This window comes from Nonlabens sp. YIK11, from assembly GCF_001413925.1.
Lineage (GTDB): Bacteria > Bacteroidota > Bacteroidia > Flavobacteriales > Flavobacteriaceae > Nonlabens.
The window spans coordinates 1481029-1587500 of the sequence record NZ_LBMJ01000001.1 but is presented as its reverse complement, the minus strand read 5'-3'; the positions used below and the strand labels follow the sequence as shown (position 1 = coordinate 1587500).

Here is a 106472-nt window from a genome sequence, read left to right as displayed (position 1 = left end):
CGCACTCTTTAAATGAATGGCTGCTTCCAAGCCAACATCCTAGCTGTCAGTGCAGTACAACCTCGTTTCTTCAACTTAACATATATTTGGGGACCTTAGCTGATGGTCTGGGTTCTTTCCCTTTCGGACATGGACCTTAGCACCCATGCCCTCACTGCTGATCATCATTTTATAGCATTCGGAGTTTGTCAGGAATTGGTAGGCGGTGAAGCCCCCGCATCCAATCAGTAGCTCTACCTCTATAAAACTAAATCAACGCTGCACCTAAATGCATTTCGGGGAGTACGAGCTATTTCCGAGTTTGATTGGCCTTTCACCCCTACCCACAGGTCATCCGAAGACTTTTCAACGTCAACCGGTTCGGGCCTCCACTATGTGTTACCACAGCTTCACCCTGCCCATGGGTAGATCACACGGTTTCGCGTCTACCACTGCTAACTATATCGCCCTATTCAGACTCGCTTTCGCTACGGCTGCGCACCTGAAGTGCTTAACCTTGCTAACAACGGTAACTCGTAGGCTCATTATGCAAAAGGCACGCCGTCACCACACTAGGTGGCTCCGACCGCTTGTAAGCGTATGGTTTCAGGTTCTATTTCACTCCCTTATTCAGGGTTCTTTTCACCTTTCCCTCACGGTACTGGTTCACTATCGGTCTCTCAGGAGTATTTAGCCTTGGCGGATGGTCCCGCCGGATTCATACAGGGTTTCACGTGCCCCGCACTACTCAGGATACCACTATCAATAACATTTCTTACCTATACAGGGCTATCACCTTCTACGGCTCCTCTTTCCAAAGGATTTTAATTCAAAATGCATCAAACGTTGTGGTCCTACAACCCCATGCAGTCCGTAAACTGAATGGTTTGGGCTATTCCGCGTTCGCTCGCCACTACTAGCGGAATCACTATTGTTTTCTCTTCCTCCGGCTACTTAGATGTTTCAGTTCACCGGGTTTGCTTCCTTTCGGATGACATGTCTTCAACATGACGGGTTGCCCCATTCGGAAATCTGCGGATCACATCGTATGTGCCAATCCCCGCAGCTTATCGCAGCTTATCACGTCCTTCATCGCCTCTGAGAGCCTAGGCATCCCCCATACGCCCTTAATTTGCTTATGGTATTCAATGTCGATTCTCTAACGATAGAAAATCAACGCCTTGCTCTTGTATTCTTATTTTACTAATAACAAACACATCTTTCAATGTGCCTATCTGTTTCTCGTTTAATCTTTTCAATATGTCAATGAACGTTTTCAATATCAAGTAAATGATACCAATAGTGGAGAATATCGGAGTCGAACCGATGACCTCCTGCGTGCAAGGCAGGCGCTCTAGCCAGCTGAGCTAATCCCCCATTTTTAGTTATGAGTTATTAGTTATGAGTTAAGAGTGATCCCACTCGCAACAAACCCAACTTCTAAAATTTCCTTCAATATGTAATGAACTAGGTGCGGTTTAGGCTTCCGCGAAAGCGTAAAAGTAGTCTCAGGCAGACTCGAACTGCCGACCTCTACATTATCAGTGTAGCGCTCTAACCAGCTGAGCTATGAGACTGTAACGAACCCCGAAAGGCACATCACTCGTCTTTCGACATTTTTATTAATAAGATTGACAGTTATAGATAATAATATAAACAAACACGCCATTTGCATGTAGTAGGCCATGGAACTCTCATTTTTAGGTTCCATTATTTCAGGAACTCCAGAAAGGAGGTGTTCCAGCCGCACCTTCCGGTACGGCTACCTTGTTACGACTTAGCCCCAGTTACCGGTTTTACCCTAGGCAGCTCCTTGCGGTCACCGACTTCAGGTACCCCCAGCTTCCATGGCTTGACGGGCGGTGTGTACAAGGCCCGGGAACGTATTCACCGCATCATGGCTGATATGCGATTACTAGCGATTCCAGCTTCACGTAGTCGAGTTGCAGACTACGATCCGAACTGTGATAGGGTTTATAGATTCGCTCCCTCTCACGAGGTGGCTGCTCTCTGTCCCTACCATTGTAGCACGTGTGTGGCCCAGGACGTAAGGGCCGTGATGATTTGACGTCATCCCCACCTTCCTCACGGTTTGCACCGGCAGTCTCGCTAGAGTCCCCGACATGACTCGCTGGCAACTAGCAATAGGGGTTGCGCTCGTTATAGGACTTAACCTGACACCTCACGGCACGAGCTGACGACAACCATGCAGCACCTTGCAAACTGTCCGAAGAAAAGCCTGTTTCCAAGCCTGTCAGTCTGCATTTAAGCCCTGGTAAGGTTCCTCGCGTATCATCGAATTAAACCACATGCTCCACCGCTTGTGCGGGCCCCCGTCAATTCCTTTGAGTTTCATTCTTGCGAACGTACTCCCCAGGTGGGTTACTTATCACTTTCGCTTGGCCACCCAGTACTCAATCGTACCGGACAGCTAGTAACCATCGTTTACGGCGTGGACTACCAGGGTATCTAATCCTGTTCGCTACCCACGCTTTCGTCCCTCAGCGTCAATGTATTGTTAGTGACCTGCCTTCGCAATCGGTATTCTATGTAATATCTAAGCATTTCACCGCTACACTACATATTCTAGCCACTTCACAATAATTCAAGATGTTCAGTATCAATGGCAGTGCCGGAGTTGAGCCCCTGCATTTCACCACTGACTTAAACACCCGCCTACGGACCCTTTAAACCCAATGATTCCGGATAACGCTTGCACCCTCCGTATTACCGCGGCTGCTGGCACGGAGTTAGCCGGTGCTTATTCTTACGGTACCGTCAGCCCTCTACACGTAGAGGGGTTTCTTCCCGTACAAAAGCAGTTTACAACCCATAGGGCCGTCTTCCTGCACGCGGCATGGCTGGATCAGGCTCTCGCCCATTGTCCAATATTCCTCACTGCTGCCTCCCGTAGGAGTCTGGTCCGTGTCTCAGTACCAGTGTGGGGGATCTCCCTCTCAGGACCCCTACCTATCGTAGCCATGGGGAGCCGTTACCTCTCCATCTAGCTAATAGGACGCATACTCATCTATCACCGTAACCTTTAACCAGTAAATCATGCGATTAGCTGGTACCATGAGGCGTTAATCCAAATTTCTTCGGGCTATTCCTCAGTGATAGGTAGATTGTATACGCGTTACGCACCCGTGCGCCGGTCGCCACCATCCGAAGACGTGCTGCCCCTCGACTTGCATGTGTTAGGCCTGCCGCTAGCGTTCATCCTGAGCCAGGATCAAACTCTTCATCGTAGAATCTTGTTAAAAAGATCTCTTGCGAGAATCCCATAACCTATATACTACTAGCAATTGGCGTTCTTGTCTGTTTACACTATATTATTCTTATTCTTACCGATCTGATTCCCCTAAAGGAAACAAACCTGTTCTTTTTGTGCTGTCAATCAATATCTCAATGAACTTATTAGGAGTCTTCAAAATGGAACTTGAAAAGCAGCCTCTTCACGACGCCTGACCTATCAGTATTCCCCATCTCCTAATGAACGTTGCTTCAACTTTCGACTTAACGTCTCTTGCAAAGCGGGTGCAAATATACAGAGCATTTTCTTTTCCAACCAAACTTTTTGAAGAGAAAAATCAATAAATATTTAAAATAAATTTCAACCCGCTGAAAAACACCCAAATACACCTCCAAAAAAAATCAAAAATTCTCTATCCAAACCTACCACCTCACCAACCAAACCACCAATTCCGCAGTCCCGGACATCCTTGACAACATCCCAACCAAACCACCCAAAACCAAGTCCAACAAAAGAGGCAGCCACATGGCTGCCTCTTTTGTTGGACTTGTACAGTTAGAATTTACTTGATCATGATCGTTAAGGTTTGTTTTGTCAAATGCCTAAAACGTAAATACATTAGTAAAGCAGATACAGAAAGTCCAACCAAAAGGCCTAACCATATGCCATTAATTCCAAAATCATATCTCAGAGATGAATAATATGATATAGGGAAACCAATCAAAGTATACGCACAGAAACATATTAAGCTAGGTATCCAAACATCTTGAAGACCTCTTAAGGCTCCTAAAACGACTACTTGCAACCCATCACTTATTTGAAACAAGGCAGCAATCAATAAAAGACCCGATGCCAATTCAATCACCTTAACATCATCGATATATATTTCTGGTAATAAATGTCTTCCTAAATAGAAGAATAGTGCAAATGCAATATCTACAATAATGGCCATCAAGAAAATTGATCTTGCCACTCTTATTAGATCCGGTCGTTTTTCTGGTGCTAAATGATTTCCAACTCTTATGGTAGCCGTTACACTTAAACCTACTCCCACCATAAATGTTAATGCCGAAAGATTGAGCGCAATTTGATTTGCAGCTTGTTCTTCTGTTCCCAACATACCGGACAGGAAAATAGCAGAGGTAAACAACGATACTTCAAAAAACATTTGCAAAGCCGTAGGTAAACCCAGGTTAAGCAAGGACTTCATATAGGCCCACGAGAATTTGCTGATACGCTGAAAATAGATCATCGTATTACTGCTCCTCTTTAGTATGAAATAAAGCAATAGTAACATCAATACCCTGGAGATCAATGTGCCATAAGCAGCACCTTCTACCTCTAACCTAGGAAAACCCCACGTACCGTAAATAAGCAGGTAATTAATGAAGACATTGACAATATTAGCTAAAAGGGTCGCGTACATCGCATTTCGCGTAAGCGATAAACCATCAGAGAACTGTTTCATGGCCTGAAAGAGCATTAATGGAATTAACGAAAACCCCACAATACGCATATAAGGTATCGCCAGTCGAACCACTTCTTCAGGCTGATCCATTTGATACAATATAGGCTCTGCGAGGAAAAGTAATAACACCAAAAGCACACCATTGATCGCACACATGATAAAACCATTATGAAATGCCGCACGGGCCACCTCGACATTTTTGTTCCCGTCAGCTTCTGCAACTAAAGGTGTGATGGCAAAAGAGAATCCCATGCCTATAGAGAGTGCGATAAAAATGAAGGTGTTGCCCAAGGAAACCGCTGCCAGTTGAGCTGCGCCCAACTTCCCTACCATTATATTATCGGCAAGTGCCACCAGCAAGTGGGCGACTTGACCTGCCATAATGGGTACGGCAATCGTCAGGTTGCGTTTGAATTCTTTGGTATAGGCGCTTAAAATCATGCAGAAAAAAGCGGCGAAGATAACTTTAAAGTAAGGGAACTTTAGTGTGAATTACTTCTTAAGCTTAGTGGCAAGACCGTATTGATCATACAGATAAACCAACGAACTCATAGTCGCGGCACCTAGCTCCAGCTCTCTTCTATTTACCGCATCAAAGGTATCATTAGACGCATGGTGGTGATCAAAATACCGTTGCGAGTCTGGCCTTAAACCTGCCAGAACTGCTCCTGTATCTTTAAGAGGCCCAACATCTGCACCACTACCACCCAACTCAAAATAGTGAATGAGATATGGAGCAAACAAACTTTTCCAAGACTGGATCTGGCTCATTTGAGTATCAGTGGTGTCAAAACCAAAACCTCTTGGACTAAAACCTCCAGCATCACTCTCTAGAGCAAGTATATGTTTTTGGTTCTTGGTAAATGTTTGATCTGCATAAGCACGTGCGCCTCTCAATCCGTTTTCCTCATTCATGAAAAGAACCGCTCTTATGGTTCTTTTAGGTGAATATCCAGTGGCTTTTATAGTTTCCAAGACCTGCATGGATTGAACCACTCCAGCTCCATCGTCATGGCTACCATCGCCTAGATCCCAGGAATCAAGATGGCCACCTACCAGGATTACCTCGTTGGGAAATTGGTTTCCTTTGATTTCTGCAATGACATTATAGGATTGAACCTCACCATGGTTGGTACAATCTTGTTGCAAGAAAAACTGCAAATCCTTATCATTTTTTAGCGCCTCGTGCAACAATTCTGCATCATTAGTGCTGATGGCTGCGGCTGGAATGTATTTTTCTTTTTCCAGGTCGCCATAACTCATAGCGCCTGTATGCGGTAAATCATCCATTCTTAAATTCATGGATCTCACGATCACACCTGCAGCACCATATTTCGCAGCTGCCTCGGCACCAGAATATCGCTGATCCACACAACCACCATAAGCCTCAAAGGTTTGGATTTTTGTTGCCTCCATGGGTCTATTGTAAAAGATATATTTACCCTCAATGGCTTTTCTACCTAAATTTTCTAGTTCTTCCAGGCCATTCACTTCTATAATTCCAGCAGATTTTCCTGCTGCTGGCGTAGCGATAGAGCCTCCTAATGCACATACATTTACTTTGGTTTTGCCACCATTCGTTGTTTTAAAGTAGGCGATCTCTGGTGTGCCGCGTGTCCATCTGGGAACCATCACTGGTTGCAAGTAGGTAGTGTCAGCTACCTTAGATAATTCGGCAAGTGTGTATTCAACAGCCATTTGAGCTTGTGGTGAACCTGACAACCTACCTCCTATTTCATTGGATAAATGCTCCAGCCAGTCGTAGCTCTTGGAATTCGTTAGGTTATGATTGTAGATGGTACGTAGGACCGTGGAGTCTTGACGGGTGTTTGAAGATTGCGCTTTCGCGAAAGCGAAACTCAACATCATCATTCCTACTAAAAGTAAGGCTTTATTCATTGTTCAATATGTTTTTAAACTCGTCCAGGTGGCTGGCCGTTTTTTCATCCAATTCTGGATATTTCACGTCCTGAAGTTTGTTTAACTGTTGCAACAAAATCTCACAAACGATATAGCGTGCCATGGGTTTATCATCTGCCGGAATGATGTGCCAAGGTGCGTGAATGGTGGTTGTGTTATGGATCGCCTGCTCGTAGGCATGCATATATTTATCCCATAAAGCACGCTCTTTGAGGTCGCCTGCAGAGAATTTCCAGTTCTTTTCTGGCAATCGTAAACGTCGCAGTAAGCGGTTCTTTTGTTCTTCTTTACTCAGGTTGAGGAAGAATTTGAAAATAACGGTGCCGTTTTGGGTAAGTTCCTTTTCAAAATTGTTGATCTGCTCAAAACGCATTTGCCAAAACTCTTGATCTGCATCTTCTGGTTTGTGGATGTCAGGTAAGTTTTCGCTTAATAAATATTCTGGATGCACACGGGTAACGAGGACGTTCTCATAATGTGTACGGTTAAATATCCCAAAGTGACCTTTTGACGGTAAAGCGATATAATGGCGCCATAGATAACCATGCGACAATTCAATTTGGGTAGGTACTTTAAAGCTGTGCTGGACCACACCGCGTACATTGAAGCTTTTGAACACCTCGCGTATCAGGCTGTCCTTTCCAGAAGTATCCATGCCTTGAAAACAAACTAGCACGGCATGCCTGTCATGGGCGTACATGCGTTCTTGGAAATCTGCGAGATCCTTGCGGCTTTGTTTTAAAGCCTTTTTGGCAGCTTTTTTATCTAATGGATTTACGGGCGTTGTTGCATAATCCTTTAGAGGTTTGTCTGGCGATGCTTTATACTGGTCTAAATCCATACTTATTTGCTTGCGAATAGTTTCACGTCTTTCTCACTAATTTGCTTACCGCCCAGAATGATCAATCGCTCCACGACATTGCGTAGTTCTCTAATGTTACCGGTCCAATCATATTCTTGAAGCAACTTGATGGCTTTATCATCAAAAGATTTTACGGGCATACCTTGCTCTGTAGAAATCTTATTTGAAAAATGCTCTACCAGCAAAGCGATATCTTCCCGACGTTCATTAAGTGACGGAACGTTAAGTAGAATTACAGCAAGCCTGTGGTATAGATCTTCTCTAAACTTATTCTCCTCGATTTCCTTCTTGAGGTTTTTATTGGTCGCTGCGAGAATGCGGACGTCCACTTTAATATCGCGATCGCTACCTACTCGTTGTATTTTGTTTTCTTGTAAAACGCGTAAAACTTTTGCCTGAGCATTGAGACTCATGTCTCCTATCTCGTCAAGGAATATGGTACCACCATTAGCGGCCTCAAACTTACCAGCGCGATCTTTATTGGCTCCCGTAAAACTTCCCTTTACATGTCCAAAAAGTTCACTCTCTATAAGCTCGCTGGGAATTGCGGCACAGTTCACTTCTATAAATGGGCCGCTGGATCGGTTGCTTTTTTCATGCAACCAGTGCGCGACAAGTTCTTTACCAGTACCATTCTCACCAGTAATAAGCACTCGAGCCTCAGTAGGCGCCACTTTTTCAATGATGTTTTTTATGATGGTGATGAGCTCGCTCTCGCCCACCATTTCATAGTTCTTACTGACTTTTTTCTTAAGTCTTTTATTCTCAACGACCAGCTCCTTACGATCCAATGCGTTACGAACGGTATTGAGCAGGCGGTTCAAATCTGGTGGCTTTGATATATAATCAAATGCTCCTAAACGCATGGTGTTCACGGCAGTATCCAGATCACCGTGACCCGAAATCATCACTACCGGTATTTCTGGTTTGATTTTTTTGATGGCTGTGAGTACCTCAACACCATCCATTTTAGGCATCTTGATGTCACATAGGATCAAATCATAATCATTATCCTTGGCAAGTTCTATACCTTCCAGGCCATCACTGGCTTCAGTAACGTTATAGGCTTTATTTTCTTCAGAAAGAATTTTTGTGAGAACGCGCCTTATAGCCGCCTCATCTTCTATCAATAAAATGTTTGAAGTCATTAGAACTTAAATTTTAAACCACCTCTTACATAAAAGCTAGGCTGGTCGTTAATGGTAAATATGTCATTCCTGTCATTGTCGCGCAATCTAAAGTCATCATTGAGAGTATACGCGCCATAACCGTAAAATAATAAATGATCTGTAAAATAGTGTTCATAGCCTAGACCACCTAAAACTAGGGTCATGGATATGTTCTCTGCCGTTTTTCCGTCTATGGTTATGTTTTGCTGTATGTTTCCAAAGAAATTGTCCAAAGTCACAAAACCTTGAATCGCATCCTTGTGGCTATCATTCAAATAACGGCGTACGTTTGTTTTAGGAACGCCTAAGGTGTACGTCCAGTTGGGTGCAAACTCTCTATAATAGTTGACAATAGGCAACGGGAAATTACGTCCTGGCGTTGTAGTGTATTCCAAACCAAAAATCCAGCGGTAAGGCTTGTTAATACTAGCATCAGTCTTGTCTAGGATTCCATAAGCAGCCAGTCCATAAATCATGTCATCACTTGTAATTTTGCTGTCCAGATTAGAAGCAACACGCGCAAGTGCTCTTACTCCAAATCGCCACTGCGGCATTTTTTCAGGTTTGAAAACATAGCCTAAACTCACCTCCATTCTTTGTGTGGAAGAAACGATGTCTGGATTGAACGGTACCGCATCTTTGATGTTGATATCATTGTATCTATAATCCAGACCTATGACAATGATCTTGTTCAAATCCTTATCTAACGGTATAGGTGCCTGAATGAAAGCCCTATATCGCTGTATGGAATTATCAGATTTTGAAAATGGAATATTCATGTATTCGATCCTCGCCAGATCTGTTGTTTGTGCATTAACCATAAAGCTTGAAGCACAAAGGATCAAAGCCATTTTCAACATATTTCTCATAGGGATCGTCAATCGTAAAGTTCATTTTTAGGGTTGAAGATGGAGGTGTTTTCGCTTTCGCGAAAGCGAACTCAACCAATCTCCTCCTGCTTTTGAAGCGGCATATTAAATTACATCATCAGCTGCCTCACTATCGTTAGTATTTTGATAATTTATGGGGCGTGACTGGTAAAAGTGAACATCTCTTTGCGGGAACGGTATAGTGATACCGTTTTCACGGAAGGCTGCGTCGATGGCAAACCTAAGGTTGCTCTTGATTCTAGGGTCTGTAAAACTGTCACGCACAAAAAAGTAAATTCCAAAGTCCAGGCTACTGTCACCAAAGTTGTTGAACATCACAAAGGGTTCTGGGCTTTTGAGGATGGTTTTTTCTGCCTTGGCGCACTCTATCAAAATGCGCTCTACCTTTTTGACATCACTACCATAGGCAACGCCTACATGAACCGACTCTCTGGTTTTGGTGTGATTTTGCGTGTAATTAAAAATGATCTCACTTAAAAAAAGGTGATTAGGAATGATCAATACCTTATCATCCCTAGTGATGGCGCGAGTACTGCGCAGTTTTATTTCAAAAACTCTTGCTACCTTGTCGTTCATTTCAACCACGTCATTCACCAGTACCGACTTGTCCACTAAAATGGTTATCCCAGCAATGATGTCCTTAAAGAAGTCTTGTAGCGCAAAACCAATACCTACAAAGATGGCCGCACTCGCAGTCAAGATACCGGTCAGGTTAATACCAGAACTGTGAAGGATCACTAGAATTACCGTTAAGTAAACCAGATAATTAAAGAACTTGAAAATGCTCTGGAACTTAAGCTTGTCGGCCGGTTCCATTTTGCGGGTAAAGAAATTCTTGACGAGTCTTAAAAAAACGCTTGTTAGTAATAATCCAACAATAACTAAAATGAGCATCCATAAATCAAAATGAAACTCACCTTTTGTGGCATCACCTTCAATAATCTGATAATTAAGAAAGTCCCTTATTTTTTGCCAGTCAATTTTCATCTAGTACTTGAGCCATTTATAGAGTTCCTTCCAATTGGTTTTCTTACCGTACATTAATATACCTATGCGATAAATCTTTGCAGCTAGGTAAGCTACAAAAATTATGGATGTATAAAGAAGTAAAATACTCAAGGTCAATTGCCACCAGGTGATCTCGCCAAATGGAATGCGCATCAACATCACTATAGGTGATGTTAATGGGATGTATGAAAAAATGACCGCAACGGTACCATTAGGATTGTCCATCACACTAAAGAAACCGACGTAAATCGCGAGCATCAATGGCAGTATGACCGGTAACATAAATTGTTGAGTATCTGTCTCACTATCCACAGCTGCGCCTATAGCCGTGTAAATTGCAGCGTATAAAAAGTATCCGCCAATGAAATATACAAAGAAACATATGATCATGGTTGCTAAAGGCAGTTGCATAATGTCGTTGACAATCAATTGCATCTCGTCCATATTTTGTGCTTGACTAACCATTTCTTGATTGGCTGGATTTTGAAAAGCTTCTACTCCAAAAACGGCCGATCCTACCATGATCAAAATAAATCCAAGAATCACCCAAATAGCAAATTGGGTTATGCCCGCAAGTGACGTTCCTGTGATCTTACCCAACATTAAGTAAATAGGTTTTACGGAACTAACGATAATCTCAACAATGCGATTTGTTTTTTCTTCTATCACAGATCGCATGACCATGTTCCCATAAATAATGATGAACATCATTAAAAGATATCCAGCAGCACCGCCTAAAGCAATTTTCACCCAACTGGATGCCTTGCTACTCACCACACCAGAATAGGTTTGCAGAGTGACTTTAGCTTTTACCCTTGCATCTTCCAAATCTTGCAAATCGACTCCTTTTTCTACCAGATTATTTTCGGTAGCTTTTTTTGACAGTTTTTCCTCCATCGAGTTGATGAAGGAAGTCGAAGGTGAATCGTTACTGTAGATGGTAGCCTTGACTTTATTTTGATCGTCATCAGTCAGATGAATGAGCGCATAATTCCCATCGCTTTCACTAATGGCAATAGCATTCTCAAGTTCTACATTGTCCAGGCGCTGGTATTCAAAATCAGAATTATCTTCAAATAATTGACCGTATCCAGACGCAGATTGATCTAACAGAGCGACCTGACGGGTCTCACTAGAGTTGATGCTGGTAAGCCATCCTATCAACAGAATCACTCCAATAAAAATCAGCGGACTTACAAATGTCATGATGACAAAAGTGCGGTTGCGCACCTTATTGATGTATTCTCTTCTAATAATCAACCACAACTTATCCATCCTGACGTACTGTTTTAATGAAGATTTCGTTCACGCTAGGTATGACCTCGCTAAAATGAGTAAGCTCACCAAGTCGGGTCAATTCCTGCAATAGTTGCGGTACAGCAAGGTTTTCTGGGATTTGAATAATGATATCTGTGGTATTATCCAGTCCTTTTAATTCTGCTGGAGTGACGGTCGCGATTGTATTGAGTTGTTCCATCGCTTTGACCTCATCCTCGCAAATAAGAGAAACAGCATACGTTCTATTTCTAAAACTTTGTTTCACATCATTGAGTCGTCCTTCAAGAACTACGTTGGACTTATTAATCAGCGAGATATAATCACACAATTCTTCCACACTTTCCATGCGGTGCGTTGAAAATATAATGGTAGCACCTAAGTCTCTTAACCGTAGAATTTCATCCTTAATTAAATCGGCATTTACTGGATCAAATCCTGAAAAAGGCTCATCAAAAATGAGTAGGTCGGGTTCGTGTAGAACGGTAACAATGAATTGTACCTTTTGTGCCATTCCCTTAGAAAGCTCCTGTAGCTTTTTGTTCCACCAGTCCTGCATGCCCAATCGCTCAAACCAGTATTGTAGCTTTTCCTTAGCTACTGATTTTTTCATTCCCTTGAGCTGTGCGAGATATATGCACTGCTCTCCTACCTTCATGGATTTATACAGGCCGCGCTCTTCTGGCATGTAGCCTATTTTGGAAATATGTTCTGGAACCAATTCCTCACCATTGAGTAAAATAGTCCCTGAATCTGGAACGGTAATCTGATTTATGATTCTTATCAACGAGGTTTTACCTGCACCATTAGGCCCTAATAATCCGTAAATACTGCCTTTAGGTACCCGTATGGTAACCTCATTAAGAGCTTGATAGTTGCCGTAAGATTTTGAGATATTAACTGCCTCTAAAGCGTATTCCATAATTTTGTTAATCGCGCTAAATTAACAATATAGCCTAGCAATACTGGCCATTTTTGAATTATTTAATAGCGACTGGAATTCAGTAAAGTAATGGCATAAAAAAACCCACCTCTCAATTGCTTGAGAGGTGGGAAAAATTGCTATGAAAAAGAAAAATAACAATTGGTTGGTTAACCAATGTTGATCAAATATAAACTTATTTTTCAATTCATTAAACTTTTCTTAAGAAAACATGTCTTTCACCTTTTCAAAAAATGATTTATCTCCTTGCTCTGGAGCTGGCTCAAAGTTGGAATCGGTTTTCATGGATTCAAAGAAATCCTTTTGATCTTTAGTCAAACTGCGAGGTGTCCAGACATTTACATGTACCAACAGGTCGCCAGTTCCATAGCCATTGAGGCTAGGCATACCTTTACCGCGTAATCTCAATATTTTACCGCTTTGAATTCCAGCTTCAATAGGAATTCGCACTTTACCGGTAACGGTTTTTATTTCTTTGGAAGTTCCCAATATCGCATCTGGAACACTTACGTAAAGATCATAATGCAGATTATTGCCTTCACGTTGCAACTCGGCATGTGGCTTTACTTCGATGTCTACCAATAGGTCACCGCTAACACCATTGCCTGGCGCCTCATTACCTTTCCCGCTTACTTTGAGACGCATATCGCTCTCAACTCCAGCCGGTATTTTTATAGATACCGTTTCTTCCTCAGTAATCAATCCTTGATTATCGGCTCCGTTGGGTTTGCTATCTAGAATCTGGCCAGAACCACCACAAGTGGTACAGGGTGCACTGGTTTGCATGCGGCCCAGGATCGTATTTTGAATTCTAGTTACTTGACCGCTACCGTTACAGGTAGAACAAGTTTTGTAGCTTACACCAGCGGCTTGTTTCTTGCGCTTTACCTTGACTTTTTTCTCAACGCCGTTGGCTGCTTCTTCCAATGTCAATGAAACGCGTATGCGCAAGTCCTTACCTTTCATACGTCGCTGACCGCCACGACCACCGAATCCTCCAAAGCCTGAGAATCCGCCGCCACCGCCGCCGAATATGTCTCCGAACTGGCTGAATATGTCTTCCATATCCATACCTCCAAAGCCTTGACCACCGCCAAAACCTTGACCGCCGCCAGAGGTATAGGCCTGGTGGCCCAACTGGTCGTATCGCGCTTTCTTCTGTGGATCGCTTAACGTTTCGTAGGCTTCAGCTGCTTTTTTGAAGTTTTCTTCTGCAGCACTGTCGCCAGGATTTTTGTCTGGGTGAAATTCTATGGCCTTTTTGCGGTAGGCCTTTTTAATTTCGGCAGCCGTTGCTCCCTTTGAAATGCCTAATGTGTCATAAAAATCTGCCATATTATTGTCCTATCACTACTTTTGGGTAACGTATGATTTTGTCGCCCAATTTGTATCCTTTCTCTATTACGTCTATAATCTTACCTTTCATGTCGTCGCTAGGTGCCGGTATTTGAGTCACGGCCTCATGCTCGTCTGCATTAAAGGCGTCTCCTGCATTTACTTCCATAAGCACCAGTCCTTTTGATACCAGTGTGTTGCGCAATTTGTTGTGGATAAGTGCCACACCTTCTGATAATTGCTGGTCTTCTGACTTTGCAATTTCCAGGATTGCTCTATCAAAATCATCCATTACTGGAATCAAGTCTTTAAGAACGCCTTCACCAGCTGTTTTGAAAAGCTCGATGCGCTCCTTGGCGGTGCGACGTTTATAATTCTCAAATTCTGCAAATAGTCTCAAGAATTTATCCTTTTCCTTCTGCAGATCTTCGGCAAGCACTTCTTCAACGCTTTTTTCTTCCTGCTCTACCGTTTCATTCTCGGTAGTCTCTGAAGTTTCTTGATCGTTGACTTGCTCCTGTACTACTTCTTCCTGCTCGTTTTTATCTTTTTTTGCCATGATTATGACTTACTTAGTTTTAGAATTATATTTTAGGGTTGTTGATGGGTTACGCTTTCGCGAAAGCGAACTCTTATACAATCATCCTGCACGCAATGGTCAAAAGTACTGCCATAGGAGAGCATGATGCCAAAATGTCACGGCTTTATTTTAATATACTTTTAACCAAACTATTTGTAGGTACACATAATTTTGTGGGCTAACAAATAAACCAATACAATGACACGTAATTTTTTAAAAATCACAGGAATAGCATCAATGATGATCTTTGCTGTTTCTTGTAAAGAGAATCCAAATGAAGTGGATGCCACAGAGGCAGAAACTGAAGCAATGGCAACAGAAGCTGCCGTTACCTATACTGTAGATACAGCTGCGTCTGAGATCATGTGGGAAGGTACTAAGGTAGGTGGTGCCCATACCGGTACTATCGATCTAAAAAGCGGTATGGTGATGGTAAATGGCGAGACTGTAGAAAGTGGAGAATTTGTCGTTGACATGACTTCTATCACAGTTACTGACCTTGAAGGTGAAAGCGCCATGAGTCTTAAAGCTCACTTAGAAGGAACTGCAGAAGGTAAAGCAACAGACTTTTTCAACACTCCAGAATATCCTGAAGCTAAATTTGTAGTTACTGGTCTTAACGGTAATACTCTTGAAGGTAACCTTACGCTTAAGGATGTAACTAAAAATGTTTCTTTCCCAGTAAGTGTATCTTATGACGGTGACAAAATGATGTTGACTTCTGAAGAGTTTACCATCGACAGAACAGATTGGGGAATCGTTTACGGTTCTGCAAGTTTGACTGACACTGTTAAAGACAAAGCAATCTCTGACGACATGAAATTGAAAGTAAATTTGGTTGCTACAAAGTAACCTAGTTGGTTAAATGATGAATGATGAAAGCCTCCTTTTGGGAGGCTTTTTTTATTATACATGGTTTGAGTATTATTGTTCCCATGAAATTCTTCACTCTTCTTTTTATAGTTTTTACCCTTCAGGTAGTAAATGCTACAGAAGCCTTCCATCCCTTTGCTACTGATGTGGATTCCATGATATCCTTCAAGGAAGTCCAAATCGATACGGTATTGAAAATTAAATTGCCCGAAAACCATTATTACGATGACGAATATTTTGAAGGGGTTCATTCCAGGTTTTGGTCTGCCTATCTAGAGGATGAAGATGTGACTTTCACGGTCAACGTCATGAATACGGAAAATCAAGCCTGCGTGGATGACATGGAAGAAATGCGCGCCTATTACCAGTCCATAGTGGAGAGCTGGCAGGAAGAAGAACCGACGATGAAAATAGGTGATAATTTTCAGCACATCAATGGCAATGTCTTTATGGCAAGTCTTGTATATACACAATATGATCTGGAGTATGATGAGACTTATCGCTATAACTTCACTCTCATCCAAGTAAAGGATCAACTGTACCAGATCTTGTACATTGAACCTTCAAATTTTAAAAATTATGAATATGCTGATACCTTCTTTGACAGCATTGACATAAACCCTGATTTTAAAGGCGAAAACCAGTATCAAAATTGCACTGGACTGGATCAAGCCTTTGTGGCTAACGACGGGAAATTTGGGATTTCAGCTTATGATCTAGGAATGATTTTCGGCGGTGCGATGTGTATTCTTATGCCTGTTGGCTTGATCATTATCATTGCCTTGATCTTGTATAATCGCAAGAAGAAAAAGAAGCAAAAAGAATGGAATGAATTGAATAGTTAAGTCTATAAATAGAAACTTCAACTGCTATTTCAAATATTCCTTCAAAGCCTTTTTAAGCTCTGGTAACTGAAAGGTATATCCAGACTGCTCGATCTTTTCACTACTTGCATATTGACTGGAAAGCACGGTAGCAGACATCTCGCCCAGCATGAGTTTCATCATGAACTCTGGTACATTAGGTAAGAAAACAGGTTTGTCCAATACTTCACCAATAGTTTCCATTAGAGGTCTATTTCTTACTGGATTGGGAGCAACACCATTGTAAACTCCTTCCAGTCGCTCTTCTGCTATATGCTGGAAGATTCCCACAAGGTCGTCAATAGCTACCCAACTTTGCCACATTTTACCATTGCCAAATCCAGCTCCAGCATATAGCTTCACTGGTTTTGCCATTTGCTCCAGTGCGCCGCCCTGAGCTGCCAGCACGATCCCTATACGAACGATAGAGTGCTTGAGTCTCAATTCCTTGAATTGCATTCCCATATTTTCCCAAGCGACACAAACCTCAGCCAAAAAATTATCTGCTGTAGGTGGCACTTCATTTTCCTTCAACGGTTGGCCTTCCCAAACGTCAGGATAAATACCTATCGCGCTTGCCGTTATGGCATGTTTCACCTGGTGATCATTATCGGCAAGAGCGTTAATAAGTAATTGAGTGCTATTGATACGACTGGACATGATGCGTTCTTTAGCCTCGTCTGTCCATCTTTGGAACACAGATTCTCCAGCAAGGTGTATGATGGTATCCACACCTTCCAGACAGGCAGCGTCTATTGACATGGAGCGCACGTCCCATAGAAAACCTCTGTAATCGGCTTCCTTTTCTATAGCGCTTTCTCTAGTCGTTAAATAATGGATCTGATGTCCTGCAGATCTTAGTACGTCGGTAAGTTTTGAGCCTACTAATCCTGTGGCTCCTGTAATCAATAGCTTCATGTTTCTAAGTTATGCCTCAAATAATTGTGAAGCTCTTCCATTTGCGAGAAATTAACGCTTTGCTAGCGGTATAGATAGGAATGAATTGAGAACTTGTACGACGGTAGCTAAATTTGAAAGCAATGAATAAAAAGATACATTGGGGAATTATGGGATTGGGCAAGATCGCCCACAAATTTGCACAAGACTTAAAACAGGTTGACAACGCAGTCATAACAGCGGTAGGTTCTCGATCCATGGATAAAGCAACCGATTTTGCTTCTACCTATGATGCAAAAAACGCCTATTCCAGTTATGAAGAACTTGCCCAAGATCCTGATGTGCACATCATTTACATTGCAACACCACACTCGCTTCATTACAAAAACACTTTGCTCTGCTTGAATCATGGGAAATCTGTTCTATGTGAAAAACCTTTTGCTCTCAATCAAGAACAAGCCGAAGAAATGGCCGCTTTAGCCAGATCCAAAAATTTATTCTTAATGGAAGGCATCTGGACGCGTTTCATTCCAGCGACCCATAAGCTTCTGGAATTATTGGAACAGAAAAGCATCGGTGATTTGCATTATTTGAAAGCCGATTTTGGCTTCATCGTCAGCGCACCGCCAGAAAGCAGGTTGATAGATAAGAACCTTGGCGGTGGCGCTTTATTGGACATTGGGATTTACCCATTGTATTTGAGCATGCTCGTTTTGGGCAATCCTATCGATATAAAAGCCAAGGCTATTCTGGCGCCTAATGGTATTGATCAATTCTGCAGTGTGATAGCGAGTTTTCCTAACAACACTCAAGCTGTCATGGAATCTTCCTTCATATCCAATACGCCTACTGAGGCTTTTATCTACGGCTCCAAAGGGTACATCAAGATGCATCGCAAATTCCATCAGACTGAAAAGCTGGAATTACATCTCTATGAAAACGAAACTACTCAAATATTTGAGCTACCCATCAAAGGAAACGGCTACGTCCATGAGATTGAACATGTGCATGAGCGTTTACAGGCAAACGCAACCCAGTCAGATTTGCTGCCACTGGAAATGAGCCTACAACTCACTCGCCATCTGGATCGCATCAAAGAATTGATAGGATTGCATTACACATGAAAACGTCCTGACATCATAGACATCAGGACGTTTTGATAAGAAATTCAGAATCTAGATCGCGATTCGTAGTGTAGTGTTTTCAGTAACCTCAAATTTGGCTTCTGCCCAGGTTGGTGGTCCATAACTCATCACATTATTGCTCACACCATAAGATTCTTTAGGCATTCCGTTTACTTCAAAGTCCATTTGTTTGTTACCGTTAAGATCTTGCAACACGATGATGGCATATTCTCCTTTTGGTACATTTTCAAAAGTAACTGTAGCGACGCCGTCTTTTATCGAGCTGCTTGCTGCCATTAATGGTGCGGCTTTCATAAACTGGTCTTTGGTACTCAAAGAGAAAATCATCTCGCCGTTGTCATTGCGAGCATTGTCTACATTTACCGTGATGGTGTAGGTTTCTACTGTTGATGGTGGTGTTTGCGCTTTCGCGAAAGCGGAAATAAGAATAAGAACTAAGGTGGTCATAAGCGTTTTCATATGTGGTGTTTTAGATTGTTTGATGATTCAAATATGCGCCGACATCGCGCATTTCAAAACTTGTTCCTACCCAACTGTCATTTTTACATCCTGAATTGTAACTTTTACCTGAAAACCAGAAAACCAGAAAACCAGCCACCATTTTGTTCGTATGTTGATGGGATACCTTTTATGAAAACAGCCAGCATTACCATTTTATTCATCGCATTTTTAGTTTTGAGCATCTTCTCCAAAGCAAGTGCGCAAGGCCTTGTGGATGGATTTTACAACGGCGCTGGCAAGTTGACCGCGGTTTTAGGTGCTGGTTATGAAGACAACCCAACCTATCTGGCCGGTAAAAATGAATTGGATCTGGAAAAATCATTTTTGAATGTCAATACGTTTCTTGCCTATGGATTGACAGATCGATGGGAATTGAATCTGGCAGCGGCCTACGTTAAAAGCGATCAAGAAGCTGGATTGCAGGATGCCCGATTCATCACCAAATTCAAGGCATTTGAACACAAAACCGATCAATACCAACTATCTACCACCATCGCTGGTGGAATCGCTTTTCCTTTAACCGATTATGAAACCGAAGGTCTCAATGCCATAGGCCAGCGAGCCACTAGATTTCCTTTGCGAGCATTACTTCATTTTCAAAAAGCGGATGGCTGGTTTGCCACTGCTCAGGCTGGCTATACTCCAACATTAAATCCTACACCAGATTCCAATACAGCAAGCCTAAAATTAGGAGTCGCAAAATCCAGCTATTACATCGATGCTTTCATCGATTATCAAAATTCGCTAAATGGTAGAGACTATCGTGGTTTTCCACAGCCCAATAACTTTAGGGAACTTGAAGTGGATTTCTTAAGAGCTGGCGTTACTTTTTATAAACCATTTGGTTCTCGAGCTGGTGCCTTCATTAACACCGCTTATACCTTCAATGGTAGAAATGTAGGTTTAGGACCTGCGATCAATATTGGACTGGTTTATAAAACGTCCTTATAAACTGTTCTTGATTTTAAGCAGTTCTGCTTTGACAAACTCTAGTTTCTTGATGATTTCCAGATGGCTTAGATCTTCCTTATGGGTTTTCATGTAATCACGAGCACCTTCCAACGTGAAACCGCGTTCCTTCACCAGATGGTAAATAGTTTGCAGATTCTTTACGTCAGCTTGTGAGAATTTGCGATTGCCACGTGCATTCTTTTTGGGCTGTAGAATATCAAATTCCTTTTCCCAAAACCGAATCAATGACGGGTTGACATCAAAAGCCTTAGTCACCTCGCCCATGGTGTAGTACAGCTTCTCTGGTAGATCAACATGCATTAGTCCAAAGAAATGTTTTCCTGTTGCGATTTCTTAAGCAGTTCATTGAACTCTTCTGGAGTAAGGGAACCGTAATAGAAGTTGATAGGATTGATGCGTTCATTATCCTTAAACACCTCATAATGTAAGTGCGGTGCCTGGGAACGACCTGTAGAACCTACATAACCTATGATGTCGCCACGCTTAACCTTCTGCCCTACTTTGACATTGTAAGGATTGCGCTGTCGCAAATGCGCATAAAGGGAAACATATCCATAACCGTGATCAATGCGTATGTGATTACCATAACCAGCACTATTGGCATCTGCCCGCTCAACGACACCATCACCACTGGCAAAAACAGGTGTACCGCGTGGTGCAGTAAAATCCATACCATAGTGAAATTTTCTGGTCTTGTTAAAAGGATCGGTACGATAACCGTAACCACTGGCCATACGCGTCAAATCCTGGTTACGCACTGGCTGGATCGCTGGAATACTAGCAAGTAATTTCTCTTTGTCTTTAGCGAGTACGGCGATTTCATCCAAAGACTTGCTTTGGATCGCGGTACGTTTTTTAAGCTTGTCGATGGATTCCTTAAGCGCGATAACTTTATCGCTGTTGGAATATCCTTCATAATTCTTATAGCGATTCACTCCACCAAAACCGGCCTGACGCTGCTCTTCAGTAATTGGGTTAGCATCAAAATAAATGCGGTAGATGCTGTTGTCGCGTTCCTCGACTTCTTCAATAACGGCAGTAAGTTGGGCGATTTCTTCTTCCATACTTTCCATTTGCATCTCTACAAATTTCTTGTCACGCTTAGCGCTGCGCAGCTCTGGAGAATCGTACACCTTACCGGCATATAAATAAAGAAGAAAGCCTACTAGACAGCTGGAAAAGATAAAAAGAGCCACATTACCAAAGATTTTGCGCTTGCGACGCTCTACTTTTTGGTAAGAAAGTGTTTCTTGATCGTAGTAGTACTTAACCTTTGCCATACGTTATAAAGTGCTATTTTTGCCGTGTTTTCTGCTACTTAAACAAGACGCAGAAGGACTGATTTTGTTACGCTTTCGCGAAAGCGAACTCACCTTCAATCCCATAAACAACGAGGACAAAAGTAAGAAATTGTAATTAACCGCAGGACAGACGCCATAATGAAGTCACAACAGATACGACAAACATTCCTAGATTTTTTCAAAAACAAGCAACACGAGATTGTGGTCAGTGCGCCCATGGTCATCAAGAATGACCCAACGCTCATGTTTACCAATGCTGGGATGAACCAGTTCAAGGAATATTTTCTAGGTATATCAGATCCCAAAAACAATAGGGTGACAGATACCCAAAAGTGCCTGCGCGTGAGTGGTAAGCATAACGACCTGGAAGAAGTTGGTGTGGATACCTATCACCACACCATGTTTGAGATGTTGGGGAACTGGAGTTTTGGCGATTATTTTAAAAAAGAAGCGATTGCCTATGCTTGGGAACTTTTAGTAGACGTTTACGGCATCGATAAAGATTGCCTGTACGTGACCATTTTTGAAGGTGACGCCTCAGAAAATCTGGAACGCGATACAGAGGCCTATGATTTCTGGGCAGAACTTATTGATAAAGACCGCATTCTAAACGGTAACAAGAAGGACAACTTCTGGGAAATGGGAGATCAAGGCCCATGTGGTCCTTGTTCTGAAATTCATGTGGACATACGTAGTGATGCCGAAAAGGCAAAAGTGGATGGCGCCTCGCTGGTCAATGCAGACCATCCACAAGTAGTGGAAATATGGAACCTAGTTTTCATGCAATACAACCGCATGGCAGATGGTTCCCTTAAAAACCTACCGGCGCAACACGTGGATACGGGAATGGGCTTTGAGCGACTGGCCATGGTATTGCAAAACAAGCAATCCAATTATGATACAGACGTGTTCCAACCGCTCATTAACGAGATTGAAACCATCACGGGCCATTCTTATGGCAAAACCGAGCAGGAAGATATCGCCATACGTGTCATTGCAGACCATGTGCGTGCCGTCTCTTTCTCTATTGCAGACGGTCAATTGCCGTCCAATACCGGTGCAGGTTATGTGATACGCAGGATCTTGAGACGTGCGATACGTTACGGATTTACCTATCTTGATAAAAAGGAGCCTTTTATTTTTAAACTGGCGACCACGCTGGCTCATCAAATGGGCGATGCTTTTCCAGAATTGAAGGCACAGCAAGATTTGATCATTAATGTCATAAAAGAGGAAGAACAATCGTTCTTGAGAACATTGGATCAAGGACTCATATTGTTGGATTCTATGATCGCTTCCGCGAAAGCGAACTCTCAAAATACGATTGAAGGATCCAAAGCTTTTGAGCTTTACGACACCTTTGGCTTTCCTATAGATTTGACCGCTCTTATCCTGCGTGAAAAAGGAATGGAGCTTGACGAAAAAGGTTTTGACAAGGCCATGCAGGAACAAAAAGATCGTTCTCGCGCCGCCAGTGCCACATCTGCTACAGATTGGACTGAACTAAGACCTGACGACACTCAAGAATTTATAGGTTACGATCGCCTGGAGGCAGACGTCTTTATCTCTAAATACAGAAAAGTCACCTCTAAAAAGGATGGTGATCAATATCAGCTAGTGTTTAATATGACACCATTTTATGGAGAAAGCGGTGGACAGACTGGCGATAAGGGTTACCTACAAAGTGCTGATGGTGATACTGTTTACATTGTTGATACTAAAAAGGAAAACGGACAAACCGTACATATCACAAAAAACCTACCTAAGGAAGTAAAGGAACGCCACAAAGCTGTGGTAGATGCGCGACAACGTCAGCGTAGTGCTGCAAACCATACGGCGACTCACCTATTGCATCAAGCCTTACGCAAGATTTTGGGAACTCATGTAGAACAGAAAGGATCCATGGTGCGCAGTGCGTCCTTGCGATTTGACTTTTCACATTTTGCTAAAATGACTCCTGAGGAAATTGATCAGGTGGAACAATTTGTCAACGCTCGTATCGCAGAACACCTTGAACTGGAAGAAAACCGAAATAACACTTATGAAGCTGCCATTCAAGATGGTGCGATAGGATTGTTTGGTGAAAAGTATGGTGATATAGTGCGCACCATTAAGTTTGGTGCCAGCCATGAACTTTGTGGCGGTACACATGTGCAAAACACGGCAGATGTTTGGCACTTTAAAATCAAAAGTGAAAGCGCCGTTGCCGCAGGTATACGTCGTATCGAGGCAATTACTGGCGATGCCGTTTTAAAATACTTTGAGGAGCAGGATGAAACCCTGGAAGAGATCAAAAGCATTTTAAAATCTACGGCTCAAAATCCGGCAGAATCCGTACAAGCATTGCAAGTTGAAAATGCAGCTCTTAAAAAAGAAATCGAGCAGTTGCTCAAGGCAAAAGCTGGAAACCTAAAAGGTGATTTGATCGCTTCAGCTCAAGAGGTCAACGGTGTGAATTTCATTGCCGCTGCCACCGATCTTGATACTAAATCCATCAAAGACCTGGCATTTGAAATCGAGCGCGAGATGGAGAATTTATTTATGATCTTGGGATCCAATGCTGACGATAAAGCCACACTTACCGTCATTATTAGTAAGAATCTGGTAGAAGACAAGAAGTTTAATGCTGGTCAGATCGTTCGCGAACTGGGCAAGCATATTCAAGGCGGCGGCGGTGGACAGCCACATTTTGCCACAGCTGGCGGAAAGAATCCGCAAGGGATTGATAAGGCATTGGAAGCAGCTAAGGATTATTTATAAAATTGCATTGTGCAAAACGATCCATTCATAGAAGCGGAAGAGCAGCAGGAAACCAGCCTTGTTTACAAGGGATTTGGCCCGCGATTGGGTGCATATTTGCTGGACATGTTGTTTCTGGTTGTTCCCATTGGCGCTTTAAATGTCTATAATCTCATTTATCTGCGCAGCTTCTGGTTGTATGTATTGGTAAGTCTTATTGCCATGGCTTACAAACCTGTATTGGAAGGTTTGTATGGAGCCACTTGGGGAAAGATGATTGTATACATTAAGGTAGTCGCTTATGATGGTGGTAAAATCAATACTGCTCAAGCGATTTTGCGCAGCATTTTCACCATAAGCCAGACGCTCTTTATGTTGCCTGTTTACTACTTCATGTTTAACGACAGCTATTTGCTAGAGATAGAAAATTACTTTGAATTTAGCAGCGCCATGTCTGAGCGTTATCCGTTGATCAATGTCATTTCAGGGGTTTCTGCATTGATCACGTTTGCAGAGATAATCGCATTACTGATGGATCAACCCTACTGGAGAGCGATTCATGATCGTATTGCCAAGACGTATGTGGTGGAGTCTGAATAATATAAGGTGATTGAACAAAATAAGTTAAAATTTGATGGATGCTAGCAGGTGGATTTATACAGCATATGATCACGGCGATGAAAAACAACGCCAGACGTCGTAAGACCAGCGATACATCCATGGCAGGAACACAGGCTGGAGCACTTTATAATAACGATACCAGTAAAACACCTCAACACACACCAGAACAGATTGCAGCGGCTAAAGCGGCCTTTCAAATCAAGGCACAAAAAGAAAAGCGCCGCCGACTGAAAGTTCTGTTGATTACTATTCTAGGTGCACCGTTGTTAGGTTACCTGCTGTTTAAATTAATGACCTACCTCATCAATTAGTTTAGAATTACCATAACATCGACTGGCAGTCGTTTGATTACATTTGGTATTCTATGAAATTCACCACACATTTTGAGATTGAGACGATCAAAAAACCGCTGGATCATCATGGCAGCGTGGTGCTCATGGGCAGTTGCTTTTCCCAAAACATAGGCGACAAGCTTTCCTACTGTGGTTTTGAAGCGTTGGTCAACCCTTTTGGGGTCATATTTAATCCATATAGTTTGATGCTGTTGATGGAGAAATCCATTGATGAGGATTTCACTATGGACGACGTGAGTGGCAATTTCAGCTACCTCGCACATTCAGATCTGAATGCAGCAAATGCAAGTGAAGTTTTGATACAATTACAAGATGCCGGCCAGGTTCTCAAAAAGCGTTTAGAAAAAGCTTCTCATGTCATCATAACTTTGGGAACAGCCTGGATCTACGAACTTCAAAAAACTGGACAGATCGTGGCCAATTGCCACCAGCAACCGCAAAAGTTATTTAGCAAGAGGTTGTTGAGCAGACATGAGATGGAAGAGGCCTTACGGCGTATCGAGTCACTCATCAAGAAAGTCAATCCTGCAACGCAATTGATATACACCTTATCGCCCGTACGTCATACTAAGGATGGAATGGTAGAAAATGCCCGCAGCAAGGCGCGACTTCATGAAGCCATCCAGCAATCCTGCGACGGTCGTGTTCCTTACTACTTTCCAGCCTATGAAATCCTGATGGACGAGCTGCGCGATTACCGTTTTTATGCCAGTGACATGATACATCCTAATGCGACCGCTGTGGATTATGTGTGGTTACGCTTTCGCGAAAGCGTACTTCACCAAAACACGGTGAACGCTATAAAAACCATTGAAAAACACCAAAAGTTAGCCGGCCACAAACCCAAAGACATCGAGGCGCATGCCTTACAAGTGGAGCAATCACGCCAGCAGCTACTTTCACAATTTCCCTATCTACAACTATGAATAGCAGACTTAAAAATATCTTTATAGGTGTTGCCATCACGATCATTATTGTGCTGATGTACAGCTATTATAGCAGCCGCAATGACGAGCGCGAACGCCTTATTGCCCAAACCGCTTTGATTGAGAAACAGGTGCGCAACGTGAGCAAGCTTGTAGTGACTGAGGCTACTTATGCCAAGGTGTATACCTATGAGAATACAAAGGTTTTTGGTTGGGATTTTTTCAGTAGCCAGAAACGAGCGCTGGTCATTTCAAACGCAAAAGTTCAAATCGCGTATGACTTGAAAAAGATGAATTTCCAGATTGATGAGAATGCCAAAACGATTAGGATTCTTAACATTCCACCACCAGAGATTAAGATCGACCCTGATCTCACCTATTATAATCTGGATAATGGACTCACCAACAGATTTGAAGCACGGGATTTTAATAAAATCAAAACGCAGATTACCAAAGACCTAAAAAGCAAGGTAAGTAAGAGTGAAGTTGTAGGCAATGCCCAGAATAGACTGCTTAGTGAGTTATCACAAATCTATGTCCTGACAGAAAGCTTCGGCTGGACACTGGAATATGACGGCTCTACCATCAACAGCGATAGCGACTGGAGTGACCTGATGGATTAGGGCAAATGCCTTATGGATTTTCATTGGTCTTAGGGATATTTTAGTCGCATGAAATTAGGAGTGCTGCAACCATTGCTCAAGATCAATGAGCGAACGACCCATATCTATCTTTCCAGCCTTTTTGTGCTGCTGTTGTACTTTTTAGGATCTGTAAATGCCATCACGGTGATCTTTTCCTATTTCTTGGAGACCATCGTGATAGGTGTCATTAATGTATTCAAGATTCTTTTATCGCGTAAAAAAGATGAAAAGGAACTTAATGGCAAATTCTTTCTCGCGGCATTCTTTACCGTCCATTATGGAATGTTTGTAGCGATACAATCCATGTTTGCCTTTACCTATCTGGAAATTTCAGATCCCAACTGGACCAGTAGTGGTTTTGAATTGGTTGATAATTATGCCCGTGTGCTTGCGATGGACAATATAGGTTGGATTCTGGGTACGATCATTTTAAATAACCTTTGGGTATTTTATAAAAATTACCTGCAGAATGGGCGATATCTGGAAGTTAGTGGACTAGAACTGATGTTTGCGCCGTACGTCAGGATATTTGTGCAACAGTTTGTGGTAATCCTATCTGGATTTTTTATCAGCTTTGGAGCGCAGCATGCGGCCGTGGTTTTATTGATAGGCTTGCGCACCTTTATTGATGTGATGATAGTAGAGATACGAGATGGCACTCCTTTTATGGAGTATCTGGTCAAGAAAAACAACACCAATAAAATAAGCGACGAAGAATTTAGGAAGTACGTCAAAAACCTTTCTGAATAGTTAGGTGCGATCTTCTGTAAAAAGTAAATCCCTCAAGAACGAGTTCTCGAGGGATTTGCCATCATTAACCAAAACTAACTACTAAAATCTTTTGCGGAATCTATCTGCCTCTAGTGCGGTATTCCTGCAATATCTTTTTTCTAAATTCATATTCAGCCTTTTTGAGTTGTAAAAATCTTTTTGGGCCTATGATTTTGATAATCTTTCTGTTGCGCGCTTCAAAATTAGATTCGTTGAGTGCTGCTTCAATATCAAACATGCCATCCACAAAATTTTGCGCTTGATCTAAGGACATGGTATTGAAATTATTAGCCATGTCGTACATCAACTTCTTCTTTTTGATCTTCAAGTCGTTACGTTCCTCCTTGATATCGTTAAAGATCGGCCAGAATTTCTGTGCCTCTTCTGAGGTGAGTTCAAGTTCCTGAGTCAGGAATGCCACTTCCATGGCTTCAATCTTATCTGTGGCACTACGCACCTCTTGATAGCTGGTACGCACTACTTGTGCCATTGAACTGACAGATGCCATTAGGGCTATGGTAAATACAGTTATCGTTTTCATTCTTCCAACATTTGGTTCATATCTACCTCATCTGCAAGGTAGTTTAGCAATTCATCATTATTAATAGAGGTTTCAAAGTTTGCGGTATCAAGAATGTCAGTATCTGAATATAAGATGTTGATCGCATCATGATCAGATATAAAGTCTGTTTCAGCTAAATAAAGAGCTATCTCTTCATTTTCCAAATCTTGAATGGTCAGTGCATTTTGAGGCCAGAATCCATCTATAGCAAGTACAGCAACAAATATGGCGGCAACGGCAATCATTGGGATCACCCATGATGGGTAATCTCTTTCCAGCTTGACTACTGGTTTATCGACAGTTGCTTCCAGTACTCGTTTTTCCAGTTGCTCAAAATAGTGATCTGGTGTGGTAAATGGTAGTTCCTTAACTTTTATAGAATGCTCACTTTGTGCTACTGTGTTCATCACACGATCTTCGAGACCATCAAAATAACCTATAGGCACTTCAAAACCATTCGCATTGACCGCAGCTGCATCCTGATCAGAACGCACGGCATTCATAATACGATCCTCCAAGCCGTCAAAATAACCAGAAGGCACAGAAAATTGAGAATCCTCACGCTCTTGCGCAGGTTTCACGTTATCGCACAACCGATCTATGTTCGCCTTAAAGTATCCTTGCGGGACTTTAAAACCTAAATCGTTATGTGTGTTCTTCTTTTTCATGTTTCTATGACACCAATTATGGCGATTAGTTTAATCTCCCTTAAGGTAAGACTCTATCTTTTTTGCTGCAATATGATAGCTTGATTTTACAGCACCTTCACTAAGTTCCAAAATTTCGGCGATATCCTTAAACTTGATCTCGTCGTAGTACCTCATGTTAAAAATCTCTCGCTGGCGATCTGGTAATCGTACCAGTGCTTTTTGAAGTTGCATTTGTATATCATCACCCGTGAAATACACATCTGCTTCCAGTTGCTGTACTAGGTAATCTTGCATTTCGGCACTGTTGATCTGGACGATTTTAGATTTGCGTTTGAGAAAGGTCATACTTTCATTGTATGCAATTCTAAACATCCAGGTACTCAATTTACTATCACCTTTAAAATTAGGCAAGCCTCTAAAGATCTTGATAAAGACATTTTGCAGCACATCATCTGCGTCCTCGTGGTTGAGCAGGATCTTACGTATTTGCCAGTAAAGGTTTTGCTGATGTTCTTTCACAAGCATGCGAAAACCTTTGTCCAGTGACTTAGGGTTTGCAATGAGATCAAGAATTTCGCGGTCGGTTGTTTGGCTCATTCAATAGTTCTGACTCTTAAAAATAATAAAGGTTTAATGTTTTTCTACTCGTTGACAAAAATCAAATGGAGTCTTTTTAAATTTAAGGAGTTCGATTCATTTCAATGTAGCCAGTAATAAGAGATTTCTATAAATCATCTTCGTCTTCTTCTGTAAATAATTTACCCACCACCTTTTCATGCAAATTCTGAAATACAATAAAGAGCATGGGCACGAATATGATCAATAATAGTGTTCCCACAAATAAGCCTCCTGCAGCACCGGTTCCTATGGAACGGTTACCTTTAGCGCCTACTCCAGAGGCGATAATTAAGGGAACCATACCTGCAATAAAAGCGATCGAGGTCATCAAGACTGGCCTTAATCGTTCCTTAGCTGCTTGGATCGCAGCATCTTTTATGGATTCTCCATCCCTACGTTTTTGTTGACCGAACTCTACTATCAGAATCGCATTTTTTGCCAGCAAACCAACAAGCATGATCAAGGCGATCCTGAAATAAATGTTGTTTTCCAATCCGAATAGGTACGTAAATAGGTAGGAACCTAAAACACCCAGCGGCAAAGAAAGAATTACCGCCAATGGGATGATGTAGCTTTTGTATTGAACGGCCAAGAAAAAGTACATAAAAACCAAGCTAAGTACTAGAATCACTTGCAATTGACCTTCTGCCTCGATCTCTTCTCTAGTCAAACCATTAAAACCTAATTTATAGCCGCGTTTCAAACTCTGGGCTTCTTCTTTGATGGTAGCAATTGCATCACCGGTACTGTAACCTTCCTGAATGGATCCATTAACACCTATAGCATTGAACAGATTGAATCTATTTATGGACTGAGCACCGTTGATCTCTTTTAGGGTGAAAAACTCTGTTATGGGCGCCATTTCTCCTTTATCATTGCGAACAAAAATCTTTTTAAAATCCTCTTTGGTTCTACGGTACTCTGGTAAGGCCTGTACATACACTTTATACTGCTTTCCAAACTTGCTAAAGTTTGAGGCATAAATTCCACCTATATAACCTTGTAAAGATCCTAATATCGTATTTGCATCAATTCCTGCGGCTTTGATTTTAGCTAAGTCCAATTCAATTTGATATTGAGGAAATTCATTGCTAAACGTGGCTCTCGCCATAGCAATCTCGGGTCGTTGATTAAGGCGTGCGGTAAGGTTTTTTGTTTCTTGATTGAGATCGTCCAAAGATGCATCGCTTTCACTTAAAACATTGAACGAAAAACCTCCAGAACCACTATAACCAGGCACCTGCGCTGGCTGGAAAAAGGTCATTTGCGCATCTGGAAATGCAGCGGCAACCCCATTGAGCTGTTTAATAATCGAATTGATGGATAAGGAGTCCGCATCTCTTTCACTCCATTTCTCTAAAGGTAGATAGGCCAATGCATAAGAACCTCCAGTACCATTAAAAAAATTGGATCCTGTAGAAAACGATATTGACTCAATGCCTTCGATGTTTTTAGCTTGCTCACTAAAATCTGCCATGATCTGATAGGTTCTATCCATGGAAGCTCCATCTGGTAAAGTCACGTTTGCAAATACCACTCCTTTATCTTCAGTTGGCACAAAACCTTTAGGAATGTTATTATTGATAAAAAAGATAGCTCCCAAGGCAACGGCAAGTACAATGCCTGTAATTACAAGTTTACTGCTTAGACTATTCAAAACGCTCTCGTAACGATCCTTGAGCTGGTCAAACTTCTGATTAAAGCCATTAAAAAATCGCCTTAAAAAGTTTTTGTTTTCTTCTTCGTCGTCTTCAGGTTTTAGGATTAAAGCACTTAATGCTGGACTCAACGTGAGTGCGTTTATAGAAGATATTACAATAGAAATAATCAACGTGACTCCAAATTGCTCAAAAAAGATCCCAGTCGGACCTGTCAAAAAAGTTACCGGAATAAACACTGCCGCCATCACAAGGGTCGTCGCGATGATTGCACCTGATATTTCCTTCATCGCATCTATACTGGCCTTTCTAGCGCTTTTTTCACCGTTTTCCATTTTGGACTTGACAGCTTCTGTCACGACAATGGCGTCGTCAACAACGATTCCTATGGCAAGAATCAGCGCGAATAATGTTAGTAGGTTCAAGGAATAGCCCAACAAATTCAAGAAGAAAAACGTTCCAACTACAGATACAGGTACCGCAATAGCTGGGATTATAGTGGTACGTATATCTTGTAGAAAAACAAAAACAACGACAAAAACCAGCGCAAAAGCAATCAAAAACGTGTTTATCAAATTATCGATGGACGCTTCTAAAAAATCATTGATATTGTAATCAATGATATAATCCATTCCTTTCGGGAAGTCTGCCGCTAGTTGCTCTAGTTCTACTTCAAGGTCTTGAATCACCTTTTGTGCATTGGATCCAGGCGATTGGAAAATCCCTAAACCTACAGACCGTTCACCGTTAGTTTCTGAAATCGAAGTATAGCTAAAAGCATCCAGCTCAATATCTGCCACTTGCTTAAGTGTCAAATACTGATTATTGTCGATGGCTTTCAGTACAATATTTTCGTATTCTTCGATCGAACTGAATCGGCCTTGATACTGCAGCGCATATTCAAATGCAGAACCTGAATTTTGTCCCAAGGTTCCTGGTGCCGCCTCCACGCTTTGCTCGTTTAATGCGGCGAGAACGTCAGATGGTTGCAAGCCATAGGCCGCGAGTTTATCTGGTTTGATCCAGATGCGCATAGTGTATGCCTTACCACTGCCAGATGAGACTTGTGCTACACCTTCAATTCTTTGAAGAACTGGAACCACTTTGATGTCAATATAATTCTGCACAAAAATCTCATCAAAATCATCTGTCGTACTTCTGAAGGATAAATACATCAACGAGCTATTCTGCTTCTTTTGAGTGACAATACCGCTGTTGATGACCTCTGCAGGAAGTAATGGATTCGCTCGTGCCACACGGTTTTGAACGTTTACCGCAGCAATATCAGGATCGGTTCCTTGTTTGAAGAAAATGGTAATAGTGGCATTACCACTGTTACTCGCCGTTGAAGTGATATAATCGATGCCTTGTACACCATTGATTTCCTGCTCGAGTGGCACTACAACGCTTTCTAGAATAGTCTGTGCACCTGCACCTGGAAATGTTGCCGTTACCTCAACTGTTGGCGGCGCGATCTGCGGATATTGGGTCACCGGCAGATTATTAAAGCCCAGTATTCCCAAAATCACCACCACAATAGAAATCACGGTAGATAAAACTGGATTATCGATAAATATTTTGAGGAACTTATTCATTCCTAAAGGTGTTTTTCACATTCCCCAAAACACTATCCAAAGCAATAAGCCTAGGCTTGATCTTACTGCTATCCTGCACTTTTCCAAGTCCTTTGGCTAGTATAGTATCACCTACCTTAATACCTGAATTGACAATCACCACATTCCCAACTCGCTTTTCTATATCTACAAGCGTATTATAAATAGTATCCTTATTGGCCAGCTTAAAAAGATAGGTAAGCGTTTGTTGTTTATATGTGGATTCCGCAGGTACCACAACAACGTCATTGTAGGCAATAGGAATTTTCATCAAACCGCTATATCCATTGAGCAACACGCCATCTGGATTGGGAAAAATCGCTCTGAACGTGATGCTTCCTGTAGAACTGTTGATCGTACCCGTTGTGGTTTGGATCCTTCCTTTTTGTTTATAGTTGTTACCGTTGGATAATTCAAAAACCACTTCTGGAAAGTTTGCTATTTTCTCTTGAAGTGTGGTTCCTTTAGTTTCCTTTAAAAACGAGACATAATCTTTCTCATCCATGGAAAAGTACACAAACACACTATCGTTCTGGCTTACGGTGGTCAACGCCATGGCATCCCTTGGTCCCACAAGAGAACCTAGCCTATAAGGTAATGAATTGATACGACCGGTTACTGGACTCATGATGGTCTTGTAATTTGACATGCGCTGTGCACTGCGGTACACGTTTTCACTTTCCTTCAATCTTGAGTTTGCCTGTTCCAGACCAGCTTCGGCTTTCTTTAATTCCACGTCACTGATGATACCGTCTTTTACCAGTGGTATGAGTTTATCCACATCGACCTGTGCGTTGTATCGATCCGCTCGGGCAATGCCTATAGCATCACGCGCAGCTTGAGCTTCGGCTTGCAAGGGTTCTGCTTCCAGTTCAAACAGCAGGTCACCTTTTTGCACATATGCGCCTTCATCCACGTAGATTTTTTCAATAAACCCTTGAATTTTAGGTCTTATCTCGATGTTCTTGACACCTTCCACATTAGCGGGAAATATCGTGGTGTCATTTACGGTTCTTTTTTCTACTTTGAGAACGGGTAACTGCGGTATTCTTTGCTCCTTTTGCTCTTCAGAACATGAGCAGCAAAGCGCCAATGTAATCAGGCAGGACAATATGATGTGATAGGTCTTCATAATATATAGCTTCCCAGAATATCGCTGGGGTTTAAAGTTGTTTGGATGACTGTGCTTGCCGTATTAAATGGCTTCGGTTGCGTCATTAACCCACTTATTTCAATTTATATTTCAAATCATGAACTCTATTAAAGCGATGAGGTGTGTTTGAAGTTCGCTTTCGCGAAAGCGTAACTTCATTCATTCTTCTTCTCTTCATTAGACAACATGGTACTTGCAGGCTCAACCTTCTTATTCCAGCCACCACCCAAAGCGCGGTACAACTCTACAGTAGCGTTAAGCTGATTGAGTTTTAGGTTTACCAATTCAATCTGGGCATTCAATCTGTTAGAATCTGCGATGAGCACCTCTAGATAACTGGAAAGACCGCTTTGATAAAGCCGGAAGGAATAGTCTGTCGCATTGTCGAGAAATTCCACTTGCTCCTGTCGCACCTTGTATTGTTCTGTAAGCGAGTTTTGGGTAAACCACGCATCATTCACCTCTTGATAGGCCGTCAACAAGGTCTGTTTGAACTCCAGTAATGAGGTCTGTTGATTTATTTGAGCTACTTCAAAATTGGTCCTGATCCTTCTATTATTTAAAATGGGCTGTGCCAGACCGGCGACGAGTGTATTGAATAATGAAGCGCTACTAATCCAGTCGCTGGCATTTACACTTCTAAATCCAGCAGATGCTCCAATATTCAATTGCGGATAAAAATCTGCTCGTGCTACATTTTCCAGCTCAAAGGCATTGATAAGGTTGAATTCTGCCTGCACCACATCGGGTCGGTTTCTCAATAATTGCGATGGCAATCCTATCTCAATTTCTCTATCCAGAAAGGTACTATCGATCTTACCACGAGAAACCTCTTGCGGGTTTTTCCCTAACAGAACGCTAAAAGCATTTTCGGCAAGCTTGATTTGCAACTCCAGATCCAGTGCGAGCAATTCGGCAATCTTTAATTGTGAACCAGATTGTTGCACGGCCACTTCACGTTCCAGGCCAGCTTTTTTCAGTTTTTGCGTGATGTCAAAACTTCCTTGTCTGGCTTCCACAGCCTGCTGGGCAATTTCCAACTGCTCGTCCAGCGCCATGAGCAAGTAATATTGCGAGGCCACATTTGAAATGATAGAAGTCTTGACCAGTCGCTGTCCAGCCTCGCTCTGTAAATAAGCTGCAGCTGTTGCTCTTTTATTGCTGGTAATGCCACCCCAAAGATCAATTTCCCAATCCAGTGTCCCAGTAAGATCATACTGTTCAATGCGTGAAGGAACATTGCCATTGCTGGACTGGTTTCCTTGACGGGCTTGCTGTCCCTGAAAACTATTATCACTAAAATCTGATGAATTTACTGATGCATCAACATTTAAGGTAGGCAAATAACCAGCTCTTCCTTGCCGATATAATGCCTGCGATCGATACACATTTTGAAGGGCCAGACGCAAGTCATAATTGTTAGTAAGCGCTTCATCAATATATTCTAGTAGTAATGGGTCATTGAAAAATTGCTCATAAGGCACCATAGCCATTGAGGTAGAATCGATTTCCTTAAAGTCCCTATAAACGGTTGGGACGTCCAGTTCTGGTTCTTGGTAATTTTTAGTTACCAGACAAGAATGCGTTAAAAAAGCAATAAGTATGAGTAGTAGAATCTTTTTCAAAAGCAATCTTACCTTTTATATATTGGTTTGCGATCCCAATAATTTGTGACCGGCAATGGATGTTTTGAAAATTAAGGCAGCAAGCCACAATTAAATGATAGGGAAATGTGAAAGTTGCCTCGAGGTAGAAAAGTTTTCACGTAATGACTATTCTGGAAAACATTGAAATTGCTCAAGCTGACGGAACCAGTCGAATAATTGAAGCATCTATAAAGTTCAATTTAACTAGGTCCTGTTAGGCACTATTATTGAAACCCACAACAATGTAATCATTGAGTCAATAAAAGAGTTTAAGATTAAAACTTTTGAGATTTTCTTAGCTTTTATCGCAATGCCTAATGGATACGTCTATAAATTTATTAAATATCTTTGTTACATTGACTGCTATAGAAGTAAAACAATCCATTAAACGTTTTCTTCTAAAGTCAGTAACAGCAAACTCAAATTAAAAAACATGGAAACTACCGAATATAAAAACCCAACGACATATCAGCCTTTGATTGAGGTTACGGACGATACCCGAGCTGCTTTTTATCGTAAGACCTATGGCCACGTGGCTCTTGCTACTTTATTGTTTATCGTTATTGAAACAGTATTGCTACGCATCAATCCGCTAGTGGATCTTATGTTGTCACTTACTCAAGGATGGAAATGGTTACTGGTTTTAGGCGCTTTTATGTTTGCGACCAATTATGCTGAAAAACTGGCGCATACCACACATGATAAAACCAAGCAATATCTAGCGCTTTTCCTATTTGTTCTAGCTGAGGCGATCATTTTTGTGCCCTTATTGGCTATCGCGGTCATGTATAATCAGAATGATAGTTCAGTCTTGAGTCAAGCTGCGATCATGACACTAGCCCTATTTACCGGATTAAGCGCCGTGGTATTGATCACCAAAAAAGACTTTTCATTCCTACGCAGCATTCTTGCGATAGGCTTTTTGATAGCCGTAGGTGCGATCGTTGCTGGGATGATTTTTGGATTTAATCTGGGACTGTTCTTTAGTGCTGGGATGATTGTTTTAGCCGCTGGAACGATCTTATATCAAACTTCGCAATTGGTCCACAAATATTCTACAGATCAATATGTAGGTGCATCACTTGGGCTTTTTGCTTCATTAATGCTATTATTCTGGTACATCTTGAGCATCTTCATGTCAAACGATTAATTTGCCGAAAATCCTAATTCCAAGTGACACGCAGCAGTGGTTGGCGCCTTATGGCTATGCTCTCGTTGGCCTCATACTGCTAGCTGCGATCATTCATCTAATCTTGAGATACCTGCAAAATCGAAACGATTTTCTATGGTATAGACAAGTAGCAAACTGGAGAAGGTTATCGCTTTCGCGAAAGCGAACTCTTCAAGAATTCTCCTTTTATAAAAAACTCTCGCCCAAGTATCAAAAACAGTTTGAACACCGTGTTGCCTGTTTCATAGCTGATAAAATTTTTAAGCATCGTTATGGGAAACCGGTGCAGGATCATCAAAAGGTCACGATAGCCAGTATTGCTGTAATGCTCACCTTCGGTAGGCGTAATTACATGATGGATAATCTGGAGACTATTTTGATTTTTGACACTCCTTTTGAAAGCGCTGCGAACCAAGTTTTACACAAAGGTGAGTTCAATCCCAGAGCAAAAGTACTGGCCTTATCTTGGCCTGATGTGCTGGCGGGAATACAGGTAGAAGACGATAACTTCCATCTAGCGCTGCATGAATTTACTCATGTGATTCATATTGAGAGCGAACGCTCGCAACACATAGATGCCTTGAGATATCATAAATACCATCATCTTTTACTAATGGCATTAAAAGATCGAGAAATACGGAACAGATTGGAGCATTCTCAATTTTTCAGAGACTATGCGTTCACCAATCAGTACGAATTTATGGCAGTACTCACGGAGTATTTCTTTGAGTCGCCAGTAGCTTTCCAGAGTGAATTCCCTTTACTGTTTCAATATATTCAAACAGCGCTTTTATACAAAACCGACTGGCTTACAGGACTGGAATGAAGCTGTTTTGGGCGTTTGAGTCCGCTGGTGTTTAAAGTCAGGTGAGATAAAATTTCCAAGATTGAAGAAGTCTTTACCAAATCCTTAGCCTCCAATCCATAGGTGCGTTCCCCATTACGAATGATAGTCATCGATTGTACGGCACAAATTCTATCGCTAAAATGGCTTCTAAATTCGCTAAAGTATTTGTTTGCAGCGTTTTCAATCAGACTTATTTTGTCCAACAGATCTTGAGAAACCGTTGAAGCTGCAGAAGTTTCAAACCTCAAACATTGATCAACTTGGATAAAACGTTCTAGCGATTTTGAGTTGGTCACATCGAGTTTCAATAAATGAATGAAGTCATTGATGGCAAACACTAATTCACTTAATTCCTGTTTTGAAACGACTCCTGGAAGTTGATGTGGATATTTTGATTTGCTAGCAGAATGTCTTGAACTTTCTACTTTCACATTTAGGTAAGCCAGAAATGAGACTATACCTAGACCTTTAGCATCTTGAACCGAGATCCTACTCTGAGCTAACTGAATTTTTAAGGATAGTAAATTTCTTATCATCTATTGCGATTCAACGGGTCAAAGGTAACCCTACTTACACGATGGAAAAATACCCCATGTAGGGTATTTCTTGCCTCTATTAGAAGTTAAAAGAAACCTTTAAAACTGTTAATTGTGAAGCGCCTAGATTAACGCAAAGATTAAACAAAAGATAAAAAAACTCCCATCGAGAATAATTACCTGATGGGAGCTATAAGTGTCGTAATAAGAAAACTTAATCTCTTATCAACTTTTTATATCTAATTCTCTTAGGAGTTACGTCACCCAATCGCTTTCTCTTGTTTTCTTCATATTCTGTAAAGCTACCTTCAAACGAATAGACCTGAGAGTCACCTTCAAACGCAATAATATGTGTACAAACCCTATCAAGGAACCATCTATCGTGAGATATGATCACCGCACAACCCGCAAAGTTTTCTAGTCCTTCTTCTAGTGCACGTAAGGTATTCACATCCAAATCATTGGTCGGCTCATCGAGAAGCAGCACGTTTCCTTCTTCCTTAAGAGTCATTGCAAGGTGCAGCCTGTTGCGCTCACCACCAGAAAGCGTTGACACTTTCTTATTTTGCTCAGAACCTGAGAAGTTGAAACGACTCAAGTACGCTCTAGAGTTTACCATCTTGCCACCCATCATCACCATATCCTGGCCATCTGCAAAATTCTCCCAGATGGATTTGTCCTGATCTATATTGCTGTGTGTTTGATCTACATAGGCTAGTTTGACCGTTTCGCCCACTTTGAAAGAACCTTTGTCGGGTTCTACCTCATCCATAATCATTTTGAAAATGGTCGTTTTACCAGCACCATTGGGGCCTATGATTCCTACAATACCGTTTTGTGGCAGTACAAAATTAAGATCTTCATACAACAGCTTATCGCCAAATGCCTTACTCACGCCATTAGCCTCGATTACATTAGTTCCCAATCGTGGTCCATTGGGTATGTAGATTTCCAGCTTTTCTTCTTTGGCTTTTTGATCCTCGTTCAAGAGCTTGTCATAGTTATTCAAACGTGCCTTTTGTTTAGTCTGGCGACCTTTGGCTCCTTGACGAACCCAATCCAACTCGCGTTGTAGGGTCTTACGGCGCTTGGACTCTGTTTTTTCTTCTTTGGCAAGACGGTCGCTTTTTTGCTCCAACCAGCTGGAATAGTTTCCTTTCCACGGAATCCCTTCACCACGATCCAGTTCTAGAATCCATCCCGCAACATTATCAAGGAAATATCTATCGTGAGTTACAGCGATAACGGTTCCCTTATATTGAGCAAGGTGTTGTTCCAACCATAAAACAGATTCTGCATCCAGGTGGTTGGTAGGCTCATCCAGCAATAGAATTTCTGGTTCTTGTAGCAATAATCGACATAAAGCCACGCGACGCTTTTCACCACCAGAAAGATTCTTGATGCTCGCATCACCTGGCGGCGTGCGCAGTGCATCCATCGCGATTTCAAGTTTAGTGTCCAATTCCCAGGCATTAACGGCATCAATCTTATCTTGCAATTCTGCCTGACGGTTCATCAACTTCTCCATCTTGTCTGCATCAGAGTAGTTCTCTTCCAGGCCAAAATCGTCGTTAATTTTATTGTATTCGTCCAGAATCGCAACCGTTTCGGCGACGCCTTCCTTGACGATTTCCATAACCGTTTTGGACTCGTCTAGTTCTGGTTCCTGCTCTAGGTAACCTACACGGTATCCTGGTAAGAAATTGATATCTCCGTGGTAGTTTTTTTCTTTCCCTGCAATGATCTTCAACAGCGTGGATTTACCAGAACCATTGAGACCTAAAATCCCGATTTTTGCGCCGTAGAAAAAGCTTAGGTAGATGTTTTTAAGCACCTGTTTACCGGTACTTTGGTAGGTCTTTGAAAGACCTGACATGGAGAATATTACTTGTTTATCGTCACTCATTGTAATGAAGTTTTTTCTTTAAAAATGGTATGTAATTGTTCTAGGGATTGATCTGTGTACCGCTTTCGCGAAAGCTTAATATCCTCCAACCCTTCAACTCGTATTAATAATCCCAGATCTTGAAGGCGTACTTGCTTGACATCAGCAAACAGAAATCCTATGGTTTTGTGTCCCAGCAGTTTCATGGTCACACTTTTAGAACCATAAGAAACTGCATTTGAAGTCGTAAAACTATCCATGCTCAAATAAGCAAAAAGTGTGATAGCCAAACCGGCAGCGATATAGGCGTAAACAACCGGTGCATCCAGAAACCAACATAAAAACGCAATGATAAATAAGGCAGTAGCAGCATAAGTAATGCTCAAATACTTCTTACTGTTCAGGTTTTTGATTTTGATTTCCCGTTTCATTTAAACGCGACCCTTCAATGCATTGAATACCCAAGCGATCGCAAAAAATCCTATACCTACTGCGGCAAAACCATATCCTGCCACTTCTCTATATCTAAAAGCGCCCAGTGCAATAAGTCCAACACCTATAATGATCATGATTAGGGTTGCCCATCCTAGAACTCCGTTCTTATTCATTGCCATATCTAATGTTTTTTAAATAATGCGGACTGCAAATATACACTCCTATTGATCCTGTTTACTGGCTTTTTTTGAACCGCGATACATTTCATATTTAACCAGTCGCGCTTCCAATTTACCATTAAAAAGCTTGATCCTGCGCGATGCTTTCAAGCCTACGTGTTTCAAGGCTTCCAAATTACCAGTAATCATCCATGCCGTGCTGCCCGCATACCTGCTTTTCAAGGTATCACCTATTTCTTTATAGAACGCCTCCATATCAATCTCTAACCGCTCATCATATGGTGGATTGAACAATAAAAAAGCCTGAGCACTTTGTGAATCCCTAAAAAAGTCTCCTTTCTCGACGCTTACAAAGTCTTGAAGGTTGGCATTCTTGACATTTTCAATGGCCTTTTCTACCGTGTAGCCATCAGCATCGCGAGCGATGATTTTACCGTCAAAGCCACGCATCTTTTTCAAACAGCTGGCTTGAATATTTTCAAACAATTGATTGTCATAATCTGGCCATTTTTCAAAACCAAATTCCTTTCTATTGATATTGGGCGCGATGTTAGCACCTATCATTGCCGCTTCTATAGCTATCGTTCCGCTACCACACATGGGATCAATAAAAGTCGAGCGCTGGTCCCAATTACTAAGCAGAATTATTCCAGCAGCGAGCACCTCATTGATCGGCGCCACATTAGTCTGGTCGCGGTAACCTCTTTTATATAATGGATCTCCACTCGTGTCTAGCGATACATCAACCGTTTGGTCGTTGATATGGACAGAGATGCGCAAGTCTGGATGCTTGGTATCCACATCTGGACGCCGACCGTGTTTCTCGCGCAATTGATCCACAATCGCATCTTTGGTCTTAAGAGCAACGTATTGACTGTGGTTAAAGTACTGAGAAGAAACCGTGGCGTTGACCGCCAGCGTATCGTGCGGCGTCAGGTATTTTGACCAATCCATTTGATAGATGCCATCATAGAGGTCTACCTCAGTTCGCGCTCTAAAACTATGAATAGGTTTAAGGATCCTGATGGCCGTGCGCAACATCATATTGGCTTTATACATAAAACCTTGATCGCCTGAAAAACTCACCATTCTCACACCTTTCTCGATATCCATCGCACCTAGATTTCTAAGTTCGGTTTCCAGGACTTCTTCAAGGCCAAAAAGGGTTTTGGCAATCATCTTAAAATTTTGCGACATGCGATACGGTTTTGAGCCGCAAAATTAAGGTATTTTTGCCGCCTATGAGCGAGACAAACGACCAGACTACATGGTATTCCAGTTGGTTCGACACGCCTTATTACCACATCCTCTACAGGGATCGTGATTATATTGAGGCCGGTCATTTCATGAAGCGCCTCACGCAACGTCTGGAGCTGGACCAACAGGCTCACATCCTGGACCTGGCTTGTGGCCGTGGCCGCCATAGCATCTTTTTAAACCGATTGGGTTACCGCGTTACCGGTGTGGATTTGAGTGAGAGTAGTATCGCTTTCGCGAAAGCGAAACTAGACCACATCAAGTCTGGAAATCTAGAACTAGGCGAATTAGGAACCGGAAAAGTCCAACTGGACCGCATACAATTTGCGGTGCACAACATGACCCAACCGTACCCAGAGAAGTTTGACGCCATCTTCAATCTGTTTACCAGTTTTGGCTATTTTGACAACCCAGATGACAATCTCAAGACCATACAGGCCATCAAACAAAGTTTGAAACTCGATGGTTATGGTGTGATTGATTTTTTCAACTCGCATAAAGTGATTGAAAATCTAGTTCCCTATGACGAAAAAACCGAAAAGGGAATCACCTTCAAACAGTCTCGCAGGTTTGAGGGCAGCCATATCTATAAAGAGATACGTTTTGAGGAAGATGGAAATAAATTTCATTTTACAGAGCGCGTTCAGGCATTGACCTTAGAGGATTTTAAATCCTATTTTGCTACCGCTGGACTGCAACTGGTCGCTACTTATGGAGATTATCAATTAGAGCCGTTTAATAAGAAAACCAGTGACCGTCTTATTTTGGTCTTTCAAATAGCAAAAGCATCATGATGAATTTGTGGTTGCCATTCCTCGCTGTCGTAATAGGCAGCGCAACGGCATTTATATTTAAAGAAGTTTCTAGGCAGCGCATGAAGTTGTTGCTGGCATTTTCTGGAGCGTTTTTATTGAGCGCCGTTGCCACAGAATTTCTTCCAGAGATTTATGAATCTGGTGATGTAACTTTTGGCATCTATCTTATCGCAGGTGTTTTTGTACAGATCATTCTAGAGTTTTTCTCAAAAGGAGCTGAACATGGTCACCTTCACATACATCATGATGTTCCTAAATTTCCCATCGCGTTATTTGTAAGCCTCTGTTTACATGCCTTTCTGGAAGGTATGCCGCTGCAAGAAGCTAATGGTATGACGTATGGTGTAGCGATTCACAAAATACCTATCGCCTTCATTTTTACAGGATTCCTGATTGCTAATAAGGCTTCAGTTACTAAAATACTTTTGGTCATTTCCATTTTTGCGATCATGTCTCCGTTGGGAAGTATTATTGCACAGTACGCAGATTTCGCTGACGCTTACATGCTACCTATCAAGGCATTAGTAGCTGGGATCGTTTTACACGTTTCTACCACATTGATTCTGGAATCCAGTGATGGGCACCAATTCAATCTTGCCAAAATGATTGTCATGCTGGCTGGTGCCGGACTGGCTTTTATGATTTAGTATTTCGCTTTCGCGAAAGCGATGCATGCATCAGTTCTATTTCAAAATGAGCCACACCATCATCAAGTGACTCAAGCTACCGCCTAAAACAAAAAAGTGCCAAATGACGTGGTTGAAGTATAGCTTGTTCCAAGCGTAAAAAACAATTCCAACCGAGAAGAAAATGCCTCCAGCAATAAGCCACATCATCTGCTGTGCGCTAAAGGCAGCTTGCAAGGATTCCAGATCCAAAACTACCATCCAACCCATCACCAGATATAATATGCTCGAGAAAGCTTCAAACTTACCAGTAAAGAAAAGTTTCCAAATTGTTCCAAACAGAGCAACGCCCCAAACTGCTGCCAGAATGAGCCATCCACTACTCTGCTCCAGACTGATCAAGCAAACAGGTGTGTACGTTCCTGCAATGGAGAAATAAATAGAGATGTGATCCATCTTGCGCAAGGTCCACTTAATTTTTTCTGGCTTGGCATAATGATATGAGCTGGATGCTGCGTATAAAAATAATTGTGACACACCATATATAATGATCGCAAGCAGTGCATGAGGTGCAGCACTTGAAAATGCTAATTGCAATAGAAAAACACTAGCGCATGCAAATACGATAAATCCAAATCCATGAGTGATGACGTTCCAGCGCTCTTCCAGAGCCGTTTGTGCTCTAGGCATACAAGGATTTTTCCGTCATTTCTTTGCGGGCCGCTTCATATTCTGCGACCATGTCTTCAACGACTTGGGCCGCAGGAATGATGTCATCAATCAATCCAGATACTTGACCTATTTCTAACTCACCATTATCGAGATCACCTTCAAACATGCCTTTTTTTGCTCTGGCTCTTCCCAGCAATTGGGTCAAATCTTCCTTAGTTGGCGATTGCTGATATAATTCCTGCACCTGATTCCAGAATTTGTTGCGCATCAATCGTACGGGCGCCAATTCCTTTAAGGTCAAGTGGGTATCACCTTCACTTGCTTCTACAATCGCCTTTTTGAAATTGATATGACTGCTGGCTTCTGGAGTACAGACAAACCTACTACCTACTTGAACGCCATCAGCGCCCAAGGTCATTGCCGCCAGCATGGCTCTACCAGTAGCAATTCCACCAGCTGCCATTAAGGGAATATCAATAGCTTTTGCAACTTGTGGTATCAAGGTTAAGGTCGTGGATTCTTCGCGTCCATTATGACCACCAGCTTCAAAACCTTCTGCTACGACGGCATCGACACCAGCTTCTTGAGATTTCAAGGCAAATTTCACGGAACTTACCACGTGAACTACTGTAATTCCAGCTTCTTTTAATTGTGGAGTATAGCTTTTAGGATTACCAGCACTAGTGAACACAATAGGTACTTTTTCCTCTTTGATAATTTCTAGAATCTCATCTAGATCAGAGTAAAGTAAAGGCACATTCACACCGTAAGGTTTGTTTGTGGCTTTCTTAGTTTTTTGAATGTGTTCGCGCAGCACATCTGGATACATCGATCCAGCACCTATCAGGCCTAAACCACCAGCATTGCTAACGGCACTGGCCAGCTTCCAACCGCTTGCCCAGACCATACCACCTTGAACAATGGGATATTTGATTTGAAAAAGTTGAGTGATTTTATTGCTCATCAATTAGAATTCTTTCTCGCAAGATCTATAAAATGATCTTGAATTAGGATACTGATGCGATCAATTCTTGTGCTTTCTGTGCATCTTCTTGTGAAACAAAGAGTTCGACGCTATTATCAGGTACTCCAAAGCCTGCTAATCTACCGGACTCAGTTTCATCTTTGATGATTACCGAGATGTTGTTGTTTTCCAAAACGTCTGCCATGCGGCGTACGGTTATGGAATCGCTGGTAAATATTTTGATATGATTTTTCATAAGTATTGTTCTAGTTCAAAGCAATCTTAAACGCTTTCTCATTACATATAAAAAGGTAGATCCCGCTTGAGAATCCGTTTAAATCTACGGTATCCTGTGGCAGGATGTTTTTATCAATCAACAATTGACCTTGAAGGTTGTAGAGTTGGAAAGGAATTGCGCTTTCGCCTTGAGCGATATAGACGTATAAAACACGGTCCTTAATGTAATATTTCAAATCATCCATGGTGGTAACTGGCTGGCTGGACAAGGTTTGAAAGGTCTTGCCGAAATCTGGAATACCGTAACCTAACTGGTTGTCTGGACTTGTGGCTTGAGATCCTGAATCCTGAACGGCTTGAATGAGCTGTGCTAGCGTCAAATTGGGATAAGCCTGCAGTAAGCACGCCATCGCACCAGCGATGACTGGACCACTGTAACTGGTACCATTTCCCGTCACAATCTGACCGTCATTCTCATGAACTAGTGCGGTGGCAGATCCTTGAGCGACTACGTTTGGACGTATGCGTCCATCGACCGTTGGACCTATACTGGAAAAACTGGATTTTGTACCACTTGCGGTTACAGCGCCTATCGCAAACACACCTGGAGCATCTGCTGGTGCAGCAATCCATGGATAGCTGGCACTATTCCCAAAATTTCCCGCACTGGTCATGACCAGCACTCCTTTTTCACTTGCTATGGTCGCGCCGCGAGAAATCACGGAAGAACCATTCATATCTTGATACGTAAAGCTTTCATTGGGGTTATCAAATCCCAGATATCCCAACGAGACGTTCATGACATCAACGCCTAAAGAATCGGCGCGCTCTGCTGCGGCGACCCAGTAACTCATTTCGACTGGAGTTTCACTGGCGGCGTCTTCAGTTCTAAATAGGTAGTAGCTGGCATCTGGAGCGGTGCCTATATAATTATCAGTCGCTGTATTGATTTGCCCGGCGATAATGCTAAAGACTCGTGCGCCGTGAAAATGATCGCCATAAAAACTAGCGTCACCAGCTACAAAGTCGTAGCCACCTACAATTCTATTTTCTGATCTAGCGGTCTCAAAAGCTCTATTGATATCTACATTTGGGAAACCACTATCAGTTATGGCCATTAGAATTCCATCGCCGGTGAATCCGCGGTTGTGCAAATCATCCAATCCTATCATTTCAATCTGATTAGTGGCAGCGCCATAATTAGCAGGTAAGGTGATGTCTTCATTGAATTTTTCCCGTTGACCGATAGTCGCATTTTTGGACTGGTCTGCATATTCCACTCGATCTACAAAGCTCAAGTTTTTAAGAAGTTCCAAATTCTCAAAGGTTGCCACCACATGTACGGCATTGAACCATTTGGATTGAGTACGGTAATCTATGCCTGGCTGTGATTTAACGGTGTTCACATAATTCTGATTCATGGGAACGTCACGCTCATCGACGGCAACGCCGTGACGTTGCTTGCGATCCAATGCCCGTTGCGTAAGAATGGTTGACGGATTTTCCAGCGAACCCTGCACATTAGGCTTATCCTTAAAATAAACCAGTGCATGCAATTCTTGAGCAGAAAGCGATGCTGTAAAAAGCATCACCATTAAAACGACTAGAGATTTCATATCTGAAAGTTAAGCAATTACGCCAGAACCCAAACACTCTCCATTTTCATACCAAGCTGCAAACTGTCCTGGTGAAATCGCACTCTGTGGCGCATCAAAAATCATATAAAGTCCATCTTCTCGCTGGTACAGCTTGGCTGGCTCCAACTTTTGACGATACCGTATGCGACCCATCACTTCCATGGATTCGCCTACTTTCAGTTTCAAATCGGTTCTAATCCAGTGCACTTCATCTGGTTGTATCACGAGCCCGCGGCGATACAAACCGGCATGATCCTTTCCTTGACCTACATAAATGGTATTGGTATCCACATCAGTCTCAATGACAAACAACGGCTCTGGAGTGCCACCTACATTCAAGCCGCGGCGCTGGCCACGTGTAAAGTAGTGTGCTCCTTGATGTTGACCTTTAAGAATCCCATCAGATTCTTGATAAGTTCGCTTTCGCGAAAGCGAAACTACCTCATCATCACTGCTCAATTCTGACATTCTGGAAACGCTTAAATGCGTTGGGATCTCTACGATATTTCCAGTTTTGGGTTTGAGTTGCTGCTGTAAAAAATCAGGTAGTCGTACTTTACCAATGAAGCACAATCCTTGACTGTCCTTTTTGCCTGCAGTAATCAAGCCTTGTGCGGCAGCGATCTCGCGCACTTCACTTTTTTGAAGATGTCCTATAGGGAAAAGGGTTTTGGAAAGCTGCTCCTGCGAGACTTGGCATAAAAAATAGCTCTGGTCCTTGCCCGCGTCAGCTCCAGAAATCAAATGATGAACGGTCTGTCCGTTTTCTTGTGTGGTGGTTTTCTGGCAGTAGTGACCGGTCGCAACAAAGTCTGCTCCAAGGTCCAAGGCAATATCCATAAAAACATCAAACTTGATCTCGCGATTACACAGCACATCAGGATTAGGCGTGCGGCCGCGTGCGTACTCGTCAAACATATAGTTGACGATGCGTTTCTTGTATTGCTCGCTCAAATCGACGGTTTGGAACGGTATTCCCAGCTTATCAGCCACCAGCATCGCATCGTTGGAATCTTCCAACCATGGACACTCGTCGCTGATGGTAACGGTGTCATCGTGCCAGTTCTTCATAAAAAGCCCGATCACCTCATGACCTTGCTCTTTTAAAAGATGCGCGGCGACACTTGAGTCTACTCCACCAGAAAGTCCTACTACTACTTTTGCCATGCTGCAAAAATACGTCAGTTCGCAATGATGCGCGATGTGACGGCATTTGATTTGTTGATGCCGGCGATTTTTTTGTCTATGGAAATAGTTGAATGAGTTTTACACCGTGAACGCAATAGGCTAGCTGCATAATCGTTATTTTGCAGCACGTTTATGAGTAGTATTATGAAAAAGTTTTTGAATTCGTTTTTGTTTTTGAGTGTTTTGGTGTTGGCGGTTTCCTGTGTGGATGACGATGATAACATGAATGTGATTAACGGCCCAACGGCACTGGATTTTCTAGAAGAAAGTCCAGATCACACTAGCATGGTGGCAGCCCTGGAACGCACCCAACTGGATTTTACACTAGATCAAGAAGGCAGTTTAACCATCTTTGCACCTACCAATCAGGCTTTTTCAACCTTTCTTGCAGCCAATAGCTACAGTAGTATCGAAGCAGTGCCCGAGGATTTATTGAGAACCATATTGTTGTATCATGTTCAATCTGATATCAAAACCACTGGTCAATTCAATTCCCAATATTTTAAAACATTGGCGCAAGTAGGCAATGCCCAGATCGATGTATTTGTAGAAGTTGAGAACAACACCTTGCGTATCAATGATGAGTCAACGGTGACAGATCCCGATAATCGCGTGAGCAACGGTATTGTTCACATCGTTGATGATGTGCTGGATTTACCCAGTATTTATACGCTTATCAGTTCCAATCCCAATTTTTCCAATCTCACTACGGCTTTGGATCAGGTAGGTTTAAGTATCGTCCTGGACGATAATGACGATGCATCTGCTCCATTTACGCTTTTTGCACCTAGTGATCCAGCTTTTGCTGCGTTCATAGCTTCAGACCCTAATGATCAATTTGAGAACATTCAAGACGTGCTGGACCAGAATAATTTTGACGACAAACTGTCGTATCATGTTTTAGGTAGTCAGGCATTGCGCCAGGATGCCTTTGAAAATGGCGCGACGATTGATCCTTTAGGATCAGGAACTTATACCGTAAATACGACTAGCGGTATTTCAATCATTGACGGCTCGGGAAATACCGTCAATCTTGTAGCGACCAATATTACTGCTTTCAATGGCGTGATTCACACACTGGACTTTGTACTGCAACAGCAATAGATGGACGAGGCAAGCTGGATTCAATTTAAAACTGCCATTCATAACAAATGCCTAGAAATAGTGCAACAGCAGCTGGATACCATACAATCCAGTATGGATCAACTGATGGAAGCCAAAAGCAACGAAACAAAAAGCAGTGCCGGCGATAAATATGAAACGGGTATGGCAATGATCCAGAATCAGGAAGATTTATACCGACGCCAGCACATGGACACCGCGTCAAAACTTCAATTGCTCAAATCCATCGATCCAACGGTCACGCACCAAAAGATTGACCAAGGTTCTCTAGTAGAATTATCGACAGGTTGGTTTTACATAAGCGTTGCTCTAGGAAAGCTGGACCTCAACGAACGAGAGGTTTTTGTTTTAAGTCTCCAATCACCCTTAGGCATTTTACTCAAAGGAAGATCTGCTGGTGATCAAGTCACCTTTAATGGCAAGCAGATTATAGTGAAAACAGTACATTAGCAACAGAATCCACAACCATGAAAAATCCTTTGCAAAAACAATTTGATCAACTTGAAACTTATCTTGAAAAAGGAAATCTGGTGGCGCCCAATGTTTCGGCTAAAGGGGTTTACTGGCACGTTGATCACAGTTTACGCATCCTGGAAGGTGTTCCAGAAATGATGCGCCAGTCTAAGCCAGAGGACTTTAAACCTAAATCTTCCTTGCTCAAGTTCGTGATTATGAATACCGGCTGGATGCCTCGCGGCAAGGGAAAAGCTCCTAAAAACGTGTTGCCAGAAGAAGGTGAGCTAGATAAAGATCCTATTAAGGTGCGATTGGATCGCGCATTCCATCAGGTGAATTCCATTAGGGATCTGGATGAAAAGGCTTTTATGCGTCATCCATTATTTGGGTCATTGAATAAAAAGGAAACGATCAAATTCCTAAAGATCCACACGCATCACCACATCAAGATCATGAAGGATATCGTCAAAAAAAGTAACGCTTAAAAACCTATGGGCGTTTTAGTTTGAGGCTGGAACAACGCCTTGACTTGAGGTTTACTCAGTTCAATAATTGTAAAAACACCCAAAGCAATACCCAGCATCCCGGTAAAGCAGTTGAGGATACCAACTACAAAAATGAAATTGTAGCCTTGCCTTGAGTTGATTTTTGAGGCTGCGATAAGCGTCAAAATCCCAAAAGTCAAAAGAACTACAGCTCCTATAGTTCCTACGGTTACAAAAATCCAATGCATGGCCTCTGGAAAATGCGCTTCATTTTGATCCGGGTTTGGAAACGTATTCACCATCGCTTTAAAAAAGGTGCCCATAAAGGCATATCCTATAAAAAAGAACATCCCTAAAAAGTTAAAGCAGGCCTTCACAATGTACAGGATGCGCAGTAGATTCAGATAGTTATCGTTCAAGGGTTTAGTAGTTTGCATATGGTGGTAGATTAGTTACGCTTTCGCGAAAGCGATATATTCATCAAATTCTAAACAGTGTTTAAACTAATGTAAAAAGATATATTCCAATAAAAAACGAAGCTTCTTGCATTACGGCATGTTTTTAGAAGAAGTACTTTTGTCCCAAAGTTATTTATTTTGAGAATAGACATCATTACCGTACTGCCAGAATTAATCCAAAGTCCTTTTGAAGCGTCTATATTGAAGCGCGCCGTTGAAAAAGGAATCGTGGAAGTGCACATGCACGACCTGCGCAGGTACGGATTGAACAAGTACAATCAGGTAGATGACTATCAATATGGCGGTGGTGCCGGCATGGTCATGATGATTGAGCCTATTGATAAAATGATTACAGAGTTGAGTGCAGATCGCGAGTATGACGAGATCATATACATGACACCTGATGGTGAAACCTTGAATCAAGGCATTGCCAACCAGTTGTCATTAAAAGAGAACATCATCATATTATGTGGACATTATAAAGGAGTTGATCAACGTGTGCGAGACTTATATGTGACGAAGGAAATTTCCATAGGCGATTATGTATTGAGTGGTGGCGAGTTGGGTGCTGCCGTATTATGTGACGCGGTGATAAGACTGATTCCCAATGTGATAAGCGATGAGACCAGTGCATTAACGGACAGCTTTCAGGATGGATTACTGGCGCCACCAGTATACACCAGACCAGCAGAATATAAAGGTGCCAAGGTTCCTGAGATTTTATTGAGCGGTAATTTGCCTAAAATTGATGAATGGCGAGAAGAACAAGCCTTTAAAAGAACAAAAGAACGACGTCCCGATCTTTTAACTGATGATTAATATCGACAAATAACAAAATAATTGTAATTTTACACGCAATTAGACACTTATGAAAATACTTATACTCTCTTTTCTTTTAGGCGTGATGGGTTTTTCATCTAACGCAATACCTTTAGAACAGCCCACGACGGTACATTTCCAGTTGGTCCAAAAGCCAGAAAAAATGACGTTGCTGGCAAATCCTATTAAGGATGGCACCCTCAAATTGTCATTTGAGCATGTGCGTAGTGAGTCTGTGAACGTGGTTATCATCAACTCATTGGGCAAGCGTGTTTTTGAATCCAAACGCAGCCTTAACAATCAGACCCAAGTGTTTGATGTATCTTCATTAGCATCAGGAATTTACTTTTTGCGTGTGAATACAGATCAATCCAACTTTGTCAAGAAACTGATCGTACAATAGCAAGATCATTTTTATTTGATTTTTTTGGTATAATTATTTAATAATCCTATTTTTGCGCCTCGTAAAAAATAACCTCTGACGATAATCGTGCATGTTGTTTGTTTACCTAACACATTAATCTATCAAGATGACTGATTTAGTAAAATTCGTTCAGGACGAGTTTATCACAAAGAAAGAATTTCCAAAATTTGGAGCTGGAGATACCATTACGGTATTCTATGAAATTAAAGAAGGTGAAAAGAGCCGTACGCAGTTCTTCCGTGGTGTAGTGCTACAGGTAAGAGGTTCTGGAGCCACTAAGACATTCACCATTCGTAAAATGAGTGGTAACGTTGGTGTTGAGCGCATCTTCCCTATGAACCTTCCAGCAATCCAGAAGATTGAATTGAACAAAGCAGGTAGCGTACGTAGAAAACGTATCTTCTACTTTAGAGAACTTACTGGTAAGAAAGCCCGTATCAAAGAGGCTCGTAGAAAATAATCTACCCTATCATTTCCCTTTAAAACCGCTTCTTTCAAGAAGCGGTTTTTTTATGTCTCGATATTTTGATTGGTATCGCTTTCCTTTCTGACAAACTACGGATAGGAAAGCGAACGATTCATCAACCCTACAATTCCAGACCATTTTAGTTTGATGTATCCATCTAGTTTATCAAAATTTTGAATGTGCAGCAGCGCTCCACAAGCCTGCTCGATTGAATCTTCAAGGATTTACCAAAAAACCCATTGAATCTCACGGTAAAAGTGCTAAGCCTAAGCAAAAACCACCTAAAAACAGATTCTTACCTATTATATTTGTAGGCCGCACCTATAGCGTGCGTTTCACATTAATTTTTATTAAAACAAGTACATACATGTCCACCCAAAATCCTAAGATCATATACACCAAAACCGATGAAGCACCAGCGCTCGCTACGGCATCGTTTTTACCTATAGTTCAAAAATTCATTGAGCCTGCTGGAATAGAAATAGAGACCAAAAATATCTCTCTTGCAGCTCGAATCCTGGCTGTTTTTCCAGATCGATTGGGCGACAAAAAAGTGCCAGACGCTCTAGCAGAATTAGGTGAGCTGGTTACCAAGGAAGAAGCCAATGTAATCAAGTTACCCAACATTAGTGCCTCTGTCCCACAATTGAATGATGCGATCAAAGAATTGAGAGCTAAAGGTTATGATCTACCAGATTATCCAGAAGAAGCCACAACAGCTGAGCAAAAAGATATTAAAAAGCGCTATGACAGCGTGAAAGGTAGCGCTGTAAATCCAGTTTTACGCGAAGGTAACTCTGATCGTCGCGCTCCGAAGCCAGTGAAGCAATATGCAAAGAACAATCCGCATAGTATGGGCGCATGGAGCAAGGATTCTAAGTCTCATGTTTCTACTATGGACCAGGGAGACTTTGCTCACAATGAGAAAAGTGTCACTGTGGACAAGGCAACAACTGTAAACATACAGTTGATTGATACCGATGGCGAAAAACACCTATTGAAAGAAGGTCTAGCTCTTAAGGCTGGTGAGATCATCGATGCGACTTTTATGAGTAAAGATGCATTATTAGATTTCCTAGAAGATCAAATGGTGGACGCTCGTGAAAAGGACGTTCTTTTCTCACTGCATATGAAAGCGACCATGATGAAGGTTTCTGATCCCATTATTTTTGGTCATGCCGTGCGCACTTTTTTCAAATCCGTATTTGACAAGTACGGTGATGCACTAGAAAAAGTAGGCGTTGACGTAAACAACGGTTTAGGCGATCTATTGGGCAAATTACATGAATTACCAGACGATAAGAAAGATGCCATTCAAGATGAGTTGAGACGTGTGATGGAGTATCGTCCAGATCTCGCCATGGTCAATTCTGATAACGGTATCACCAACTTACACGTACCTAGTGACGTGATTATTGACGCTTCCATGCCTGCCATGATTAGAAATTCTGGCCAGATGTGGAATAAGGATGGAGAATCCCAAGACACTAAAGCCGTCATTCCTGATAGCTCTTATGCTGGGATCTATGCGGCAACTATTGATTTTTGTAGAGAGCACGGCGCTTTTGATCCACGTACGATGGGAACGGTTCCTAACGTAGGGTTGATGGCTCAAAAAGCCGAAGAATACGGTTCTCACGATAAAACCTTTGAACTTCCTAAAGCTGGAAAAGTTCAAGTAGTGGATGCAGATGGAAATGTTTTGATGGAACACAACGTAGAAGCTGGAGATATCTGGAGAGCATGTCAAACTAAGGATGCACCTATTCAGGATTGGGTAAAGCTTGCGGTTTCAAGAGCAAGAGCTACTGGAGATCCTGCTATTTTCTGGCTGGATGAAAATCGCGCACACGATGCCGAAACCATAAAGAAAGTGAACAAGTATCTCAAAGATCATGATACAGAAGGATTGGATATTACCATCGCTTCACCAGTTGAAGCCACTAAACGTACGTTACAACGTATGAAAGATGGTAAGGATACCATCTCTGTAACTGGAAACGTTTTGCGTGATTATAACACTGACCTGTTCCCTATCCTAGAAGTTGGGACAAGTGCAAAGATGCTTTCCATCGTTCCATTGATGAATGGTGGCGGATTGTTTGAAACTGGTGCTGGTGGATCTGCTCCTAAGCACGTGCAACAGTTTGAAAAGGAAAACCACTTACGTTGGGATTCATTAGGTGAGTTCTTAGCACTAGCCGTTTCTCTAGAGCATACCGCTGAAAAATACAATAATGAGAAGGCACAGATCATCGCTGATGGTCTGGACAAGGCCACTGAGAAATTCCTGACTAATAAAAAATCGCCTTCTCGTAAGGTGAATGAATTGGACAATCGCGGTTCGCACTATTACTTGGCTCTTTACTGGGCTCAAGAACTTGCTAACCAAACCAAGGATGAAGATCTTGCGAAACACTTCAGCAAGCTTGCTCAGGATCTTGCAGATAATGAAGAAAAGATCACGCAAGAACTAATAGAAGTACAAGGGAAAGCTATGGACATAGGTGGTTATTACTTACCAGATCCAGCTAAGGAAGAAGCAGCAATGCGACCTAGTAAAACGCTCAACGCGATTATTGGGTAATTCCTTTTTAAATATAGATTCAAAAATGCCTGTTGCGATTGCAACAGGCATTTTTTATTTGGTATTGATAAAATTCTGATATTTAGACAAATAACCACTGATGATCATCGCTTTACCTTATCAAGATTCTTTTCTAAACGTTTTGATGTTTACGCATCTAGTTACGGTAGTTCCAGGACGCTATTTGCATGAGACGTTTTCTTGGTAATTCGCTTTCGCGAAAGCGAACTATGTCACGAATTTTAAAGCATAAAAAAACCGCTTCGTGAAACGAAACGGTTTTGTTCAGATTTAAACACTCTGAGGCCTAATTTCTTTCTGGATACCAATCCATGAAAGTTACTTCGATATCTGCATTTCCTTTGTTTACAAGTGATTTGAACTTATCAATGTCATGAAGTCCATCTTTACCACGGTAATGGTAAGGAATCACTTCTGCCGGCGCAAAATCAAGAACCGCATCTGCTGCTTGTTCTACGTCCATGGTGTACGGTAGATTCATACAAACAAATGCCTTATCAATATTTTCAAGGCTTCTCATCTCTGGAGTACCTTCTGTATCTCCAGAAACATATACTCTGTATCCATCGCTCTCGATCACATATCCGTTCCCAACTCCTTCTGGATGATTATTGAGACGGCCTTCAGTGATGTTGTACATCGCAACGGCATTTACTGTAATACCACCTACAGCTTCTGAATCACCATTATTCAAAACAGTTGGATTAAAATCAGCTCCTAATTTATCTGCCACTGCTTGTGGCGTAAATAATTTGGCATTGTCATTCATGACCGCTTTTAACGTAGCTGGATCCATATGATCGCCGTGAGTATGAGTGATCAAGATCATATCTGCTGCCCGCATGCCTTCATATGCACTGGCTCCTCCAACAGGATCTAGGTAAATTACTTTGTCACCCCATTTCATGACAAAAGAGGCGTGAGAGATAGGCATGATTTCAATCTCTGGTGTCACAGCCGTTTCAGTAGCGGCATCCTGCTGTTCCATTTGATTGTCTGCGGTTTCCACGGTAGTTTTTTCCTTTTCCTTACATGCGCTGAATAATACCAGCATCAGTAAGAATCCCATTATATTTTTCATGATTGTGTTTTGTTCAAATATAATTTTGGCAGCTGCGATCTCTTGTTAATTAAATAAGAAAGTCAATATTCTGGTCCTCAATATTCTTAGGATCGGTGCAAGCTTCCTATATTGAGCCATAAGCAGAGTAAATGACAAGTCGACTATTCATTTTGTAAAATGCGCTAGCTTTGCCTATCACAATACCACTATGAAGAATAAACGTAATATCAATTATACCTGCGTCCACGCGGGCGAACTCAAGGATACGATTTATGGTGGCGCCACGGCGCCCATCTATACCTCAACCACCTATGATTATCGCGGTCCTGGAACAAATCTGTATCCACGATACTTTAACACGCCTAATCAGGTGGCGCTGGCTCAAAAGATCTCTGCGTTGGAGCAGACTGAGGCTTCCTTGATTTTTGGTAGTGGTATGGCGGCGATTAGTGCGGTATTTATGGCCTTTCTCAAATCTGGCGACCATGTGATCATGCAGCGTGCGATTTATGGCGGTACTTCACATTTTGCTGCGGCAGAATTTGAGCATGTGGGAATCACCTACACCATGCTGGAGCACATCAATGAGGACACAATGAAACAAGCGCTCCAGGACAATACCAAGATGTTGTACATCGAGACGCCTAGCAATCCATTATTGGAGATTACAGATATTGAAAAGGTTTCCGCTTTCGCGAAAGCGAACTCCCTAATCACCGCTATCGACAACACGTTTGCCTCGCCTATCAACCAAAATCCTGCAAGTTTAGGTATTGACCTGGTGATTCACAGCGCGACCAAATATCTAGGCGGCCACAGCGACATTTGCGCGGGAACCGTTAGCGGTACGCAGAAACACATGGAGCATTTATGGAAAACCGCAAAAAATTATGGTGGTAGTTTAAGTGATGTCACCGTGCATCTACTGGAGCGCAGTATCAAAACATTGGCCTTGCGGGTAAAGCAGCAGTCCAAAACTGCGCTAAAACTGGCACGCTTTCTAGAGAAGCATCCAGACATGAAAAAGGTAAACTATCCTGGATTGAAGTCGCACCCCAATTACCACATCGCCAAAAAACAGATGTACGCCTATGGCGGCATGATGTCTTTTGAATTGAAATCACATGTTGACCACAACGATTTCCTGGAAGAATTAAAGGTCATTAAACCAGCCTTAAGTCTTGCCGGCGTGGAATCTACCATCCTATCTCCAGCGTTGACCTCGCACAGCCTCATGACGGCAGAAGAGCGCGCACAGCAAGGAATAAGCGACCGATTGTTACGATTTTCCGTTGGTATTGAAGAACTCAACATTCTGGTAGACGACCTGGAACAGGCTCTTGAAAAAAGCCGAAAAAGATAAATTTGATGAAATTAGATATACTCGCTGTAGGATCACATCCTGATGATATTGAATTGAGCTGTGCCGGTGTTCTGGCCAAAGAAGCATCCAGAGGAAAAAAGATTGGGATTCTAGATCTAACAAGAGGTGAACTGGGAACTCGAGGAACCCCAGAAATACGGGATCAAGAAGCCGCAGATGCTGCGAAGGTTTTGGGCGTTACCGTAAGAGAAAATCTAGCTTTTGCCGATGGTTTTTTCACCAATGACAAGGCACACCAGTTAAAGATTGTCAAGATCATTAGAAAGTACCAACCAGAAGTCGTGATATGTAATGCCATAAGAGATAGGCATCCAGATCACGCTCGTGGATCAGAATTGACCAGCGTGAGCTGTTTTTTATCGGGTTTACGCAAAATTGAAACCCAGTTGGAAGGTCAACAGCAAGAGGCATGGAGACCTAAACAGGTGTATCATTACATCCAATGGCAAGACATGGATCCAGACATTGTTATTGACATCTCTGGTTTTATGGAAACTAAAATTGATAGTGTCAAGGCCTACAAATCACAGTTCTTTGATCCTGAAAGTAATGAGCCGTCAACACCCATAAGCAGTAATAATTTCTTTGAATCCATACGATATAGAGCTGCCAATTTAGGTAGGCTTATAGGGACAGACCATGCAGAAGGTTTTATGGTGGAACGCTACCCAGCAGTGGATTCTATCTTTGATTTGATATAAATCTGCTAAAACTATTTGTCATTTTCAGAAATGCATTAAATTTGCATCCGCTTAACAGCTAGTGGTTGAATTCTTGAGATCCACTTTAAAAAAACTCACATTGATATGGTGGTTGTAGCTCAGTTGGTTAGAGCGCTGGTTTGTGGTGCCGGAAGTCGCGGGTTCGAGTCCCGTCTTCCACCCGAAAAGGTCTTAGAGAAATCTAGGACCTTTTTTAATTTATTTACTTTTTTAAGGTGTTATGAAACAAGGGACGAGAAAATTATGCCGCTGTAGAGCGGTAAGTCCCGTCTTCCCTGCCTGCCGGCAGGCAGGCACCCGAAAAGGTCTTAGAGAAATCTAGTATCTTTTTTAATTTACTTACTTTTCTAAGGCGATATGAAACAAGGGACGAGAAGTTTATGCCGCACTTGAGGCGAAACTCCTAGTCACCGCTACCTATGGGAAGAAAAAAGGTCTTAGAAAATCCAAGACCTTTATTTGTATTGAAACTTTTGGGTTATGACTATTGATCTGCCAGAGGCGCCAGCTTTAAGGAAGCTTCCAATTCGTCATCGAGATTCTCATCAAAGGAAAAGGCAAAGGTTTTCCAACGATCTTTAGGCTTATAAAACTGAAACGTAAATCTCATGGGTTGCAAATCGTAAAGCGCCGTATAAGTATAGATCACAAAGTAATCGTTAAGCTTTTTTTCTCCCAATAGTGCATGACCATGCATTTTACCCAAAACATTTTCGGCAGTGACTAGTTTTTTCTTAAGTATACTGATGCTTTCAGCATTGTCAATGGCCCATTCATTATTGGAATACAAGTTGGTGAGTGCCACTTCAGGACCCTTGGAAGCCTGTTCCTTAAAAAAAGTCTCTACCAATGCTTCTGGAGTATTTTGAGCTGGTAATTGAGAGATTATAAACAAGAATAATAAGAGTATTGCGTTTTTCATGATTGATGATTTAATGATGTTTGAAAATTATCTCACCTCATTAAAAAAACCAATACGTCAACTGCCTTATAATTGTTGCTACCTATATGTGCCTAAGAATTTTTTTAATGCGATCTAAAAGGCTGCTTAAATTAGCTTAGCAAAATATCTCTTAACTGGTTGTAATCATTATCCATACTCAGTTTGTGAAAACCATCCAGCGAGGTTTCGGTAAGGACGTGATCAGGAACGGCTTTGACAATAATGTCTTGGAACTTGTTGGGATGTGCGGTTTCTACAAAGATGCCTAATTCGTCTTCCTTGAGGCTGCGCTCCAAAGCCAGTTTACCAACCGCACCATGAGGATCCAGTAAATAACCTGTTTCCCGAATCGTGTCCTTCATCTCTTGTACGGTTTCCTCATCGGTGATGGAAGCAGCGGAGATGTCCTCAGACATTGCTCCTAGATTTCTTCCATACAAGTAAGCCAGTCGTTCATAATTACTAGGATTCCCAACATCCATAGCGTTGGAAAAGGTAAGCACCGATGGTTTGGATTTGTATTCACCAGTTTTGAGATAATCGGTAAAGGTATCGTTAGCATTGTGCGCTGCGATGAATCGTTTGATGGGCAATCCCATATGCTTAGCTAGTATGCCAGCAGAGGCGTTCCCTAAATTTCCTGATGGTATGGAAACTACTAAAGATTTATCCTTGAGCTCTTTTTTGATCTGTTTGTAAGCCAAGAAATAATAGATCATTTGTGGCAATAACCTAGCAAGGTTAATGGAGTTGGCGCTGGTTAATTCTACTTGCTCGCGCAACTTGTGGTCATTAAAAGCCTGCTTCACCATGCGCTGGCAATCATCAAAAGTACCGTCCACTTCAATGGCCTTGATGTTTTTCCCTAAACTGGTCATTTGACGTTCTTGATAAGGACTTACCTTATCCTTGGGGAAGAGTATTTTTACATTCACACCTTCCACATCATAGAAACCGCTGGCCACAGCGCTGCCTGTATCTCCAGAAGTCGCTACCAAAATGGTAATCTCTTTATCGCTACTCTTTTCAAATTTAGATAAGCAACGAGACATGAATCGAGCACCTACGTCTTTAAAGGATTCCGTTGGGCCGTGGAAGAGTTCCAAAACGTAAGTGGCTTCTCTAATATGCTTGACCGGCGTCGGAAAATTGATGGCATCTTCAATGATCCATTTCAAATCAGCATCAGAAAGGTTTTCTTGTACGTAAGGTTGTAATGCGGTAAAGGCTATCTCGTGATCAGAAAGGTTTTCTATGTTCTCAAAAAAGCTGGATGGTAATTGCGGAATCTCCTCTGGAAAATAAAGGGCACCATTTTGAGTCAAGCCATTGAGTACGGCTGTTTTAAAGCTTACACGTTCTTCGTTAGGTGTGGTACTAATAAATTTCATGATCAATTTTTAAAGAATGGTAGCGCCGCTATCGGCATTGATGGGACTTATGTAAACTTTATAATCTACATCAGTGGTGTTATAGATAGCCTCAAGGTAGTGTTGGATCTTTTCAGTCATTTCCTTTCCTTGAACCACCGTAAACACTGATGGTCCAGAACCAGAAATCCCAAAGGCTAACGCGCCTTGATCCAGAACGGCAGTTTTCATTTCTGCAAACTTGGGAATCAACATGCTGCGCATTGGTTCAATCACAACATCTTGCATGGCGGCCTTGAACAATGCTACATCTTGCAAATACAAACTCGCCACAAAAGAACCCATAAAACCTATCTGTTCGCTTGCGGTTCTTACCGCCATGGTTTCTTTTAAAATGCTTCTGGAATCAGATGTTTTCACCATGATCTGTGGATACAGCAGCACCGCATACAGATCTGGTAAAATGGGTAGTGAAATAAAATCTGCTGGATCACTGGCTTTTTGCATCACCATACCACCTATGATGGACGGCGCCACGTTGTCAACGTGCGGACTGCCACAGGCTGCCTTTTCGCCTTGAGCGGCAAAATAAACCAATTGGTTTTTAGTAAAAGGCTCGCCCATGATGTTGTTGTAGGCAAAAGCTGCTGCGGCACTACTCGCACTACTCGACCCTAAACCGCTACCAGAAGCAAAACCTTTTTTGATGTGAATATCAACGCCTTTGAAATCCTGCAGTTCTTCCTGCATGCAACGCACGACCACAGAGCAGCAATTCTTTGCTGCTTCCATAGGTAGATCAGCGCCATTTTCTATGGACAGGATCGTATTGGAATCAGTCCCGTTAAATGACATCGTGACCTCATCGCCTATACCTTGCAGGGCAACTCCCAGAAAGTCAAAACCCACGTTAAAATTGGCTATGGTTGCAGGAGCAAAAGCGGTTACCTTTTTCATGATTTCCTATTGAAGATGAGCATTAAATCTGCAAAAACTCCACTGGCGGTGACTTCTGCGCCAGCACCAGCACCTTTGATGACCAGCGGCTCGTCCACGTATCTTGAAGTGTTCAACGCGATGACGTTGTCCTTTCCTTCCAAATTATAGAAAGGGCTGTGCGATGGGACTTCTTGCAAGGCGACAGACATATTGCCGTCGTTTAATGAAGCAACAACCTTGAGTTTACAGGCTTTCGCGAAAGCGGAATCATAAATGGCTTTAAAGTGGGATTCATGCTTCAGCAATTCCTCAAAAAGAATCTCGTTACTGGCCGCATTTTCGCAGGGCTCTGGCAAGAAACTTTTGTAGGTGATGTCGTCAATCTCGCGATTCAAACCAGACTCACGTGATAAAATCAAGATCTTGCGCATCACGTCCAGACCGCTCAAATCGATCAATGGATCTGGCTCTGTATAGCCTTCATTCATGGCTAGCCTCACCACATCTGCAAAAGGTTTTGCGCCATCATATTCATTGAAAATGAAGTTGAGACTACCAGAAATTACGGCCTCGATTTTGTGGATACGGTCACCACTAATGATCAAATCCTGTATGGTTTTGATGACCGGCAAGGCCGCTCCAACCGATGTCTCATATTTGAAATCGCAGTTGTACTCGCGTGCGCTGTGGTTGAGCTCTTCAAACAGTTCCTGCGAGCTGCTGCAGGCAATTTTGTTACAGGTCACCACCGAGATGCTTTTCTTGAGCAACGGCAAGTAGCCGTCACTCACAATTGCAGACGCGGTCATGTCTAGGAACACACTGTTGGACAGGTTCTGATCCACGATTTCCTTCAGGAAATTTTCATAAGCGCCGTAATCCTTACCATTTTCTTTAAGTGATTTGATGTCTGCCGTGGATAGTCCATCATTGCTATCAAACAACATCTTGCGGCTGTTTGCGACACCACAAATCTTAAGATTGAGGTTGTAATCTTCCAGCAATGCCTTGCGCTGACCGTCCAGCATGGTGAGGAACTCACCACCTACATTCCCAACACCAGCAATGAAAATATGGATATTTTTTACCGGTTTTGAGAAAAATCGCTCGTGAATGACGTTGAGTGCCTTGGTCTCATCCTTTTTATCAATCACGATGGAGATGTTTCTTTCACTGGCACCTTGGGCGATCGCCGTCACATTGATACCATTCTCACCTATAGCGCTAAAAACGTGTCCACAAAGTCCTACTTTGGACTTCATTTTATCACCTACTAGGGCAATAATGCAGTGATCCAAGGAGACTTGCGCCTCGTTAAATTGTTGTTTGGCAATCTCTTCGGCAAAGCGATTATCAAGGATCGTTTTTGCAAAGGCTGCCTTGCTTTGATCAATACCTAAACCTATACTTTGCTCTGAGCAGCTTTGGGTGATCAAAACGATATTGATGTCGTTGTCTTCCAACACCTGGAACACTTGACGTGCGCTACCCTTGCGACCTGATAATCCAACACCAGAAACTGTGATCATCGCAATATTGGCAAGTGAAGAAACACCTTGAATCTTATGAAGATCTGATTTATTATGGTCACTAATGTATGTTCCCAATTGATCAGGTGCTCCCGTATTTTTAAGAAATAAAGGGATTTTCTTATTGCGTAGCGGTATTACAGATGGCGGATAAAGAACCTTGGCGCCAAAATAGGCCATCTCAAATGCTTCTTCATAACTAAGGTTTTCAATAGCGATGGTTTGCTTGACCTTTCTAGGATCTGCACTTTGTACACCATTCACATCACTCCATATTTCTACAGAAGTGGCCTCAAGCACATTTCCCAATATAGCCGCCGTATAATCGCTACCACCGCGACCTAAGGTGACCACTTCGCCTTTTTCATTTGATGCAATAAAGCCGCCAATGATATAGTTGGCATTTTTCACTATGGCAGCTGCTTGTGCTGCCGTTTTTTCAAAGTCAACCGTAGTGTTCAAATAATCACCATTTCCTGTAATGATTTTAGTTGGGTCCAATAGTTCAATCGCTACTCCATGAGCGTTGAGATAGCGATGTACTACAAAGGAAGAAAGTCGTTCCCCAAAACTTAGGATCAAGGCTCTGGTCCTATTGGATAATTCCTGCAACGTGAATACCGACGTACAGATATTCTCCAACTGATTGCATTTTTTCTGGATCTCTACAAGAACTTCCGTTTGTTGTTTGTCTGTGAAGTAATTCTTGATATGATCCACGTGAATATCCTTGAACTCTTTGAGCAATGCGTGAGGTTCTTGTTGCAAGGAATTTGTAGCGATGGATTCCAATAGATTGGTAATTCCAGAAAATGCAGAAACTACGACGATAAAGGATTCTGATTTTGACTCAACAATGTTCTTGAGCTGTTTTAGGTTGGCTGGTGAAGAAACGCTGGTTCCTCCAAATTTTAATACGATCATGGAATAATTTTATGGAAATGGTAATGCTATCTCTATGATAGAAATAATGGCCTGATATGATATGTAAATAGATAACCCTTAACGGGTAATAATAGAAATACGTCCACCAATGGTTAGCGTATCTGCAATAGAAGAAATTATTTGCACTATTATCATGATTCCAAATGTATACAATAGAATTGAATTGACATTTTTTTAACTAAATAATTTCCAAAGCGATTTTAGACGTAACTCAAACGTTGTAGTTGTGTGAAAATTCATATAAAGTTGAAGTATTTTGACTTTTCGATCGACAAACGACCAATAAATCAGTTTTAGTTATCAACAATTATTTTTAGTCTGATTCGCATTCAAACGTAACAATGACAAGCAATTGTAAATTATTTTAAGCTTTTTAAAGACTGGTTTACCAATTAAAAGTTAATTTTTTGAGATGTCCTATTTGTTTCCAGCAGTCATATTTCTCTAGTTTTAAGTTCTCGAGAAAAGTGTTTTAATCAATTTAACCCTAATCCATTTAACAATGACACATTCCATTTTCAAAAAAACATTCTTAGGACTTTCTGCTTGTGCCCTATTATTCACGGCTTGTGAAAGAGAAGAAAGTTTTGATCAAGAAGTAGATCAAAAATCAGAGCTTGCCAAAGCAAAAGCCTATGCAGAAGAGATAGGTTATCATCCAGATGACATTAAGATCGATCAATTCATGTTGCCTGATGGGTCTACTGAAGAGCGCATCTTTATAGAAGATGACATTGCTCTTGAGGCATCAGACTTCTATGCACTGGAAAATATGAACGCTATTGCAAAGCAATACCGCACGACTAACCTTGTTACCGGTACTAATCGTACGATCGACATCATAGGTTATACTGGAGGTTCCAATGCATTGACTAGTACCCAGCGTACTGCGTTGCAATGGGCCGTAGCTAACTATAATAGATTGAGCGGTGTAAGCTTGACCTTTAGGTTGACTTTTGGTACCAGCTATCAAGATAAAGACATGGTCATCTACCGCAATCCAGGAAATACTGGAGCTGGTGGATCTGCTGGTTTCCCCTCTAATGGTAGACCTAACAAATTTGTTCAGCTTTATGCCGGTATGGATTTTTATGATACCAACGTCAACGAGCATGTTATCACGCATGAGATTGGACACTCTGTTGGTTTCCGTCATACAGACTACTTCTCTCGCGCTTCTTGTGGACAGAACGTTAACGAAGGTGACGGCGGCGTAGGTGCTATTAGAGTATCTGGAACTCCTAGCGGTTATGATCCAGATTCCATCATGCTTTCCTGCTTTAGCTCTGGAGAAGATGGTGAGTTTGGAAGCAATGACATCATCGCATTACAAGCTATGTACTAAGAGCTTATCAAAATTTCTATCAAGGCCTCGATGTGATCACATCGAGGCTTTTTGTTTTAATAATGCAACACGCTGTAAATATCGAGGTCGCCCAGTTGCTTTCTACCTTCTAGAAAATCCAGTTCCATGATAAAATTAGCACTCACTACCTTGCCGCCTATCTTTTCTATAAGTTGAACGGCTGCTCCAGCAGTACCACCAGTGGCTAACACATCATCGTGAAGCAATACGTGACTGCCGTTAGGGATAGCATCGGTTTGAATTTCAATGGTATCTGTGCCGTATTCCAGATCATAGGTATATTTCTCAATATCGCCAGGCAGCTTGTTGGGTTTGCGCAACATTACAAAGGATGCTTCCAGCGCTTCTGCCAGCAGCATGCCGAATAAGAATCCGCGAGATTCTATGCCAACTACGACGTCGATTTTTTGATTCTTATAGTTGGATACGATGGCAGCGGTCATGGCTTTTCTCGCTTTCGCGGAAGCGAGCAACGGAGCAATGTCCTTAAACACGATACCAGCTTTGGGAAAATCGGGAACGTCCTTTACGAATTCTTTTAAATCCTGTTGATTCATAGTGTTGCGGTCTAAAAGTGCGAAGTTTATGGATCTTTTTAATACAACCAACTTTTTATGAGATTATTCCCTATTCTTTTCTTCACGGCGACACTGATACATGCGCAGCAAATAGTCGATTCTAATATTGACGATGTGACTGTTTACCTAAGAGGTGCAAAGGTCACTAGAACAGCAACGGCGTCTCTGAAAAGCGGATCCAACGAGATCGTTCTAACCGGTCTGTCGCCGGAAATAGACGATAGTAGTATACAGGTATCAAATCTAGAAGGCTTGGGACTTTCTGGCTTAAGCTATCAGGTCAAGGCAGCCCAGGAAAAAGTCAAAACCAATAGTTTCAACCTGCTGCAGGTAAGTATAGACTCTACGACCAACGCCATTACCGTTGTAGACGCAAAACTTGCAGGACTCAATGAAGAATCTCTTATCCTTCAATCCAACCGCAGTTTGGGTGGTAGTACTACAGGTCTTTCCCTCGCACAGGTAAAAAGCTTTGGTGACTACTATAACCAGCGCACCGAGGAAATTTCTATTGCCAGATCCAAGCTGAATACGACGCGTTCTCAATTAGCAGATAAATTGCAAAAGTTAAAAAGCGATCAAACAAAACTTGATCCTGAATCCAATGGCCGACAAGGTGAGATCACCTTGAAATTATATGGTGCGACTGCAAAAAAGGTAAATCTAAAGATCACCTATAACGTAGAAAATGCGGGTTGGGTGCCATTATACGATATACGGGCGGATGGAAAGTCAGCGTATGTAAATCTAGATTTTAAAGGACAGATCTACCAACAAACAGGTACTGACTGGAAAAACGTAAACGTCAAACTATCTACAAGTGATCCTAATGTAGATAATACCAAGCCAGTGTTAGAGCCTAAACGCTTGCGCTTTATTAATTATAGCTACTCCAGCAACGCCACTACTCGCAGTAATAAAAAATATAACCCAACAGTTAAAAACGTACGCGGTAAGATCACAGACCCAGAAGGAGAACCGATTCTGGGAGCTACCGTTATGGTTAGAGGAACAAATAATGCAACCACCACAGACTTTGACGGCAACTATTCGCTAGAAATACCAAGAGGTAGTGAGTTGGTCATAAACTTTTCAGGATATGACAGGACTACCGTTCCAATTTATGCCAGTGTGATTGACGCACAACTTTCCACAAGTCTTGAGGCGGTTGTTGTCGCTGGATATCGTACTAGAACTAGAAGAGAAACCAATGATGCATCGTCTGTCGTTACTGAAACAGCACCTGAAGTCGTTCAATCTATAGAAGACAACATCGCTGCACGTACCTATCAATTAAGTCAAAAATATACTATCGCATCTACGGGTGAAACGGTAGATATCAACATATCTAGCAATAAGGTAGCCGCTACCTATGAATACTACACCGCACCCGTAATCAATGAGAACGTCTTCCTGACAGCAATTCTTAAGGATTATGAAAAACTCAATCTAATTCCTGGTGAGGCTAATGTTTACTTTGATGACTCCTATTCAGGTAAAATTTATTTTGACACAGACACGGTCGAGGAGGATCTCGTTGTAAGTCTAGGTGTTGATCCTCAAATAACTGTAAAACGCGAAGATCAAAAAGATACTAGGAGTAAGAGCTTTTTGGGCTCCAACACAATACTCGAAAAACGCTACGTCATTACTTTAAAAAACAATCGTAATACTGATATCAAGGTTAAATTAGAGGATCGAATTCCTATTAGCGCAAATTCCGACATCAAAGTAGATGATGTTGAAACTGGAAATGCTGCAGTACAGTCTGATGAACAAATACTTACTTGGATGGTGGACATAGCAAGTGGTGCACAGGTAAAAAGAGAATTTAGCTACCAAGTGAAGTATCCGAAAGGCCGTAGAATCAATGAAAAGTAGATTGATGTTCTAAACATGGCATAAAGGTTTGTGACTTTTTAAAATAGGCTTATATTTGCACCCGCTAAAAGATCATTGATCTGCAGCGAAATGGCCTCGTGGCGCAACTGAATAGCGCACTTGATTACGGCTCAAGAGGTTACAGGTTTGAATCCTGTCGAGGTCACGAATTAAATGAAAAACCACACTCCATTAAAAAGAGTGTGGTTTTTTAGTTTCCTAAGGTTTTGCGAGGACCTACCTTTCAATTACTTGCCTTATTCAAAATAGCAAGATGATCCTTGCTTAAGGAGTTGGTTGCTGCTTCCCTAAAGGCTTGAAGTTGCCCTGTCTTTGTAGCGCTCACGATAGGCGCCGTGATTCCTGGCTGTGCGATGGTCCACGCAATGGTCACACCAGCTTGTGATATTCCTGTGTCCTGAGATACTTGTTGTAGAGCCTTCAAGACACGCATACCTTTATCGTCAAAGTATTTCTTCAAATTGCTTTCGCGAGAGGTTCCTTTAATGTCATCGATGCTCTCATATTTACCAGTGAGGAAACCGTTAGCCAGTGCCCAGTAATTCGTGACCGCGATATCGTTTTGAAGAACGAAATCCTGATAGCCGTTTTCAAAGTCGGTGCGATGTAATAAACTGTATTCTGGCTGGTAGATTTGATATTTAGGTAAATTGTGTTGCTCGTGCAAAGCGATGGCCGTTTTAAACACATCCAGCGGGAAACTGCTGGCACCTATGTGTCTCACTTTTCCTTCCTTGATCAATCCTGCATAGGTCTCCAGCACATCGGCTATCTCAACGTTGGGATCATGGCGGTGTGAGAAATAGATATCTACATAATCGGTTTGTAGGTTGTGGAGGCTTTTCCCAATTTGCTGGGTAATGTGGCTTCTGGAAAGGTCGATGTGTCCTTGACCTACATCCATTCCAACCTTAGTCGCGACAATGATGCGGTCCCTTAAGCCGCGTTCCTTCATCCAGGAGCCCAGAATGCGCTCGCTCTCGCCACCTTCATGCCCATCGACCCATCTGGAATACACATCTGCCGTATCCATGTAATTGAATCCCATTTCGTACAGTTCGTCCAACACTTTAAAGGACTGTTTGCGATCCATGGTCCAGCCCAACACGTTGCACCCAAAGGCTACTGGTGGCATTCTTAAATCTGTAGTTCCTATCTGTTTGGTTTCCATGACTTCTTTTTCCTAAGGTACTCCTTAGAAACCTTTCTGGCGAGATCGCCACCTCGATTTAGCAGTTTTTTAATGTGTATAGTTGTGGGATGATATCGCTTTCGCGCCTGCCTGTCGGCAGACAGGAAAGTGACATCAACAACCATCTATCCTGCTTCTTTTGTATCGTTGCGTACGATCTTGACAATGCGGTTAATGAAGATCTGGGAAAGATTCCAGTTGTAACCTTCAAAATCTGTGGTATTCATCACCTGAATGACGACCGTGTCGATGTCTTTGTGATATTCAGCGAGGCTTTGATAACCTGGTATCAAACCACCATGTTCGTATTCGTAAATCTGCGAATAGGTTTCTTGTTCTGCTGGTGTCAACAAGGTGCCGTCGTTTAGGGCTCTCAAAAAGATACCAAGGTCTTGTGGCGTGGCAATCATGGAGCCGTAATCGTTAGCCTTGATGTCTTCTTCAACACCCACATAATAACCGCTCATCAAGCGGTCCAAGTCGATGTCGCTCAAACTAAAAAAGGTGTTTTTTAAGCCTAGCGGTTGTAGGATTTGCTCTCTGATAAATTGATGATGGGAATAGCCTACAGCCTTTTCGATAAGCCTGGTAAGCAATAGGTAATTGGTGTTAGAATATTCATAATCAGTATCTGGAGCAAAGTTAGCCGGTAGATCCAGCGCATATTCCAAAACATCAAAATCCTTCTCATGAGGCTGTTCCCAGAATCCCGGATGATCTGTAAAATTAGGGATGCCACTGCGGTGCATGACCATGTTGCGCACGGTGATCTGGTCTGCGTACTCAATTCTATCGGTCAGCTCTGGAAAGTAATGCGCTAGATTTTGGTCTAGAGCCAGCTTGTTCTGGTGCACCAATTTAGTGATCGCAACGGCGACATAAAGCTTATTGATACTAGCAATCTTGAAAAGTGCATGAGGATCTGCCGGAATCTTATTGGCACGGTCCTTATATCCAGCAGCATAAAATTGTGGCGCTTTACCAACCTGATCCACATACACTACTACTCCATCGATATCGTAATCGATGATCGCATCGACTTGCTCTTGCACAGTATCTGGCAACGGCATGATCCAGGCTTTTACCAGAATCCATGGAACAAAATACAAAGACCCAATACTGGCTGCGATGAATAAGACTCTAAAGATATTTTTAAGATAGGACTTTCTCACAACTACAAAAATGGAAAAAATTAGCTGAAAGGCAACCGCATACAGTTCTAGATGGAGGAGGATTTACTTGTGTTCTACAATGGCACAGAGATCTTTACGTGATTTGGATTTGTTGCTGGGCTGATTGGCTTCCTATAACTTATTCTTCAAATCTTGTTGACCTACAATCGCCATAATATCAACCGTTTGTTCATTTACTTTATAGTAAATACTGTCTGAACCGCAAACGAAGCGTCGATATCCTTTTTTTATAAAATCGACAGCTTCAAAGGAATAAGGCCTTCTTGCAATGACTTCAAAGTATTCAAAAAATGTTTCAAAATATTCATCTGCCTGCTGCAGTCCAAACTTTTGAACACCGTAATGATGGATGCGTATGAGGTCTTCTTTTGCAGTATTGCTTAATCGGTACTTAGCCATGGAGCTTGGACTTGGATTGAGCTAAGATCTGCTCTTTATTATCCGTAGTAAATCCACTATTTTCGGATTTTTCCAATTTTGCCCTGATCCAATCGATTTCTATCTGTTGGTTTCTTGCTTGACGTATCAAGTCGTTTACCAATTCGCTTTTACTGGAATACTCTTGATTATCCACTTGTGACTTAAGCCACTCATCGTTTGGTTTTGTAAAAGATATACTTTGTCTAGCCATGAGAATTAATTTGGTTCTATATTACACCAAAATCGAACCAAATCCTAACTATTGAGCTTAAATTTCAAAGGCAATACCGCAGCGATCGTCATGCTGTACGACCATAGGTAGTTTTCATCCTATGTAAACCGAAACTAACCTTAATCATTTCCAGGATCAAACTACGGTTTTCGTCTCATTAGATAGCGTCAACTACTTTTATAACATCTTTACGTGACTTCGGCTTTTGACTAGGCTGGTTGGCGTCATCTGGATCGCGGTAGCCTATGGCAACGGCCATGAGCGTGGCGTGATCAATTTGTTTAAGGATTTCGTCATACTTCTCTGGCTCCACACCTTCCATAGGTGTGGCATCAATGTCCATAGCGGCACAGGCGCTTAAGAAAACTCCTAACGCTAGATAGACTTGTTTGTCACACCAGGTCTTGATCTGGTCCTCGGTTTGTGGTTTTATATAGTCGTTGTAATAGTTGACGGAGCTTTGTGGTAGGTTTTCACTCACATGTTGTTCGAACACTTCAAGATTATTGATGCGACTGAAAACAACGACCGTATCACAGTCCAAGACCTTATTGGTATTGTGCCACGAGTGCTTGGAAAGCTGTTCTTTAATTTCAGGATCTGAAACAAAGGTGAATTTCCATGGCTGGCTGTTGATGGACGACGGACTTAGCCTCAAAATCTCTTTTAACTCTTGAATTTTACTGGATTCGATTTTTTTTGACGCGTCGTACTTTTTGGTCGTGTATCGCGTCCGCATACTTTTTAGGAAAGTAGATTTACTATTCTTCATTTTCATCTCCATTTATTCACATGTTCTATTTTGTCATCAAACTGTGCGGCTAACGATTTTACTCTTGATTTTAAAAGCAATTTTCTTCCTTCAATTGTTCGAGTGAAAATTAAGTCGCAAGAACCCACAAGTCTTTCCCATTGATGGTAGAAATATTCAGCCAGAACTTTATTTCGTCCTAGTATTTCAGGAACAGAGTGATAGTCCTTTTGCTGGACTAGTTTTACAAACTTGCTCTTTCTAACAATTACATACCTAGGATTATCGAGTGGAGCAATGACCTCTTGAAGTGCGTTTATAAAATTTGATTTGTCGAAAGTCGTTCCACCTTCCAAATGACAGAAAACGGCACCCCAATTATCAACCGAGGTTTCTACTTTCAATTTGGAAGAATCTGTTTTAATAATTCCAACCTTAATCAATGAGTTTAAAAGTGCATCGCCAATTTGTTGAATATCCTTTTCAATATCCCGATAATTGATATACAATCTCAAGGTTTTGAAAGAGTATCTACCAAAAATAATCATTCCGATAACTCCGAATATGGCGAGATATAAATACAGATCTTGATATGTTCTTATATTTCTGCTTACTCTTCCAAGTCCTTCTAGAATATCAAAACAGAACCCGATTAAACCTGAAAATAAAGTAGCTATAAGGTTGCGAATTGTTTTATATAAATACATTGACTTAACTGCCTTGTATTCCTTTTCTTCAGAGAATGGAATCTTGATTTCTTCAACAAGTGTGACACCGGTTTGAAGAGCCGTTTTCCATCTTTGTTGCAGACTTTCCCTATCGCCTGCAAAAGAAAACATTTTACTATTCTGTTTTTCTAATATTTCCTTTTGATGAATATTCTCTAATAAATTCAAACGGCCAATGCCGTTTTCAATTCCAGATTCTTCTTTAAAAGAAACACCCACAAAGCTTCTGAAACGTCTTTGTAATAAGTCAAAATCGTCTCCACCTGTGGAAGATGTTGGATCAATACAGACCAAATGCCAAATATTCCCTGTTTTGTGACTGTTGCCATTTTGAGTCCTAATGGCTCTACCACGCATTTGGTTAGAAAGCACAAACGAACCTACAAAACTTGCTAAGATTAACGAATTGATTGCTGGAGCATCCCAACCTTCACCAAGCAGTGATTTTGTACCAATCAAAACCTCAATTTCTCCACTCTGAAAAATTTGAGTTACAATATGGACAATGTCGTGTTTTAGCTGATCGGTGCGATGTATTAGAACGTAATTATGATCAAATGGAACAGGACTTGAGTTGATTTGATCAATTCCTTTATGAGCTGCCATAGCTTCCAATCCAGGTAAGGCACTCGTAGGAATAATTATAATTGAGCCTGTCAAGACAGCTATTTTCTGGTCACTCGTGTTTTCTCGTCTTAACTTCTCAAAGATTGGAATCACCCCAATTTTGTCGAGTTCCAAATCATTTTCAAGGGCATTGATGAAAAATTCTTTCCGGATGTAATCTGAAAGAATAACGAGCCTTAAATCTTTACTCAATTGCCTGTGCTCGAAATCAACGATCTCTTTGATACTATTTAGCTTGCTTATGCTGGAAGTCAAAAAGCCTGTCACACGTGAGTTGTACGAGAAATTTATTTGTCGTCTTTCTATTGCTCCATATCTTCTCAGCCTATTTTCAAGTGTATTTTGATGTTCCTCGAATTCTATGAAATGCTCCTTTTCTTTGTACAGATAAAACTCTAGTAGAGTTTGCATCCATTCATAATTGAGTTTCGGAATTTTAAATTTCTTATCTCCAATGACCTCGAGATGTGTTTCTGGAATAACTCTATCATTCGTGTTTAGAAAAATCAAGCATGCTGAATAGTATGGAAGATTACTATAAATCCAATCTAAATGTTCATTAGGGTTGAGCCATATCGGATGATTTTCGATGGCTTGGATGATTGTTCCGTCCTTTTTGATTTCTAGAAAAAGCCTTTCAATGTTCTTCCTGAACTCAACTATTTTTTGATTTTCAATTGGGGTTGGTAAGGCAAAATGAACATAATCTTGATGCGGGCATAAATCACCTTCAATTACCAGTTCTGGAATGGATATCTCTGTGTCAACTGGGCCATTAAGGTCTATGTATCGTTGCCATTCTGTAGCGGTAACATCATATGGTGGTGTGGCTGTTAGGCCAACAATTACTGGGTCTAGTTTTTCTTTGACTTTTGAAAGTGTTTGCCACCAGTCGTTTTTTAAATGGTGAGCTTCATCCACCACAATTGTTTTAATATTTTGAAGCTTTAGACCATTTACAATTTTCTCGAGTTCTGAGTTGGTAGATGTGCCGTTTCCATTTTCTTTATGTTCTTCTTCATCTTCAAGTTCTTCTTCTTCTTCAGTTCCCCAATTGTTACAAGCTGCATGTAATCCTTGATAGGTAACCACAGTCATGAATTTTGGATTACGAATATCTCTTGAAATCCAATCAGGAGTAATTTGGGTTTGTAGAAAAAGTTCGCAAAATCTTTGGATCCACTGGTTGCGTATGGCAATGGTAGGTGCGAGAATTAAAGTAGGTTGGTTTAATCGAATCGCAACTTCAAGACCTAAAACTGTTTTACCCGAACCAGGTGGAGCAATGACGTGCAGATGTCGATCATTTAAGTGGTCTTGCAATTCGTCAAGCACACGTTGTTGGTATTTTCTCCAACTGTATTTAAACTTAATTTCTTTTGGGTATTCTGTCAACCTTTAGAGTGTTGTTTTAATAGACATCTAATAGCAAAGGTAAGATGAGTATGAGGTATTCATTGACCGTTGCACGTCGCTGGACCTTATATAAGGTTAATCAATTGAAGACTTTTTTTGATAAAGTTTTTCTTGTGAAAGGCAATGCGATTGCTATTTCAACTAAGAATTCTTTTAGCTTCTAAAACTTTCATCTTTAATGCCCTCAAATCTGCTGCCTTTTCAAATTTTTGAACATTAATAAGTTTGCTCTGCATATTATCTATCTTTTTAACCAACACATCCATCTCTGTAGTGAGATTCATTATATGCTCTTTAAAAGACCTTTCTGAATACAAGTTTTGTGAAACTTTTCTGAATGCATTATAGGCAGTCATAATATCATCAAAATAAACTTTTTCCTTGATTCGAGCATTTGGGTGATAAGCTGATAAGTATATTCTGTTGTCTTTGACAGTTGCATGACAACTTCCAAATATGTTCATTTGATTGAGCCCCAAATCCTCTTTAAAATAGCGATAAGTATTTCCAAAAATTATCACATCAGGATTGAATTCATCTATCTGTTCAAATAGAATAGCTTTATATTTTTGATAATGATTATATATCTCATTCTCCTTTGACCTTGAACCACCGCCAACCTTTTTTACATTTATAAACGCTATGTTTTGAAGAATATCCACGGTACTTGGATCGTCTTTAGGGTAAGGTATGTCTTCCCATGAAGCATCATTTAAAATGCCATTCGTCACATATATAATATTTCTAAAAGTATTCTCCCAATCCTTTCTTATACCATAATCTCTTTTCAAAGTATTAATAGCTTCGCGTAAATCATAAGATTCATCTTCGCCAGTGCTATTTGCATCTTTCAAAATCCACATTAATTTAATATTCGAGCTTAGATATTTGTGTTCGTTTACTATGCCATCAAAAATTGGCGCACGGTTTGAAAGCCTCCCAATATTCTCAATTTCATCGTTGAATGTTTTCATTTGAATAACAATATTTTAGTTAATCTTCTCAAGATTGCTGTAGCTAGTTAAAACTGACCTTGAGCCACCCATACATTTTTTAATATCTATTCCATAATTTTTCAGGAATGCATCTTGCACTTCTTTGCTACCATTAGTGGTTATTGGATTCGAATATTTTGAAATGACATCTACACTCATTCCTTTTTCAATTGAAACACCGTTGGATGTTCGCGTGCTTTTTATTGTGATTCTGAAAAGTCCCATATTTTTTATTTAAATATTCTTTTTACTCCTGAATTTTACATGATTCAATATTCTTTGACGCATCCTACATTTTGGTCGTGTAACGCGTCTGCATGGAGTTTAGGAAGGTCATAATTGTACTAGGTTTTTTGTCGGAATATTAAAACTCCAATAGCTCGTTTAGTTCAAAAAGAGATCTTTCAACTTTCCTTTCTTATATGCTTTTACGTATTCCTTCGTTGCAGCATTAACAGATACTTTATTTAATTTATCGCTTATATACTCTAATAAGATTTTTGCTCCTTCAAGCTGAACTTCACTCACGTCATCTTGATCTTTATATATTTCTCCAGGAACTGGTATGCATGATAAAACTCGGTTGTTATTAATTTTCTGGTCAAGTTGATATTGCATCATGCTTATCATATAATAATACTGCAAGCCTTTTTCATTAGTTAGCGTGTCGTAGAATTCATTGCCTAGCGGTATACCCATACCAGTATCTTTATTCTTCCAGTACTCGATAATTCGATGTGCCGCTATATACTCTTTTGATCTTGAATTAATAGGCTGAGTAAAAACATATTCTGAAGCCTTAAGAATAATTGGCTCATATTCCTCATAAGCGGGATCACTTTCTGAGAGCATTTCGTCATAAGAATCAGAAAGTTGACCAAAAACTGAAAGCGGTAATACGAGTAAAAGTAGTAGATAGATATTCTTATTCATTTGTCTTTTTATAAACCAAGATATAATCTTTTTGCTATACTACTTTCATTTCCGTGTCAGTCAGTCCTACTATTTTGTCCAAAAGCAATTCCAGAAATGATAAACGATAGTATAAATAATATTCTCATAGGTTTTTTAAATTTTCAAGGCTGACTATTGATGGACGAAGGACTTAGCCTTAAAAATGCCTTTTCATTCTTGAATTTTACTGGGTTCAATTTTTTTAAAGGAGTCATACTTTTTAATCGTGTAACGCGTCTGCATGGATTCTAAAAAGCTCATAGGTTGATTGATGTGTTTATCTTAGGGAAATCGTTTGAATTTTATCTAGGGTTTTCGAAAGTTCTATAATGACGTCCACTCCAAGAGACCACATGATAAGTGATGCAATCATAATTAAAGCTCTACAGTACTTCTCCTGTTTCTAAAACCTTTATTTCCTTATTAATTAATAAGGTGCTTGCGCCACCAACTGCACAAACCACAAACAATTCGTCATTTATTATTTTAATTTTTGAATGACACGAAATTTTTGAGTGGCAGAAAATCACAAAGGATTAAAACTATTGTAGGCAGCATACTATTATGATATTATTGCAGTTCTTAATTTATTAACGATAATTTTCTTTTTCTCTTCAAAGTCAACGTCATCATCTTTAGGCCAAATTAGGGCTACCGTATCGAGAAGTATTGGTGAGTATTCATAGACCTCTTCTTTCGATACATTATACCATATAGGTAATATGGACCGATCATTTTTTAAAATATCTTTTGTAAAGACCGAATTGAATTCAGCCTTAGTCCAGCCAGAATTATTTAAAAAATTTGGAGTAATTATAAGGATACATTTTTTTGCTTCCTTAATTCCTTTTTCGATCGATTCCCTAAGGCTATCGCCTACTTGTAAGGAATATTCATCAAACCACACAGTACATGCTTGTCGTATTAACAGATTTACGATGGGTTTCGCAATATTTTCTTTATCGCGAGAATCATGAGAAATGAAGGCTAATGGATGGTCGAACACTGTTTTTCCTTCAGCATATTCCGTCCTTCTTATTTGAACATAATGACCATTCTCTTGCGATTGTTTTAATACTTCCGCATCATATATCCGACTTCTTTCATTTTCATCATATATAAAAATTCTACCAGTAAAAAACATATCTTCTGATTTCATTTTCGTTTCTCCTGAAGTTCCACCCTGCACGATAACTTCATCTTTCAATTTTTTAATTTCCTCAAGATTTTTAAGTGCAACAAGTGCTGGACAATTGACAAGATCGGTTTCCTCTATATAAAAAGAGATGTAAAAAGCATTCGCCTCGAAATCTAAATGAATTCTGCCTACAATTTGAAAGGAACTTTTATAATCGACAGTAACAGTGAATATTTTTGAAAGCGACAAAGTTTTGTTGTCTAATTCGAAATAGTCTTTTAGTGTAGCCATTTACGTTTTAGTTGAGATTGATGATTAGGTTACTGCTAACATATTTTATAATGAAACCTAGTCTTTATCCAGAAAAGATAAATTGATTTAACTAGTTTCATTTCAATTTTAAATGACTTACAAAACCCCACGCTTCCACTCTTTCGCGAAAGCGAACTCAAAAACACTCCTACAACTCTGGCCTGTTGTTATTCACTAGGAATACCGAGTTGACAAACAGCAATTTCCCATTCTCCCAGAAGGCGCGAAACAATGGATCGTCCACCATATAGATCAGGCTACCAGCGCCTAAACGCTGCTCGCCAAATACCATGGAGCTCTTTAATTTAGTTTTGGCCGTGTCGCCTGCAAAACCAGAGACATTGACCACGTCGTCTGTGATCCAGCCCACATTGTAGCCGTCATCCAAATAGCTGTAGGAATCGCTGCCCAACTTTAAACTGTAATAGGCATCACCATAGCCAAAGGCCATAGGGTGCGTCTGGTCCATCGTGATCTTGAAAATACTACCGGTGATCAAATCTGTGGTTCCAGATTCCTCACGAGCCGCATAAGGGATCAAGAGGTCTTTCTTCTCGTCCTTATCTTCGGTAGAGTCTTGGTCCTTGTCGTTTTTGGCAATCCCAAAACCGTCCTTGTCTGCAAAGGCACTCACGGCTCCAGACAAGGCGACGACCTTGCCGCCACTGCGTACGAAAGTCTTGACTTTATTGAGTGTGCTCTCATTGAGCAAACTGCCATAGTAACCGTCTGGCATGACCAGCACGTCGAATTGGCTTAAATCGGCACGGCCTAGATCGCCGGTATCGATAGAGGTTACAGGATAACCCAAGTCTTGCTCAAAGAAATACCAAGTTGCACCATAACTCAACGAAGAAGTGCGCTCACCGCGCAACAGGGCCACTCGTGGCGCACTGATCAACTTGACGTCTGGCGAACCAAAATCTGGTCCTGAAGTGGCAAAAGAGCTTAGCGCCGGTTCCAGTCCTCGCTTGAATTCATTAGCCACTGAATTCACGATCGAGCCAAAGTTGTCGATTCTTTTGTTATCGCTTTTGGTAATGATCAAACTACCGCGGTCGTAGGTGGTGCCGTTGTTGACAAAGGGCTTTTCGGTAAAGCGAACTTTGATACCGGCTTTTAATAATTTGGCCAGGAATCTGGCGTCTTGCATGCTGTTCCATTTGGCAATATAACCGGTCGCCGTGTTGTTGGTATTGTCATCGGTCTTGATGTCGAGTGTGGCGCTGGTCCCAGAAACATTGCTGGTGCTGGCAACGGCTTCTAGGCCGTAGGCTTTGGGTAAGTTCCAGGCGGTAATGTCATAAGTCAATGGCGTGGACAATTGGGCGTTAGGCTCAAAAAGTACTTGTACCATTTTCCCTTTGGGTTGGTTGGTAGAAACCACCATGGCGGTATCGTATTCCAGTGTGGTTTTCTTGTCGTTGTTGTAGCCTAAACCGTTGGTTTTTCCTTTTCCTGTAAAACCGTATTGGATCTCGTGACGGTCCAGCAATTTGGCCAGTGCCATGAGTTGGTCAGTGCTGCCTTTGAGTACAAAGCTTTTGGTAGTCAGGTTGCTGTTGTCAAAGTATTTCTCAAATTCGGTATTGAGTTTTTCCACGTTTTGAGAAGCGACCTCGATAGTGGAAAGTCCGGTAGTTTTATGGTGCACCACACGATCTACTAGAGTCAATTCAAAACCTTCATCGTTGTTGATGCCCAATCCAGCACGGCCGTGACCGGCTTGCTCATAGGTCATTCCAATCGCGCCCATGTAGGTAGGATAGGTATCGCCATAACTAGGGTACAATAAATCAAAGCGTTCTCTGGTAAAATATAGCCAGCCTTCGTTATCAAAATACTGGGCGTGGTTCTGTCCTATTTTGGTCTGGAACTCGCGCTGAAAATCGGTAATCACTTCGTGAAAAGGTTCTGCTGCCGGAGCGAAATAGTACGGCTCATTAATGCCTTGCTCGTGAAAATCCACATGTATTTGTGGCATCCACTGGTTGTACACTTTTAAACGCTGCTGGGATTCTACCTGCGTTGCCCAAGCCCAGTCGCGATTCAGGTCAAACAAATAATGATTGGGACGACCACCAGGCCATGGTTCGTTATGTTCTGCCGCAATTTGTAAAGGATCGTACGGCTGGCTCGCCACCTGATTGTACCAGTTGGCATAGCGGTCGCGACCGTCTGGATTCACACATGGATCGATGATGACGACCGTATTTTCCAGCCAGTCTTTTTTAGTGGTAATGAGTTCATACAGCGTCACCATAGAAGCCTCTGTACTGCTGGCCTCGTTACCGTGCACGTTGTAGGATAACCAAACAATCGCCTTATCTGAAGTCGCATTTCCTTCAATGATTCCAGTCTGGGCTAGATTGTTTTTTCTGATTTGCTCGATGTTATTTTGGTTCGCTGGACTGGTGACGATCGCATACGTGAGCGGTCGGCGCTCGTTGGTTTTTCCATATTCTTGATAGGTGACCATATCGCTGTTTTCGGCAACATGTTCAAAATAGCGCACCACATCTGCATGGCGCGAAAACTGGGTTCCTATTTCATAGCCTAGGAAATCGGCTGGAGATTGTAGTTGTGCCTGCACGGCGATGCTGGCGAGAAATAACAGACTTAGGAATAGTGATTTGCGCATGAATAACATTTTGAAGTGCTAAGCTACTTAATAAACGGGAATCCCTTTTTGAAAAATCGGAATCTGTTATGAAGGAGTTATTCGTTTACTAAATGAGGTTGAAGTATCCCGCTTTCCTGTCTGCCGACAGGCAGGCGCGGTAGCGGAATAAACCTAAAGGTTGTAAACCAGTATCGAGCATTTCGACAAGCTCAATGTAAACTAAAGTCGAGATATGGTTGGAGCACAATGACATTCTCTTAAATGAACCGCTCGTTCTCTATCCCGATAACTATCGGGACTCGAATCGGCTTGCTTTTCTATAAATCACAATCCCTGTAAACCAGTATCGAGCATGTCGGCAAGCTCAATGTAAACTAAAGTCGAGATATGGTTTGAGCACAGTCTTCCTCACTTATCCAACCGCTCGTTCTCTATCCCGATAACTATCGGGACTCGAACCGGCTTCCATTTAAATTAAAGTCCTAAAATAATACAGAAATATACTACTGATCATCCAGCGTCACAGCATCTGGAGAGGCACCGCATTCTTTGAGAATCTCGCTGATGTCTTCCGTCATTTGTGGTGGTCCACAAACGTAAAAGTTTTTATCAAAATCATCTACCTGATTCTTGATCAGTTCCTTGTCCACGCGACCGTTGAGATATTGGGTATCTTCCTGATCGGTAATGATATAGGTCACGCGATCGCCCAGCATTTGATCCAGTTCTTCTTTTAGGATGATATCCTTTTCGGTTTTATTGGAAAACAACAAATGTAATCCGTCCAGTTTATTTTTGGTTTTCAGGTCCCTAAACATCGCGATGTAAGGCGTGATTCCAGCGCCACCGGCAATCACATAACCGTCACCTTTATATTCAATCGCGCCCCAAGTATCTCTAATGATTAAATGATCACCTGGTTTCAAGTGGTCCAGTGCCTCGGTCACGCCATCGTGATCAGTATAGATTTTAATTACAAATTCCAGATCCTCGTCACTGGTAAGGCTGGTAAAGGTAAAAGGTCTTTTCTCATCCTTCCATTGCTCCTGATCAATGGAAACCTCGGTCGCATGACCTGGCGTGAATTCATAACCGTCCGGTTTTTCCACGCGAAATTGCTTCACGTCGTGAGTTAATTGTTTGATCGACTTGATTTTAACAGAATGTGCCATATTTTTCTTTACAAGATAGAACATCTCCAACCTAGGAAAAAAGCATTGGTGGCGCATCGGCACAACTTTAGTAAAAGTTTAAGCTGGTGAGCTGCTCCGCAATGACTCACCACATAATCTAAGTATAGGACCATTGGGCTGTTTCCTCAAGGAGGATGCTGCTGCAGTGCGCAATAAGTCTCGTTTTAATTTCGCTTTCGCGAAAGCGAAATCCAGACAACTTCTATAAGAACAAGGTAGAATCATTCCTACAAACTATTTCCAGCTTGCTATCTTTGCCGCATGGCTCCAACTCAAAAAATAGGAATTACACTAGCCGGCGGCGGCGCAAGGGCATCGGCACACATAGGTGTGTTACAAGCGCTCAATGAAAACGGCATTTTTCCCAGCGAGGTGTCTGGCGCCAGTGCTGGTGCCATGATAGGTGCGTTGTACTGCCATGGCTACTCGCCTTTGGAAATTTTGGAATTGTCCATGCAAGAAGAATTTGTGCGCATCTTTAAATTCCAACTTTTAACGCGTGAATGGAACCGTCTGGCCATGCTCAAAAGGTTACTGGAAAAGCACTTGCCAGAGAATAGTTTTGAGGCCATGAAAATCCCTTTACACGTTTGCGTGACCAACCTCAACAAAGGCATTAGCGAATATTTAAACCAAGGCGATTTAAGCACCAGTATCATCGCATCCTGTGCGATACCGGTCATTTTCAAACCGGTCGTTTTTAATAATGCTACTTATGTGGATGGTGGCGTTCTCAACAATTTACCAGTAGAACCACTGCTGAATCGCGGCATGAAAATCATGGGTGTGAGCATTTGCCCACACGAGGAACTGGAAACCATTAAAGGCATTAGAGAAATTAGCGAACGTGTTTTCCAACTTAACGTGTGGAGCAATACAGAACAGCGTCTGCGACAGTGCGACGTCGCGTTAGAGGTGGAAGAGTCTTTTCCCTACGGGATTTTTGATGTTAAAAAATCGGAAGAACTCTTCAAGATAGGCTATGATTGCGCCATCAAGCAGATGCCCCAAATTATCGCTGGGCTTTCCTGATTGCCTTCGTTGTATCTTTATCAATCTTTTATTTTAACAATTTCCATATTTAATATTATTGCATATCAATATGTTACAAACGTTGCCGTCGCAGACGTTAAACAGGTAATGCCGTTGCATTTTTGACATTATATTTGTCCAAACAAGTATTTCATGCGCAACATTATTCTCCTAGTCATTCTTCTTTCTGCACTGCCGCTTCAAGCGCAGCAAACCTTTACCATTGATCGTGGAGAAACTAATTTATGGCAGGATTTCACCTATGACATGGGTAATGTGTTTCAAGGAGTTGGCTTTGCTTACAGCAGGCCACTGTATTGGGATGGCGGCGACGCCCTTATCGCTGGAGGCGTTGCGGCGACCACTTTAGGGATTTTTGTTATTGACGACGATATCAATCGAGAATTTAGAAGTCATAGGGATGAAATTCCTTCCATCCTTTTGGATTATGGAAATTATGCAGGTGCGCCACAAAACAATTACGGCCTTACTGGAGCCATTTATCTCACTGGTTTGTTTACTCGTAATGAGAAACTAAGGCGCACTGGTGTGCTGCTCATATCCTCTGCTACAGCTACCGGCTTTTTTCAGCAGTTGACCAAATCGGCGACGGGTCGTGCGCGACCTAGCGGTGGCTTTGGCAAGAATCACTTCAAGCCATTTGGCGGCGAGTCGGTTTATAGATCCTTTCCATCCGGTCACGCAGTATTGACCTTCACCAATGCGCATGTGATAGCCAAACAATTCGACAACGCTTGGGTCAAAGCCGGAATCTATGCCGTAGGCGTTGTTCCTGGATTATCGCGCATCTATGACAACCAGCACTGGGCCAGCGATGTATTCTTGAGTTGGGCGCTGAGTTATTTTATGGTAGAGGCTATTGACCTGTATTTGGATCGCAAGTACGAGCAAAAATACAACGACGACCGTACCATGAAAACTTCGCTAGACCTCAACTTCTCGCTTACCAGTATAGGTGTGAGTTACAGTTTCTAACAATTCCTTTTTAAGTATTGGTGTAGATACGCTTTCGCGCCTGCCTGTCGGCAGACAGGAAAGCGTGCTCCTTTTCCATATTAAATGCATGGGAAAAGCTATTTTGCGCCCTGAATCATCTTGACATCAAACCAACACCTTATGGAGTTCAACCTCACCGAAATCATCGGATATCTAGCCAGTCTGTTCGTGCTGCTTTCCTTTTTCAATAAGAACCTGCGCAAGTTGCGCATCGTTAATTCCATAGGATGCGGTTTTTTTGTCGCGTATGGTTTTATGCTAGGTAGTATTCCCGTAATCGTGACTAATGTAGCCATTCTAGGTGTCAATGCGTATTACCTTTTCGTCAAAAAAGAAGACATTAGACCTAAAGAAGAACTAGAAAACAAATAACTTCCCATACTTAGGTTTTATAGGCTTTACAAGCCTTTGCCGTGTAAATGTCGGGTTTAAATACCTTCAAAAGTTTCCTTCAACCTTTGTTTCATCCCTAACATTGTTCCAACCAAATGAAAGAAATCATGAAACAACCACAACTAGGCGATTATATCGCTAATCTGCGAAAAGAACAAGGACTGACTCAAGAAGAGCTTGTCGAGTTATGCAACATCAATGTGAGAACTATACAACGCATTGAAGCTGGTGAAGTCACACCTCGCAATTATACGATCAAGAATATCCTTCAAGCTTTGGGAAGTTCTTATGCGGAAATTACTCAAGAGCTTCAAGAGAAACCTAAAACTGAACAAGCTCCAGAAAACTTGTTGAAGAACCCTAAAAATGGATTGTGGATCGCGATCGTTGGAATGGCTTACGTCCTTACCTCGCTTCCATTAACGATGATCGATTTGTCACTCAACTTTTTTGACCATGCCATGGTCACTTCAGACATTCGGTTCTTAATAGCAATACTGTATAGCGTTCTAGCGACCGTATTCTATTTAGGATTCTCCTTCAACTTGAAGTTCAAGTCACCACTTGTAAAAATTTCCGCTATTGTATATCTAATTGCACTACTCTTTGCAGAGATTTTATTCATGGACATGTACAATTCTAGTGTGAATGCTTCTTTTGACGCCCTAAACATAGGAATGAGCATTGTGTTATCTATTGTATTTGCTATTGCCATTGCTTTATTAAGCATACCATTTTTTCAAAATCGAGGTCGCTTCTCAGGCCCTTATAAATATTTAGGATATCTATTGATTGTTGCAGCAGCGTTCAACCTAACCGTGTTATTATTTCCAATAGGAAGTTTGCTGGTGACCCTATTTGAGATCATGATGGTGATTTATTTTATTCAGAACCACCAAGCTTTTGCAAAAGCAAAGAATAAAGACTAGCTGAATCTTTTCAAATTCTCCACCTGCTTTTCAATCGCGGTTTTGAATTCGCTTTTTAATCTGTCGATAAGTTCATCTGCTGGAACGCTATCTTTAATGGTAGCTACACCTTGACCGGCGCTCCAGATGGTTTTCCAGGCTTTAGCCTCAGTATCCATTTCTTTACCAAAATCAATTTTGCCAGTCGCTTGTAATTGCTCTTCAGTAATTCCGGCGGCTTTCAAACTTGCAGCAAGGAAATTAGCCGACACTCCAGAAATAGCTGCCGTATACACCACGTCAGATGATCCTGCGTCGATGATCATCTTGCGGTATTCATCGGTTGCTTTTGACTCGTTCGTATTGATAAATCGGGTTCCCATGTAAGCCAAGTCTGCTCCCATTTGCAAGGCACTGGCCACATCTTGACCAGAACTCATGGCACCAGAAAGCAGGATCACACCATCATAAAACGAACGCACCTCAAGTATAAATGGCATAGGATTTAATGTACCCGCATGACCGCCAGCGCCAGCACAGACCAAAATCAAGCCATCGACTCCAGCTTCTTGGGCTTTTTCGGCATGGCGTTTTTTGATCACATCGTGAAATACCAAACCACCGTAACTGTGCACCGCATTGACCACATCTTTAACAGCACCTAGTGAGGTAATGATGAGCGGCACTTTATGTTTCATACACACTTTTAAATCGGCTTCCAGTCGCGGATTACTGCCATGTACGATCAAATTGACGCCGTATGGCGCGGCCTTCTTGCCAGTTTCTTCTTCCCATTTTTTGAGCTCGGTCTCGATTTGTATTAGCCATTCTTCAAAACCTTCTGTAGATCGCTGGTTAAGAGCCGGAAAAGTTCCAACAATTCCGTTTTTACAACATTCAATGACCAGGTCTGGTCCAGAAATTAGGAACATGGGCGCTGCCACAACGGGCAATGAAAGGTGATCTATAAGAGAGCTTGCAGTCATGAAAATGGTTTTGGATAAAGTTACGAGTAAATGAATAAATGAATACCGATTGGAGATTTTTGATTTTAGGCCTTTCTTCCATCTAAACAGCCGTTCAGGCTTCCATCAAATTAATTCCTACAACAATTTGTTAATGAGCTATTGGGCAAACCTCGTTACCCTATTTTTGAGCCATGCAAAGAATAAAGTGGCTTGTTTTACTGTTAGTGTTTCTCGCTAACGTACCGTGTCAAGCACGGCATAAACTTTCTGTTCCTTCCGCTTTCGCGAAAGCGAACCAAAAACCGAACTCCCAAAAGTTTACCCTATCAGGAACCATTACAGATCAAGCCAATGGCGAGACTTTGCTCAATGTCAATATCTTGATCCCAGAACTGGGCACGGGAACCATCTCCAACGAGTACGGCTTCTACTCCATCACGCTGGATGCGGGCACCTATGAGGTGATCTACAGCAGCATAGGTTTTCAAAGCGTCACCAAAACTGTGGTGCTGGACCAAAACCGAAAACTTTCCATCCAACTGCAGGAACAAGGCGAGCAACTCGATGCCATTGTGATCGAGAGCGATATTGAACAATTAAGCACACGGTCACCGCAAATGAGTGTGAACGCGCTATCCATCGAGTCCATTAAAAAAATACCGGTAGTATTGGGAGAAGTAGATTTGATCAAATCCCTTTCACTATTGCCTGGAGTAACGACTGCCGGTGAAGGCGCCAGCGGATTTAACGTACGTGGTGGCGCGGCAGATCAAAATCTGGTGCTGCTAGATGAAGCTACGCTGTATGGTAGCGATCACCTTTTTGGGTTCTTTTCTGTTTTTAATCCAGATGCCATCAAGGATTTGAAATTGTATAAAGGTGGTATTCCTGCGCGCTATGGCGGTAGGGTTTCCAGTGTACTGGATATTTACCAGCGCGATGGAAATAAAACGAAATTGAGCGGTACTGGTGGTATAGGAATCGTAGCTAGCAGATTGTTGCTGGAAGGTCCTATCCAAAAGGATAAATCCTCATTCCTAGTAGGTGGACGCAGCAGCTATGCGCATTTATTTTTCCCTCTTTTTGGGTTGGAAAACCAAGCATACTTCTATGATTTGAACGCTAAGGTATCCTTCAATCTGGATGACAGGAATCGACTGTACGGTTCGGCATATTTTGGACGTGATGTATTTGAAATAAACGAACTTTTTGGCAACACCTTTGGGAATTCTTTTGTTAACCTGCGCTGGAATCATATTTTCAATGAAAAATGGTTCAGTAATGCATCGGCTATATTTTCAGATTATAATTATGCATTGGAACTTGAGTTTGTGGAGTTTGAATTCTTTAGCGGGATTACCAACCTCAACCTCAAATACGACCTGACCCATTTTGCCAGTGACAAAGCAAAACTGCGCTATGGGATCAACTCCATTTATTATGAATTTGATCCTGGTAGAATTGTTCCCACAACTCCTACAAGCCCCATCAATGAGAGCCAGCTGACTAAAAAATATGCTTGGGAAAATGCCGCTTACGTTGATGGCGATTTTAAAATCACAGATGATCTCAATATCAATGCGGGATTGCGCTTGACCACCTTCAGCCGATTGGGCCAAGATTTGATCAATGTTTATGAAAACAATCAGCCATTGTTGTTCAATCAAGAGCAAGGTGTTTATGTGAGCGCCATGCCTATTGACAGAATAGCCAGCAGCCGCAGTGACATCTTAAAAACCTTTGTAAATCTCGAGCCGCGATTCTCAGCCTCCTATAGTCTGGATGACGATACCAGTATCAAAGCGAGCTACCAGCGTATCAATCAATACATTCATTTGATTTCAAATACTACAGCACCTACTCCATTTGATCTTTATGCGCCTAGCGGTGACTTTATCAAGCCTCAAAAAGGCGATCAAGTCGCAGTCGGTTTCTTTAAAAACGTTGGAGATTATTCCGTTGAATTGGAGTCCTTCTATAAAACCGTAGACAATAGGCTGGATTATATTGATGGTGCAGATCTTATCGCCCAGGAAGCCGTGGAATCCATTTTGCTCGCTGGTGAAGCCAGAGCCTATGGCATTGAATTATTACTAAGGAAAAACGAAGGTCGCCTGCAAGGCTGGATTGCTTACACTTTATCCAAAAGTGAGCAAAGAACACCTGGAAGAAATGCATCGGAACCTGGCATCAACAACAGCGACTGGTACAATGCGCCATGGGATAAAACGCACGACTTGACCGTTACCGCAAATTATGAATGGAATGAGAAGTGGAGCTTTGGTTCCAATTTCACGTTGCAAACCGGCCAACCCGTAACTTTCCCTGATGGTCAATACGAATTCAACGGATTGTTTGTACCAACGTTTGAGTCTCGCAATGCCAGTAGATTGCCCATCATTCACCGTCTCGACCTATCGGCTACCTACGTTCCAAAACCTGAAAAGACCCAAGGCTGGCAAGGCAGTTGGGTATTTAGCCTCTACAATGCGTATAATAGAAGAAATGCGGCAAGCATCAGCTTTGGTGAGAATGATGACACCGCACGCAACGAGGCTACCAGACTTGCCATATTTGGAATCGTTCCTGCAGTTACTTATAATTTCAAATTTTGATCATGAAAAAGTGGTTCTACATTATACTACTAGCGGTGAGCTTCATTCAATGTGAAGATGTGATCGATGTGGATTTGAATACCGCAGCATCACGATTAGTCATTGACGGTCGCTTGGAACTTTTGAGCGACGGCAGCAGCCGCAATACCATCAGATTAACCAGATCATCTGGTTTCTTTGAAGAAGTCAATCCTGTGGTAAGCGACGCCAGTGTTCAAGTGGTTGTGAATAACGGTATTTCATTTCCGTTTAGATTTGACGAAACACGCAACCTTTACGTCAACAATAATCTAAGGTTAGAGGAAGGTTCTACCTATACTTTAGAAATTGTGGATGGTAACAACTTTTATAGAGCAAATCAGCAATTGATTAGTACCGTACCACTGGGAAACATTGAACAAACCGAAGTAAGCGGCTTTGGCGATTTTACACAGATTACGGCTTTCTTTCAGGATCCAGAGGCGCTGGGTGATTACTACCTGTTCACCTATGAAGATCCAGATAACTTCCAGCTGGACGTATCTGATGATGAGTTTATCAATGGCAACCTATCACCTACCAGCTTTTTTGTCGAAGATTTAGAGCCTGGCACCAACATCCAACTAAGCATCACCGGTATCGACGCACAGGCATTTCAGTTTTTTGAGACCTTGATCCAGCAAACGGATGATAGTGGCGGAGGCCCATTTGATACCCAACCTGCTGTCGTAAAAGGAAATGTTTTTAATGAGCGTAATCCAGATCGTTTTCCGTTTGGTTATTTTAGGGTAGCGCAGGTGTACGAATTGAATTATGTGAGTGAATAAAGCGTTTAGTGAATAAACTCAACGCTTTTTTCAATGGGTAAACGTACCTTTTTCATGTCGGCAAAAGGGTCTTCTGCACTGCGATAACCTACCGGTAGCATCAATACAGATTTCAAACCTTTAGCCTTAAGGCCTAACAGACCGTCAATTTTATCGGGTATAAAACCTTCCATGGGACAACTATCGATCTGTTCCTGTGCACAAATATTCATGAGTGTTCCCAGCGTGATATATGCCTGATTTCTGGCCCATTGCTCCACTTCTTCCACCGCCATTGCATCAAATTTAGTCGTGAGCTGGTCCACAAACGGTTGTAGCACCTCATCACTGGTGTCTCGAATGTCCTTGACTCTCTTAAAATATCGGCGTACATAATCTGCATCTACCGCTGTCGTGCAAATAACAAGAACGGCTGCAGCGTCGACTACTTGACGTTGGCCAAAAGCCATCGGCACCATTTGATGTTGCAAATCTGTATTTTGAACCACGATCAAACGACACGGTTGCAATCCATAAGAAGTAGCGGTAAGATTAAAGGCTGCAGCCAGCATTTCCAACTGTTGCGGCTCTAGGTTTTTATTGGGATCAAAATTCTTGGTAGCGTATCTCCATTTAAGGTTTTCAATACTTTTCGTCATCGCTTATCGTTATATTTGTGGCTTAAGGTTGATGGTGGGTTCGCTTTCGCGAAAGCGAAAAAATCACGTCCATTGTTACAACAGCCCACAAAGGTAATCCCTAGAACATTGATGCACGTACAGATCGCGAAAACAGCCACCGCCGATTTATGAAAAGACTTCTCAATATCATTGTGTTCTTAGTGGTTGGTGGTCTTCTTGCCGTGGTTTTCCTGCAGGTATATGTGAACCAGACAGCGGCACCACACATGAAGTATAATCTTGAGGAAATCGAACCGGCTTATACCGGCATTGTGCTGGGTGCGAGCGTACGGCCCGACAAGAGCCTGTCGCCTATCCTGAAAGATCGGGTCGATGCGGCCTACCTGGCGTATCAGGAAGGTAAGATCAAAAAGTTTTTGTTGAGTGGCGACCATGGCCAGACAGATTATGATGAAGTGAACGCCATGAAAACGTATCTAAATAACAAAGGCGTTCCCGACAGTGATATCTTTCTGGATCATGCTGGTTTTGATACCTATGATAGTATGATACGGGCACGGTCGATTTTTAAGGTGGAGAAGGCGATTGTATTTACCCAAAAATTCCATCTGCCCAGAGCAGTTTATCTAGGTCGCAATCTGGACCTGGACCTGGAAGGTTTTGCCGTGGATCCTAAAAGCTATGAGCCTTCGGCATACCTCAAACGCCGTGAATGGCTTGCTAATGTAAAAGCATGGACAGAGATTTACATAGAAAAGCGACCGACTTTTGAAGGAATCTCAATTCCCATAACGGGCGACAGCAGTCCTACTCACGATCAATAATTCGTATTCCCTTAACAGTATCAAGTTAACAGGTGTTAATTGCACGTCTTTACCGCATTGATCAGGTTATCTTTAGAAGGAACTAAAGAAATAAAATTATGAGCGACGAGACCCCAAACCCAGAGCAAACCAGTAAAAGAGAACAGGCAATCAATCTTGAGGAAACTCACGGTAAAAAGATCAACCACCAAGTACAGGATAAAAGAGAACATCACCAGCCTAGAGATAGTACACAAAATCAATCCTAAAGGATGATGACCACACCAAACTGCTTCTTTTGAGGCAGTTTTTTTTGCGATAAAACGGCCTAATTAAATAAATCTAGTATATTTGCACCCGCAAAATTAGGTAACTGTTTTGCATTTTAAGGAGAAGTGGCAGAGTGGTCGAATGCACTGGTCTTGAAAACCAGCGAGGGTCACACCTCCAGGGGTTCGAATCCCTTCTTCTCCGCTTAGAGCAAAGCTCGATTTTCAATAGAAAATCGGGCTTTTGTGTTTTAGACACATGAAGAACCATTAGTTCTCGAGTGTGGATAAAATGCAAAAGCCCAGAGACTGCGATAGCAGGATCGAGCTTTATTGTCAGATGTGGAATTCAAGGGATCATAAAATAATCCCTTCTTCTCCGCAAAAGAAACCCGCAACTATCGTTGCGGTTTTTTTTGTTTTAGGTGATTTTGATAACCAAGCTCAGCAGACTAATTTCGCAATCATTGATCCATCATGACATTGATCTCATCACCAGTCATAGAGGTTTATTTGTGTGATCTTATATATAAACTTCATCTATTTGTAAGAATCTCAAGGTAATTTAGACCAAAAGAGTGTTATGAGTAAAGAGAAACAACCCGGAATTATCAATCGTTCACCAGCGGATATGCACGATGATGGAGTGCATTTTAACTCTAAAAAATTAGCGGTAAAAAAGGACAAAAGAACTGAACTTCCTGAAAAAGAAGACGAATCCTAGAAATATCGCTTTTCGCTGAATTCTAATTAAGAATTAGCTAAGATCCTAAAAGGTCTTCAGCAGGATTTCGTGTGTAAATCCTTTTGGTTTCGTTCTTGTCAAAGTCACTACACATTTAAGACTTGAATGGCTCAGCACAAGAATGCAGTATTTTCTCATTCTCGCACCTATTCTATCCTTGATTACCTAATTAGGAGGCTTCATAATTAATCACCTGACTTTTTTATCATCTTTCATTTCTAATGCATAGATCGTTCTACAATGGCTTATTAGCTTCATGAACGTTTGGAATAGAGCCTTTCGAGAAATAATATGTATTTCTATAATTCTTAAATCGATTACAATTTTGCAGTGAAACTTTGAATTGAAAATCAATATTCACGAAATTAGAGCATGCAATTCATCGACTACTATCAAACCCTAGGCGTGCCTAAAACAGCTACCGCGGCAGAAATCAAAAAGGCCTACCGCAAACTTGCACGCAAATATCATCCAGATCTCAATCCTAATGATAAGGAAGCCGAGCGTAAATTCAAGGAACTCAATGAAGCCAACGAAGTGTTGAGCGATCCCGAAAACCGTAAAAAATACGATCAATACGGCGAGAATTGGAAAGATGCCGATGCCATGAACCAGTCACGAAGTCAACAGGGCAATAGGCAATCCTATCAATCCTATCAAAGTGGACCTGGTGGCAGTGATCCTGATTTTTCAGACTTCTTTGAATCTATGTTTGGAGGTCGCAGCTCCAGTCGCCAACAAACTATGTATCGCGGTCAGGACTTCAATGCACAACTCCAGCTAGATTTGATGGATGTTTATAAAAGCCATAAAAGAACGCTAACGGTAAACGGTAAAAACATCAGGATAACCATACCAGCTGGTGTACACAATGGACAAACCATAAGAATCAAAAATTATGGTGGCGAGAGTCCAACAAATGGACCTAATGGTGACCTATTGATCACTTTTGTCATAAACAACAACACAGGTTTTCATCGAGAGCAAGAAGACTTATTTATCACTCAGGAAATCCCTTTAACCACAGCAGTTTTAGGTGGTGAGATCCAAATCAAAACGCTGGACGGTCTCGTAAAACTTAAGGTCAAACCAGGAACGCAGAATAACACCAAAGTAAAATTAAAGGGTAAAGGCTTTCCAGTTTACAAGAAGGAGAATACCTACGGCGATTTAATTGTAACCTATACGGTCAAAATACCCAATTCCCTTAGCCAAGAACAGAGAGAATTGTATGAACAACTAGCAAAATTAGATTGATCATGGAAAGATACCTATTCATACCAATAGAGCAATTTTGCTCCAGTCATCAAATAGAAATCCAGTGGATCAAAAGTTTAGAGGATTATGGACTCATTACGGTGATTTATGAGAAAGAAGAGTTGTTTGTATCAGAAAAAGAACTCATCAAATTAGAGCGCATCTTGACCTTCTACCGAGACTTGGAAATTAATTTGGCGGGAATTGAAACCGTTTTTCATTTATTGGAACGCTTGGAAAATGCTCAGGAACGGGTTCGCTATTTAGAAAATAAGCTTCAAAAATTTGAATAACTTCTTCATCACCAGCCAGCGATACAAAGAACAATTTGTTCGTGGCTTTAGGAATCTTGAGATTTTTTGAAGGAAAGCCAATGCATCTCTTTGATTTCGTTAAGCATTTCTGGAGTGGAGACGGTTTTTACTTCTATATGTTTTAAAATTTCTTGTACGGGTAAGAATGCGATGGGCGCAGGCTCATGTCCCATTTCCGTATACCATTGTTGTAATTGCTTTCCAGAAGCTAGATATACTAAAGTTCCTATTCCAGACCATCCATGGGCAGCGGCACACATGGGGCAATGTTCTCCAGTAGTATACATGGTTGATTCCTCGCGCTCTTGTTGAGACAAATTTTGTAACGCCCATCTAGCCAATTCAATTTCTGGATGGAACAGCGCATCTACCTCATTGACCCTATTGCGCTCTGTAGCAATCACTTTTCCTTCGGCATTAACTAGTATGGAACCGAATGGTTCATCTCCAGCATCCAGCGATGCTCTGGCAAGTTCCAGACACTGTTTCATATATCTTTCTTCTTTAGCTGTCATGGCGGCTGATTTTATCAGGTTGAATTAGCACACGATTAGAGAAAGATAGATGATGCCTCAAACATTCTGCCTTATGGATTTACTAAAATTAAAGAGAAGTAGTAATCAGTTAAATGCAAAGCTAAAAACGAAACTGTTACATTATTTAAAGTTTCATTTTATAGCTGCTGCAATTCCATAAGTCAGTTCATTACAAAAGCCTCAAACAAACAATTTCCATTTTCTTTATAAATGTGATCATTCCACTCCTGTTAAAACCATAACTCTTGTTAAATCAACCATCAAATGTGACGTGGTCTTAGGGATAAAATGAATATCTTCGAGTATCCCAATCCCCTATTTTATCAGAGCCACCACTAGTACGTAAATAGTATTTGCCATGCAAGAAATGACAGGGATCCACCCAACCGAAGAATTATTTTCTCACTTCTTCAATTTGACACAAGACTATTTGTGTATTGCGGGCTATGATGGCTATTTCAAAAAAGTAAATCCGGCGTTTATTGATTTCATGGGCTATTCTGAAGAAGAATTAATGGCGTCGCCCATTCATTCTTTCATCTATGAAAAAGACCAGCACCGCACGGCCACAAGTAGAAAAGGTCTTACCAAAGGTTCTCCGCTTCTGCATTTTGACAATCGCTACATCACAAAGTCTGGCGAAGTCGTTTGGTTGACCTGGACCTCCATTCCTAATGCAGACAATCAATTGGTATATGCGATCGCTAGAAACGTCAACCATATTAAAAAGAAGGAAGAAGAAAGAAATGCGGCCATTGCAAACTTGACCCAACTCAATAAAGAGCTCAAGCGACTGTCCTTCACCGCGACCCACGATTTAAAATCACCCGTCAACAACTTGATCTCGCTATTTCACCTACTGGATACCAGTGAGATCAAAAATGAAGACAACCTTTTATACATCAACCTTCTTAAGGAGTCGTCAGAAAACCTTCGGGATATTCTCAATAACTATGTAGATACCATCCAGAAAAAAAACACCTCACTACACCATAAGGAACAAGTGTGTATGAAACAGGTGTTACAAGCGACCCTAGACCCTATCAAATATCTCATCAAGAATACGGGCACGACGTTTCAAATTGATTTGGATCAGGCTTCTACCATTAATTTCAACGCCTTCTGTCTGCATAGTATTTTCCTCAACTTGATTTCAAATTCCATCAAGTATGCGCGTCCTGGAGTACCGCCAGTCATTCAGATTACTTCTTCAAATAAAGAAGATTCCGTACAGGTGTCTGTAAGCGACAACGGTTCTGGTTTTGATTTGGAAAAAGCCAGTGGTAAAATATTCCACCTCAACGAGACCTTTCACGATGCGACAGATAGTAAAGGCGTTGGGCTATACTTGGTTAACGACTACATGAAATCCTTTGACGGCGAGATCCAAGTGAACAGTACCGTAAATCAAGGTACCATATTCACACTCACCTTTCCTAACCAGTAGCTTTAATTGAAGCGATAAAACGCTTTGAATATCGCTTTCGCGAAAGCGAACTACCAGAAAAACCACCTAAAACAGATACCAGATTTGAATGGATTTACACTATCTGTTTTAATCAAGGAAAAAACATATTCTTCCTAGATAATTCATTATAACATAGATTAAAAACACTTTTATCGGTTTAAATACGATTATCTAAAATTTTAACACTAGTCACAACCACTTGATATACAATATATTATTTAATTACATCTGATTTTAACACACGTAATCAATATGTTACAGAAACTTAATTGATTAGCTTTAGTTAACCAAATTAAAATAAATCTATGACACAATCACTTTTATAGCTTCTTCTATAAAACTAACTAAAGATCAACCCTTTACCCTTTCTACTCTACTCTACATCTTGCCTAATCGTTAATCCCTGTAAATGATACGGCCCTATGAAAACACTCATTTCCCTTATACTTTTTATGACATCGACGGTATTGTTTTCGCAAGGCATTGGTATCAACACTGCATTTCCTGAAGCTACACTGCACGTAAAAGGCGACTTTAAATTTGTCCCAAAAACAACTAATGCCACTAGGCTTATAGGTGTGGTTGCTAATGGTGAGGTTAAGGAAATGGATATGGGAACTACCTTTCACATCACCAACAACACACTTAATGTTTCACCATCGATTGATCCCAACGTCTATCTAGTGGGCGATGTGGACCAAAGCGCTACCGCAAACTCGATCTCTCAGTACGACAATTATGACATCGGACTCGCTGGTTCCAACAGAAATAAAACAATCATACGCTTCACAGGCGAAACCAACGGGTATAATGTCACTGGCTTTACCGATGGTTATGACGGTCGTATAATCTATTTCTACAATTCACAAAACACAAACGTAACCTTCTTTGATGTTAACAACGCTAGCGACGATGCCAATCAAATCATTACCGGTTCTGGAGCTAATGAAGGTATCAATGGTGAAGGCGTTGCAGAGTTTATCTATGACGGCGTTATTAAAAAATGGATTCTAGTCAACATTCGTTCCTAATCATATTCTTATGAAACAACTCTACTTTACAAGTATCTTTCTGGTAAGTACCCTGGTTAATGCTCAAGTGGGAATAGGTACTACAAGTCCACAAGAAACCCTTCATATTGAAGGCGATTTGATTGTTGAAGGTTATAACCAGTTCGAAAATTCGACCATGTTGGTAGGAGCAGATTCCCAAGGGAATCTAACCACACTTACCCTTAACAATGAGCTCACGCTAGAAAACAACAGAATCCAACTAGCTAACAGCATCTATTATGGTATAGGTAGGCGCGACCTTACTTTACTTGCTATAGGAAGTGCCAACAGGGTTCACAATCTAGATCTCAAACTAGGACTAGGCGAGGCAAATCACGGCAAAACGGTCATCAAGGTTTCTAATTTACCCGGTAACATCAAACTCACGGGCATCCAGGATGGTGTAGATGGTCAACATTTATTCTTTTACCATGCCGGCAAGGGCAACATCGTCTTTCTAGACGAGCAGGATAGCGCTTCTAACTTTTCTCTACCTCGCAATAGAATAAAAGTCCTCGCAGGATCTGAAACCATCTCTGGACAAGGCAGTATTGAACTATTTTATGATGGCGCGTTGCAACGATGGGTCATCCTATCTATACACGACTAACGATGAAATATCTAATCACACCCATATTTATAGGCTTCTCACTAGTGTCTTTCTCTCAAGTAGGCATAGGCACAGATAATCCTAAAGCGACGCTGGACGTTAACGGGACCGTTCGCGTTACACAGTTGCCGGTAAGCACGAGCAACCAGATATCGTTGACTGGTAGCTCTTCCAACAAATCACTGAATAGAACCAACATGGGTGCTGGATTGGTAGTCTATGACAACACGTTGGAAACAGCAACAGTTTCCAGAACCATAGGGAATCTAGACCTAGGTTCCCAACCCTTGACTGCGGGAAACGTCACGGCTCTCGATTTGCAGATCAATCCTGGATCAGTCAATTCCAATGCGACATTTATAAGATTGCATACCTATTCCACAAATGTCAATATTGCAGGAATTGCAGATGGTGTAGATGGAAGACACATTACGCTGTTCTTTTCAGAAAGTGTCAATGCCTCTATTTTGGAAAACGATCCTTCGGCATTGCCCCAAAACAGGATTCTAACGGCAGCCACTTCACAACTATCCATCGGCGGCCTTGGTTTTGTTGATTTGGTATATGACGTGACTGGTGGCGACGATAACTTGGGCCGCTGGGTCGTCATTAAATTTAGAGGTTAGCGATACCCAGAATCTTAATATCGATTGGTTTCCAAACTACATCTTGAAAACTTATGCAGTGGACGCCTTATGGTGGATCTGCCTAGATGTTTTGATGATTTCGCTTTCCTGCCTGCCGGCAGGCGTGGCGCGAAAGCGAACTGGACAGGCAAGAAAGCGAAATAAATACAACCTTGAGGCTGTGCTTCCCAGCGTACTAAGGCTACACCATCTTCCATCCTATTCACTAATATAGTCAATTGATAAATCAGCGATCCCTATACATCTGCTGGCCCATTTGTGATACTTTTGCCATCCCAAAAATTGGATTATGATTGCAGTAGATCAACTGGCGGTAGAGTTTTCTGGAACCACACTTTTTAGTGGTGTGACCTTTAATGTCAATGAAAATGACAAAATCGCGCTCATGGGCAAGAATGGTGCGGGAAAATCCACCTTGATGAAGATCATCGCCGGCGTTTCAAAGCCTACTCGTGGCCACGTACGTGCGCCTAAAGATGCCGTGATCGCCTACCTACCGCAACACTTGTTGACTAATGATGACTGCACGGTGATGGAAGAGGCTTCTAAAGCCTTCAGCACCCTTTTAGACATGAAAAACAAGCTGGACCAGCTCAATAAGGAACTGGAAACCCGTACCGATTATGAGAGTGACGCCTATATGAATATTATCAATGAGGTATCAGATCTGGGAATGAAATACTATGCCATTGACGAGGTCAACATCGAGGCCGAAGTGGAAAAGGCACTCAAGGGATTGGGCTTCACCGCTGCAGACTTTGATCGTCCCACCAGCGAGTTTAGCGGTGGCTGGCGCATGCGCATTGAACTGGCAAAAATCCTGTTGCAAAAACCTGACCTCATCCTACTCGATGAACCTACCAACCACGTCGATATTGAATCGGTACTATGGTTGGAAGATTTTCTTATTAATAAAGCCAAAGCCGTGATCGTGATCTCTCACGATCGTGCTTTTATCGATGCGATTACCAACCGTACCATAGAGGTAACCATGGGCCGCATCTATGATTATAAGGCCAATTACAGCCATTATTTGCAACTGCGGGAAGATCGCCGCGCCCACCAGATCAAGGCTTATGAGGAACAGCAAAAAATGATTGCAGACAACCGCCAGTTCATTGAGCGTTTTAAGGGAACATACTCCAAAACCAACCAAGTGAGCTCTCGCGAGCGCATGCTGGAAAAGCTAGAGATCATTGAAATTGACGAGATCGACAACTCTTCACTGGCATTGCGATTCCCACCAGCACCACGATCTGGTGATTATCCCATTACTGTTAAAGATGTGAGCAAATCCTATGGTGACCATGTGGTCTTCAACAACGCTAGTTTTTCTATCGCTCGAGGCGAAAAAGTAGCACTTGTAGGCCGCAATGGAGAAGGAAAGTCCACGATGATCAAAGCCATTTTGGGAGAGATTGAAGTAGAAGGCACGTGCCAGTTGGGTCACAATGCACAAATCGGATATTTCGCTCAAAATCAAGCCGCACTACTCGATCCCAATCTAACGGTGTTTCAAACCGTCGACGAAGTTGCCAAAGGTGATATACGCACACAAATCAAAAATATCCTGGGACAATTCATGTTCTCTGGCGATGCCATCCAGAAGAAAGTAGGTCTGCTCTCTGGCGGTGAAAAAACGCGATTGGCTATGGTAAAACTATTGCTGGAACCTGTGAATGTCTTGATTCTGGATGAACCTACAAACCATCTGGACATCAAAAGCAAGGATGTTTTGAAGGAAGCGCTTAAGAACTTTGACGGTACACTTATCCTGGTCTCTCACGACCGTGATTTTTTACAAGGTCTGGCAAACAAGGTTTTTGAATTCAAGGAACAACGAGTTATTGAACATTTTGAGACGATTGATGCCTTCTTGGAACGCAATAAGGTAGAAACCATGCGCGAATTGGCCATGTAAGTTATCAGGTCTTTGGAAAGCTAATTACTGCCTGACAACCTTTTTTCCTTCGGTGATTGTTTCCATTTTATCATGCATTTTCACCCAAAAAATGTCATTTGGTAGACGACTGGGAAAATATGTTCATTTAGAACAAATACTAAGAATCGCCACCTCACTAGACGTGGATGTCTTATTTACAAATACTTACAATTAAAAACGGTAATTTTTATATTGATGGACTCAATATTTCGCCGATTTAAAATGTAGGAAAATAGGCTTATTTGTTTAAACATTTGTTAACTAAATATAAGTTTTACTAACTTAGGAGCATTAGGTAAGATAACTTGAACCAAATGCGGTACAGCTCCAGCCAAGAAATAAGTGTTTCAAAAAAATTAGATGATGCATTGCAAAAGCAATTAAGCAACATCATCAGTTTAGCGGCTTCCATTTGCAACGTACCAACCGTAATTCTATCCGTAAAAAGCAAAACTGGATTCATTTCTGTTTCTAGAGATGGTATGCTAGAAGTCAATGAGGCACTTTGCATTTCTATTCACACATTGCTATCCAACACTTCAACTCATGAGGTCGTTCATGTTTCTGATATTTCAGAAAACGAGCATTTACAAGAGTGGTCGATACCTACCAATCGTCCAGCCTGGACATCTTTTGGCACCTGTCCTATCTTTTCCGTTTCAAAGAAATTGATAGGCGCCTTATCCTTATTTGATGATCAACATAGAAGCTTTACTAGTGTCCAAAATGAGGCTATACTCCATTTAAGCCATCAAGCAGCGATGGTGCTTGAAACTAATGATGCCTTGAAAAAAGTGCAAAAGAAAAGCAAGTACAATGCAGAGGCGCTGGAGAATTTAGTGAAATGTACCGGTTCTGGCACCTGGCGCTACCACCTTCAAACTAAAAAGCTCACCATTAATGAAAAATGGTTTGAATTACTAGGCTATAATTCTACGGAATTAAAACCTATAGATTTTGATTCCTGGAAATCCATGATGCATCCTAAAGATGTGGAGCGTACGCTTAGAGAACTAGAGCAATTTTGCTCTGGTGATAACAAGGAATATGATGTAGAGTTTCGCATGCGCCACAAAAAGGGAACTTGGACGTGGATAAGGAGTACAGGACATGTTTCAAAATTTGATAAGGATGGAAAGCCTTTAATCATTTGGGGAACTCACAACGACATTGATGAGAAAAAAAGAGTGGAACTGGAGTTGCTTAAAGAAAAAGAGCGTTTTGAACTTGCTGCCAAGGCGACCTCAGACATCCTTTGGGATTGGGATGTGATTAATAATACCATCATTTTTGATGAGAGTTATGAAAAGGTATTTGGCTTTAAGCCATTGACTAAGGAGTCAGATCATTCCAAACAATGGCAGGAACGATTGCATCCTGCAGATAGGGAACATGTCATTCAAAGTCTGCAAAAGGCTTTGGAATCTGATGAAAGAAACTGGGAACACGCCTATCGTTTTAGAAAACAAGATGACACCTATGCTCATGTGGTAGATAAAGCCTACATAGAACGTAATAAAACGGGTATACCACTCAGAGTCGTTGGGGCTTTTCAAGACATTACACTCAAGAAAGAATCTGAGCTACAGCTCAAGGTTTTTGAATCCATCATTAACAAAACTAAGGACTCCATTATCATCACAAGGGCAGAGCCTATTGATGCACCGCACGGTCCAGAAATCATTTACGTCAATGATGCCGTCGTTGCAAAAACGGGATATGCTAAGGAGGAATTGATAGGAAAAACACCTCGTATTTTTCAAGGTAAGAACACCGACCCAGCGACTTTAAAATACATCTCAAAAAAGCTAAGGAAATGGGAAGTTATTGATGTAGACATCATTAATTACACAAAGGATAAAAAGGAATATTGGATCAACTTATCCATCGTACCTGTGGCTGGTGATGATGGACGTTATAAGTATCTGATTTCAGTACAAAAGGACATTACAGACCGTAAGATATATGAACGCTCCTTGAGAGAATTAAATGAAAAGCTTCAAAAAAATGCGGCGGAATTAGAGATTTCTAATTCAGAACTCGAGCAGTTTGCCTATGTGACTTCACACGATTTGCAAGAACCGTTGCGTATGGTGACTAGCTTTTTAACGCTGCTGGAACGCAAGTATGGAGACGTTATTGATGAAAAAGGCAAAACCTACATTCATTTTGCGGTTGACGGTGCAAAGCGTATGCGCCAGCTTATCTTGGATTTGCTAGAGTATTCCAGAGCTGGTAAAATCGATGAAGTTTACGAAGAGGTAGACCTAAATGTTCTTTTAAAGGACGTCCTTAAATTGAGTGATCGCTTCATTAAGGAAAAGAATGCTGTGGTCACCTATGACACCTTGCCGGTGATACGATCTTTCAACTCACCATTGCAACAAGTCTTTCTCAACCTAATTAACAACGCGCTTAAATACAGTTCTTTTGATAGAACACCTTCCATTCACATCAGCGCCCATGAGGACGATCGCAAAGTTGTCTTAACCATAGAAGATAATGGGATTGGGATCAAGCAGGAATATCTAGAAAAGATTTTCGTCATTTTCCAAAGACTGCATACAAAAGACGAATATACCGGTACCGGTATAGGACTCGCAATCACCAAAAAATTAATGGAACACCTGGGCGGTAGAATATGGGCCGAGAGTAAGGAAGGAGCTGGAAGTAAATTTATGATTGAGATTATAAAGAAGTAACATGCAAAATGTAAACATCCTATTAGTAGAAGATAATGAAGGTGACATCTTGTTGACCACAGAGGCTCTGGAAGAAATCAAAGTGGCCAATAATCTTACAGTGGCTCGCACAGGAGAAGCCGCTATAGATTTATTGAATGAACAGGCCGCAGGTCAAAACAAGCAGAAACCACTACCAGATCTTATCCTACTAGATGTCAACCTACCTAGGATCAATGGTCATGAAGTGCTGAAGTATATAAAAGAGCATGAAGATTTGAAACATATACCCGTCATCATGTTGACGACCTCATCATCTATTGATGATATTTCAAAATCCTATAGAAAACACGTAAACTGCTACATTGTCAAGCCTGTGGAATCTGAAGAGTTTTTAAAAGCGGTGATCCAAATCGAAAACTTCTGGTTCAACATCGTGAAATTACCTTCAAAAACAGATTAAGAAATGCGTCCCAAATCATTGAATTATAAAATTCTAATTGTTGAAGATAATAAGGGCGATTTACTCCTCATTCAAGAATATCTAGATGAATATTTTATAAGTTCCAACCTAGTTACTGCCAAAACTTTTGCCGAAACCAAAGACATTTTACAGTCAACACCAAATACATTTGACATCATCCTACTGGACCTCTCGTTGCCAGATCTTGACGGCATGTCATTGCTGGGGCAAATGGTACCTTTAGTAGGTGATGCGCCTATCGTCATTCTTACCGGATATGCAAATGTTCCTTTTAGTTCATTGACTTTAGGTCAAGGAGCGTCTGATTATTTACTTAAAGATGAGTTGACACCATTTTCCCTTTATAAATCTGTAGTACATAACATTGAACGTAAAAAACATGTTCAGGAAATTGAAAATTCCCGAGAAGAGTATACTGATTTATTCCAATTGAGTCCGCAACCGTTGATTATTTACAACACCAACGACATGTCCATTATCAAAGTGAACGATGCCGCTTGCCATTTGTATGGATATACTATGGAAGAGTTTTCTCGTTTGGATTTATTAGATATAAGACCAGCGTCTGAAGAGTCGTATTTAAGACAGGAATTTGAAAAAGTCACGCAAAGCGACATGAAGTCGCAAACCTATGTTGGAGTTTTCAAGCATCAAAAAAAGAACGGTGAGGTATTCACTGTAGAAGTATTCAGTAATCCTGCCTCACGCGTGAATGAAAATGTGCGTGTATCATTGATCAATGATGTGTCAGAAAAACTCAATTATATCCAAAAGATAGAAGATCAAAACGCTCGTTTAAAAGATATTGCCTGGGTACAATCGCATATTGTTAGATCACCACTTTCAAGAATCATGGCACTGGTCAACTTGTTGTCTGAAGAAAATATCGAGCCCAAAGAGCGCGAATTTATTCTAGAAAAAATATCAGAATCCAGTCAGGAGCTGGATCACATCATTCATGATATTACAGAGAAAGCATCTCAATTAAAACAGGAAGAATCATGAACGAGAGACTGCTTATCATAGACGACGATCCCATATTTTGCTACATACTGGACAAACTCATTAAGAAACAAGGTGCGTATGCCACAGCAACATTCAATAGCGCTCTGCACCGGGCTGGATCACCTAAGTAAAATGACTGGAGAACAAGAAGTCCTTATCTTTCTGGACATCAACATGCCAGAAATGAACGGATGGCAATTCCTGGAGGCATTAAAAAATGTACGGTACAACTTCCCTATTCAGGTCGCAATCGTCACCTCATCCATCGATCCCGAAGATCAAAAAAGATCTTCTACCTATGACATGGTCACCACTTTATTGACAAAACCAGTAGCAGCTAACGAGTTGCAAGACATGTTGCAGTCCAAATAATTATCAAACCTTTCCAATTAATCTATAAAGGAATGCTTCAATCGACTTTACCTTAACAGTCAGCCATCGATCCACAAGGTAAGTTGATTTACCCATCACTTTTAGATATATAAATTGATTTTAAAAGAGTACGCTTCCCTGCCTGTCCGGCAGGCAGGCGCGAAAGCGAACACCTCAAAACATTCTTAGTAATACAACCTAAAATCGAGCAATTTACAAAGCTGGTAATGTTTGTAGAACATACGCTCCACCACTTCTTTGAGATCGTCATTTTCATAGAACAGGCTAAAAAATACCCGATCGATCGTGAAGGCGCTGGTCATTTTTTCTGAAGGATGCCCATAGCCAGAAATCGCGCGGGCACCGGTAACATCAAGAAAATACTGCGATTCTTCATCAGTCAGGTCCAGGATCTTTTTGTTTGCAAAATGAATCACTTTACCGTTCATCTTGCCTTCAAAAAGTTCGGCGATTTCTTCAATGCTATAGTAATATCCATTGATCAAAAGGTTATTGGCCTCGCCAGGCAATACCAGATAAATGATCTCATAATCCTTAAAGTTATGATCGTCATAAAGCAGATAGCTCAAGCTTTCTTCCAGTCCTTCAATGGTATCGCAGGCCTTGTAGATACTGGTGATGTTTTGGTGTAGTGCGATGTCCTCTAGGATGGTAAGCACCTCAGTCGTCTCTTCATTCTCAATATCGGCCACGACCTCAAGGCAGTAAATAAAATTCTCGACGTCGGTGATAGGTACTTCCAGTTCGCTCATCAGGTTCCTGCTCTTACTAATTCACCTGCAATATTAAAGGCCAAATTTCAATCAGGCTGTTGATAAGACTTATTTAACCTAAGTTTCTAATAACGATTCCGTGCCGCCAGCACGGCTTCTTTTGACTCTTGAAACTGTAACAAATGCGAGAATGAAACATCTTATAACTGTACCTCTGGTATTCAACCATAACCAACCATCCCATGAAGCATTTTATTAAAACTTATTTTCTTTTAGCGCTACTCCTATTGCCTTTTTTAAAAACCCAAGCACAAGACTGTGACTGTGCGGACTCCTTTCAAATTACCAAGGATACCTACGAGAAAAATTATTCACTATTTCAATACAAAGTCACTGATGAGAATAGGGACCTATACACGGCTCACTCAGACATCATGTTGGACAGAGCAAAACAAGCTAAGGATTTAACGGAGTGTATCACTATACTTGAAAAATGGCTGGAGTTCTTTAGGGATGGCCATACCTATATCATTCGTTCAGAGAACGAATCTGTTGAGACCCACAACGAGAATATTCCAATCACGATGGAAGAATTCAAATCCAACTATGCTAAATCTGCTTCTAATGATAATCCCATACTAGGTATTTGGAAAAACGCAGGCTACGAGGTGGCTATTATTCCAAACCCAATAAACAATTCCAGAGAACGAGATTATGTAGGTGTCATACTAGGCAGTACAAATCCCAACTGGAAGAAAGGCGATGTGAAATTTGAGTTGATGAATATTTTTGGAACCAGTTATGACATCAATTACTTGATGGGTGATCATACCATAAAACAGATCACTGGAGAACAAACAGACCATGGCGTTCTTGAAATCAAGACACTTAGCAATTGGACAAAGCTTTGGCCAAAAGTAGAAAATGTAAAAAAGCCTAGTGAGATCGAACGTAAGTTCGATCAATTCCACCTCTCCTATGTGGACAATATACCTTATCTAAGACTTCCAGATTTCTATTCGGTAGATCCCGAATACGTAGACAGTATCATGCAAGCCAATCATGATAGGATCATAGCCTCTGAAATGATGATCGTTGACGTTAGGGATAATTCTGGAGGCAGTGATGCGACCTATTTTCCCTTATTACCTTATGTCCTGGACGGTCCCGTTGAAATGCCTTCCAATGGCTTTTGGCTCAGTGATGATAATACAGAATATCTTATCAATGCAATGGCCGCTAGCAAGGGCTATTCAGTAGAGGAATACAAGCAAAAGGACAAGCAGGAATACGAGTCTTTTATAAACAATAAAGGCAAGGCTTACTTTAAAGGTGAAGGCACGTGGACCTTTACAGCAGACACCATTTATAAAGGACCTAAAAAGATCATCATTCTAACGGATGAAGGCGTAGGCAGCTCTGGTGAAACTTTTGTTTACCGAGCAAATCAAAGTGATCGCGTGGTGGTATATGGACAAAATACTGCCGGAGTGGTCGATGGATTCAACGGCTTTCCCCTAGATTTGGGATGCCTTACTGCCGTCTTCCCTACCTCGTACAGAGCACCAGATATCGCTACAAATCCTATCGATCCATACGGTATCGCACCAGATGTTTATGTGGACAAAGAAGAGGATGTACTTTCCTATGCGATCGAGCACATGAAGCAACTTATTAAAAATGAAGGGACAGATTAGTTTTTTTTAAGTTCGCTTTCGCGCCTGTCTGCCGTAAAGGCAGGAAAGCGAACTAACGACAAACTGGAACAAATTTGTAGTATAATTACAAGTGAATCGGGTAAACAAAAACGATGCAATTAAAAATCCTATGCCTTTTGGCCAGTGTAGTATTCATAAATGTCACATCTGGACAAAGCACACCTCAAGACACTACGAACAACAACCCCAATTACGATGCTTCCTTAGCTAGTAAACTGGGTGCCGATGATTATGGGATGAAGAGCTATTTTTTAGTAATCCTCAAAACAGGAAGCAACACTACAACCGATAAAGCATTGATCAACAAAAGTTTCAGCGGTCATCTGGAAAATATAGGTAAGCTGGTTGCAGATGGTAAACTTATCGTAGCTGGACCTATGGGCACCAATGACCAAAATTATAGGGGCATATTTATTCTCGATAATCTGGGATCTATGGAAGAGGCTAAGGAATTACTACAAACAGACCCTGCTATTCTAAACAATC

102 protein-coding genes, 5 tRNA genes and 2 rRNA genes (2 of these 109 only partly in view) are annotated in these 106472 nt (G+C 41.5%); 52 read left to right on the top strand and 57 right to left on the bottom strand.

From position 1 onward, the window contains the following. From AAU57_RS07180 to AAU57_RS07115, 14 genes are all read right to left on the bottom strand, one after another. Window positions 1-1121 (bottom strand): 23S ribosomal RNA (locus AAU57_RS07180) (it extends 1702 nt beyond the left edge of the window). A gap of 161 nt (window positions 1122-1282) precedes the next feature. Beyond that, window positions 1283-1356: transfer RNA gene (locus AAU57_RS07175), tRNA-Ala, on the bottom strand. A 126-nt stretch (window positions 1357-1482) separates the two neighbouring features. Continuing rightward, window positions 1483-1556 (bottom strand) — tRNA-Ile (locus AAU57_RS07170). A 151-nt stretch (window positions 1557-1707) separates the two neighbouring features. After that, a 16S ribosomal RNA gene (locus tag AAU57_RS07165) occupies window positions 1708-3227 on the bottom strand. The 16S and 23S rRNA genes sit together here with 2 tRNA genes alongside, the layout of an rRNA operon. Window positions 3228-3794: 567 nt before the next feature. Then, entirely contained in the window at window positions 3795-5141 is a 1347-nt protein-coding gene (locus AAU57_RS07160) for an MATE family efflux transporter (protein ID WP_055412262.1), read from the bottom strand. Between the two features lie 51 nt (window positions 5142-5192). Then, window positions 5193-6599, bottom strand: a complete 1407-nt coding sequence (locus AAU57_RS07155; protein ID WP_055412261.1) for a M20/M25/M40 family metallo-hydrolase — start codon at window positions 6597-6599, stop codon at window positions 5193-5195. After that, entirely contained in the window at window positions 6592-7461 is an 870-nt protein-coding gene (locus AAU57_RS07150) for a PPK2 family polyphosphate kinase (protein ID WP_055412260.1), read from the bottom strand. The genes AAU57_RS07155 and AAU57_RS07150 overlap by 8 nt, the downstream gene beginning before the upstream one ends. A gap of 2 nt (window positions 7462-7463) precedes the next feature. Further along, complete coding sequence (locus AAU57_RS07145; RefSeq protein WP_055412259.1) at window positions 7464-8630, bottom strand: sigma-54-dependent transcriptional regulator; 1167 nt, start codon at window positions 8628-8630, stop codon at window positions 7464-7466. Then, a complete protein-coding gene (locus AAU57_RS07140) occupies window positions 8630-9502 on the bottom strand; it encodes a hypothetical protein (RefSeq protein ID WP_231717784.1) in 873 nt (290 codons plus the stop codon). The genes AAU57_RS07145 and AAU57_RS07140 overlap by 1 nt, the downstream gene beginning before the upstream one ends. Before the next feature lie 123 nt (window positions 9503-9625). After that, window positions 9626-10528, bottom strand: coding sequence for a mechanosensitive ion channel family protein (locus AAU57_RS07135; RefSeq protein ID WP_055412257.1), 903 nt, complete (start codon window positions 10526-10528; stop codon window positions 9626-9628). Further along, window positions 10529-11824, bottom strand: a complete 1296-nt coding sequence (locus tag AAU57_RS07130; protein ID WP_055412256.1) for an ABC transporter permease — start codon at window positions 11822-11824, stop codon at window positions 10529-10531. Continuing rightward, on the bottom strand, window positions 11817-12746 hold the full coding sequence (locus AAU57_RS07125) for an ABC transporter ATP-binding protein (protein WP_055412255.1): 930 nt from the start codon (window positions 12744-12746) through the stop codon (window positions 11817-11819). The genes AAU57_RS07130 and AAU57_RS07125 overlap by 8 nt, the downstream gene beginning before the upstream one ends. A 222-nt stretch (window positions 12747-12968) precedes the next feature. After that, window positions 12969-14102, bottom strand: a complete 1134-nt coding sequence (gene dnaJ, locus AAU57_RS07120; protein WP_055412254.1) for a molecular chaperone DnaJ — start codon at window positions 14100-14102, stop codon at window positions 12969-12971. A 1-nt stretch (window position 14103) separates the two neighbouring features. Beyond that, window positions 14104-14661 (bottom strand): nucleotide exchange factor GrpE, encoded by a 558-nt coding sequence (locus AAU57_RS07115; RefSeq protein ID WP_055412253.1) that lies wholly within the window; start codon window positions 14659-14661, stop codon window positions 14104-14106. A gap of 219 nt (window positions 14662-14880) precedes the next feature. Between AAU57_RS07115 and AAU57_RS07110 the strand changes: the two genes are divergently transcribed. Further along, a complete protein-coding gene (locus AAU57_RS07110; protein ID WP_055412252.1) occupies window positions 14881-15534 on the top strand; it encodes a YceI family protein in 654 nt (217 codons plus the stop codon). Window positions 15535-15617: 83 nt separating this feature from the next. Then, the gene (locus AAU57_RS07105; RefSeq protein ID WP_156340034.1) at window positions 15618-16400 is read left to right on the top strand and encodes a hypothetical protein; all 783 of its coding nucleotides are present in this window, start codon (window positions 15618-15620) and stop codon (window positions 16398-16400) included. A 24-nt stretch (window positions 16401-16424) separates the two neighbouring features. Here the strand turns inward: AAU57_RS07105 and AAU57_RS07100 are convergent, their stop codons facing one another. Continuing rightward, window positions 16425-17336 carry a TIGR01777 family oxidoreductase gene (locus AAU57_RS07100; protein WP_055412250.1) on the bottom strand — a complete coding sequence of 304 codons (912 nt, stop codon included), beginning with the start codon at window positions 17334-17336 and terminating at the stop codon, window positions 16425-16427. Window positions 17337-17458: 122 nt separating this feature from the next. Between AAU57_RS07100 and AAU57_RS07095 the strand changes: the two genes are divergently transcribed. Further along, on the top strand, window positions 17459-18439 hold the full coding sequence (locus tag AAU57_RS07095) for a Gfo/Idh/MocA family protein (protein ID WP_055412249.1): 981 nt from the start codon (window positions 17459-17461) through the stop codon (window positions 18437-18439). A gap of 51 nt (window positions 18440-18490) precedes the next feature. On the opposite strand, the gene AAU57_RS07090 is transcribed toward AAU57_RS07095, so the two are convergent. Continuing rightward, window positions 18491-18919: a DUF2141 domain-containing protein gene (locus AAU57_RS07090; protein WP_055412248.1), complete on the bottom strand. Its 429-nt coding sequence runs from the start codon at window positions 18917-18919 to the stop codon at window positions 18491-18493. A 171-nt stretch (window positions 18920-19090) separates the two neighbouring features. Between AAU57_RS07090 and AAU57_RS07085 the strand changes: the two genes are divergently transcribed. Beyond that, complete coding sequence (locus tag AAU57_RS07085; protein WP_055412247.1) at window positions 19091-19912, top strand: hypothetical protein; 822 nt, start codon at window positions 19091-19093, stop codon at window positions 19910-19912. Here AAU57_RS07085 and AAU57_RS07080 read toward each other — a convergent pair. Both AAU57_RS07080 and AAU57_RS07075 read right to left on the bottom strand, forming a co-directional pair. Next, complete coding sequence (locus AAU57_RS07080) at window positions 19907-20233, bottom strand: MerR family transcriptional regulator (RefSeq protein WP_055412246.1); 327 nt, start codon at window positions 20231-20233, stop codon at window positions 19907-19909. The genes AAU57_RS07085 and AAU57_RS07080 overlap by 6 nt on opposite strands. Next, window positions 20233-21213: a M23 family metallopeptidase gene (locus tag AAU57_RS07075; RefSeq protein WP_055412245.1), complete on the bottom strand. Its 981-nt coding sequence runs from the start codon at window positions 21211-21213 to the stop codon at window positions 20233-20235. Before AAU57_RS07075 ends, AAU57_RS07080 begins: the two co-directional genes overlap by 1 nt. 159 nt (window positions 21214-21372) lie before the next feature. Between AAU57_RS07075 and alaS the strand changes: the two genes are divergently transcribed. Genes alaS through AAU57_RS07045 form a run of 6 tightly spaced genes read left to right on the top strand, consistent with a single transcriptional unit; the run spans window position 21373 to window position 27267 of the window. Continuing rightward, window positions 21373-23994, top strand: coding sequence for an alanine--tRNA ligase (gene alaS / locus AAU57_RS07070; RefSeq protein WP_055412244.1), 2622 nt, complete (start codon window positions 21373-21375; stop codon window positions 23992-23994). A gap of 9 nt (window positions 23995-24003) precedes the next feature. Beyond that, window positions 24004-24573 carry an RDD family protein gene (locus tag AAU57_RS07065; protein WP_055412243.1) on the top strand — a complete coding sequence of 190 codons (570 nt, stop codon included), beginning with the start codon at window positions 24004-24006 and terminating at the stop codon, window positions 24571-24573. A 38-nt stretch (window positions 24574-24611) separates the two neighbouring features. After that, window positions 24612-24905, top strand: coding sequence for a hypothetical protein (locus AAU57_RS07060; protein WP_055412242.1), 294 nt, complete (start codon window positions 24612-24614; stop codon window positions 24903-24905). Between the two features lie 53 nt (window positions 24906-24958). After that, window positions 24959-25873, top strand: a complete 915-nt coding sequence (locus tag AAU57_RS07055) for a GSCFA domain-containing protein (protein WP_055412241.1) — start codon at window positions 24959-24961, stop codon at window positions 25871-25873. Continuing rightward, entirely contained in the window at window positions 25870-26496 is a 627-nt protein-coding gene (locus tag AAU57_RS07050) for a DUF4230 domain-containing protein (protein ID WP_055412240.1), read from the top strand. The genes AAU57_RS07055 and AAU57_RS07050 overlap by 4 nt, the downstream gene beginning before the upstream one ends. Before the next feature lie 48 nt (window positions 26497-26544). After that, window positions 26545-27267, top strand: coding sequence for a DUF6498-containing protein (locus AAU57_RS07045; protein ID WP_055412239.1), 723 nt, complete (start codon window positions 26545-26547; stop codon window positions 27265-27267). Between the two features lie 100 nt (window positions 27268-27367). Here the strand turns inward: AAU57_RS07045 and AAU57_RS07040 are convergent, their stop codons facing one another. The 6 genes from AAU57_RS07040 to AAU57_RS07015 all read right to left on the bottom strand — a co-directional run bounded on the left by AAU57_RS07040 (window position 27368) and on the right by AAU57_RS07015 (window position 35167). After that, a complete protein-coding gene (locus tag AAU57_RS07040; protein ID WP_055412238.1) occupies window positions 27368-27829 on the bottom strand; it encodes a hypothetical protein in 462 nt (153 codons plus the stop codon). After that, the gene (locus AAU57_RS07035) at window positions 27826-28518 is read right to left on the bottom strand and encodes a hypothetical protein (RefSeq protein ID WP_055412237.1); all 693 of its coding nucleotides are present in this window, start codon (window positions 28516-28518) and stop codon (window positions 27826-27828) included. The genes AAU57_RS07040 and AAU57_RS07035 overlap by 4 nt, the downstream gene beginning before the upstream one ends. Window positions 28519-28548: 30 nt before the next feature. Beyond that, entirely contained in the window at window positions 28549-29097 is a 549-nt protein-coding gene (locus AAU57_RS07030; RefSeq protein WP_055412236.1) for an RNA polymerase sigma factor, read from the bottom strand. 127 nt (window positions 29098-29224) lie between these two features. Further along, the gene (locus tag AAU57_RS07025; RefSeq protein ID WP_055412235.1) at window positions 29225-32371 is read right to left on the bottom strand and encodes an efflux RND transporter permease subunit; all 3147 of its coding nucleotides are present in this window, start codon (window positions 32369-32371) and stop codon (window positions 29225-29227) included. Further along, a complete protein-coding gene (locus tag AAU57_RS07020) occupies window positions 32364-33521 on the bottom strand; it encodes an efflux RND transporter periplasmic adaptor subunit (RefSeq protein WP_055412234.1) in 1158 nt (385 codons plus the stop codon). Before AAU57_RS07020 ends, AAU57_RS07025 begins: the two co-directional genes overlap by 8 nt. 176 nt (window positions 33522-33697) lie before the next feature. Continuing rightward, the gene (locus AAU57_RS07015) at window positions 33698-35167 is read right to left on the bottom strand and encodes an efflux transporter outer membrane subunit (protein WP_231717783.1); all 1470 of its coding nucleotides are present in this window, start codon (window positions 35165-35167) and stop codon (window positions 33698-33700) included. 454 nt (window positions 35168-35621) lie between these two features. Between AAU57_RS07015 and AAU57_RS07010 the strand changes: the two genes are divergently transcribed. Continuing rightward, a complete protein-coding gene (locus AAU57_RS07010) occupies window positions 35622-36338 on the top strand; it encodes a Bax inhibitor-1 family protein (protein WP_055412232.1) in 717 nt (238 codons plus the stop codon). A 1-nt stretch (window position 36339) separates the two neighbouring features. Continuing rightward, a complete protein-coding gene (locus AAU57_RS07005; RefSeq protein WP_055412231.1) occupies window positions 36340-37185 on the top strand; it encodes a zinc-dependent peptidase in 846 nt (281 codons plus the stop codon). Here AAU57_RS07005 and AAU57_RS07000 read toward each other — a convergent pair. The 5 genes from AAU57_RS07000 to AAU57_RS06980 all read right to left on the bottom strand — a co-directional run bounded on the left by AAU57_RS07000 (window position 37137) and on the right by AAU57_RS06980 (window position 41438). Continuing rightward, complete coding sequence (locus tag AAU57_RS07000; RefSeq protein ID WP_055412230.1) at window positions 37137-37742, bottom strand: hypothetical protein; 606 nt, start codon at window positions 37740-37742, stop codon at window positions 37137-37139. The genes AAU57_RS07005 and AAU57_RS07000 overlap by 49 nt on opposite strands. Before the next feature lie 214 nt (window positions 37743-37956). Next, window positions 37957-39648: an energy-dependent translational throttle protein EttA gene (ettA, locus tag AAU57_RS06995; protein WP_055412229.1), complete on the bottom strand. Its 1692-nt coding sequence runs from the start codon at window positions 39646-39648 to the stop codon at window positions 37957-37959. Next, window positions 39645-40058 (bottom strand): hypothetical protein, encoded by a 414-nt coding sequence (locus tag AAU57_RS06990; protein WP_055412228.1) that lies wholly within the window; start codon window positions 40056-40058, stop codon window positions 39645-39647. Before AAU57_RS06990 ends, ettA begins: the two co-directional genes overlap by 4 nt. Next, window positions 40059-40235, bottom strand: a complete 177-nt coding sequence (locus AAU57_RS06985; protein WP_090756521.1) for a CAL67264 family membrane protein — start codon at window positions 40233-40235, stop codon at window positions 40059-40061. A gap of 48 nt (window positions 40236-40283) precedes the next feature. Next, window positions 40284-41438: a class I SAM-dependent RNA methyltransferase gene (locus AAU57_RS06980; protein ID WP_055412226.1), complete on the bottom strand. Its 1155-nt coding sequence runs from the start codon at window positions 41436-41438 to the stop codon at window positions 40284-40286. Between the two features lie 44 nt (window positions 41439-41482). Between AAU57_RS06980 and AAU57_RS06975 the strand changes: the two genes are divergently transcribed. Together AAU57_RS06975 and AAU57_RS06970 are read left to right on the top strand one after the other, a co-directional pair. Continuing rightward, window positions 41483-42292 (top strand): class I SAM-dependent methyltransferase, encoded by an 810-nt coding sequence (locus AAU57_RS06975; protein WP_055412225.1) that lies wholly within the window; start codon window positions 41483-41485, stop codon window positions 42290-42292. Beyond that, entirely contained in the window at window positions 42289-42960 is a 672-nt protein-coding gene (locus tag AAU57_RS06970; RefSeq protein WP_231717782.1) for a ZIP family metal transporter, read from the top strand. Before AAU57_RS06975 ends, AAU57_RS06970 begins: the two co-directional genes overlap by 4 nt. Window positions 42961-42996: 36 nt before the next feature. Here AAU57_RS06970 and trhA read toward each other — a convergent pair whose 3' ends face one another. The 5 genes from trhA to mnmA are packed head-to-tail and all read right to left on the bottom strand — an operon-like array spanning window position 42997 to window position 47616. Next, on the bottom strand, window positions 42997-43629 hold the full coding sequence (gene trhA / locus AAU57_RS06965; RefSeq protein WP_055412224.1) for a PAQR family membrane homeostasis protein TrhA: 633 nt from the start codon (window positions 43627-43629) through the stop codon (window positions 42997-42999). Further along, window positions 43622-44575: an NAD(P)H-dependent flavin oxidoreductase gene (locus AAU57_RS06960; RefSeq protein WP_055412223.1), complete on the bottom strand. Its 954-nt coding sequence runs from the start codon at window positions 44573-44575 to the stop codon at window positions 43622-43624. Before AAU57_RS06960 ends, trhA begins: the two co-directional genes overlap by 8 nt. Window positions 44576-44618: 43 nt before the next feature. Continuing rightward, entirely contained in the window at window positions 44619-44831 is a 213-nt protein-coding gene (locus AAU57_RS06955; RefSeq protein ID WP_055412222.1) for a DUF2007 domain-containing protein, read from the bottom strand. 10 nt (window positions 44832-44841) lie between these two features. Beyond that, window positions 44842-46428, bottom strand: coding sequence for a S8 family serine peptidase (locus tag AAU57_RS06950; protein WP_055412221.1), 1587 nt, complete (start codon window positions 46426-46428; stop codon window positions 44842-44844). A gap of 9 nt (window positions 46429-46437) precedes the next feature. Continuing rightward, entirely contained in the window at window positions 46438-47616 is a 1179-nt protein-coding gene (gene mnmA / locus AAU57_RS06945) for a tRNA 2-thiouridine(34) synthase MnmA (RefSeq protein ID WP_055412220.1), read from the bottom strand. Between the two features lie 165 nt (window positions 47617-47781). Between mnmA and AAU57_RS06940 the strand changes: the two genes are divergently transcribed. The 3 genes from AAU57_RS06940 to AAU57_RS06930 are packed head-to-tail and all read left to right on the top strand — an operon-like array spanning window position 47782 to window position 49700. Further along, entirely contained in the window at window positions 47782-48741 is a 960-nt protein-coding gene (locus AAU57_RS06940) for a fasciclin domain-containing protein (protein WP_055412219.1), read from the top strand. Continuing rightward, entirely contained in the window at window positions 48742-49209 is a 468-nt protein-coding gene (locus tag AAU57_RS06935) for a hypothetical protein (protein ID WP_055412218.1), read from the top strand. Between the two features lie 17 nt (window positions 49210-49226). Next, window positions 49227-49700 carry a DUF1569 domain-containing protein gene (locus tag AAU57_RS06930; RefSeq protein WP_055412217.1) on the top strand — a complete coding sequence of 158 codons (474 nt, stop codon included), beginning with the start codon at window positions 49227-49229 and terminating at the stop codon, window positions 49698-49700. On the opposite strand, the gene AAU57_RS06925 is transcribed toward AAU57_RS06930, so the two are convergent. Next, entirely contained in the window at window positions 49697-50137 is a 441-nt protein-coding gene (locus tag AAU57_RS06925; protein WP_055412216.1) for a hypothetical protein, read from the bottom strand. The two genes, AAU57_RS06930 and AAU57_RS06925, sit on opposite strands and share 4 nt — an antisense overlap. 159 nt (window positions 50138-50296) lie before the next feature. Between AAU57_RS06925 and trmD the strand changes: the two genes are divergently transcribed. The 4 genes from trmD to AAU57_RS06905 all read left to right on the top strand — a co-directional run bounded on the left by trmD (window position 50297) and on the right by AAU57_RS06905 (window position 54454). After that, complete coding sequence (trmD, locus tag AAU57_RS06920) at window positions 50297-50977, top strand: tRNA (guanosine(37)-N1)-methyltransferase TrmD (RefSeq protein WP_055412215.1); 681 nt, start codon at window positions 50297-50299, stop codon at window positions 50975-50977. Between the two features lie 49 nt (window positions 50978-51026). Further along, the gene (locus AAU57_RS06915) at window positions 51027-51380 is read left to right on the top strand and encodes a T9SS type A sorting domain-containing protein (RefSeq protein ID WP_055412214.1); all 354 of its coding nucleotides are present in this window, start codon (window positions 51027-51029) and stop codon (window positions 51378-51380) included. Window positions 51381-51507: 127 nt separating this feature from the next. Continuing rightward, window positions 51508-51861, top strand: a complete 354-nt coding sequence (rplS, locus tag AAU57_RS06910; protein WP_055412213.1) for a 50S ribosomal protein L19 — start codon at window positions 51508-51510, stop codon at window positions 51859-51861. 373 nt (window positions 51862-52234) lie between these two features. Then, complete coding sequence (locus AAU57_RS06905) at window positions 52235-54454, top strand: NADP-dependent isocitrate dehydrogenase (protein ID WP_055413701.1); 2220 nt, start codon at window positions 52235-52237, stop codon at window positions 54452-54454. A 307-nt stretch (window positions 54455-54761) separates the two neighbouring features. On the opposite strand, the gene AAU57_RS06900 is transcribed toward AAU57_RS06905, so the two are convergent. Further along, entirely contained in the window at window positions 54762-55556 is a 795-nt protein-coding gene (locus AAU57_RS06900) for an MBL fold metallo-hydrolase (protein ID WP_055412212.1), read from the bottom strand. A 190-nt stretch (window positions 55557-55746) separates the two neighbouring features. Between AAU57_RS06900 and AAU57_RS06895 the strand changes: the two genes are divergently transcribed. From AAU57_RS06895 to AAU57_RS06885, 3 genes are all read left to right on the top strand, one after another. Continuing rightward, complete coding sequence (locus AAU57_RS06895; RefSeq protein WP_055412211.1) at window positions 55747-56901, top strand: trans-sulfuration enzyme family protein; 1155 nt, start codon at window positions 55747-55749, stop codon at window positions 56899-56901. A gap of 5 nt (window positions 56902-56906) precedes the next feature. Then, window positions 56907-57623 (top strand): bacillithiol biosynthesis deacetylase BshB1, encoded by a 717-nt coding sequence (gene bshB1 / locus AAU57_RS06890; protein ID WP_055412210.1) that lies wholly within the window; start codon window positions 56907-56909, stop codon window positions 57621-57623. A 107-nt stretch (window positions 57624-57730) separates the two neighbouring features. Further along, window positions 57731-57806, top strand: a tRNA-His gene (locus AAU57_RS06885). A 322-nt stretch (window positions 57807-58128) separates the two neighbouring features. On the opposite strand, the gene AAU57_RS06880 is transcribed toward AAU57_RS06885, so the two are convergent. The 4 genes from AAU57_RS06880 to thrA form a co-directional block, all read right to left on the bottom strand. Further along, window positions 58129-58566 carry a hypothetical protein gene (locus AAU57_RS06880; protein WP_055412209.1) on the bottom strand — a complete coding sequence of 146 codons (438 nt, stop codon included), beginning with the start codon at window positions 58564-58566 and terminating at the stop codon, window positions 58129-58131. Window positions 58567-58697: 131 nt separating this feature from the next. Beyond that, entirely contained in the window at window positions 58698-59978 is a 1281-nt protein-coding gene (gene thrC, locus AAU57_RS06875; protein ID WP_055412208.1) for a threonine synthase, read from the bottom strand. Between the two features lie 9 nt (window positions 59979-59987). Next, window positions 59988-60914: a homoserine kinase gene (locus AAU57_RS06870; protein WP_055412207.1), complete on the bottom strand. Its 927-nt coding sequence runs from the start codon at window positions 60912-60914 to the stop codon at window positions 59988-59990. Then, window positions 60911-63349, bottom strand: a complete 2439-nt coding sequence (gene thrA, locus AAU57_RS06865) for a bifunctional aspartate kinase/homoserine dehydrogenase I (RefSeq protein WP_055412206.1) — start codon at window positions 63347-63349, stop codon at window positions 60911-60913. Before thrA ends, AAU57_RS06870 begins: the two co-directional genes overlap by 4 nt. Before the next feature lie 523 nt (window positions 63350-63872). Between thrA and AAU57_RS06860 the strand changes: the two genes are divergently transcribed. After that, window positions 63873-64715, top strand: a complete 843-nt coding sequence (locus tag AAU57_RS06860) for a M57 family metalloprotease (RefSeq protein WP_055412205.1) — start codon at window positions 63873-63875, stop codon at window positions 64713-64715. Between the two features lie 56 nt (window positions 64716-64771). Here AAU57_RS06860 and AAU57_RS06855 read toward each other — a convergent pair whose 3' ends face one another. Further along, complete coding sequence (locus AAU57_RS06855) at window positions 64772-65293, bottom strand: adenine phosphoribosyltransferase (protein ID WP_055412204.1); 522 nt, start codon at window positions 65291-65293, stop codon at window positions 64772-64774. Between the two features lie 57 nt (window positions 65294-65350). Here AAU57_RS06855 and AAU57_RS06850 point away from each other — a divergent pair, with 57 nt between their 5' ends. Both AAU57_RS06850 and AAU57_RS06845 read left to right on the top strand, forming a co-directional pair. Further along, window positions 65351-67195, top strand: coding sequence for a mucoidy inhibitor MuiA family protein (locus tag AAU57_RS06850; RefSeq protein WP_055412203.1), 1845 nt, complete (start codon window positions 65351-65353; stop codon window positions 67193-67195). Window positions 67196-67287: 92 nt separating this feature from the next. Next, window positions 67288-67361, top strand: a tRNA-Arg gene (locus tag AAU57_RS06845). A 78-nt stretch (window positions 67362-67439) separates the two neighbouring features. On the opposite strand, the gene AAU57_RS06840 is transcribed toward AAU57_RS06845, so the two are convergent. The 12 genes from AAU57_RS06840 to AAU57_RS06785 form a co-directional block, all read right to left on the bottom strand. Further along, a complete protein-coding gene (locus tag AAU57_RS06840; RefSeq protein ID WP_055412202.1) occupies window positions 67440-68387 on the bottom strand; it encodes an aldo/keto reductase in 948 nt (315 codons plus the stop codon). Window positions 68388-68533: 146 nt separating this feature from the next. Further along, window positions 68534-69580 carry a serine hydrolase domain-containing protein gene (locus tag AAU57_RS06835; RefSeq protein WP_055412201.1) on the bottom strand — a complete coding sequence of 349 codons (1047 nt, stop codon included), beginning with the start codon at window positions 69578-69580 and terminating at the stop codon, window positions 68534-68536. 132 nt (window positions 69581-69712) lie between these two features. After that, a complete protein-coding gene (locus AAU57_RS06830; RefSeq protein WP_055412200.1) occupies window positions 69713-70000 on the bottom strand; it encodes a type II toxin-antitoxin system RelE/ParE family toxin in 288 nt (95 codons plus the stop codon). Next, a complete protein-coding gene (locus AAU57_RS06825) occupies window positions 69993-70232 on the bottom strand; it encodes a type II toxin-antitoxin system ParD family antitoxin (RefSeq protein ID WP_055412199.1) in 240 nt (79 codons plus the stop codon). Before AAU57_RS06825 ends, AAU57_RS06830 begins: the two co-directional genes overlap by 8 nt. A 178-nt stretch (window positions 70233-70410) precedes the next feature. After that, window positions 70411-71025, bottom strand: coding sequence for an NAD(P)H-dependent oxidoreductase (locus AAU57_RS06820; protein WP_231717781.1), 615 nt, complete (start codon window positions 71023-71025; stop codon window positions 70411-70413). A 2-nt stretch (window positions 71026-71027) separates the two neighbouring features. Beyond that, a complete protein-coding gene (locus AAU57_RS06815; RefSeq protein WP_055412198.1) occupies window positions 71028-73754 on the bottom strand; it encodes a DEAD/DEAH box helicase family protein in 2727 nt (908 codons plus the stop codon). Between the two features lie 158 nt (window positions 73755-73912). Then, window positions 73913-74749: a hypothetical protein gene (locus AAU57_RS06810; RefSeq protein WP_197275397.1), complete on the bottom strand. Its 837-nt coding sequence runs from the start codon at window positions 74747-74749 to the stop codon at window positions 73913-73915. Between the two features lie 15 nt (window positions 74750-74764). After that, window positions 74765-74995: a DUF6140 family protein gene (locus tag AAU57_RS06805; protein ID WP_055412197.1), complete on the bottom strand. Its 231-nt coding sequence runs from the start codon at window positions 74993-74995 to the stop codon at window positions 74765-74767. Window positions 74996-75154: 159 nt separating this feature from the next. Continuing rightward, window positions 75155-75703 carry a hypothetical protein gene (locus AAU57_RS06800; RefSeq protein WP_055412196.1) on the bottom strand — a complete coding sequence of 183 codons (549 nt, stop codon included), beginning with the start codon at window positions 75701-75703 and terminating at the stop codon, window positions 75155-75157. A gap of 583 nt (window positions 75704-76286) precedes the next feature. Next, window positions 76287-77153, bottom strand: coding sequence for a toll/interleukin-1 receptor domain-containing protein (locus tag AAU57_RS06795; protein ID WP_055412195.1), 867 nt, complete (start codon window positions 77151-77153; stop codon window positions 76287-76289). 169 nt (window positions 77154-77322) lie between these two features. Next, on the bottom strand, window positions 77323-79815 hold the full coding sequence (locus AAU57_RS06790; RefSeq protein ID WP_055412194.1) for a M14 family metallopeptidase: 2493 nt from the start codon (window positions 79813-79815) through the stop codon (window positions 77323-77325). Window positions 79816-80300: 485 nt separating this feature from the next. Next, on the bottom strand, window positions 80301-80969 hold the full coding sequence (locus AAU57_RS06785) for an FAD-binding oxidoreductase (protein ID WP_055413699.1): 669 nt from the start codon (window positions 80967-80969) through the stop codon (window positions 80301-80303). 282 nt (window positions 80970-81251) lie between these two features. On the opposite strand from AAU57_RS06785, the gene AAU57_RS06780 reads away from it, so the two are divergent. The 4 genes from AAU57_RS06780 (at window position 81252) to AAU57_RS06765 (ending at window position 84361) form a co-directional block, all read left to right on the top strand. Further along, a complete protein-coding gene (locus tag AAU57_RS06780) occupies window positions 81252-82022 on the top strand; it encodes a patatin-like phospholipase family protein (protein WP_055412193.1) in 771 nt (256 codons plus the stop codon). A gap of 153 nt (window positions 82023-82175) precedes the next feature. Continuing rightward, window positions 82176-83018, top strand: coding sequence for a phosphatase PAP2 family protein (locus tag AAU57_RS06775; RefSeq protein WP_055412192.1), 843 nt, complete (start codon window positions 82176-82178; stop codon window positions 83016-83018). A gap of 141 nt (window positions 83019-83159) precedes the next feature. Beyond that, entirely contained in the window at window positions 83160-83411 is a 252-nt protein-coding gene (locus AAU57_RS06770) for a YgjV family protein (protein ID WP_055412191.1), read from the top strand. Window positions 83412-83539: 128 nt separating this feature from the next. Continuing rightward, window positions 83540-84361: a helix-turn-helix domain-containing protein gene (locus AAU57_RS06765; RefSeq protein ID WP_197275396.1), complete on the top strand. Its 822-nt coding sequence runs from the start codon at window positions 83540-83542 to the stop codon at window positions 84359-84361. Here the strand turns inward: AAU57_RS06765 and AAU57_RS06760 are convergent. After that, complete coding sequence (locus tag AAU57_RS06760; protein ID WP_055412189.1) at window positions 84358-85326, bottom strand: NAD(P)H-dependent flavin oxidoreductase; 969 nt, start codon at window positions 85324-85326, stop codon at window positions 84358-84360. The genes AAU57_RS06765 and AAU57_RS06760 overlap by 4 nt on opposite strands. Before the next feature lie 173 nt (window positions 85327-85499). Between AAU57_RS06760 and AAU57_RS06755 the strand changes: the two genes are divergently transcribed. Next, on the top strand, window positions 85500-87923 hold the full coding sequence (locus tag AAU57_RS06755) for a TonB-dependent receptor (RefSeq protein ID WP_082438565.1): 2424 nt from the start codon (window positions 85500-85502) through the stop codon (window positions 87921-87923). 2 nt (window positions 87924-87925) lie between these two features. Continuing rightward, window positions 87926-88729: a DUF4249 domain-containing protein gene (locus AAU57_RS06750; protein ID WP_055412188.1), complete on the top strand. Its 804-nt coding sequence runs from the start codon at window positions 87926-87928 to the stop codon at window positions 88727-88729. Between the two features lie 5 nt (window positions 88730-88734). Here AAU57_RS06750 and AAU57_RS06745 read toward each other — a convergent pair whose 3' ends face one another. Beyond that, window positions 88735-89367, bottom strand: coding sequence for an NAD(P)H-dependent oxidoreductase (locus AAU57_RS06745; RefSeq protein ID WP_055412187.1), 633 nt, complete (start codon window positions 89365-89367; stop codon window positions 88735-88737). Between the two features lie 149 nt (window positions 89368-89516). Between AAU57_RS06745 and AAU57_RS06740 the strand changes: the two genes are divergently transcribed. From AAU57_RS06740 to AAU57_RS06725, 6 genes are all read left to right on the top strand, one after another. Beyond that, window positions 89517-90173, top strand: a complete 657-nt coding sequence (locus AAU57_RS06740; protein ID WP_055412186.1) for a vancomycin high temperature exclusion protein — start codon at window positions 89517-89519, stop codon at window positions 90171-90173. Between the two features lie 98 nt (window positions 90174-90271). Then, window positions 90272-90421: a hypothetical protein gene (locus AAU57_RS15195; RefSeq protein ID WP_197275395.1), complete on the top strand. Its 150-nt coding sequence runs from the start codon at window positions 90272-90274 to the stop codon at window positions 90419-90421. Between the two features lie 120 nt (window positions 90422-90541). After that, window positions 90542-90626, top strand: a tRNA-Ser gene (locus AAU57_RS06735). Between the two features lie 378 nt (window positions 90627-91004). After that, window positions 91005-91145 (top strand): hypothetical protein, encoded by a 141-nt coding sequence (locus AAU57_RS15000; RefSeq protein ID WP_156340028.1) that lies wholly within the window; start codon window positions 91005-91007, stop codon window positions 91143-91145. 393 nt (window positions 91146-91538) lie between these two features. Continuing rightward, on the top strand, window positions 91539-92423 hold the full coding sequence (locus AAU57_RS06730) for a DnaJ C-terminal domain-containing protein (RefSeq protein WP_055412185.1): 885 nt from the start codon (window positions 91539-91541) through the stop codon (window positions 92421-92423). Between the two features lie 2 nt (window positions 92424-92425). Then, window positions 92426-92716 (top strand): chaperone modulator CbpM, encoded by a 291-nt coding sequence (locus AAU57_RS06725; protein WP_055412184.1) that lies wholly within the window; start codon window positions 92426-92428, stop codon window positions 92714-92716. Between the two features lie 47 nt (window positions 92717-92763). Here the strand turns inward: AAU57_RS06725 and AAU57_RS06720 are convergent, their stop codons facing one another. After that, the gene (locus tag AAU57_RS06720) at window positions 92764-93252 is read right to left on the bottom strand and encodes a nucleoside deaminase (RefSeq protein ID WP_055412183.1); all 489 of its coding nucleotides are present in this window, start codon (window positions 93250-93252) and stop codon (window positions 92764-92766) included. A 379-nt stretch (window positions 93253-93631) separates the two neighbouring features. On the opposite strand from AAU57_RS06720, the gene AAU57_RS06715 reads away from it, so the two are divergent. The 11 genes from AAU57_RS06715 to AAU57_RS06675 all read left to right on the top strand — a co-directional run bounded on the left by AAU57_RS06715 (window position 93632) and on the right by AAU57_RS06675 (window position 103534). After that, window positions 93632-94720, top strand: coding sequence for a PAS domain-containing sensor histidine kinase (locus AAU57_RS06715; RefSeq protein WP_055412182.1), 1089 nt, complete (start codon window positions 93632-93634; stop codon window positions 94718-94720). A gap of 443 nt (window positions 94721-95163) precedes the next feature. Continuing rightward, the gene (locus AAU57_RS06710) at window positions 95164-95772 is read left to right on the top strand and encodes a hypothetical protein (protein WP_055412181.1); all 609 of its coding nucleotides are present in this window, start codon (window positions 95164-95166) and stop codon (window positions 95770-95772) included. 10 nt (window positions 95773-95782) lie between these two features. After that, entirely contained in the window at window positions 95783-96403 is a 621-nt protein-coding gene (locus AAU57_RS06705; RefSeq protein ID WP_055412180.1) for a hypothetical protein, read from the top strand. Window positions 96404-96405: 2 nt separating this feature from the next. After that, window positions 96406-97029, top strand: coding sequence for a hypothetical protein (locus tag AAU57_RS06700; protein WP_055412179.1), 624 nt, complete (start codon window positions 96406-96408; stop codon window positions 97027-97029). Window positions 97030-97072: 43 nt separating this feature from the next. Beyond that, window positions 97073-97264, top strand: a complete 192-nt coding sequence (locus tag AAU57_RS14995) for a hypothetical protein (protein ID WP_156340026.1) — start codon at window positions 97073-97075, stop codon at window positions 97262-97264. 75 nt (window positions 97265-97339) lie between these two features. Further along, window positions 97340-98971 carry an ABC-F family ATP-binding cassette domain-containing protein gene (locus AAU57_RS06695; RefSeq protein ID WP_055412178.1) on the top strand — a complete coding sequence of 544 codons (1632 nt, stop codon included), beginning with the start codon at window positions 97340-97342 and terminating at the stop codon, window positions 98969-98971. Window positions 98972-99306: 335 nt separating this feature from the next. Further along, entirely contained in the window at window positions 99307-101694 is a 2388-nt protein-coding gene (locus AAU57_RS06690) for a PAS domain-containing protein (protein ID WP_156340024.1), read from the top strand. Between the two features lies 1 nt (window position 101695). Then, window positions 101696-102136 (top strand): response regulator, encoded by a 441-nt coding sequence (locus AAU57_RS06685; protein ID WP_055412176.1) that lies wholly within the window; start codon window positions 101696-101698, stop codon window positions 102134-102136. A 3-nt stretch (window positions 102137-102139) separates the two neighbouring features. After that, the gene (locus tag AAU57_RS06680) at window positions 102140-103162 is read left to right on the top strand and encodes a response regulator (RefSeq protein WP_055412175.1); all 1023 of its coding nucleotides are present in this window, start codon (window positions 102140-102142) and stop codon (window positions 103160-103162) included. Next, entirely contained in the window at window positions 103159-103293 is a 135-nt protein-coding gene (locus AAU57_RS15290) for a hypothetical protein (RefSeq protein ID WP_262491931.1), read from the top strand. The genes AAU57_RS06680 and AAU57_RS15290 overlap by 4 nt, the downstream gene beginning before the upstream one ends. Before the next feature lies 1 nt (window position 103294). Then, on the top strand, window positions 103295-103534 hold the full coding sequence (locus AAU57_RS06675) for a response regulator (protein WP_055412174.1): 240 nt from the start codon (window positions 103295-103297) through the stop codon (window positions 103532-103534). A gap of 185 nt (window positions 103535-103719) precedes the next feature. Here the strand turns inward: AAU57_RS06675 and AAU57_RS06670 are convergent, their stop codons facing one another. After that, window positions 103720-104307, bottom strand: a complete 588-nt coding sequence (locus AAU57_RS06670; RefSeq protein WP_055412173.1) for a DUF6642 family protein — start codon at window positions 104305-104307, stop codon at window positions 103720-103722. A 203-nt stretch (window positions 104308-104510) separates the two neighbouring features. Here AAU57_RS06670 and AAU57_RS06665 point away from each other — a divergent pair, with 203 nt between their 5' ends. Then, a complete protein-coding gene (locus AAU57_RS06665) occupies window positions 104511-105965 on the top strand; it encodes a S41 family peptidase (protein WP_055412172.1) in 1455 nt (484 codons plus the stop codon). Window positions 105966-106078: 113 nt separating this feature from the next. Beyond that, on the top strand, window positions 106079-106472 hold the 5' portion of the coding sequence (locus AAU57_RS06660; protein WP_055412171.1) for a YciI family protein. Its footprint extends 92 nt past the window's final position; the window shows 394 of its 486 coding nt (coding positions 1-394); it begins with the start codon at window positions 106079-106081; its stop codon lies beyond the right edge, outside the window.

Coding starts and splice junctions, on each gene's coding strand:
- AAU57_RS06740 (WP_055412186.1), top strand. CDS start 89,517: ATGAAAAGACTTCTCAATATCATTGTGTTCTTAGTGGTTGGTGGTCTT.
- AAU57_RS07060 (WP_055412242.1), top strand. CDS start 24,612: ATGCTAGCAGGTGGATTTATACAGCATATGATCACGGCGATGAAAAAC.
- alaS (WP_055412244.1), top strand. CDS start 21,373: ATGAAGTCACAACAGATACGACAAACATTCCTAGATTTTTTCAAAAAC.
- AAU57_RS06780 (WP_055412193.1), top strand. CDS start 81,252: ATGGCTCCAACTCAAAAAATAGGAATTACACTAGCCGGCGGCGGCGCA.
- AAU57_RS06980 (WP_055412226.1), bottom strand. CDS start 41,438: ATGTCGCAAAATTTTAAGATGATTGCCAAAACCCTTTTTGGCCTTGAA.
- AAU57_RS06765 (WP_197275396.1), top strand. CDS start 83,540: ATGAAACAACCACAACTAGGCGATTATATCGCTAATCTGCGAAAAGAA.
- AAU57_RS07145 (WP_055412259.1), bottom strand. CDS start 8,630: ATGACTTCAAACATTTTATTGATAGAAGATGAGGCGGCTATAAGGCGC.
- AAU57_RS07150 (WP_055412260.1), bottom strand. CDS start 7,461: ATGGATTTAGACCAGTATAAAGCATCGCCAGACAAACCTCTAAAGGAT.
- trhA (WP_055412224.1), bottom strand. CDS start 43,629: ATGCCTAGAGCACAAACGGCTCTGGAAGAGCGCTGGAACGTCATCACT.
- AAU57_RS07110 (WP_055412252.1), top strand. CDS start 14,881: ATGACACGTAATTTTTTAAAAATCACAGGAATAGCATCAATGATGATC.
- AAU57_RS06770 (WP_055412191.1), top strand. CDS start 83,160: ATGGAGTTCAACCTCACCGAAATCATCGGATATCTAGCCAGTCTGTTC.
- AAU57_RS06915 (WP_055412214.1), top strand. CDS start 51,027: ATGAAAATACTTATACTCTCTTTTCTTTTAGGCGTGATGGGTTTTTCA.
- AAU57_RS06820 (WP_231717781.1), bottom strand. CDS start 71,025: ATGAAGAATAGTAAATCTACTTTCCTAAAAAGTATGCGGACGCGATAC.
- AAU57_RS07000 (WP_055412230.1), bottom strand. CDS start 37,742: ATGATAAGAAATTTACTATCCTTAAAAATTCAGTTAGCTCAGAGTAGG.
- AAU57_RS06840 (WP_055412202.1), bottom strand. CDS start 68,387: ATGGAAACCAAACAGATAGGAACTACAGATTTAAGAATGCCACCAGTA.
- AAU57_RS07105 (WP_156340034.1), top strand. CDS start 15,618: ATGAAATTCTTCACTCTTCTTTTTATAGTTTTTACCCTTCAGGTAGTA.
- AAU57_RS07030 (WP_055412236.1), bottom strand. CDS start 29,097: ATGAGCCAAACAACCGACCGCGAAATTCTTGATCTCATTGCAAACCCT.
- AAU57_RS15290 (WP_262491931.1), top strand. CDS start 103,159: ATGAACGAGAGACTGCTTATCATAGACGACGATCCCATATTTTGCTAC.
- AAU57_RS06990 (WP_055412228.1), bottom strand. CDS start 40,058: ATGAAACGGGAAATCAAAATCAAAAACCTGAACAGTAAGAAGTATTTG.
- AAU57_RS06720 (WP_055412183.1), bottom strand. CDS start 93,252: ATGACAGCTAAAGAAGAAAGATATATGAAACAGTGTCTGGAACTTGCC.
- AAU57_RS07125 (WP_055412255.1), bottom strand. CDS start 12,746: ATGGAATACGCTTTAGAGGCAGTTAATATCTCAAAATCTTACGGCAAC.
- AAU57_RS07140 (WP_231717784.1), bottom strand. CDS start 9,502: ATGGCTTTGATCCTTTGTGCTTCAAGCTTTATGGTTAATGCACAAACA.
- AAU57_RS07100 (WP_055412250.1), bottom strand. CDS start 17,336: ATGAAGCTATTGATTACAGGAGCCACAGGATTAGTAGGCTCAAAACTT.
- AAU57_RS06705 (WP_055412180.1), top strand. CDS start 95,783: ATGAAACAACTCTACTTTACAAGTATCTTTCTGGTAAGTACCCTGGTT.
- AAU57_RS06955 (WP_055412222.1), bottom strand. CDS start 44,831: ATGAAAAATCATATCAAAATATTTACCAGCGATTCCATAACCGTACGC.
- AAU57_RS07025 (WP_055412235.1), bottom strand. CDS start 32,371: ATGAATAAGTTCCTCAAAATATTTATCGATAATCCAGTTTTATCTACC.
- AAU57_RS07035 (WP_055412237.1), bottom strand. CDS start 28,518: ATGAAAAAGAAGAACACACATAACGATTTAGGTTTTAAAGTCCCGCAA.
- AAU57_RS07080 (WP_055412246.1), bottom strand. CDS start 20,233: ATGCATGTTGATCTACCAGAGAAGCTGTACTACACCATGGGCGAGGTG.
- AAU57_RS06695 (WP_055412178.1), top strand. CDS start 97,340: ATGATTGCAGTAGATCAACTGGCGGTAGAGTTTTCTGGAACCACACTT.
- AAU57_RS06790 (WP_055412194.1), bottom strand. CDS start 79,815: ATGCGCAAATCACTATTCCTAAGTCTGTTATTTCTCGCCAGCATCGCC.
- AAU57_RS06785 (WP_055413699.1), bottom strand. CDS start 80,969: ATGGCACATTCTGTTAAAATCAAGTCGATCAAACAATTAACTCACGAC.
- AAU57_RS06935 (WP_055412218.1), top strand. CDS start 48,742: ATGGACGAGGCAAGCTGGATTCAATTTAAAACTGCCATTCATAACAAA.
- thrC (WP_055412208.1), bottom strand. CDS start 59,978: ATGAAATTTATTAGTACCACACCTAACGAAGAACGTGTAAGCTTTAAA.
- AAU57_RS06985 (WP_090756521.1), bottom strand. CDS start 40,235: ATGAATAAGAACGGAGTTCTAGGATGGGCAACCCTAATCATGATCATT.
- AAU57_RS07040 (WP_055412238.1), bottom strand. CDS start 27,829: ATGAAAACGATAACTGTATTTACCATAGCCCTAATGGCATCTGTCAGT.
- AAU57_RS06975 (WP_055412225.1), top strand. CDS start 41,483: ATGAGCGAGACAAACGACCAGACTACATGGTATTCCAGTTGGTTCGAC.
- mnmA (WP_055412220.1), bottom strand. CDS start 47,616: ATGGCAAAAGTAGTAGTAGGACTTTCTGGTGGAGTAGACTCAAGTGTC.
- AAU57_RS06730 (WP_055412185.1), top strand. CDS start 91,539: ATGCAATTCATCGACTACTATCAAACCCTAGGCGTGCCTAAAACAGCT.
- AAU57_RS06800 (WP_055412196.1), bottom strand. CDS start 75,703: ATGAATAAGAATATCTATCTACTACTTTTACTCGTATTACCGCTTTCA.
- AAU57_RS06930 (WP_055412217.1), top strand. CDS start 49,227: ATGAAAAATCCTTTGCAAAAACAATTTGATCAACTTGAAACTTATCTT.
- AAU57_RS07075 (WP_055412245.1), bottom strand. CDS start 21,213: ATGGCAAAGGTTAAGTACTACTACGATCAAGAAACACTTTCTTACCAA.
- AAU57_RS06760 (WP_055412189.1), bottom strand. CDS start 85,326: ATGACTGCAAGCTCTCTTATAGATCACCTTTCATTGCCCGTTGTGGCA.
- AAU57_RS06670 (WP_055412173.1), bottom strand. CDS start 104,307: ATGAGCGAACTGGAAGTACCTATCACCGACGTCGAGAATTTTATTTAC.
- AAU57_RS06870 (WP_055412207.1), bottom strand. CDS start 60,914: ATGAAAAAGGTAACCGCTTTTGCTCCTGCAACCATAGCCAATTTTAAC.
- AAU57_RS06900 (WP_055412212.1), bottom strand. CDS start 55,556: ATGAAAAATATAATGGGATTCTTACTGATGCTGGTATTATTCAGCGCA.
- AAU57_RS06680 (WP_055412175.1), top strand. CDS start 102,140: ATGCGTCCCAAATCATTGAATTATAAAATTCTAATTGTTGAAGATAAT.
- AAU57_RS06970 (WP_231717782.1), top strand. CDS start 42,289: ATGATGAATTTGTGGTTGCCATTCCTCGCTGTCGTAATAGGCAGCGCA.
- AAU57_RS06665 (WP_055412172.1), top strand. CDS start 104,511: ATGAAGCATTTTATTAAAACTTATTTTCTTTTAGCGCTACTCCTATTG.
- AAU57_RS06960 (WP_055412223.1), bottom strand. CDS start 44,575: ATGAGCAATAAAATCACTCAACTTTTTCAAATCAAATATCCCATTGTT.
- AAU57_RS06700 (WP_055412179.1), top strand. CDS start 96,406: ATGAAATATCTAATCACACCCATATTTATAGGCTTCTCACTAGTGTCT.
- AAU57_RS06810 (WP_197275397.1), bottom strand. CDS start 74,749: ATGAAAACATTCAACGATGAAATTGAGAATATTGGGAGGCTTTCAAAC.
- AAU57_RS06895 (WP_055412211.1), top strand. CDS start 55,747: ATGAAGAATAAACGTAATATCAATTATACCTGCGTCCACGCGGGCGAA.
- AAU57_RS06925 (WP_055412216.1), bottom strand. CDS start 50,137: ATGCAAACTACTAAACCCTTGAACGATAACTATCTGAATCTACTGCGC.
- AAU57_RS06850 (WP_055412203.1), top strand. CDS start 65,351: ATGAGATTATTCCCTATTCTTTTCTTCACGGCGACACTGATACATGCG.
- AAU57_RS06690 (WP_156340024.1), top strand. CDS start 99,307: ATGCGGTACAGCTCCAGCCAAGAAATAAGTGTTTCAAAAAAATTAGAT.
- AAU57_RS07135 (WP_055412257.1), bottom strand. CDS start 10,528: ATGAAAATTGACTGGCAAAAAATAAGGGACTTTCTTAATTATCAGATT.
- AAU57_RS06755 (WP_082438565.1), top strand. CDS start 85,500: ATGCAAAGAATAAAGTGGCTTGTTTTACTGTTAGTGTTTCTCGCTAAC.
- AAU57_RS06905 (WP_055413701.1), top strand. CDS start 52,235: ATGTCCACCCAAAATCCTAAGATCATATACACCAAAACCGATGAAGCA.
- AAU57_RS06715 (WP_055412182.1), top strand. CDS start 93,632: ATGCAAGAAATGACAGGGATCCACCCAACCGAAGAATTATTTTCTCAC.
- rplS (WP_055412213.1), top strand. CDS start 51,508: ATGACTGATTTAGTAAAATTCGTTCAGGACGAGTTTATCACAAAGAAA.
- AAU57_RS06745 (WP_055412187.1), bottom strand. CDS start 89,367: ATGACGAAAAGTATTGAAAACCTTAAATGGAGATACGCTACCAAGAAT.
- dnaJ (WP_055412254.1), bottom strand. CDS start 14,102: ATGGCAGATTTTTATGACACATTAGGCATTTCAAAGGGAGCAACGGCT.
- AAU57_RS06775 (WP_055412192.1), top strand. CDS start 82,176: ATGCGCAACATTATTCTCCTAGTCATTCTTCTTTCTGCACTGCCGCTT.
- AAU57_RS06830 (WP_055412200.1), bottom strand. CDS start 70,000: ATGGCTAAGTACCGATTAAGCAATACTGCAAAAGAAGACCTCATACGC.
- AAU57_RS06685 (WP_055412176.1), top strand. CDS start 101,696: ATGCAAAATGTAAACATCCTATTAGTAGAAGATAATGAAGGTGACATC.
- AAU57_RS06950 (WP_055412221.1), bottom strand. CDS start 46,428: ATGAAATCTCTAGTCGTTTTAATGGTGATGCTTTTTACAGCATCGCTT.
- AAU57_RS07160 (WP_055412262.1), bottom strand. CDS start 5,141: ATGATTTTAAGCGCCTATACCAAAGAATTCAAACGCAACCTGACGATT.
- AAU57_RS07155 (WP_055412261.1), bottom strand. CDS start 6,599: ATGAATAAAGCCTTACTTTTAGTAGGAATGATGATGTTGAGTTTCGCT.
- AAU57_RS07130 (WP_055412256.1), bottom strand. CDS start 11,824: ATGGATAAGTTGTGGTTGATTATTAGAAGAGAATACATCAATAAGGTG.
- AAU57_RS07010 (WP_055412232.1), top strand. CDS start 35,622: ATGGAAACTACCGAATATAAAAACCCAACGACATATCAGCCTTTGATT.
- AAU57_RS06710 (WP_055412181.1), top strand. CDS start 95,164: ATGAAAACACTCATTTCCCTTATACTTTTTATGACATCGACGGTATTG.
- thrA (WP_055412206.1), bottom strand. CDS start 63,349: ATGATCGTATTAAAATTTGGAGGAACCAGCGTTTCTTCACCAGCCAAC.
- AAU57_RS07045 (WP_055412239.1), top strand. CDS start 26,545: ATGAAATTAGGAGTGCTGCAACCATTGCTCAAGATCAATGAGCGAACG.
- AAU57_RS06825 (WP_055412199.1), bottom strand. CDS start 70,232: ATGGCTAGACAAAGTATATCTTTTACAAAACCAAACGATGAGTGGCTT.
- AAU57_RS07085 (WP_055412247.1), top strand. CDS start 19,091: ATGAAAACAGCCAGCATTACCATTTTATTCATCGCATTTTTAGTTTTG.
- AAU57_RS07095 (WP_055412249.1), top strand. CDS start 17,459: ATGAATAAAAAGATACATTGGGGAATTATGGGATTGGGCAAGATCGCC.
- bshB1 (WP_055412210.1), top strand. CDS start 56,907: ATGAAATTAGATATACTCGCTGTAGGATCACATCCTGATGATATTGAA.
- AAU57_RS06880 (WP_055412209.1), bottom strand. CDS start 58,566: ATGAAAAACGCAATACTCTTATTATTCTTGTTTATAATCTCTCAATTA.
- AAU57_RS07090 (WP_055412248.1), bottom strand. CDS start 18,919: ATGAAAACGCTTATGACCACCTTAGTTCTTATTCTTATTTCCGCTTTC.
- AAU57_RS07050 (WP_055412240.1), top strand. CDS start 25,870: ATGAATAGCAGACTTAAAAATATCTTTATAGGTGTTGCCATCACGATC.
- AAU57_RS06750 (WP_055412188.1), top strand. CDS start 87,926: ATGAAAAAGTGGTTCTACATTATACTACTAGCGGTGAGCTTCATTCAA.
- AAU57_RS06940 (WP_055412219.1), top strand. CDS start 47,782: ATGAAAAAGTTTTTGAATTCGTTTTTGTTTTTGAGTGTTTTGGTGTTG.
- AAU57_RS06860 (WP_055412205.1), top strand. CDS start 63,873: ATGACACATTCCATTTTCAAAAAAACATTCTTAGGACTTTCTGCTTGT.
- AAU57_RS15195 (WP_197275395.1), top strand. CDS start 90,272: ATGAGCGACGAGACCCCAAACCCAGAGCAAACCAGTAAAAGAGAACAG.
- AAU57_RS07115 (WP_055412253.1), bottom strand. CDS start 14,661: ATGGCAAAAAAAGATAAAAACGAGCAGGAAGAAGTAGTACAGGAGCAA.
- AAU57_RS06855 (WP_055412204.1), bottom strand. CDS start 65,293: ATGAATCAACAGGATTTAAAAGAATTCGTAAAGGACGTTCCCGATTTT.
- AAU57_RS06795 (WP_055412195.1), bottom strand. CDS start 77,153: ATGGCTACACTAAAAGACTATTTCGAATTAGACAACAAAACTTTGTCG.
- ettA (WP_055412229.1), bottom strand. CDS start 39,648: ATGAGTGACGATAAACAAGTAATATTCTCCATGTCAGGTCTTTCAAAG.
- AAU57_RS06805 (WP_055412197.1), bottom strand. CDS start 74,995: ATGGGACTTTTCAGAATCACAATAAAAAGCACGCGAACATCCAACGGT.
- AAU57_RS15000 (WP_156340028.1), top strand. CDS start 91,005: ATGAGTAAAGAGAAACAACCCGGAATTATCAATCGTTCACCAGCGGAT.
- AAU57_RS07020 (WP_055412234.1), bottom strand. CDS start 33,521: ATGAAGACCTATCACATCATATTGTCCTGCCTGATTACATTGGCGCTT.
- AAU57_RS06725 (WP_055412184.1), top strand. CDS start 92,426: ATGGAAAGATACCTATTCATACCAATAGAGCAATTTTGCTCCAGTCAT.
- AAU57_RS07055 (WP_055412241.1), top strand. CDS start 24,959: ATGAAATTCACCACACATTTTGAGATTGAGACGATCAAAAAACCGCTG.
- AAU57_RS06675 (WP_055412174.1), top strand. CDS start 103,295: ATGACTGGAGAACAAGAAGTCCTTATCTTTCTGGACATCAACATGCCA.